Here is a 110579-nt window from a genome sequence, read left to right as displayed (position 1 = left end):
CGCACGAAACCGGGATCGACCTGATCCCCCCAGCGCGCGCGCCGCTCGGCCGAGCTGTGCACGCCACCAAAGGACGTGGCCGGGCGCAACAGCGGGCAGCCATTGATGAACCGTTCGGCCTGGTCTTCCGAGGCCAGCGTGATCGTCAGCAGAAAGCCGAACCGCGCAGTCTGTTTGCGAGCCAGATCGTGCGACGGGTCCGACGGCAGGCCGGGATAGCGGATCTGCGTGACCGCCGGATGATCGGCCAGCCGTTCGGCCAGAACCTGCGCCGAGCTGCTCATGCGGTCGAACCGGACGTCCAGCGTCTCCAGCCCGCGATGCAGTAGCCAGGCCTCATGCGGGCCGGGGATCGCGCCCGAGACGCGACGCCATTCCTCGACCCGTTCCATGATCTGGGCATCGCGGCTGGCCACGTGGCCCATCAGCAGGTCGGAATGCCCGCCCATCGCCTTGGTGTCCGAGGCGACGACGATGTCGATGCCCAGGTCCAGCGGGCGCTGTCCCAGCGGGGTCAGCGTCGTGTTGTCGGCGATGGTGATGCCACCCGCGGCGCGCACGTCGCGGGCCACCTGCGCCAGGTCGATCATGTCGAGCCCGGGGTTGGAGGGGCTTTCGACGAAGACCACGTCGAACCCGTCGAACCCGCCCTGCGCAAATGCGGTCGTTGGGCGCTCTTCGACCGACACGCCCAGCGGGGCGAGGAACCGGTCGGCCAGCAGGCGGGTGACATAATACCCGTCCGACGGGATCAGGATGCGCGACCCCGCGCGCACGGTCGCGAACAACGCCGCCGAAATTGCACCCATGCCGGACGGAAAAATCAGGCAGGGTGCGTCTTCGAGATGCGCCAGCACATGCTCGACCTGTGTCCAGGTCGGGTTGTCCACCCGGCCATAGGTCGGGTGACCGTCCGGCGCGCCGGGCAGGTGGAACATGCTGCTTTGGGTCAGCGGCAAGGCCACCGGTTCGCCTTTGCTCAGGGCATTGCCGCGCAGATGCAGCATCTCACCTGTCTTGGGGGTGCGCGCCATCGCTCAGCGCCCCGGAATGTCGTCGCGCGGCGGGGCGGGTTCCCAGCGCTCGATGATATCGACCGCCTCCTGCGCGGTATCGACAAAGCGGAACAGGTCCAGATCCTCTTCGGAAATGGTCCCGGCATCGGCCAGCGCTTCCCAATTGATCACCCGCTCCCAGAACTCGCGCCCGAACAGCAGGAACGGCACGCGCTCCATCCGGCCGGTCTGGATCAGGGTGAGGGACTCGAACAACTCATCCATCGTGCCGAACCCGCCGGGGAAGATGGTGATCGCACGGGCGCGCATCAGGAAATGCATCTTGCGTATGGCGAAATAGTGGAAATTGAAGCTCAGCTCAGGGGTGACATAGGCATTGGGCGCCTGCTCGTGCGGCAGCACGATGTTCAGCCCGATCGAGCAGCCACCGGCATCCTTGGCGCCGCGATTTCCGGCCTCCATCACGCCGGGGCCACCGCCGGTGACAATGACGTTCTCGCGGCACCCGCTTTGCTTGGATTTCTCGGTCATCAGCCGGGCGAATTCGCGCGCCTCGTCATAGTATTGCGACAGACCGGCCAGCGTGGCCGTCCGGGCGCTGTCCTTTTTGGCCGGTTCCGGGATTCGCGCGCCACCGAACATCACGATGGTCGACGTGATCTGGCGTTCGGCCATGATCATTTCGGGCTTCAGCAGTTCCAGTTGCAGACGCACGGGCCGCAGTTCCTCGCGGCACAGGAAATCGTCATCGGCAAAGGCCAGCCGGTACGAGGGCGAGCGTGTCTGCGGCGTGTCGGGGACTTCGCTTGCGGTCGAGCGGTCGGTATGCGCATCGCGGAAAGGGCTGAGGCGGTCTTCTCTCATTGCTGGGGGTTCCCTGCTTGCGTGTTTTTCAAACAGCTATAGGGTTCGCGGGCAGAGTGCCAGTCACGGAAAGACGAGAATGGATTGGAAGACTGAAATTTCGGCCGCAGCCGAACGCATCAATGGCCACGCGCAGGTGACACCGGTCATGACAAGCGACGCGCTGGGACTGGCGCAGCCGGTCGAGATGAAGCTGGAGCATTTCCAGCACACCGGCAGTTTCAAGGCGCGCGGGGCGTTCAACACGTTGCTCAGCCTCGATGTGCCGGCGGCAGGGGTCGTGGCCGCCTCGGGCGGGAATCACGGTGCGGCTGCGGCCTATGCTGCGCGGGCGCTGGGCCATCCGGCCAAGATCTTCGTGCCCGAGATGGCCGGCCCGTCCAAAATCGCCCTGATCGAACGGATCGGCGCGGATCTGAGCGTGGTGCCGGGTGAATACGCAAACGCCCTGGCGATGGCGCGTGAACACGAAGATCGAACAGGTGCGATGCAGATCCATGCCTATGATGCGCCGGCCACCGTGGCCGGGCAGGGCACCTGTTTTGCCGAATGGGACAGCCAAGGCCTGCAAGCCGATACCGTATTGGTGGCGGTGGGCGGCGGCGGGCTGATCGCGGGGGCGCTGGCCTGGTTTCAGGGCGCGCGCAAGGTCGTTGCGGTCGAGCCGGAAACGTCATGTGCCTTGAACGCGGCGTTGCAGGCCGGAGCGCCCGTGGATGTGTCCGTTTCCGGCATAGCCGCCAACGCGCTGGGTGCGCGGCGGATCGGCGACATCTGTTTCGGGCTGGCGCAGGGGATGACGTCGGTGCTGGTCAGCGATGACGCGATCGCCGAGGCGCAACAGCGCCTGTGGCAGGCGCATCGCATTCTGGTCGAGCCGGCGGGCGCGACGGCCCTGGCGGCCTTGACCTCGGGCGTCTACACGCCGGAACCGGGCGAACGGGTCGCGGTTCTGGTCTGCGGGGGCAATATCGCACCTGACCCTCTGACCGCCTGAATTTGCGCCTTGAGGCCCGAGCCTTGGGATTATAGATAAAATCCCATGACCGCCACGATCGCAGATTCCATCTATGACCGGCTCAGCCAGCGCATCATTACGGGCGAGCTGCCCGCGGGTGAGAAACTGCGGCAGGACCATATCGCGCGGGCGTTCGACACCAGCCATGTCCCGGTGCGCGAGGCGCTGTTGCGGCTTCAGGCGCATGGCCTGGCCCACAGCGAACCACGGCGCGGCATGCGCGTCACCGCGTTGGACCCGGCCGAGGTGCGCGAGGTGATCGAGATGCGCGTGGCCCTGGAATCGCTGGCCCTGCAACATGCGATCCAGAATTTGACACCGGCGGATCTCAAGGCGGCCGACAAGGCCCGCATCGCCTGCGACGAGCCGCAGGACATGCCCACATGGGAAACCCGGAACCGCGCCTTTCATCGGGCGATCCTGACACCCTGCGCGCGGCCGCGCCTGCTGCATACGATCGACGATCTGCATATCGCCAGCGCCCGCCATCTGTTCGCCCATTGGCGTCACCGCTGGGTCCAGCGGAAAGACACCGACCACGCCGCCATCGTGCAGGCGATGAAGCGCCGCGATACCGCCACGGCCACAGCGATTCTGGTGCGCCATATCCGCCGCGCCAGCTGAGACCGACGGGTTTTCGCGCCGGGTGGCCGCAAACGGCTCCGCCAACGTCGCATTGCGCATTGGCCCCGGCTTTCATATAGGCAACACCAACCAAACGAGAGTCAGCACGGAGTTACCCCATGTCCAACGCCCAACTGGAAACCGCCATCGAGGCCGCATGGGAGGCCCGCGACACGATCACGCCCGCCACCACCGGTGAACAGCGCGAAGCGATCGAGGACACGCTGAACGCGCTGGACAGCGGCACGCTGCGGGTCGCCGAGAAGCAGGCCGATGGCAGCTGGCATGTGAACCAGTGGGCCAAGAAGGCGGTTCTGCTGGGCTTTCGCATCAAGGACATGGAAATTCAGTCCGGCGGCCCGCAGGGCGGCGGCTGGTGGGACAAGGTCGACAGCAAATTCGCCGGCTGGGGTGAAAACCAGTGGCGCGCGGCCGGTTTCCGCGCGGTGCCCAACTGCGTGGTTCGCAAGTCGGCCTATATCGCGCCGGGCGTGGTACTGATGCCGTCTTTCGTGAACCTCGGCGCTTATGTGGACGAAGGCACCATGGTCGATACCTGGGCCACCGTCGGGTCCTGCGCGCAGATCGGCAAGAACGTGCACCTGTCGGGCGGCGTCGGCATCGGCGGCGTGCTGGAACCCATGCAGGCCGGCCCGACCATCATCGAGGACAACTGCTTTATCGGGGCGCGGTCCGAGGTGGTCGAGGGCTGCATCATCCGCGAGGGCTCGGTTCTGGGCATGGGCGTCTATATCGGCCAGTCCACCAAGATCGTCGACCGCGAGTCGGGCGAGGTGTTCTATGGCGAGGTGCCGCCCTATTCGGTGGTGGTGTCCGGTTCGATGCCGTCAAAGAACGGGATCAACCTGTACTGTGCGGTGATCGTGAAGCGGGTGGATGAAAAGACCCGCTCGAAGACCGGGATCAACGAGCTGCTGCGCGATTGATCGCAGGCATTGTTCAAAGTTCCAAAGGTCGCGGCTCTGGTCCGCGGCCTTTTTTGTTCGGCAGGGTCGGACCTATCCCGTCGTGTAGTCGGCGAGATCCTCGGGCGCGTGCAGCAGGGTGCCGTCGTATTTCGGCAAGTCATCGTGCAGTTCCAGCCAGGGCAGCTTGCTTTGAAAATTGACGTGAAAGGTTGGCGCAAAGTCCACAGGGTCTTCCAACGAGGCCGCGTACAGGTGCATCCCGCCTTCATAGTGGTCGGCCTCGAACCCCATCGGAGAGCCACAGGTTGCGCAGAAATATCGCTGGACGCCTTTCGAACTGGCGAAACTACGCGGTGTTGCGGCGGTCCATCGGAAATTGCGCAAGGGTACGCCCAACCACGCGACCACGGGCGCGGCGCAGTTGCGGCGGCAATCGTCACAATGGCAATAGCAGCTCCAGGTCTCGGCGCCCTCAAACTCCCAGCGCGTTTCACCGCACAGGCAGCGGCCGCGTTTGGTCATGATGTCCTCCGTCGTTTTTCGCGACCAGTCTGACCGGATGGTGGGCCTGAGCGCGTCAAAAAACGACACGGCATCCGGGAACCGCGTCCAGCTGCCATGCTTGACCATCGACCGGCCCCCGGCTAAGGCCCACGGCATGGAAAAGCAAAAGAAACCCTCGCGCCAGCAGGTCTATACTCTGTTGGTTCAGATTGGCCGCAAGGATGGCGACGGCCTGCCCGAAGGCGCCACCGGCGCGGCGCTTATGTGCTATGCCAGCGGCGTGGACGAGGCCGAGGCCGTGCGCGAAACCGTGGCCATTCTCAAGCAGGCCGATACGGCTCCACTGGACGTAACCGGCTATGGCACCCTGGCCGAGCGCGAGGCGCAGGGGCACGAGATCGACCCCGACGAACGCGCTCTGATGCAGAGGGCGCTTGAGGAAAACGCGGTTATTGTTGCGCAGATGACGCCCTTCTTCGGCGACAAGCCCGAAGGCGCCTAGCGGCGCGTGCCGAACCACTTGCGATAGATCTGGTCATAGGTGCCATCTTCGCGGAGGCCCAGAAGCGCCTGGTTCACATCCTCGACCAGAGGTGACCCGGTCGGGAAGACCATGCCATAGTTTTCGCGCAGGAAGACGCCGCCGGTCATCGCCGCAATCTTGCGGCCTTCATGTGCAGCGAAATACGACAGGATCGGTGCGTCGAACACGACGGCATCCAGGTCCCCATCCCTGAACGCAGTCAACATGCTATCCAGGTCTTCGTACCCGGTGAATTCGACCTCGCGCCGGTTCAGGAAACTGGCTGCGGTCGAACCCGAGATTGTCCCGACCTGTTTGCCGTACAGATCGTTGACCGAGTTGATGTTGCTGGTGATCGCATCCACCGTCATGACAGAGGTGATCCGCGCGGTGAAAACCGACACGATGAACAGCGAGGATACGACCAAGATCACACCCAGAACTCGCCCGAACGGGGTCCGGGGCATCCGCTCTTCAAATCCGCCATTGACCACCAGATTCAATGCCCACCAGAAGGACGGGAACCAGGCCTCGTTCAGGTCGCGGTCGAAATAGGGTTGGGATCGGCGTTCGAACCCCCACATCAGCATCCCGCCACCCAGCAGGATGGCAAAGGCCAGCCCGATGGCGATGAACAGTTCGCGCGACAGCAGCGCCTGCATCAGGGACGGGCTGCGCGCCGCGTCTGATGGTACCATGATCTGAAGGCCGGCTTCGAAAATCGGCTGGCTGAAATCCATCCGGGCTTCACGGCCTGCGGTGATCGAAATATTCGCGATGGCCATGTCGGCTTCGCGGTTCTCGACCGCCGACAGCATGTCCCCGAACGCATCGACACGAACGACCGTGTATTCCCAGCCCAGTTCTTCAGCCAGCGCGGCCAGCAGGTCCATTGAGAAGCCGGTGCCCTCGCCCTCATCCACATACGAGAACGGAGGACGCTCCACCGTCGTGACCGTCAGAGTTTCGGCTTGGCTGTGTTGTGCAAAGACCGCGAAGGTCAGGCAGATCAATGCGAAAAGGGCGCGCGTCATGGCTGGTTCACCTGTTTCGCGGCGCTCTAGCGCAATTTGCCATGGCGCGGCAAGGTCGTCGCGAGGTCATCGACCGGGATTTCTTTTTTGCCGTTTTTTCGGGCTGGGCGACCGGAAAACCGCCGATCGGGGTTGGCATTGCGGCCAATTCGTTGAATCTGTGCGTGAACCCACATCCTGCCGACCCTGCGAGGCCCCTGAATGACCGACTCTGTCCAGTTGACCGCAGACCTGATCCGTTGCCCCTCGGTCACACCCGAGGAAGGCGGGGCGCTGATTCTGCTGGAAGATATCCTGGCGCGGGCCGGTTTCACCTGCACGCGGGTGGATCGCGGCGGCGTCTGCAACCTGTTCGCCCGGTGGGGCGACAAGGGGCATGCGCGCAGTTTCGGGTTCAACGGCCATACCGACGTGGTGCCGGTGGGCGATGAGGCCGCATGGACCCGCCCGCCGTTCGGCGCGGAAATCCATGATGGCATTCTGTACGGTCGGGGCGCGACCGACATGAAATCGGGGGTGGCGGCCTTTGTCGCGGCGGCGGTGGATTTCGTGCGCGACACCCCGCCCGACGGGGCGATCATCCTGACTATCACGGGGGACGAGGAAGGCGATGCGGTGGACGGCACCACCGCGCTGCTGGACTACATGCAGGCGCAAGACGAGCGGATGTCGGTCTGTCTGGTGGGCGAGCCGACCTGCCCCAACGAGATGGGCGAGATGATGAAGATCGGCCGCCGCGGGTCGATGACCGCGTGGTTCGAAGTGACGGGCGTGCAGGGCCATTCGGCCTATCCGCATCGCGCCAGGAACCCGCTGCCCGCGCTGGCGCGGCTGATGGACCGGCTGGCCAGTCACGAGTTGGATCGGGGGACGGACCATTTCGACGCCTCGACCCTGGCCGTGGTCACGATGGACACCGGCAACACGGCCACCAACGTCATTCCGGCCCAGTGCCGTGGCGCGGTGAACATCCGGTTCAACGACCTGCATACAGGCGCCAGCCTCAGTAACTGGCTGAAGGCGCAGGCGACCGACGTGGCGGCCGAGTTCGGCGTGCAGATCGACACGCGGATCAAGGTCTCGGGCGAAAGCTTTCTGACCCCTCCTGGGCCGCTGTCGGATCTGGTCGCCGGCGCGGTCGAAGCCGAGACCGGCCGCCGGCCCGAGCTGTCCACCACCGGGGGCACCTCGGACGCGCGGTTCATCAAGGACCACTGCCCCGTGGTCGAGTTCGGACTGGTCGGACGCACCATGCACCAGGTGGACGAATCCGTTCCGGTCGAGCAGATCCGCCAGCTCAAGGCGATCTATGCCCGGATCCTGGTCGACTATTTCGCCTGAGCGATTGATGCGCCCGGCCACTTTTTGGTCATGACGCGGTCGTATCGGCGTGCTAGGCGGAAATCATGAAACGCATACCAACCAAGCAGGAGATCCTCGACTGGATCTGGGCGAACCCCACGCTCACCTCGAAACGCGACATTGCCAAGGCCTTTGGCATCAAGGGCGCGGACCGGATCGACCTGAAACGGATCCTCAAAGAGCTTGAGGCCGAGGGGCATCTTGAAAAGCGCAAGCGCAGCTATCGCGACCCGGACCGCCTGCCGCCGGTCAGCGTGCTGCAGGTCAAGGCCCCGAACGCCGATGGGGACCTGTTCGCGCGGCCGCTGGAATGGCATGGCGAAGGGGTCGAGCCGATCGTGCTGATCATTTCCCGCGCCAGCGACCCGGCGCTGGGCGAGGGTGACCGCATCCTGGCCCGGCTGACCCAGGTGCATGAAGAAGACCACAATTACGAGGCCCGCCTGATCCGCCGCATCGGCGCCAATCCGCGCCGGGTCGTGGGGATTTTCCGAAAGGGCGCCGAGGGCGGGCGGATCGTGCCGATCGACAAGGCTGGATCGACCGAATGGCTGGTGGCCGAAGACGCGGCGCTGGGCGCCAAGGATGGCGAACTGGTCGAGGCCGAGCAGGCCGGGCCGAAAAATCGTATGGGGCTGCCGCGTGCGCGTATCGTGGAACGGCTGGGCGATCCGTCCGCGCCCAAGGCGATGTCGCTGATCGCGATCCACCAGCACGGCATCCCGGATGATTTTCCCGATGACGTGATCGCCGAGGCCGACCGGGCCAAGCCCGTCGGGCTGAAAGGGCGCGAGGATCTGCGGGACATCCCTCTGCTGACCATCGACCCGTCGGATGCGCGCGACCATGACGACGCCTGCTATGCCCATGCCGATGATGATCCGAAAAACCCGGGCGGCCACGTGATCTGGGTCGCCATTGCCGATGTGGCCGCCTATGTGCACCCCGGCAGTGCGCTGGACCGCGAGGCGCGCAAGCGGGGCAACTCGACCTATTTCCCTGACCGCGTCGTGCCAATGCTGCCCGACCGTCTGTCGGGCGATCTGTGTTCGCTGCACGAAGGCGTGCCGCGCGCCTGTATGGCGGTTCGGATGCGGATCGATGCAAACGGCAACAAGATCGACCACCGCTTTGTGCGGGGGCTGATGCGCTCGGCCGCGTCTCTGCATTATGCCGAGGTACAGGAGGCCATCGACGGCACCCCCAATGACCGGACCGGCCCGCTGCTCGAGAGCGTCCTGAAACCGCTCTATGCCGCCTATGGCGCACTGAAGACGGCCCGCAACGAACGCCAGCCGCTGGACCTGGATCTGCCGGAACGCAAGATCGTGCTGAACGACAAGGGCGAGGTCGAAAGCGTGGCCTTCCGCGAGCGGCTGGACGCGCACCGGCTGATCGAGGAATTCATGATCCTGGCCAACGTGGCCGCGGCCGAGACGCTGATCGCCAAGCGCAGCCCGCTGCTGTTCCGCGTGCACGAGGAACCCGCGCCCGAAAAGCTGGAAAGCCTGCGTGAGACGGCACAGGCCGCCGGGCTGAACCTGGCCAAGGGGCAGGTGTTGCAGACCCGTCACCTGAACGCGTTGCTGAACGCCGCCGCCGGCACCGAGGATGCCGAGCTGATCAATCTCAGCACCTTGCGGTCGATGGCGCAGGCCTATTACAGCCCCGAAAACTTTGGCCATTTCGGGCTGGCGCTGCGCAACTATGCGCATTTCACCTCGCCCATCCGCCGCTATGCCGACCTGATCGTTCACCGGGCGCTGATCTCGGCCCATGGCTGGGGCAAGGACGGTCTGACCGCCGACGAGATCGAGCGGCTGGAGGAGATCGCCACCCACATCTCGGACACCGAGCGCCGCTCGATGATGGCCGAGCGCGACACGACCGACCGCTATCTGGCGGCCTATCTGAGCGAGCGCGTCGGCAACGAGTTCACCGGCCGCATCAGCGGCATCGCCCGGTTCGGGGCCTTCGTGAAGCTGGACGAAACCGGGGCCGACGGGCTGGTGCCGGTGCGGTCGCTGGGGCGCGAGTTCTTCCACTTCGACGCCGAGGCCGGCACCCTTATGGGGGCCGATACCGGCCTGACCATCGCCATTGGCCAGCGCGTCACCGTGCGCCTGACCGAGGCCACGCCGGTAACCGGCGGGCTGGAGTTGGAGCTGCTGTCGATCGAAGATCAGGCCATGCCGCGCGGCGGCGGACGTGGGCGGCCCGGCCGTCCGACACGGCGCAAGGCGGTCAGCACCAAGCGCAAGAAGGACAAGATCAAACGCACGGTCGAGCGCAAACGCCGTCAGCGGTGATAGGTCAACGCCCGGGCGATCAGCCATCCATGCCGGAAGGGGTCGATCTGTTCGATCCCGTCGAACAGGATGGCGCGATTGCCGTCAATCCTGTCAGCGTCGGGAAAGGCCGAGGTAAACTCACCGATAAGCCGGGTCTGGCAGTGGACAAACAGGGCAAACCGGGCGGAGGCGTGTCCACCCAGCCTGATGGTTGTTCCCTTGGGACTCAGATAGGCCGGTTGGCCCCATCGCAGAGCCTCGGTCACCAAAACCGCCGGTTGAAGTTCCTGCGCGGTGGCGAAGACCAGATCGCGCAGAGCCAGAGCGGCGCTTTTGGTGTCCGCGGCGAATGCCTCGTAGGCAGACGCCACGTTGGGGTCATCGAAAGGCCTCATGGCAGGGGGATCGCCTGTTCCATCCGGTCAACATAACTGTTCAGCAGCGTATCCTGTTTGATGCGCCGGGTCAGCCGGGTATCGGCCGGAGTGGCCCGCATCGCAGCCAGCATCGGGCCGACGCTGAGGTCGGCCGAAGTGGGGTGATCGCCCAAAAGATACGGGGCCTGCCACAGATAAGCTGAGATCGCCTCGAGGTCGCGTTCGACCCGTGCCATCCGTTCGGCCTCGGAGAAGCGCCCGATCCCTTGGGACCGAAGGCCTTTCAAGACCGATTTCCGGACCGAGTTCGAGATCGGGCGTCGGACGATTCGGGGGATCTCATAGAAGAAGGTGTCGCGCAGAACTGGCCAAACCTCGTCGTTGGCCCAGCGGTCCATGACAATCTGGAAGTACAGATGTTCCTCGGCCATGCGGATCAACGCGCGGGACTGGCCCTTTTGCACATCGCTCAGGCCACGGTCGAATTCGGCGCCCTGCGCTTCCAACCAGTCGCGAATCTGGTCGCTGTCCGGCACCAGACGTTCGGGTGTGCGCAAAACCGGCAACTTGCTGTGCGGCATCTGTCGCGGATCGACCATGTCCGAACGGCGCCAGTGCAGCCCGGCCAGTTGCAGCATATAGGCGGTTTTGACGCAAAAGGGGCTGGCGCTGAAAAGTCCGAAAGCGGAAGGGTAGGTAAGAAGGGTCAACATAATAGGCTCCGAAATTGGGGTGCCGCCGGTCTATCGCGGGCTAATGACAGTTTCTGTCATTAGGTTTAGATTGAATGACATCATGTCCCGCACCGCCCGACTGTTCCAATTGATGCAGGCCTTGCGGTCTGGCCCGTCGCCCAAGACCTCGGCGCAGTTGGCGCAGGATCTGGGGGTTTCGGCACGCACCGTGCATCGCGACATCGACGCTCTGCGTGGTCTCGGTGCAGTCATTGATGGCGAGGCCGGGTTCGGGTTCACCCTGATCGAAGACGCGACACTGCCGCCGCTGGGATTCACCGATGACGAGTTGGAGGCGCTGGTTCTTGGCCTACGCGAGGTGCAACTGATCGGAGACCCGGCTCTGTCGGACGCCGCCGGTGCGGCGCTGCGCAAACTGCAGGGCCGGCTGCCACACCGCCAATCCCACCGCCTGAGCCACGCAGTGCTGACCGCCACCCGGTTCGACCGTCCTGCCGCACCCAGCATCGAAGTTGCCGACTTGCGACAGGCGACGTGGGACGAGCGTGTGGTCGAGTTCGACTATACCGATGCGAAGGGTGACGACACCCAGCGCCGCGTGAGCCCACTGAGCATCGTGTACATGGATCATGCCAGCGTACTGCTCAGCTGGTGCCATCTGAGGCGGGATTTTCGCGTGTTTCGGTTGGACCGGATGCGCGCGATGTCCGTCACCCAGGACAGTTTCCGCCCCAATCGGGTTCCATTGCTGCGCGAGGCCCTGGCCAAGATCCGGGCCGAGCGTGAAGCAAAAGATCAAGAGAGCCAGTCTTGAGCGCTTTGTGATTTGCGCAATCTGGGGTACCCTGTCCGCGAGCAGTAATCAGGAAAACCTGAATCATGAAATATGTGTGTGGCTTTGTGGCCGCCGCGTTTTGGGCATCCATCTTGCAGGCGGAGACTTCGAATACAACCAAACGACCACAGATCAGACCGGCGCTGGATTCGATCCAGTTGGCGTCGGCCGATCTGACGGTTTCGATCCGGCCGGTGCCAAGGCCGACCACGGGCATGCACCGGGTGGTCGTCGAAGGCAACACCAGCTTCGAGACCTGGTTGAACGCCTTCCGGCACCGGGCAGTTGCGGCAGGTATCCGGCCACAGGTCCTGGACCGGTCATTGTCCGGCCTGACCTATGACACCGACGCCATCAAGCGCGATCGCAGTCAGGCCGAGTTTTCGAAACCGATCTGGGAGTATCTGGATTCGGCGGTGTCAGACCTGCGCATCGCGAATGGGCGCAAGGCGCTGGTGCGGTACAACGATACGCTGGACCGGATCGAAGCCCGGTACGGGGTCGAAAAAGAGGTGGTGGTCGCGGTCTGGGGGCTGGAAACGTCCTACGGCACGTATCGGGGCAGCAGTCAGACAATCCGATCGCTTGCAACGCTTGCCCATGACGGGCGGCGTGCGCAGTTTTTTGAAACGCAGTTGCTGGCGGCATTGCAAATCGTGCAGGCCGGCGACATCACCTCGGACCGAATGACGGGCAGTTGGGCGGGTGCCATGGGGCACACGCAATTCATGCCGACCTCATACATGGAGCATGCGGTTGACTTCGACGGCGACGGACGCCGCGACATCTGGTCGGACGATCCTACGGATGCGCTTGCGTCCGCTGCCGCCTACCTTGCCAAGTTCGGGTGGACCAAAGGTCAGCCCTGGGCGGTCGAGGTGCGTTTGCCGAAAGGGTTCGACTATGCCAGCGCCAGTCGGGACGTTAGTTTGCTGCCCTCGGAGTGGGCCGCACGCGGCGTCCGCGCCGCGAACGGCGGTGGCATCGCAGATTTTGGACCCGCCTCGATCCTGCTGCCGGCCGGCAGCGGTGGCGTGGCCTTGATGATCTTTGACAATTTCAGCGTGATTGAGCGCTACAACGGCGCCGATGCCTATGTGATCGGCATCGGCCACCTGTCAGACCGGCTGGCCGGGCAAGGCCCGTTCCGCGCAAGCTGGCCGCGCGGCGAACGGGTGCTGAGCTTTGCCGAACGCAAGGAACTGCAACTGCGCCTGACCCTGGCCGGGTTCGACACGCAGGCCATCGACGGGCGGATCGGTCCGAACACCATCAATGCGCTGCGGGCCTATCAGATGGCGCGTGGTCTTTTGCCGGATGGGTACGCAACCGTGCAATTGCTGGAACGGATGCGTTGAACGAAAAAGGGCGGCCCTGCCGGACCGCCCATTTCCGATGTTTTCCTGAGTTCACGAGGCCGCTTTCATCAAGCCTTGGGCGATGATCTCGGCCTGCGCCTCGTCCAGAGACTTGTAGATGCGCACGAACATCTCGTCGATATCGGCCGGGGTCAGGATCAGCGGCGGCGAGATGATCATCCGGTCGCCCACATGGCGCATGATCAGGTTGTTGGCAAAGCAGCGATCGCGGCAGATGTACCCGACCGTGCCCGGATCGGACGCGAACTTGGCCCGGCTGGCCTTGTCCGGCGTCAGCGCGATCGAGGCCATCATGCCCACGATCTTGGCTTCGCCGACCAGCGGGTGATCGACCAGCGCCTCCCATTTCTGTTTCAGATAGGGGGCCGCGACATCGCGCACATGCTCGACGATCTTCTCTTCTTCCAGAATGCGCAGGTTTTCCAGCGCAACGGCCGCCGCGACCGGGTGACCCGAATAGGTATAGCCGTGGTTGAACTCGGTTCCGCCGATCACCTCGGCGATCTCGTCATTGACGATCGAGCCGCCGATGGGCGCATAGCCCGAGCTGAGCCCTTTGGCGATGGTCATGATATGCGGGCGGATGTTCATGGTCTGCGAGCCGAACCAGTTGCCGGTTCGACCAAAGCCGCAGATCACCTCGTCGGCGATCAGCAGGATGTCGTACTTGTCGCAGATGCGCTGGATTTCCGGCCAGTAGGTGTCGGGCGCGACGATCACGCCGCCCGCACCCTGGACCGGCTCGGCGATGAAGGCGGCAACGCGGTCTTCGCCCAGTTCCAAGATCGCCTCTTCCAGCTCGCGTGCGCGGGCCAGACCGAACTCTTCGGGCGTCATGTCGCCGCCCTCGGCCCACCAGTTGGGCTGGTTGATGTGGTGGATGTTCGGGATCGGGATGCCGCCCTGCGCGTGCATGCCGGCCATGCCGCCCAGCGAAGCCGACCCGACGGTCGACCCGTGATAGGCGTTGTGGCGGCTGATGATGATGCTCTTGTTGGGGTGACCCTTTTCCGCCCAATAAGTGCGGACCAGACGGATGTTGGTGTCATTGGCCTCGGACCCGCCGGCGGCGAAGAAGACATGATTCAGGTCACCCGGTGCCAGTTCGGCCAGCTTGGCCGCCAGCGCGATCGCCGGGACATGGGTCGTTTTGAAGAAGGTGTTGTAGTAGGGCAGTTCGCGCATCTGGCGCGCCGCCACTTCGGCCAGTTCGTCGCGGCCATAGCCGACGTTCACGCACCACAGGCCGGCCATGGCATCCAGGATCTCTTCGCCCTCGCTGTCGGTCAGATAGACGCCCTTGGCTCGGGTGATGACGCGCGCGCCTTCCTTGCCCAGTGCGCCGTTGGCCGAAAACGGGTGAAGGTGATGCGCCGCATCCAGGGCCTGCAATTCGGCGGTCGGCATGTGGTTGGTGATGGTCGACATCGGTCTCTACTCCTGCAACAGCGGTTGCCGTCACAATATGATCAAATTTTTTTCTGTCAATCGAATCGCGCTGACCTATTCGGTCGCCAGCGCCTCGGCCATCAGTTCCATGCCCTGTTCGATATCCTGGGTCGTTGCTTTTGCGACTTTTTCAGCGTCGCTGGCGCGCAAGGCATCGATGATGTCCTTGTGCCGGTCTGGAAGGCTCTGGGTGCCGAAGCGCCCGCAGACGACGCGCAAGGACGGCCCGAATCGCAGCCACAGGCGCTCGGCCAAATCCTTTAGAATCGGCGCGCCGGCATGGTCATAGAGTTTTTCGTGGAATGCATGGTTCAGGCGAAGATAGCCGCCAACGTCCCCGTCGGCGATCGTGCGATCCAGCTGTTCGTCGATCTTTTCAAGCTGGTCGATATCCGCCGTGGTCATGTTGACTGCTGCGCGCCGGGAAAGCTCTGATTCTACGGCATTTCTGGCGAAAATCATCTGTTCGACATCTGTTGCGGTCAGAAGGGGAACGCTGACCCGCCGGTTGCCCTGAAAGATCAGCGCACCGTCCGAGATCAGGCGCCGGATAGCCTCGCGCACCGGGGTCATGCCCACGCCCAGCGAATCGGTCAAGCCTTGGATCGTGACCGGTTGCCCCGGCACCAGATCGCCGAACATGATCTGCGACTTCAGTGTCTGGTACACCTGTTCATGTGCTGGTCGTTTTTCGGTCTGGGTCACTGCAGCAGATGCCTTATTTTTGATCAAATCCAATTGGTTCACCCCGATCCCAATGCTCCCGGCTTGTCAGGTTTCTTGCCCCGTGAAACCATACGACGTATCGAGGGAAAACGCAAAACTTGATCAAATCCAAAAAAACGGGAAAATGCCCGTACACTTGCAGGGAGAAGAAAATGAAAATCAAAACGCTGACGATGACGGCAATTGTCGCATTGGGGACGTCGGCCGCTGTTGCGGAAGAGGTGCGCGTATACAACTGGTCGGACTACATCGACGAGGAGTTGCTGAGCAAATTCCAGGAAGAGACGGGTCTGACCCTGATCTACGACGTGTTCGACAGCAACGAGGTTCTGGAAACCAAGATGCTGGCCGGAGGATCCGGTTACGATGTGGTGGTGCCGTCGGGCACCTTCCTTCAGCGCCAGATCCAGGCTGGAGCCTTCCAGAAACTGGACATGTCCAAGCTGCCCAATGCAGTTAACCTCTGGGACGTGATCCAGGAACGCACGGCCGGCTATGACCCGGACAACGCCTATTCGATCAACTACATGTGGGGCACCACGGGGCTGGGCGTGAATGTCGACAAGGTCAAGGAAGTGCTGGGCGACGATGCGCCCTTGAACAGCATGGACCTCGTGTTGAAGCCCGAGAACATGGAAAAGCTGGCCTCATGCGGCGTCCATTTCCTGGACGCGCCGTCCGAGATCATTCCCATGGTGCTTCAGTACATTGGCGAAGACCCGGACAGCCATGACACCGACGTGATCGCCAAGACCGAAGAAGTGCTGATGGGCGTGCGTCCCTACATCCAGAAGTTCCACAGCTCGGAATACATCAATGCGCTGGCCAATGGCGACATCTGCGTGGCGGTGGGCTGGTCGGGCGACATTCTGCAGGCCCGCGATCGGGCGGATGAGGCCGACAACGGTGTGACCATCGAATACCATCCGTTTGCCGAAGGCTCGCTGATGTGGTTCGACCAGATGGCCATTCCGGTGGATGCACCCAACCCGGACGGCGCGCATAAATTCCTGAACTACATCCTGGATGCCAACAACATGGCGGCGGCGTCGAACTACGTCTACTACGCCAACGGCAACAAGGCGTCGCAGGAGTTTCTGGAAGAAGACGTGATCGGCGATCCGGCGATTTACCCGGATGATGCCACGATGCAGAACCTCTACATCACCACGCCTTACCCGGCCAAAACCCAGCGGGTCGTGACCCGTCTGTGGACCAAGATCAAATCGGGCACCTGATCCGAAATGATTGCGCAAGGCAGAATGGTTCTGCCTTGCGCACTACCTGTACAGGCTGACTTACGGGGGCCGATTTGAACTCTACCGTCTTTGCGCCGTGGGAAGATCCGCAGGCGAAACCCTTGATCCAGTTCAAAAATGTGACCAAGCGATTCGGGGACTTTACTGCCATCGACAATCTGTCGCTGGACATCTTCGAGCGGGAATTCTTTGCTTTGCTGGGGCCGTCGGGTTGCGGCAAGACGACGATGATGCGGATGCTGGCGGGGTTCGAGAAACCCACCGAAGGCCACATCATTCTGAGTGGTCAGGACATCGACCCGGTTCCGCCGAACAAGCGGGCGGTCAACATGATGTTCCAGTCCTACGCGCTGTTTCCCCATCTGAACGTCTGGGACAACATCGCCTTTGGCCTGCGCCGGGACAACATGCCCAAGCATGATCTGGAAGACCGGGTCGAGGAGATGCTGCGCCTGACCCGTCTTGAGAAATTCGCCCGCCGCAAACCGCACCAGATTTCCGGTGGTCAACGTCAGCGCGTGGCGCTGGCCCGGTCGCTGGCCAAGGCGCCGAAACTGCTGCTGTTGGACGAACCGCTGGGAGCGCTGGACAAGAAGTTGCGCCAAGACACCCAGTTCGAGCTGATGGACATTCAGGAAAAGACCGGCACCACCTTCGTGATCGTGACCCACGACCAGGAAGAGGCGATGACGGTGGCCAGCCGCGTTGCCGTGATGGATCAGGGCAAGCTGATGCAGGTCGCCACGCCCGACCGCATTTATGAAAACCCCAATTCCGTCTATGTCGCCGATTTCATCGGGGACGTGAACATCATCGAAGGTCGTGCAACCGCAGCCGGTGAGGGCACGTACAGTATCGAATGGGCCGAGGGCCAGCCGCCTCTGACCGCCACGTCCGCGGCAAGCTTCGGAAACGGGCAGGCCTGTCACCTGGCCATCCGGCCGGAAAAGGTAACGATCTCGGCCGAGCGTCCTGCCGATGCCGTCAACGCCGTGCAGGGCAAGGTGCATGACATCGCCTATCTGGGCAACCTATCGACCTACCATGTCGAATTGCCAAACGGGACGATCATCAAGGCGCAAACGGCCAATACACGGCGGATTTCCCGCCGGTCCTTTACTTGGGAAGACCCTGTCTGGCTGTCCTGGACAGCCACGGCGGCGGTTCTGCTGGCAGACTGATGCGCCGCGCGGTCCTGATCGCCATTCCCTATGTCTGGCTGCTGGCCCTGTTCCTGGTGCCGTTCTTCATCGTGTTGAAGATCTCGCTGTCGGACATCGCGCTTGCGATCCCGCCCTACACCCCGACCCTTGATCTGTCGCAGGGCTGGGCCGGGATCAAGGAATTCTTCAGCCAACTGGATTTCGAGAATTTCGTCTGGCTGACCGAGGATGACCTGTACTGGAAAGCCTACCTGTCCAGCGTCAAGATCGCGCTGATCGCGACCGCGCTGACCCTGGTGGTGGGCTATCCCATCGCCTATGGCATGGCCCGCGCGCCCGAGGAATGGCGTCCGACGCTGATGATGCTGGTGATCCTGCCGTTCTGGACCTCGTTCCTGATCCGCGTCTATGCGTGGATGGGGATCCTGTCGAACGAAGGCTACCTGAACCAGTTCCTGCTGTGGACGGGCATCATCTCGACCCCGCTGACCATTCTGAACACGCAAACGGCCGTCTATGTCGGCATCGTCTACACCTACCTGCCCTTCATGATCCTGCCGATCTATGCGGCGCTGGACCGGCTGGACGGCTCGCTGATCGAGGCGGCCGAGGATCTGGGCTGTTCGCGCACGCAGGCCTTCTGGCTGGTGACCATCCCACTGTCGCGCCCGGGCATCATTGCGGGATGTTTCCTGGTGATGATCCCCGTGATCGGTGAATTCGTGATCCCCTCGCTGCTGGGCGGGTCGGGCACGCTGATGATCGGCAAAGTCTTGTGGGAGGAGTTCTTCTCGAACCGCGACTGGCCGGTGGCCAGCGCCGTGGCGGTGATCCTGCTGCTGATCCTGGTGATCCCGATCGTGCTGTTCCAGCGCAACCAGCAGAAACAGGCGGAGGCAGAGCAATGAACAGGCTGAGCTGGTTCAACACGGTCTCGCTGACGCTGGGCTTTGCGTTTTTGTACATCCCGATGGTGATCCTGATCATCTTCAGCTTCAACGAAAGCAAGCTGGTCACGGTCTGGGCTGGGTTCTCGACCAAATGGTATGGCGAACTGATGCAGAACCAGGCGTTTCTGGATGCGGCTTGGGTCACCGTTCGCGTTGCCGTGTTCTCGTCGACGCTGGCGACCATTCTGGGCACCATGGCAGCCTATGTCATGGTGCGGGGCGGGCGGTTCTTTGGCCGTACGCTGTTCTCCGGGATGATCTATGCGCCGCTGGTGATGCCCGAGGTGATCACCGGCCTGTCGCTGCTGCTGCTGTTCATCGGGATCGGGCTGGACCGAGGCATCCTGACCATCGTGCTGGCGCATACGACCTTTTCGATGTGCTACGTCTCGGTCGTGGTGTCCTCGCGGCTGGTGACGTTCGACCGGTCGCTGGAAGAGGCGGCGCTGGATCTGGGCTGCTCGCCGGCGCAGGCCTTCAGGTTGGTGACGCTCCCCATCATCGCGCCTGCGGTGATCTCGGGGTGGCTTCTGGCCTTCACCCTGTCGCTGGATGACCTGGTGATCGCGTCCTTCACGTCCGGCCCCTCGGCCACGACCCTGCCGATCAAGATTTTCTCGGCCGTACGTCTGGGGGTCAGCCCGGAAATCAACGCGCTGTCGACCATCATGATCGCCGTGGTCACCGTGGGCGTGATCACCGCTTCGCTGGTGTCGAAACGCGCGATGGTCCGGCAGCGGCAAGAGGAACAAGCTGCCGCGCGCACCGAATGAGGCGGATCTTTCCGGCCTATACCTATGGCCCCGGCCCCCGTGAGGGGTGTTGGTGGGATGAAACCACTACGGCGCCTGACTGGCCCGTTCATTCGGGTGATTTGTCGACCGACGTTGCGATTGTCGGCGGCGGGTTCACCGGATTGTCTGCGGCCCTGCACATCGCCGAACGCGGTGTTTCTGTCGCCGTGTTCGAAGCCGAAACTCCGGGCTGGGGTGCTTCTGGGCGCAATGGTGGGTTTTGCTGCCAAGGAGGGTCCAAGCTTGGTTCGGCGACACTTGCGCGGCGCTATGGGATTTCGGCGGCACAGGATTACGCGCAGGCCGAAACCGACGCGGTCGCCTTGGTTGCGGATCTTTTGCAGCGGTTTCGGATCGACGCAGACGTTCACTCCGAAGGGGAGACGCAGTTGGCGCACAGCCCGCGCGCGATGGAGCGGCTGCGGCGTCGCGCCGAAAGCGGTGGGGTTCTGCATGAGCCGTCGGATTTGGAACGCCTCGGTATGGGGGGCAGTTTCTTTGGCGGATATACCGACCCGGTCGGTTTTGGGCTGAACCCGCAGAAATACCTGTTCGGGTTGGCCCGGGCCGCGCAGGCGCAAGGTGCCGCAGTATTCTCGAAAAGCCCGGTTCAGGACATCAGAAATGCCGGGTCCGGGTACAGGATGACCACCCCCACGGGCCGTGTTCAGACCAAGACGGTGTTGATCTGCACCAACGGTTATTCCAGCGACGATCTGCCCGACTGGTTGGCCGCCCGTTACATGCCCGCACAGTCTACGGTCATAGTGACACGTCCGCTGACCGAAGCTGAATTGCAGGAACAGGGTTGGACTTCGCGCCAGATGGCGTACGACACGCGCAACCTGCTGCACTATTTCCGTCTGATGCCGGACAACCGGTTCCTTTTCGGAATGCGAGGAGGCCTCATGTCCTCGCCGCGCGCCGAAGCTGTGATCCGTCGCAAAGTACGCCGTGACTTTGATCGCATGTTCCCGGGTTGGGCCGAGGTTGAGGCAACTCATATGTGGTCAGGTATGGTTTGCCTGACCCGCGACCTGCTGCCCTTTGTCGGGGAGGTTCCGGGCCACCCGGGCTTGTTTGCCGGTCTGGCCTATCACGGGAACGGCGTGGCGATGGGCAGCTATTGCGGGCGGGCATTGGCCCGCTTGGTTTTGGGTGAGCCCGCGAATATTCCGGACGTCATCGCCAAACCGCCGTCAAAGTTCCCATTCGGGCGCTGGCGGCGACTGCTGATGCCACCGGCTTATGCGGCCATGGCTCTTGCCGATTTGTGATACGGCCCACGGTCAGAGGGCCGCAACCTCAAGGTCAAACCCGGCCCTATAGGCTGGCGCACCATTCTCGGCCCGCCACAGGCAGTAGGCAGCCATACGCCAATTGTACCAGGGCTTTAGCTCGAGGTATCGGCGCACCGTCGGCGGGCTGTCATAGGCCGACAGAAACGTAGCCTCTTCCTCGGGGGTCAGCGCCTTGCCGCGATAGAGATGCTGCATGGCGGGTGACAGGAACAGGGCAAGATCCTCGCATGGGTCACCCATCGCCGGGCATTGCCAGTCGATCAGTGTCAGCCCCGCAGAGGAGACGAGGATGTTGCCGGCCACCGGGTCGCCATGGATCAGGCATACTCGGGGGGTCGGCGGCACCCGGACCCTGGGTTTGCGTTCGGCCAGAACGGCGCTGATTCCCGAGCGGCAACCGTTCAAAATACGGGTGCCGTGATGATCGAGATCAACGCTTCCATTGCATCCCTTAGGGACCTCTAGCACGATTTCTCGGGCGTGCAGATTATGCAGCAGTTTCGCCACCTGCGCGGTCCCTTCTCGCCACGGAGTGCCAGCCGCATGGTCATAGAAAACCCAGCGATCCGGGCCAAAGCTGCCCGAGGCGCGAAGCCGCGGAACAAACCCCGTCGCAGCAAGTGCGTGCAGACAGGCTGCTTCGAGTTGGGCGTCGTTGCGAAACAGCGGGTTTTGAAGGGAAGACCGATAGAACTTCAAAACCCGGTCCGGCTCGGCGTCCAATACCTTCCACACCTGGTTCGTGCGTCCGCCATACAGCGTTTCGAACTGGGCGTCTTTTGCGATCAACCCGCTTTCGACAAGTTGGTCTGCAAGGCCGGGTGGAGGAGCGGTTGGAACGGACAGTTGAGACACCGGAGCGTTGCGAATCTGGACGGCCAATCCTTGGCCCGCAGCGCCCCCGAGTTCAAGCGCCGGTACGAACGGCAACGACGTCGGTTGCCGGAATCACGACGCCGCTGTCCAAGGTCAACATGACGACACCGGCCCCGACTTGTGCTTCGACGACGCGGCTGTAGGTGGCCGCAGGCCGCGCCGAGAGCAGTTCATCCCCCAAATAGCTTTCCAGCGTCGCGGAATAGGTGCCGTTGGGCAGCGGATTGCCCGACGCATCCACTCCAGCCCAAAGAAACTCAGTCTCGGATACCGGAACAGAGACCCGGTCGATTTCGGTTCCGTCAGAATCCCTGATGACCAGCACAGACGCATCCGCGCCCAGGTCGGGCTGAGTGAATATGGTCTGTGGCTGGCCATCAAACCGGAAGGAGGCTGCCCCCTGAACATCGACCCCAATCCAGTTGGACAGCTCATCCAGATTGACGCTGCTCAGGGCGGCGGTGAGGGTTGCCAGAAGGTCGTTGGTCTGCACCTGCTGCTCGACCATCGAAAACTGAGCGAGTTGCGACGCATATTCCGACGAATCCAGTGGCTCCAGAGGGTCCTGGTTGCGCGCCTGCGCCGTCAACATCATCAGAAACGTCTCGAAGTCCGAAGTCAGCCCTGTCGCTGCTGAGGTTCCCGTTGGATGCGCTGTTGAGGGCGTTTGTGCCGTGGATGCCGCTGTGGTGATCATGGGTCAAAGCCTCAGGTCCAACGCCCGGTCCACCTGAGTTGGGCGGGCCCGAGCGGGTGTTTCGGTTGCGGGGTCAAGGTCCCCCGCGGTGATGAATGTGCTGCGTTCACGTGGCTCAGCGTCCTGTTCTGGGTTCTCCGAGGTGCCCAGATCAAAGGAAAGATCGCCCAGCCCCATCTCCTTGAATTCGGCTGACAGGATCGAAATATGCCGGCGCATGAGATCCATGGTTTCGGGCCGGTCAGCGACGATCATCATGTGCAACCCGTCTTCGCGCCCGGTCACCTTGATCGAAACTTTGCCCAGCTCTTCCGGAGTCAGTGCGATTTCCACGCTTCCGCTTCCCGGCTTTGCGACGATGCTGGCCGCCATTTGCCCGGCGACTGCCCGAGCAATTTCCGCCCGGCCCGAGAGCGGGACGCCGTTGGTCGGGCCTGCATCCCTTTGCGCTGGGGTCGTACCCAAGTCCTGCGTTGGCATCCGGTCGTGCAGACTGTCCTCTGGCATCGGGTCCTTCAGTGCTGCGCGTTCCGATGTACCGACGATCTGTGCCCGGATGATGGATTCCGTTCCCTGGCCAGCAGGTTTGGCCGGCCGTTGATCCACCCCCCACGATCCGGTGGCCTGCTCGTCGCGCTTGGCTTCTTTACCGGTTGCAGTGCGCAATTCGTCCTTTCGGTTCTGCAGCCCTCCACTCATTCCAGGTTCGGTGGTGTTCAACTGCTCTTTTGCCGCTGACCCATGTTGAGACGCTGTGCTCGCGACACGCTCGGGCGCTTCGGTTCCCTTGCCCGTGTCGCCCGCGAGCGATCGGCGATCGGGATCAGAGGTTACTGCGCGCATGGCCGCGGCGGCAGTTGACTGGCGCCCCTCCGCGGGGGGACTTGCCTCGAGAGTGGCGTGCGTCGTCGCCTCGCGCTTTGGAAATTCAACGGGCGTTGCCGCGGACAGAGGCGTGTCTTTCTGTCGAGCGTCCTGTTGTGATCCCTGCAATTCCAGCGGTTCAGCCAAATCAGGTTCGGCCTGCAGGACGTCCGGGTCGGTGTTTTCATCGCCATCCACGATTTCTGGATCCGCGCTGCTGTCCGGATGAGGTTTCGCCTCGGCCTCAAGGTTCGGCATCTCATCTTCGGCCATGAGTTCCGCGAAATCCGAGTCGCCTTTTGTTGGGGGCTCGGATTTTGCGGCCCAATCCGGCTTTCCGCCGGAAATCACATTGGTCATCATGGTCAGGGCGTTGGGCATTTTGCTCCGGCTCCGGTTGTTTGGCCCAAACCTGCCCTCAAGGTAGTTACATTTATTTTAACCGCTCTTCGCTTTGATCGACAAAGATCGAAACAATTTTCGGAGAGGGCGATGGAAATCCCAAACCTCGCGCCGATACCGCGCAGCAATATGACCGCACAAAGACTCAAGGCCGCAGCGGTCGAGCTTGAGGCAACTTTTCTAGCCGAAATGCTGAAAGCCGCAGGCTTGGACAAGGCGCGGCAGGCTTTCGGAGGCGGCGCGGGCGAAGACCAGTTCGCGTCTTTCCTGTTGCAGGAGCAGGCCAGGCAATTGGCCCGATCCGGCGGGATCGGACTGTCGGAAACCCTATTCAATGCAATTATGGAGAAGACCCATGCCGACTGAGCACAAGCAGGAACTGATTAAGGCTCTCGAGGAGGTTCTCGATCTCGAGCGCAGGGCTTTGGTCGAAGGAGACCTGGATCGGCTGGGCCAGATGATGCCGCAGAAGGAAAAACTGATCGGCGCACTCAACGAGATGCAGGTGCACGACAGTGACGACTTGATTCGGCTGCACAAGAAGGTCGAGCGCAATCAGGGCATGCTGAACAGCGCGGCCGAAGGGATCCGGGCGGTCATGAACCGGATGGCTGAACTCAGAAAAATCCGGCAGGAATTCACGACATACGACGCGGCCGGGCAACGCAATGGCTTCGCCGTCCGTCAGGATCCCAAGTTGGAAAAACGTGCCTAGCGGCGGGTTTGATTCAAATCCGTCTTTTTCGGTCGGACCGCCTTAGCACTCCGTTAGGAGATCAGGCCCAAAAGTGGTCCCGCACCTCGAAAGAAGGTGGCGCGAACACCGATCGGTAGCTCGCACAGGTCAGAACGACAACCCGCCCGCCAATGATGGTCGGGCGTCACTGGGCGAAGAAGGCCCGAATGGAAAAGGATGAAAAACATGTCCAGCATTCTGACAAACAACGGCGCGATGGTTGCGCTGCAGACTCTGAAATCGGTCAACAAGAACCTTGCAGCAACCCAGAACGCGATTTCGACAGGTAAGGATGTCGCTACGGCCAAGGACAACTCGGCTGTATGGGCGATTTCCAAGGTGATGGAATCCGACGTCAACGGTTTCAATGCGATCAAGGATAGCCTGGCACTGGGTGAATCGACTGTCGCCGTGGCCCGGAACGCTTCGGAAACCGTGACCGACCTGCTGACCCAGATGAAGAACAAGATCGTCGCCGCGCAGGAGGACAACGTCGACCGCGGCAAGATCAATGATGACGTAACCGCCCTGCGGGACCAGATCGCATCGGTTGTCGGTGCCGCACAGTTCAACGGCCTCAATCTTGTGGACGGGTCAGCGGGCACCGCATCGATCCTGTCGTCGCTGGATCGCGACAGCGCTGGCAACGTGACCGCGTCGTCGATTTCGGTGGCCAGCCAGGACCTGTCGACCGGTGGGTATGCCAGCAAGGGCGTTCTGGCCGGCTCGGACAACGCGACCACTGACAATGACGCCGCCGGGTTCACAATGGACAAGTCCGGCGGTTCCGGTGACATCGTGATCGACAGTTCGACCGACAACTTCGCCGTCGGAGACAAAGTGTCGATCACCATCGGGGACAAAGTTGCATCATACACCGTGCAGGCCAGCGATCTGGACCCTTCGGGAACCTATGACTCTGCCTACACAGATGCCATCGTGGCAGTGGGGCTGAAGAACCAGATCGACGCGCTTGGGATCACCGGTGTAGCGATCGACTATGACTCCAGCGCGCCGGGCACCCTGTCCTTCGTGACCGGGACCGCAACCGCTGGTGCTGACGCAGATCGCGACGTAACCGTTTCGGCCCAGTTCACCAATGCCGGTTCTGGCGGTCTTGGCGCGCTGTCGTCGATTGACGTTTCGACCAGTGCCGGCGCTGCCGCAGCACTGGGCACGATCGAAACCTTGATCGACACTGCGATTGACGCGTCGGCCGCGTTCGGTTCGGCGCAAGGGCGGATCGAGACCCAGAAGGAGTTCATCTCGAACCTGACTGACTCTTTCAAATCCGGCATCGGCTCGCTGGTGGACGCCGATATGGAAGAGACCTCGGCCCGTCTGCAGGCCCTGCAGGTCCAGCAGCAATTGGCGACACAATCGCTGTCGATCGCCAACCAGGCCCCGCAGTCGATCCTGTCGCTGTTCCGCTAAGGCGGAAACTTGGTCGGGGCGTTACCAACGCGCCCCGGCTGCGACTGCAAATACGACGGCCTTTTGAAAGGATTTCAAGTGACCCCGCAAACGCTTGCACAACGGGCATATGCTCAGTCCGCCGCTCGGACGCGAACCCCGCGTGATACCGAGTATGAGGCGATTTCAAAGATCACGCATCGGCTCAAGGAAGCAGCCGCGCGCAAAGCTTCGGATTTCGCGGGCTTTGTTCAGGCCCTGCATGAAAACCGCCGCTTGTGGTCCGTCCTGGCCAATGGCGTCGTTGACTCGGACAATGCACTGCCGAATGAGCTGCGCGCGCGGATCTTCTATCTGGCCGAGTTCACCGAGCAGCACACGGGCCAGGTTCTGGCCAGCAAGGCCGGGGTCGAGCCGCTGCTTGAAATCAATCTGGCGGTTTTGCGCGGGCTGCGTCAGCGGGGGACCGCGTAATGGGAGGGCTGGTTCTGAAGCTGGCTCCGAAAGAGCGGGTTCTGATCAATGGCGTAGTGATCGAGAACGGCGATCGGCGGACCCGCTTTTCAATCATGACGCCCGAGGCAAATGTCCTTCGGTTGCGCGACGCGATACATCCCGACGAAGTGACAACCCCGGTCCGGCGCGTGTGTTACGCGGCCCAGCTGGTCCTGTCCGGAGATCTGGAAGCGGGAGACGCAAAACAACAGCTGCTGCGACGGATCGAGGAACTGAGCCAGGTCTTCACGGATGTCGACAGTCGCCGGGTCCTGGCGCAGGCGACCGAAGCCCTGGTGACCGAGCAGTACTACAAATGCCTGAAGGCGCTTCGATCGTTGCTGCCGCGCGAAGAGCGTCTGATGGCCTATCGGCAATGACATTCCTGCCGGTCGTTCCAACTGGGGGTATCGTGGGGTGGCGTTTTTTGCAGCGCACCTATGACGCCCAGTTGCAGGCCTTTTCCACCTCGGCGGTCAATGACCGGGACACGCAGTATTTTGTGGAAAACATCCGAAACGTCCGATCGGCAGAAGATCTAGTCTCTGACCGACGCCTGCTGCAGGTCGCGTTGGGCGCGTTCGGATTGGAAGGTGACCTGGACAATCGGTACTTCGTTCAAAAGGTCTTGTCAGACGGTACGAGTTCGGATGACGCCCTTGCGAACCGGCTGGCTGACAGTAGATACAGCGAGTTTTCCGAAGCATTCGGCTTGGGTCCGGGCGAGGTTCGGAAAACCGCACTGATCACTGACATGGACAAGATCGCTCAGAAGAGTGTCGTCGCCCGGTTCGAAAGCTCGGTCGGAGAAGCCGACGACTCGATGCGGATCGCACTTTTTGCCCAGCACGCTTTGAAAGACCTTGCCGGGCAGTCCGGAAGCGAGACCAAGAAGTGGTACGATCTGATGAGCCTGCCGCCGTTGCGCAGCATGATGGAAACAGCGTTGGGCCTGCCGTCAAGCTTTGGCCAGCTGGATATCGACAAGCAGCTGGACGTATTTCGGGACAAGCTGAGCAGAGTGACCGGTTCGCCGAACCTTTCGCAGTTCGTCGATGCCGATGCAATTGCCGAACTGACGGATACTTATCTCGCCCGAACTCAGATCGCACAGATGCAGAGTTCGATTTCTCCCGCGCAAACTGCGTTGATTTTGCTGGGCGCCGCAAGTTGAACCGTTCGGGCTAAGGTCAGTACCTCGCGCCAGGATCGGAATGCGCACCAGTGCCGTGCGCAGCTATGAATGGCTATTTGGGATCGGGGGGCAAGGGTGCCGGATGCTCAGGCATCCAGAACCGTGTCAGCGGATGTCTGCAAGGCAAAAGACATCACCGGATGCGAAACGTTGTGCAAGTCGACCGGCCCCAATGGAACGGCCCGGGAACAGGCCGGCTCGATATCTTCGGAAACGACGATCCGATGGCCATTGAGCTTGCCGAACTCGCCCAACCGCGCCGCGACATTGGCTGCATGTCCGATCACCGTGAAATCAAGCCGCTCGCGCGAACCGACATTTCCGTACGTAACACGCCCGAACGATACGCCGATCGAACAATCGCATTGCCGGTTCTTGTCGGAGCGACGCAGCTCGGCCAATTTCTCGACGATTTCAACCGCACTGCGCTGAGCGTCTGACCGAGCCTTGCCGGGGTCCTCACCTGCCGGGAAAACCGCAAGAACGGCGTCGCCGATGAATTTAAGAACCTCACCGTCGTTGTCGTGGACGATGCCGGACACCGTTTCGAAGAATTCGTTCAACAGGTTGATGTATTCCGTGCGGCCCAGATCCTCTTCCAGGCTGGTCGAGTTGCGCAGGTCACAGAACATGATGGCCGCGTCGATGTCGTCTCCGTCGCCGCGACGAATGTCGCCGCCCAAAACGCGGGCCCCGGTTCGTTTGCCCACATAGGTCTCGAGAAGAGCCTGGGCATTCTCGCGCTGCATGAACACCTCGTAGTAGCGGGCGATGACGGCCGAGCACTCAAAGACAAGCCCCAGGTTTTCCGTGGTAAAGCCGTTGGGGTGGTCGCAGGTCAACGTCAGGACATTGATACGCCCGTCGGAAAACGGCAGAGGCATTGCCACGTAATCGGTGCCCCCCTTGGCGCGCAGGTCCTCCATGATGGGGAAGCTGTTGTGGGGGTTGTCGACGTTCAGCCGTTGCCGAACGCCGCCCAACCCGTTCGAGACATGCCGCAAGGGGCTGTTGATGAACGCGGGGTGGTCGTGAATCTCGTAGGTTGGAATATTGGTCGAAATCTCCTCGGCACCCTTTTCCCAAATGTAGTGCTTGCCTGCGATCAGGGGATGCAGCGACCAGACAAGGATGCTGAGGCGTTGAATGGCGATGCCGTGTTCCAGCATTTTTTCGGCCAGGGTCTTGGTGAAATCTTCCGGTGTTGAGATCGACCCCGCGCCACGCATCAACCAATCGATCAACGGGCCGCTGATGTTGCCGTCTCGCGGTTGGCGCAATTGATTGTCGCCCAGATCGATATGAGTGTAGGCCGCCGGCATGAAGCCGATGTGACTCTGGATGGCTTTGCTTTCAGGCAGGGAATCCTCGTAGGCCCAAACCGAGTTTGCCAACCGTTCGTCGCCGATCAGGACATCGTGATAGGTTGCTGTGCCCTTGAACGGGCAGAAGGTCTGCAACTCGGTCTCGCCGCTCAGATCAACGCGCACGTCTTCGCGCGGAACATAAATCGCAGGCGGCAGGCGGGTTTCATACATGACCTTGGCATTCGTGCTTTCAGCCAGAAGGATGTCATCGCGGTAGATGGCAACCCTGTCGTCAAGCGTTTCGATCGAAATTCCGTAGCCGTTCGTATTCCGTGTGGCGTGGACATTCATCGGCCGTCTCCCTTGCCCGGGTCCCTAGAGGATGGGCTTTTGCAGCCCGATTTCCAAGGGGCGCGACACAGAATTTACCGATCGCGATCCACGGCCGAGGTGGTCAGACCATCTGGATCACGTCTTTTTCGATCGCCAGCATATAGCCCTTTTTGGCGATGTTTTTGACCAACAACTCGCTGACCATCTGATTGCCCAGCGCGTCGCGCAACCGTTTGATGCGCGTGGCCCCGGCAGCTTCGTCACAGTCCGATATGTCTCGGCCAGAGATCATGGCTTCGATCTGAACCCCCGACAGCACTTCGTCGTCAAGGCGGGACTCGGCCAGGACGGCCAGTGTTTCCATTGCTGCGGGCGTCAGCTTGAAATCCATGTTGTTCAGGTAGACGGTGTTCTCTTCGCGGCTGATCAACAGCGACGTGACCTGGATTCCCGTGCGCTCGATCTGGGCCATTCGACGGTTCAACGTCACCAGCATCACCAGAAACACCAAGGCGGCCAACAGCATGGCCGTGGCAAAGATCAGCAGCACGAAGATCACCATCCGGTAGCTGGCCAGCGTGTCGGCAAATGCGGTTCCGGATTGCGCGAGGATCTCCAGCAATCGGATTTCAGCCTGGGTGGTCAGATCACTTTCGACGAACAGCCGCTCGACCCGAGCGTTGAACGCATTGGCATCGGGCAGGGTCCAGAACAAGAAGGCTGCGGCCGTGATCAGGATCACGACGATTGCGGCGATGCCTGCTCCGACCAGCCGGGTGCCAGACCGCCGCGCCTCAGAAACGGAGATAGAATTTTCCGGCATTGGCCTTCCTTTGATCCAACCCTTCCGGTCCGAAAACGCTGATCACGTTGAGCAACGTCCACCCCGAGGATTTCAGCCTTTTGGCCACCTCTTGCTTGGCCTGCCCCTTTTTGCAGGCGGACACCTGCATCACGCCATAGTGCAGGCGCAACGGGTTGTCCTGTTTGGCCTTGTAATCGGCATAGCATTCGGCCGCCGAAACGGTGGTGCTCAGCGATATCAACGTCGCAACGACCAGGAAAGAGAGGATCTGTTTCATAGGCTGCATCCTGCGCATGGCTTGGCGCGATATTCAATATCTCAAAGGGTTTGCGGCGATGATATCGGATAACACCGGGCCGTTATTGCTTGTCTGTCGGCGGGTGGCCGAAAGCTGTTGCATCAGTTTCGCGGTCAGCCAGTGGCGCCGCGTCCAGCTTTGAAAGGACACTTGTCATGCACCGGAAGTTCATCGCCCTCGTCGTCGCCACCGCAGTTGCCATCACCGGCGTTTCCGCATCCCAGGCCAAGGCGGCCGACGCCCATGATATTCTGGGCGGGTTGGCGGCCATTGCCATCATCGGTGCGGCCGTCAATCACTATAACAAGGAGAAGCGCAAAGAGCGTGTCACCCGGCAGAACAACTATGTCTACCAGCCTCAAAACGTTCGGCCCGATCATATCCGCCCGCTGCCCCGGCGTGTCGCCCGCTATGACCTGCCGCAGCGTTGCCTGAAGACATACAACGGCTATTCGAAGAAACGTCCTTTGCTGGGGCCGAATTGCCTCGAGAAACACTACAAACATGCCAATAGCCTGCCACAACAGTGCAAAGTGGGGTTCTGGGACGGCAAGAAGGTGAAGCGGGCCTACGAACCCGCCTGTCTGCGCCAGAAAGGATACCGCGTGGTTTACCAGTAATCGGTTTCGAGCAGGAGCAGCGCCGCCTAAGCGCTGTGCGGGAAGGGGGCGGCTTGGGTCGCCTCCTTCTTTTTTGTTGCGGTTCGGACCAAAAAGCGGTTTGCCGAGGGGATGACGACTCCGACGTTTGAATTGGAACAGGCGCTGATTGCGCAGGGCTACCCCCGAATAGCCGGTGTAGACGAGGTGGGCCGCGGCCCGTTGGCCGGTCCGGTCGTGGCGGCCGCGGTCATTCTGAATCCGCAAGACATCCCCGACGGTTTGAATGACTCCAAGAAGCTGACGGCGCGAAGGCGGCGCACCCTTGACGAAGATCTGCGCGCCCGGGCCGAGTTTGCCATTGCCGAGGCGTCGGTTGAGGAAATTGATGACCTCAATATCTTGTATGCCTCTCATCTGGCGATGGAGCGCGCCGTCGCCGCCCTGCATCCTGCGCCGGACTACCTGTTGATCGACGGCAATCTGATCCCCAAAGGGCTGACCTTGCCGGCGCAGGCCGTGGTCAAAGGGGACGCGAAGTCAGTCTCGATTGCGGCGGCGTCGATCCTTGCAAAGAATTGGCGCGATCAACTGATGGTGGATTTGGCGCAACAGCATCCGGGCTACGGCTGGGAAACCAATGCGGGCTATCCGTCCAAACAACACCGCGAGGCGCTGCAAAATCTTGGGGTAACCCCACACCATAGACGTTCATTCAAGCCCGTCCACAATATCTTGTATCAAGAGTAAATCGTAACCCTCTGATTCAAAAAAGAATTTGACGCCGAATCCGGTTTGACTCATCCTAGTCTCAACCAAATGAGCGCAAAAGCGCCGTGGAACTTGAGGCAGAGACATGACAACTACCAAGACAAAGGGCGCATCCGCGCTCCCTTTAAACACGATTCTATCTGGCGACTGCATCGAGGTGATGAACAGTCTGCCCGAGGCGTCGGTCGACCTGATTTTTGCGGATCCGCCGTATAATTTGCAGTTGAAAGGACAGTTGCATCGCCCGGACAACAGCCAGGTGGATGCCGTCGATGATCATTGGGACCAGTTCTCGAGCTTTGCCGCCTATGACCAGTTTACCCGCGAGTGGCTGAAGGCCGCGCATCGCCTGCTCAAGCCCAACGGGGCGATCTGGGTGATCGGCTCGTATCACAACATCTTCCGTGTGGGCTCGGCCCTGCAGGATGCGGGCTATTGGATCCTGAACGACGTGATCTGGCGCAAGTCGAACCCGATGCCGAATTTCCGCGGCAAGCGGTTCACCAACGCGCATGAAACGATGATCTGGGCCAGCAAGCGGGAAGGGGCGAAATACACCTTCAACTATGAGGCGCTGAAGGCCTTGAACGAAGGCGTACAGATGCGCAGCGACTGGGTGCTGCCGATCTGCACGGGCCACGAGCGCCTGAAAGATAAAAATGGTGACAAGGCGCACCCGACGCAAAAGCCCGAGTCGCTGTTGCACAGGGTTCTGGTTGGTTCAACCAATCCGGGCGACGTGGTGCTTGACCCGTTCTTCGGCACCGGCACCACCGGCGCGGTGGCCAAGATGCTGGGCCGCGAGTTCATCGGGATCGAGCGTGAGGACAGCTATCGCAAGGTGGCCGAAAAGCGCATCGCCAAGGTGCGCAAGTTCGACCGTGACGCGCTGGAGGTCAGCGCCAGCAAACGCGCCGAGCCGCGCGTGCCCTTCGGCCAGCTGGTCGAACGCGGCATGCTGCGCCCGGGCGAAGAGCTGTATTCGATGAACCGGCGGCACAAGGCCAAGGTGCGGGCCGACGGCACGCTGGTGGGCGACAACATCAAGGGCTCGATCCATCAGGTGGGCGCGCATCTGGAAAACGCGCCGTCCTGCAATGGCTGGACATACTGGTGCTTCAAGCGCGACGGAAAAACCGTTCCGATCGACGTGCTGCGCCAGCAGATCCGGGCCGAATTGCACAACTGATCACACCAATACCGCCGGTGCCTGTGGCCTGACACATGGTACCAAGCCTTGCCCCGCCGAACCCGGCGGGGTCTTTTGTTTTTGGCCCCGTGATGTTTGGATGGTTCGACCCCATAACCCGCTACATAGCGAGGGAGCATCAGAAATGTCTGATACCACGGCCAGCCAATCCCGGTTTCAGCGGTTTTTCGTGACCACGCCGGACAAATTCAATTTGGACAACAAATACACCGAAGCCGCGCTGGAACGGCACAAGCGCGAGGGGCTGGAACTGGCCGTCCGCGCCCGCTGGATCGCCATGGCGTTGACCGGTGTCCTGCTGGTGTTTCTGAATCCGAACTGGGATGTGATGTGGTATCATTTCATCCTGCTGCTGCTCTGCGGCAACGGCTGGTTGATCCGGCGCGCTGGCCGTGTGGGCCAATCCCGGATCGAGCTTCTGCTGATTTTCGCCGATCTGCTGATCATGACGCTGGGCATGGTCGTTCCCAACCCGTTCAGCGACGATGTGCGCCCGCTGGCGATGCAGTACCGGTTCGACAATTTCCAGTATTTCTTCATCATCCTGGCCGCAGGTACGCTGGCCTATTCCTGGCGCACGGTGATCGCCATGGGCAGCTGGACGGCCCTGATGTGGACGGCGGGCTGGGTCGTCGCCTGGTGGGTGGCCACGCCCATCCCCGGGCTCAGCGAAAAGGTTGCGGCCGCCTTGCGGGGCTATCCGGCCGTGGCTGAATTGTTGGACCCCAACAGCTTCATGGTTCCGATGCGCGTGCAAGAGGTGATCGTGTTCATGATGGTCGCGGTTACGCTGGGCGTGTCGATGCGGCGGCTCAATCGCCTGTTGATCTCAAATGCCGGACTGGAGCGGGAACGCGCCAACCTGTCGCGATACTTCTCGCCCAACGTGGTCGAGGAGCTGAGCCAGAACGACGAACCGCTCAAGCAGGTGCGCAAGGAAAACATCGCGGTTCTGTTCATCGACATCGTGGGCTTCACGAAATTCGCTGCCGGCCGCGACCCGTATGAGGTGATCGAGGTGCTGCGGGGCTTCCATGCGCGAATGGAGGCCGAGGTGTTCCATCACCACGGAACCTTGGACAAGTATCTGGGCGACGGGCTGATGGCCACGTTCGGCACGCCGGTTCCAACCCCGCTGGACGCGGTCAACGCCCTGTCCTGCGCGCGGTCAATGGCTGACATCATCGACCGTTGGAATCTGGAACGCCGACGGGCAGGCGAGCAGGAGATTCAGGTTGGCATCGGTGTTCACTACGGTCCGGTCGTTCTGGGCGACATCGGGGCCAACCGGCTGGAATTCGCGGTGATCGGAGACGCGGTCAATCTGGCTGCCAAGCTTGAAGCAATGACGCGAAAGATGGGTGCGCGGATCGTTATCAGCGACGCGCTGCGCGAAAAGGCCCTAAGCGAAGCGTCAACGGCTGCCGATCTGATGAACGGGTTCCAGCGCCACGATGCACAGGCGGTTGGCGGCGTCGAGCGGCCGGTCGATATCTGGGCGCTTCGTTGACCGCTCTCAGGACCGTGGCATCGGAAGCATTGCCTTGTTGTACGGCTTCCAGTCCGTGATCTCGGGGTAGTACTGTCGCCGCCAAGCCCGCACCCGCGGGTTCATCACACGCCGCCACAGCGGCGGGACCATCGCCGCGATCGTCATCACCGGATAGCCATAGGGCAGTTGCGGGGCCGCTTCGGCAGGGTGGTTCTGCAGCAGCGGAAACCGCCGGTTGGGCTTGTAATGGTGGTCCGAGTGGCGTTGCAGATTGATCAGCAGCCAGTTCGAGGCCTTGTGCGCGGCGTTCCACGAATGGCGCGGCCGGACATGTTCGTACTTGCCGTCGCCCAGGTATTTGCGCGTCAGCCCGTAATGCTCGACATAGTTGACCAGCTCCAGCTGCCAGATCGCGGTGCCCGCCTGAACCAGGAACAGCCCCAGCCCTGGCCACCCGCCGAGCAGCAGCGCCAGCGCCAGCATCAGCCCCTGCAGCGCCCAATACCGCCAGAACGGGTTTGCCCGGTCCGTCCAGTTCAGCCCCTTGCGCGCCAGCTTGGCCTTTTCGGCCTGAAACGCGGACACCAGGCACTGGCGCAGGACGCGCGGATAAAAGCGGTGGAACCCTTCGTTGTAGCGCGCGGTCACCGGGTCGCGCGGCGTGCCCACATAACGGTGATGCACCAGCAGGTGTTCGGACCGAAAATGCGAATACAGAACCATCGCCAGCAGGATGTCGCCCAGCCACCGCTCCAGCCGGCCCTTCTGGTGCATCAGTTCGTGGCTGTAGTTGATGCCGATCGTGCCCGAGATCACGCCCATTCCGAAGAACAGCCCGACCTTTTCAAGCGATGACAGGTGTTCGGCGCGGGTGGCGTACCAGATCAGGCCATAGAGCGTGAAAAACTGCAACGGCACCCAGGCCTTGGTCAGCAGAACGTACCAGCGCAGCGCGTCCTCAGGCGTTTCGGGGTCGGCGTTTTCAAGGTTCAGCCCGGTCAGCCCGTCCAGCGCTGCAAACAACCACCAGGTGGACAGCGGCACCAGCAATACCCACCAGCCGCCGGCGAAAGCGGTGAACCACAGGATCGGGATCAATAGGAACGAAACCCAGAAAGGAAGGGCTGTTTGCCAGCGCGACAGGGTGTCAGTCGAGATCATGGTCAGGCTCCGAAACTCTGCCGTCAGGATAATCCTGCCCGATCCATTTTCCCAGATGCAGAACTGCCGCGCCACAGATCATGCGCCTTGCGCATCACGGTCGGAAGGTCGCCGGGGCGAAAGGCATGTTTAGGCATCACGACCAACCCCACGGGGTCCACCTCTGCGGGTACGGCGGCGGTCCAGACGCGCAGGATCAGGTGGAAATGGGTAAAGGTATGGCGCACCTCGGCGGGCAACAGGGTCCAATCAGCCGGAAAGGGCGGCGTCTCGGCCGCGTCCTCGGCCCAGTCCGAGCCCGGAAAGCCCAGCATCCCGCCCAACAGCCCCGTTTCGGGTCGGCGCTCCAACAGGATTGCGCCATCGGCGCGCTGCGCGATGTAGACGTGGCCAAGACGGGTGGGCTTCGGCGCTTTGGGTGTTTTGCGCGGCAGGTCGGCCTGTGTTCCGGCAGCGCGGGCCTCGCACGGGTCTCGCAGGGGGCAGATGCCACAGGCCGGAGATTTCGGCGTACAGATCGTGGCCCCCAGATCCATCACCGCCTGGGCATAGTCGCCGGGGCGTTCGTCAGGGGTCAGCGCGGCGGCCTTCGCCTTCAGCAGAGGTTTCGACTTCGGCAACGGGTCGTGGATGTCATGCAGCCGGGCCATGACCCGCTCGACATTTCCGTCCAGCACGGTTTCCGGCCGGTCAAAGGCGATGGCCGCGATGGCGGCGGCGGTATAGGGGCCGATGCCGGGCAGCTTCAGTAGCGCATCATGGCTGTCGGGAAAGCGCCCGTCGTGCTGGTCCACCACCGCGCGGGCGCATTTCAGCAGGTTGCGGGCGCGGGCGTAATAGCCCAGCCCGGCCCATTCCGCCATCACCTGGTCATCGGGTGCGGCGGCCAGCGCCCGGACATCCGGCCAACGCGAGGTGAACCGCAGGAAATAATCCTGCACGGCGGCCACTGTGGTCTGCTGCAACATCACCTCGGACAGCCACACGCGATAGGGGTCGGGCTGCACGCCCGCGGCCCTGTCGGCGGGGCTGACCCGCCACGGCAGATCGCGGGCATGACGGTCGTACCAGGCAAGCAGGCTGCGGCTGAGGTCGAAAGTGGCGGTGTCACGCAAGTTTTATCCATTTCTCTGTCGGGTTTCGCTGGCGCCCGGATGCACGCCCATTACAATAGCGGCGCAGGAGTTGGAAACCAGATGCAACCAAGACGGTCCACCACTCGCGGGTTCAAACGCACCGCGTCCTTGCTGAGCGATCGGATCCGCAAAGCCGGTGAAAGCCGCGGCTTTGCCGTCTCGCGTCTGTTGACCCATTGGGCCGATATCGTGGGTCCCGACATCGCCGCCATCGCCCGACCGGTAAAGGTGGGCTATGGCAAGGGTGGGTTCGGCGCCACATTGACCGTGCTGACCACCGGACCGCAGGCCCCGATGCTTGAGATGCAGAAGGACCGTCTGCGCGACAAGGTAAATGCCGTCTATGGCTACAGTGCCATCAGCCGCATCCGCATCACCCAGACCGCTCCGACCGGATTTGCCGAGGGGCAGGCCAGTTTTGAACACCGTCCGAAACAGGCGAAACCCACCATCGCACCGGAAGTCGTTGCCGAGGCAGACAAAGTGACGCGCGAGGTTCACGACCAAGACTTGCGTGCTGCCCTTGAACGACTGGGCCGGAACGTTCTATCCAAACAAAAACGCTGAGAAAGGGCTGAGTATGAGCCGTATTGCAACCGTAATCTGCGCGGCCGTGGCGCTGGCCGCAGGCGGCTATTGGCTGACCCAATCGCCAAGCACCGTGCCTTTGCCACAACTGGTCGGCAGCGCCGAAGCGCAAAACGCCGATCTGGACACCTCGAGCATCGTCGAGATGGTTCAGGGGGCCGAGGATGCACCGGTCGAGATCATCGAATATGCGTCCTATACCTGCCCGCATTGCGCGAATTTCCATCAGGGGCCGTACAAGCAGCTCAAGAGGGATTACATCGACACCGGAAGGGTCAAGTTCATCTACCGCGAGGTCTATTTCGACCGCTACGGCATCTGGGCGTCGATGGTGGCGCGCTGCGGTGGCCCCGAGAAGTTCTTCGGCATCACCGATCTGATCTATCAGGGCCAGTCCGAATGGACTCGCGCCGGCGGCCCGGCCGAGATCGTGGAAGAACTGCGCAAAATCGGCCGTCTGGCCGGGCTGAGCAACGATCAGCTGGAAGCCTGCCTGCAGGACGGCACCAAGGCGCAGACCCTCGTCGCCTGGTACCAGAAAAACGCCGAGCAAGACGGTATCCAAGCCACCCCGTCCTTTGTCGTCAACGGCAAAAAGGTCGACAACCAGTCCTATGACGAGTTCAAAGCGCTGATCGAAAAGGAACTGGGCAACTGATGACCGGGCCTCTGGCCGGTCTCAAGGTTGTCGAACTGGCGCGCATTCTGGCTGGCCCCTGGGCCGGCCAGACCTTTGCCGATCTGGGCGCCGAGGTCATCAAGGTGGAATCCCCGGCCGGTGATGACACCCGCGCCTGGGGTCCGCCCTTCGTGACCCGCGATCAGGATGTCTCGGCGGCCTATTACCATTCGACCAATCGCGGCAAGGCGTCGGTGATCGCCGATTTCTCGACCCCCGAAGGGCAGGAGAAGGTGCGCGCGCTGGTAGCTGACGCCGATGTGGTGATCGAGAATTTCAAGGTCGGCGGGCTGAAGAAATACGGGCTGGACTATGACAGCCTCAGCCAGTTGAACCCGCGCCTCGTCTATTGCTCGATCACCGGGTTCGGGCAGACCGGGCCTTATGCGCATCGGGCTGGCTATGATTTCATCATCCAGGGCATGTCGGGTCTGATGTCCGTGACCGGAGAGCCCGACGGCCAGCCCCAGAAGGCAGGCGTGGCGATCACCGACGTATTCACCGGCATCTATGCGGTCGCCGGAGTTCTGGCCGCCTTGCACCAACGCCAGCGCACCGGGCGCGGGCAGCATGTGGACATGGCCCTGCTGGACGTGGCCGTGGCGGTCACGGCAAACCAGGCGCTGAACTATCTGACCACGGGCCAGGTGCCGCAGCGCATGGGCAACGCGCATGTGAACCTGGCGCCCTATCAGGTGTTCGACTGTGCCGACGGTCACATCATCATCGCCACCGGCAATGACCGGCAGTACCAGCGCCTGTGCCAGGTGTTGAACCTGCCCGACATGACCGAGGCGCCCGAGTATCTGCACAACAAGGACCGGCTGGCCAATCGCCGCACCCTGATTGCACGGCTGAACGGCGCTACGGCGACATGGGCCAAAGCCGACCTGCTGGCCGCCTGCGAGGCACAAGGCATCCCCGCCGGGCCGATCAATACGCTGGACGAGGTCATGGCCGATCCGCAGGTGATCGCGCGCGGCATGCAGATCGCACTGGACGGGGTGCCGGGGATTCGCGCGCCGTTTGTCTTTTCGGATGCCGATCTGAACCTGTCGCGCCCCGCCCCGAAACTGGGCGAAGACGACTAGGGCGGCGGCGCGGCCGCCAGCAGCCGCTGACGCACGTCGTCGGCCTGATCCACCTGCAGGCGCACCGGTAGGGTGATGACCTTGCTGCGGAAGGCGGGCGGCAGGCGAACGGCGTCTTTCTCGGTGGTGACCATTTGCGCGCCCAGCAGCCGCGCCTCGTTTTCCAGCCGGGTCATCAGGCCCGGCGTCAGCGGCTGGTGATCGTCCAGCGCCTCGGCCCGCAGCAGGCGCGCGCCCTGCTGGCGCAATGTCTGAAAGAACTTCTCGGGGTGGCCGATACCGGCAAAGGCCAGAACCGGAGTCTCGCTCCAGTCCATCCCGGTTTGCAGTGCCGTGACCTGACCGGTGGCGTGCGGAACGCCCAGCTTGTCGCCCCATTGCTGCGCGAACTGTTCCTGCGCGGCCAAGTCACCCAGCGACAGTACCAGATCGGCTCGTTGCAGCCCCACGTCGACCGGTTCGCGCAGCGGTCCGGCCGGCAGGCACAAGCCGTTGCCAAAGCCACGGGCCGCGTCCACCACGACGATCGAGAATGTCTTGGCCACCGAGGGGTTCTGGAACCCGTCGTCCAGCACGATCACGGTGGCGCCGTTCTCGGCGGCGGCGCGGGCGCCGGCGGCACGGTCCTTGGCGACCCAGACCTCGGCGAATGCCGCTAGCAACAATGGCTCGTCACCAACCTGCGCCGCCGTGTGTCGGACCGGGTCCACCCGAACCGGCCCTTCAAGCGATCCGCCATGGCCGCGGGTAACCAGATGCGGCGTGTGATACGCGTCACGCAACTGTTCCAGAACCCAGATCGCCGTGGGTGTTTTGCCAGTGCCTCCGGCATTCAGGTTGCCGACGCAGATCACGGGTACACCCGGATCAACCCCGGGTCCCGACGCCACCCGCCGCGCCGTTGCCCGCGCATAGACGCGGCCAAGCGGCGCCAGCAGCCTTGCGCGCAGGCCGGGGTGATCCGGCGCGTTGTTCCAGAATTCAGGTGCCCTCATGTTCCGCTCCGTGCTGGTCCAGATGTTCCTGTACCATGTCGATCAGAGTATCCACCTGGGGCGCGCTCTCGGTCACCAGTTGCCAACCTGCAAGGGCCATGTTCGCGGCCAGATCCGGGGCCAGCAGTTCAACGACAGTGTCGCCCAGTTCGGTGGCGGTGCGAATCTCTCGAGCGGCTCCTACACCATCAAGCGCGTCATACAGGGCCTTGTGGCCGCTCACGTCCGGTCCATGGATCAGGGCCGAGCCCAGGGCTGCGGCCGCGATCGGGTCATGCCCGCCTATTCCCGACTCGAGCGTGCTGCCCATGAACGTCACCGGAGAGACGCGATACCAAAGGCCAAGGGCCTCGGGGTCCGACGCAAGGATGACCTGGGTCATGTCTTCGATCATGTCCCCATCTTCCCAGTTGGCACAGCGCAGGTCCATCGTTTCCAGCCTTTTGCGCAGGGGCGCCGCCTCGGACATGTCCGCAACATGCAGGATCAGGGCCAGCCTCGGCAGCATCCGCATGGCCTGCCGATGTGCGCTGAGAACCGAGATGAATTCCTTGGCGTCGACCCACGCCGCCAGCCAGACCGGCCGCCCTGCCAACGCATGGTTCGTCTCGATCAGTTCGTCCTCGGGCCAGGGGCGAAGGGTGGGGCTGATACTGAGCGGCGGAAACAGTGCCACCTTCGAAGCCGGGACGCCCAGACGTCGGATTTGCCGGGCTGCGTCCTCGGACGTGACGTGGATCGCACGGAAGCAGTCAAAGGTATAGCGGTTGATGTCCGGCAGCCATTTCCCGACAAAGGCAACACGAACGTCGTTCTCGCCCTCAAGCAGGACCATGGGTATACCGCGTTCGGCCGCGCGGGTGATCACGTTGGGCATCAGGCCGCCGCCGACCCACAGCCCCATGTCGGGTTGCCAGTGCTCCAGGAATCCACGCGCCGCGCCGGTTTTTTCGTCAGGCAGCGGAACCAGTTCCATGTCGCAGCCTGCCCAGCGTGTCAGGTCAGCGTCAGGCGGGACGGTCAACAGAATCGACAGCCCCGGCCGGGACTGCTGCAGCCGCTTGCAAAAGTCGTTCACCGCGCGCAGGCGCTGTTCGTTGGCAACATGAATCCAAAGCAACTCACCCGCGGGGCGAGGCGGTGTGTTGTGTCCGGGGGGCTTGGGAACACCCCAGGACAACGCGCGATAGGCCGCCAGGCTGAGGGATCGCGGTTTGCTCATGCCCGCTGCCCCTGAATTGGCTGATCCAGTCGACCCATCAGCACCTTATGCAATTCAGACCCGGCGCCAACAACACCGTTCAGCCGTGGGTTGGGGTTGTTGAACCGCAGCGGGTGCCCGGTACGGTCAGTACAGGTGCCGCCTGCTTCGCGCAGGATCAGGTCTCCGGCCGCGATGTCCCATTCCCAGCTTGGGCGCAAGGTCAGCATCCCGTCGAACCTGCCCTGTGCGACCAGCGCCATTCGGTAGGCCAGCGACGGGCGGTAGGCCCGACGAAAGATCGGCGCGACGCCCTCCTGCCAATGATCCGGTTTCAGGTTCGGTTTTGCGGCCAGAACCTCGGCTTCGGCCTCTGTGGCCGCCGCGGTCACCCGGATCGGCTGACCGTTCAGGGTTGCCCCCTGTCCCCGCGCGGCAGCAAACAGCATGTCGCGCATCGGCAGGTAGATTACGCCGGCAATGACCTGTCCGCGATCGGCGACCGCCAATGAATGCGCCCAGGTCCGCGACCCTTCGGCAAAGCTGCGGGTGCCGTCGATCGGGTCGATGATGAAAACTCGGTCACGGGTCAATCGGTCCTGATTGTCCTCGGTCTCCTCGCTCAGCCAGCCATATCCGGGCCGCGCGCTGGGCAGGCGTTGTTCCAGCATCGCGTTGACGGCCAGATCAGCCTCGGTCACCGGCCCGGCGCCCTTGGGTTTGTCCCAGCTCTGCATCTCGCGGCCCGCATAGGCGACGGCAATCCGGCCGGCCTCACGTGCGGCGTCGATCAGCAGGGACAGGTCAGTTTCCGGCAAGTGTCATCCCTTCGATCAGAAGCGAGGGCACAACCCGGGACAGATAGGTGCGCGCGTCGTTGGCCGGGATGATCCGCATCAGCATGTCCCGCAGGTTTCCGGCAATGGTGCATTCGTTGACCGGGTGCGAGATCTCTCCGTTTTCGACCCAGAAACCCGACGCACCGCGTGAGTAATCGCCAGTATTGGGGTTGATGGTGGAACCGATCATCGAAGTCACCAGCAATCCCGTTCCCATGTCGCGAAGCAGGTCGTCGCGGCTGACCTCGCCCTGGGTCAGGCTCAGGTTCCAGTTGCTGGGAGATGGAGGACCGGACACGCCACGGGCGGCGTTCCCGGTGGAATTCATGTCCAGTTTGCGCGCGCTTGAAAGATCCAGTGTCCATCCGGTCAGCACGCCGTTTTCGACGATCATCCGGCGCGCGGTCGGTAATCCTTCGGCATCAAACGGGCGCGATCCTGCAATTCTGGGGCGATGGGGGTCTTCGATCAGCGACAGATGTGCAGGCAGCACCTGCTGGCCCAGGCTGTCCTTGAGCCAGGAGGCGCCGCGGGCCACCGCCGCGCCGTTGCTGGCCGCCAGAAGATGCCCGATCAATGAGGACGAAATCCGCTCGTCGAACAATACCGGGAAACGCCCTGTTTCCGGCTTTCGGGCACCCACTCGCTGCACGGCACGCTCGCCCGCGATCCGGCCGATCTCGTCGGGGCTGCGCAGGTCGGACTGAAAGCTGCGGCTGTCTCCGTCATAGTCGCGTTCCATCCCGGTGCCTTCGCCCGAGATCGCCACGCATGAAACCGAGCGGCTGCTGCGCGCATAGCCACCGGAAAATCCATTTGTCGCGGACAGATGAACCCGGTGAGTACCGTAGGATGCCGCCGCATCAGACACCTGCGTAACGCCTTCCACCGCCAGGGCCGCAGCCTCGGCGGTCAGCGCGTCCTGCATCAGAGCGTCTGCTGAAGGTTCGGGTGTGGGGTCAAAAAGCTCCAAGGAGTCGACGGAAAAACCGCTGGCCAGTTGTTCCGGATCTGCCAGGCCAGCGAACGGATCCTCGGGCGCTTCGCGTGCCATGGCCACGGCCCGTTCGGCCATGGCGGCAAGCGTTTCGGGACGACTGTCCGAGCCGGACACGATGGCCTGCTGCTTGCCGATGAAAACACGCAACCCCACGTCGGTGCTTTCGGCGCGTTCGGCGTGCTCCAAAGCGCCACCACGCACCTCGACCGAGACCGAGGATCCGTCGATCACGATCGTGTCGGCCGCTTCGGCTCCGGCCTTGCGGGCCAGGTCCAGCATTTCGTGGCTGATTGCTTCGGGTGATCGGGTCATGGTGCCTCCAATTGATTGTATTGGACCTAGCCTTGGTCAACCCGCCTCGCAAGCCCTTGGGTGTATCCAATGCGTCACGGATGGTGTCGGCACGTTGGGAAATCGGGGTCTACGGAAATAGATCCCGCTGGGAAGGGCCGCAGCTGCAGGGTAAGCTGACTTCAGAGAATGACCGGTCGCCCGGCGGCACTGAAATTTGAGGTATGAGGTTTGGCGCGCTTCTTTGTGGTTGAGTTTGACGAGCCCGGCGTCCTGGCCAAGGGCAAAGGGTCCCGCAACATCATCGTGCGCCTGACCCGGGTGATGGGTAAGTTGGGCGTTCCCTCCGAGGTTTTGCCCTTCGCCGAATTGATGGCACGCGGTGCGATCGACGACCCGCAGAGTTACGTTCTGCTTCACTACAACGAGCTGTTTGTCGTTCAGAACGAAAAAGTTGACTGGCTGCGTGCGCGGGAATCTGAAATCGAGGCACTGGGCCACAGGATTTTGCACTCGGTCGAACACGGCCGCGTCGTCGGGCACAAGATCCGTCAGAACAAGGTTCTGACAGCGGCAGGGGTTCCAATGCCCCGGCTTATCGAGACTGGGTCTTCGTTTGAAACTGCGTTCTCGAACGAAGTTTCGAACGCTCATGTTCCGGTTCAGCTTGTCGGGAATGCCGCAGAGTTGGACCCGGATCGTTACAACACCGAGTATGTCGATTGTCGTCACGAGTATGAAGGTGAGATGTGGCACGTCTGCATTCGTGCGCAAGCGGTGGGCGAACAGGTTCTGTTTTCTTGGGTTAGAGCGGGACGCGAAGCCAGCGTCCATACCCGTGACACACCCGTAAACCCCCAGATGATAAGGTATTTTCACAGGTTGCTGATCACGCCCAACATTGGCCGTATCAACGCGATTGCAAGGGGTGTAAAGGCGGCTTTGAGTGTCGGGCTTTATGCCCACGATATCCTTCCCTGTGCCAAGACCGGTCAACTGTTCTTGTGCGAAACAAACTTCAAGTTCTACGATGGAAACCACCGATTTCATATGGCGAGCATCGCGGCTGAGCATCCCGTACCAGCACTGTTCGACGGGCGCAAAGTCACACGGCGGATGGCGCGGGCTTTGGTGCAAGAACTTGATTTGAAGGCTTGAAAAGCCCGAGATTGCATCGGACCAAAGAAAAAGGGCGCGGAACACCGCGCCCTTGGTCGAAGGCCGGGCCAAGCGAGCTTACTTGATCCGTTGACCATTGGCCAAAATCTGGCCGTCCTTGGTGAACTCGATCTTGGAGTTCAGCGTGTCGGGCTGGTCGCCGGGAACAGCCATCATCCCCATCATCATGCGCGCGCCCATGGCGTCGTTCTCGGACATGAACCCCATTCCGATCAGCTTGTCGATCAGGGCGTTGGCACCCACCAACTGAAGGTTTGCCTCACCCGCCGGCGCCGGAACGCCTCCGAACTCTTCGGTGTTCGAGTTGTCGAAGGTGAAATCACCGGTGCCCGTCAGCTTGGCACCGACCATCGAGACCAGCAGTTCATTGATTTTGAGCGAATGCAGTTCGGCCGGAACTTCGTCCGAGCCTTCCAATGCTTCGGCAACTTCCGGGTCCAGGAAGTTCAGGAGAACCTTTGCGGTGCCCGTTGCATCCAGCGCGATCGTGGCTGGATCGCGTGGCAACGCGCCTGCGGGGTCGAACATGCTCCACAGAATGTCGGACATGGTGAAGTCTGTCAGGTTCATCGCAAAGCCGAACGGCTCAACCTCTTCGGATGCCTGGATGGGTGCCTCGAGTTTCAGACCGGCCTTCGCCATTGCAATCTCGATGGGAAACGGCAGGTCTGCCGTGGTTACTTCGAGCTTTGCATTGTTCTGTTCGACGTCATACGCCAGACGCTCGGCGTCGATACTGGCACCGAAGCGGCCACCGTCCGAACTGCTGGCCATCGAGAAAGCCTCGCCCTCGCTGGTGCCTGCGATGCTGGTTTGGCCGGCGCCGTAGGTGAAGATCCCGTCAAAGGCAAAACCAGCCTCATATGCGCCTTCCACGTCCGCCAGGCTGAAGCCTTCGGGGATTACGTTCTTTCCTTCAAACTCCAGCTGGTCGAGCTTGCCGTTGATGCGGGCATCTTCGCCCGTTTCCGGGTCTTGGAAACTCAGGTCATAGGTCAGGTTTGCCGCGGTGAAATTCTGGTCGACCTTGCGGCCCTCTCCGATCTGCATCCGGGATGCACCGGCCAGGTTGATCATCTCAAAACCCAGATCCAGCGCGTCGTCGGGCATCGCTTCGCCATCGACCATGATGTTGTCGAGCGCCAGCGCCAGCTTGCTGGCAGAGTAGTCATAGGTCATGTCGTCGGGCGACCCCGAAACCAGCATTTTCAACCCGGTCTGCGAGTACAGGATATCCACCGAGAATTCTTCCTCCTCGGCCTGGCCGGATACCGTCATGGGGAAGCTTTCGGGGAATTCGATGCTGACCGTTCCGTCGCCGTTTTCCGTCAGGGTCATTTCCGGAACGACCATGTCGAACGAGCCTTCTCCCTCGGGAAGGTCCATCTTCATGGTCATGTTCGTGATGGTGGTGACGTCGCCAGAGGTGTTCTGCTCGCCCGTGATGGTGTACCCCATGCTGCCCATGTAGGCCTGCCAATCCGACCAGACATCGTTGGCGGACAGATCGGCAAAAGCGCCTTGGGTTGCAACGGCATAGGCCAGCGCGGCACCGCAGCTGCGGCGGAAGAAAACGGACATTAGGGAACCCTTCTCGGTAAAAATTGCGCGCATGGTCGTGGTTGTCGCCGCTGCCGTCAAGGGGCAAGGGCTGGACGATTTCCCCGTTTGCGCGGTACCACTTTACCCGATTTCAATCCAAAAGGATTACAGGATGCATATGAAGGGCAAAACAGTACTGATCACCGGAGCCAGCCGCGGCATCGGCGCCGAAGCAGGGCGCGTATTTGCCGCAGCCGGCGCCAATGTCGCGCTGGTAGCGCGCAGCCATGATCAGATCGATGCATTGGCCGCGGCATTGGGTGAGAACGCCATCGCGCTGTCCTGCGACGTCAGCGATTTTGCGCAGGTGGAACAAGCGGTTGCGGATTGCGCCGACCGCTTTGGCCGCGTGGACGTGCTGATCGGCAATGCAGGTGTGATCGATCCGATTTTTCACCTGTCAAATGCCGATCCAGCAGCCTGGAGCAAGGCCATCGACATCAACCTCAAAGGTGTGTTCCACGGGATGCGCGCGGTTCTGCCGCTGATGCGGGCGGCGGGCGGCGGGACGGTCCTGACCGTTTCCTCCGGAGCCGCCTCTAACCCGGTCGAGGCCTGGAGCCACTACTGCGCGTCCAAGGCCGGGGCGAAGATGCTGACCGAATGTCTGCATTTGGAAGAGGCGCATCACGGCATACGTGCCATGGGTCTGTCCCCGGGCACGGTGGCGACCGACATGCAGCGGGTCATCAAGGCCAGCGGCATCAACCCGGTCAGCCAGTTGGACTGGGACGATCACATCCCGGCCGACTGGCCGGCGCGGGCGCTGCTGTGGATGTGCTCGGAAGATGCGGACGAGTTTCTGGGAACCGAGATTTCGCTGCGCCGTGATGACATTCGCCAGAGGATCGGCCTGACGTGATCGACCTGACCCAGCAGGACGGTCTGTGGACGGTCACGATCAACAACCCCGGCAAGGCCAATGCCCTGACCGGGGCCATGTTGTCGGACCTGCTGCAGATCGCGGAAGCGGCCCAAGAGGCGCGCGCCCTGATCCTGACCGGAGCGGGCAAGGTGTTCAGTGCCGGCGCCGATCTGGACGAGGCGCGGGCAGGCCTTGCGACCTCGGACCTGTGGGAGCGTCTGTCCGGAGCCATCGCGGCGCTGCCCTGCCTGACCGTCGCTGCGTTGAACGGCACCATGGCGGGCGGGGCCAACGGTATGGCTTTGGCCTGTGACCTGCGCATCGCGGTGCCCACGGCCAAGGTCTTCTACCCGGTCATGCGGTTGGGGTTCCTGCCGCAGCCATCGGACGTGAAACGCATGCGGGCGCTGATCGGCCCCGCCCGGACCAAGTTGATCCTGATGGCAGGCCAGAAGGTCACGGCGAACGAAGCGCTTGCCATTGGCCTGGTGGACCGGGTGGTCGCTCCGGAAGATCTGATGCAGACCGCGCAGGACCTGGTTGCCGACAGCCTGGCCGCTGATCCGCAGACGGCGGCCGGTATCGCCGGGATGTGCGGATGAGAATCGCTGCCCTTCGCCTGCGTGTGGCTGATCCCGCACGGCTGGCCGATTTTTACAGGGAAAACCTCGGCATGATCGTGCGTGCCGAGGGAGATGCGCGGCGAGTGGGCTATCCGGGGCCCAGCGCCGACCTTCTGCTGTTGCCCGGAGGCGGCGGATATGCCCACGACCGGGGTCAGAGGTACTGGAAGATCGGCATCACTCTGCCGGATCTCGACCATGCTGCGGAATGGCTCCGACGCGCTGGCATCAACGTCAGCCGTCCGGCCCAGTTTCGAGATATCGGTTACATGTGCCACCTGTCGGACCCCGAAGGCTTCTCGATCGAGCTTCTTCAGCATGATTTCGAGGGGAACCGACCCGAAAAGCAGCCGGATGAGAACCCGTTCGGACAGGCCGCCGTGGGCCAGATCACTCTGCGGACCGGCGACATTTCGGCAGAGGATGCGTTCTGCACGGATTTGGGCCTGCGCCTGCTTTCCATGCAGGACGTGGCCTCGCACGGGTTTGATCTGCATTTCTATGCCTTCACGACCGAGGTGCCACCGGACCCTGATCCCTGGGCGGTGGCCAATCGCGAATGGCTGTGGAAACGTCCCTATACCACTCTGGAATACCAGCATATTCCCGATGCGCGAATTGTTCCCGCACCAGACTTTCTGGGCATCGAGGTCGAGGGCCTAACTGCAACGGAAACAGACCCGATGGGTGATCCGTTCCTGCCAGCCTGATCAACGGCCGCGGCGTCGGCCCGGGACTTTGGATTGAAACCCAGGCGGACGTTTGCGTACCCAGTCCAGAAACCGGTTAAGCCGGGGATGCGTGCGCAGGCTTTCGACGGTGTTGAAGTCTCGCGCAAGCTCGGCTTCGGTCAGGGTGGCGTGCACCTCCTTGTGGCAGATCTTGTGCAGCAGAACCGTGGGACCGCCCTTGCCACCTTTGAGTTTTGGGATCAGATGGTGCAGGCTGCCGGTCCCGTTCGGGATCGGGCGGTTGCAGAGCGGGCAGATCGGATCGCTGTTCGTCATCACCGGAACACAGTCGCGGCTGAACGCAAGTGAGGCAAGAGGGCAGATATGGCACAGGCAATGGTGATCGGGGCAGGCCCCACCGGGTTGATGGCCGCCGAAGAACTTGCCAGGGCCGGGCACAATGTGCTGGTTGCCGAGGCCAAACCCTCGGTGGCCCGCAAGTTCCTGATGGCGGGGAAGTCCGGTCTGAACCTGACGAAGGACGAGCCGTTTGACCGCCTGATTTCAGCGTATGGCGATGCGGCGGACTGGTTGCACCCAATCATTGCCGCATTCGATGCGCAGAGCGTGCAAAGCTGGGCGCGGGACTTGGGTCAAGATCTGTTCACGGGGTCCACAGGGCGGGTATTTCCCAAATCAAAAAAAGCTTCGCCATTACTGCGCGCCTGGCTGGCGCGGCTGGAAGAGATGCGGGTCGAGATCCGTACCCGTTGGCGCTGGCTGGGTTGGGACGGCCCCGCGCTGGTCTTTGATACGCCGGCAGGTCGGCGGAAAGTGGTTGCTGATGTCACGGTTCTGGCGCTTGGCGGTTCCAGCTGGGCGCGTCTGGGATCGGATGGCGCCTGGGCGCCGGCTCTGGGCGATGCCGGTGTTCCACTGGCACCTTTTGCACCATCGAACGCGGCGCTGTCCGTCGAATGGAGCCCCCATATGGCCGCGCATTTCGGTCAGGCGCTGAAATCTGTTCGGTGGCACGCGGACGACCTTGCCAGCCGTGGCGAGGCGGTCATTTCAGCCAAAGGCCTGGAAGGCGGCGGTCTTTATCCGCTGACACCCGCGCTGCGGCAGGCTGCTGATCTGTATGTGGACCTCGTGCCGGACCGCACGATTCAGGATCTGTCCAGGCGTTTGTCAAAAGCTGGCCCGAAAACCACTTTGACCCGTTGGTTGAAGAACGGCCTGCGCCTGCCGCCGCCAAAGATCGCCCTGTTCCACGAAATGACACACGGGCAGAATCTGCGCCGGGATGATTGGGTCAAGACTTTGAAGGCATTGCCTGTTCGCAACGCAGGCTTGCGCCCGCTAGACGAAGCCATTTCGACCGCAGGCGGGGTTGCGAGAAGCGGGCTGGACTCGGGGCTGATGCTGAAAGCCAAGCCCGGCGTGTTCTGCGCAGGCGAGATGCTGGACTGGGAAGCCCCGACCGGCGGCTATCTGCTGACCGCATGCCTGGCGACAGGTCGTTGGGCGGGGCGCTCGGCTGCAGAATGGGCCGGGCTGTCCCAAGCGGATTAGGCGGATTTGGCCATTTCACCCAGTTTCTTGTAGGCCGGACGCTCGCGAACGCGTTTGCCGTAGGCTTTCAGGCTATCTGAATTCATCGGGAAGCCAGCCGATTTTGCCCAACTCATGCAGTGAATGCACAGGATGTCCGCGATCGTCATCTGCTCGCCCTGAAGGAATGGCCCTTTGAATCGTTGCCCCATGCGTTGAAAGCTGCGGTCAAACTCCCACTGGGCGGTTTCGACGACCTGTGGAACGCGTTTGTCCTTGGGCAGGATGAACATATGGCGGGCGGCCAGCCACAGCGGAGCATCGAATTCTTCCAACAGCGCGTGCAACAACGAATCCTGTTCGGCCCGTTCCGGGGTGCCGGCGGGGTAGGTGAAGGCCCCGTGCTTGTCCGCCAGATAGGTCATGATCGCCGCGCTGTCCGAAATGACTGCATCGCCATCTTGCAGAACAGGGATCTTGCCCGTGCCGTTCAGGTCCAGAACGCGCGGGTCGTGCGGGCCCGCATCGATCCACTCATAGTCCTGCCCCAGTTCCTCCAATAGCCAGATCACCCGAGAGGCACGACTCTGGATGCGCCCGTAGATCTTGTACATGTCATGCTCCTGCGTGGTTGCACTGGCGACAGGGTGGGGGACTGCGCCGCCGCGTCAAGTCGGACGCGCCGTCAGTTCAATTCAGCGTGACCGCGCCAGCATGGCCAGCCGGATCAGAGCGCGCTCGACCAGGGCCATGGCCGGGGCAGTCTGCCCTGCCGACCGGAGAGACAGATCCGTATCCGTCAGCACGGTCAAAGCCGTCTGCAGCTTGTGCGCGCCCCAATTCTGCGCCTGCCGGAGGATCCGGTCACGCCGTTTGCCATAGACCGGCGGCCGGAGTTTGCCGATCCCTTGCGCTGCGCCACCGGGGTCCGAGGCGCAGGCATAGAGCGTGCGAAAATGGCGGGTCGCGCCGATGCACAGAGACACCGCATTGGTTCCCTGCGCCTGCAACCGCCGGATCAGGGGCCCGATTTCACCGGATCGGCCTTCGGCAACGACGTTGAGAACGTCATCCAGGGCCGCCTCATTGGATTGCGGCGCGCAGGCCTCGATGTCTTCGACGGCAACGTCTGAGGCATCACCGCGTTTGTAAAGAGACAGCTTTTCAACGGTTTGCGCAAAGTCGCCCGGGCTGAGTTCGGTCGCCAGATCGCTGAGCACGGACATCGCGTCACGGGGAACACTTGTAAGTCCGGCTTGGGCCAGCACACGCTCGATCTCCGCGCGCGACGGTGGGTCGTCATAGATCCCGACCGCATACGCAGCCCGATGGCCTTCGAACGCTTTGCGCAGCTTCGAGCTGGCCTTGAGCTGCCCGGCGGTCACAATGATCTGAGCGTCGCCCGGCGCCCAATCCTCGAGCGCGGCGGTGATCGCCGGGGTTGCGGCGTCGGTTGCATCCTCGACGAATACGGCGCGCGCGCCGGGAAAGAACCCCACAGCCTTCACGGCATCCAGCAGAAGGGCAGGATCCGCCCGCAGATCCGAGGCCGGAAGACGGGTCAGGCGCATTTCTTCTTCGGCGCCCGGGCCCAACAGCGCGGCCAATACCTGCTGGCGCTTGAGCGCGACGCGCATCGCGTCGGCGCCGTAGATCAACAATCCCGTCTTGTCGGGGTCAGGTTTGGCGAAATACCCCTCGGCGTCGCGCGGGGACAGCTTCATGAAGCCAGGCCCGGTGCGGAATACAGGCGCGTGACGATCTGATCGGACAGGATGACCATCAGCCTCTCTTTGGCATCCCGTTCATCAGCGAGCGTGGAAACGGTGGACCCCGCGGCGGAGTAGCCTACGAAATCGGCCACAGTGCCGGAGACAAGAATCTGGCCCGTTTCATTGGATTTCAGCGTATAGCTGGCGCGCCCGTCGATCGAATACCGGTTGGTCTCGTTCGAGGTCGTGATGGCGGCCCCGCGGGTCACCGTAGAGACCTGCACATTCAGGCTGTAATCCTTGGCTGAACTGACGCTGCGCCCGAGGGACTGCTCCAGATTCTGCACCAGAAGGTAGCTTTCGACCGAATCTGGCGCTGACACGGCGACCTTGCCGTATAATTCGCTGCCGGCGCCGCCCGGGGCATAAACCGGCTGGAACCCGCAAGCGGGCGCCACGGTCAACGCCGCCAGCGAAAGCAGCAGGTTTCTGCGGTCAAACAACGACATTCACGATCCGGCCCGGAACAACGATCACCTTTTTCGGAGCAGCGCCATCCAGCGCCTTCTGCACAGCTTCGGTGCTGAGCGCGATTCTTTCAACCTGCGTCTTGTCCAGATCCTTGGCCACGCTGATTTCGGCACGGCGCTTGCCGTTGATCTGGATGGGCAGGGTGACGGTGTCGTCGACCAGCATCGACTCGTCTGCCACCGGCCAGGGCGCCAGCGCCACCAGCCCTTCGCCGCCCAGCATCTGCCACAGTTCTTCGGACAGGTGCGGCGTCATCGGCGACATCAGCTGCGCCAGCGTCTTGGCCGCCTGCCGCTTGGCCTGTGCGCCCGCCTTGGATTTGGCCAGCGTGTTGGTAAAGGCATAGAGCTTGGCGATCGAGGCATTGAAGCCGAAGGATTCGACTCCGCCGGTCACGTCATGGATGGTCTTGTGCATCTCGCGCAGCAGCGCTTCGTCCTCGGCATTGGCCGGGGCGTCGGATGCGGCGATCTCGGACACGATGCGATGCACGCGGCTGAGGTGCTTGTGTGCGGCCTCGGCGCCGGCGGCCGTCCATTCCACGTCACGCTCGGGCGGCGAATCGGACAGAACGAACCAGCGCGCGGTGTCCGCCCCGAAGGCCGAGATGATGCTGACCGGGTCGACCACGTTCTTCTTCGATTTCGACATCTTGGCCGAGGGGATGATCTCGACAGGCTCGCCCGTCGCCTTCAGCTTGCCGTCCTCGACCTCTTCGGGAAGGTGATAGACCGGGCGGCCCTTGTCGTCGCGGGTCTGATAGATTTCATGGGTGACCATGCCCTGTGTGAACAGGGCGTCGAACGGTTCGATCGCCTTTTTCGGCAGATGCCCCGTCAGATGCATGGCCCGGGCGAAGAACCGCGAATACAGCAGGTGCAGGATCGCGTGTTCGATGCCGCCGATATACTGGTCCACGTTCATCCAGTACTCGGCTTCGGCCAGATCGGTCGGCGTTTCCTCCCGCGGGGCGGTGAAACGGGCGAAATACCACGACGAATCGACGAAAGTGTCCATCGTGTCGGTTTCGCGCTTGGCCGGTTTGCCGCAGGACGGGCAGGCACAGTCGCGCCAGGTCGGGTGACGATCCAGCGGGTTGCCCGGTTTGTCGAAGGTGACATCGTCGGGCAGGCGAATCGGCAGGTTTTCCTTTTTCTCCGGCACCACGCCGCAATCGTCGCAATGTACCACCGGGATCGGACAGCCCCAGTAGCGCTGGCGCGACAGGCCCCAATCGCGCAGGCGGTACTTGGTCACGCCTTTGCCCCAGCCGGCCTTCTCGGCAAAGTCGATAGTCGCGTCGATGGCTTCCTGTCCGGTGGCCTCGGTCAGACCGGCGAAATGGTTGACCCAGCGCACCTTCTGCTCTTTCGGCGGGACGAAGGCGATCTTGTCCACCGGCGTGTCGTCATCCAGGGCAAAGAAGGTGTCGATTACCGGCAGGTCGTATTTGCGGCAGAAATCCAGGTCGCGCTGGTCATGCGCGGGGCAGGCGAAGATCGCGCCGGTGCCGTAATCCATAAGGATGAAATTCGCGATCCAGACCGGCAGTTCCCAGTTCGGGTCCAGCGGGTGTTTGACGCGGATGCCGGTGTCGAAACCCAGCTTCTCGCCGGTCTCGATGGCCTCTTCGGTGGTGCCACCCTTGCGGCATTCCGCAACGAATTCAGCGACTTCGGGGCTCTCGGCCTCAAGCCGCTTGGCGATCGGGTGATCGGGCGAGATGCCCACGAACGAGGCGCCCAGCAGCGTGTCGGGCCGCGTGGTATAGACGGTGATCGGCGCGCCGCCGTCGGTGCGCTCGAAGGAAAACTCCAGCCCGCGTGACTTGCCGATCCAGTTCTCCTGCATCAGCCGCACCTTGGCGGGCCAGTTGTCGAGCGTATCCAGCGCATCAAGCAACTCTTCCGAGAACTCGGAGATCTTGAAGAACCACTGGGTCAGCTCGCGCCGCTCGACCAATGCGCCCGAGCGCCAGCCGCGGCCGTTTTCGACTTGTTCGTTGGCCAGCACGGTCATGTCCACCGGGTCCCAGTTGACCACGGCGTTCTTGCGATAGACCAGCCCCGCATCCAGCATGTCGAGGAACAGCGCCTGCTGCTGGCCGTAATATTCCGGGTCGCAGGTCGCGAATTCGCGCGACCAGTCGATCGACAGGCCCAGCGGCTTCATTTGCGCGCGCATGTCGGCGATGTTGCCATAGGTCCAGTCCTTGGGGTGGCCGCCGATGGCCATGGCCGCGTTTTCCGCCGGCATCCCGAAAGCGTCCCAGCCCATCGGGTGCAGAACGTTGTGCCCGGTGCTCAGCTTGTGGCGCGCGATCACGTCACCCATGGTGTAGTTGCGCACATGCCCCATGTGGATGCGCCCAGAAGGATAGGGGAACATTTCCAGCACATAGTATTTCAGCTTGTCCGCCGTCCGTTTGGCGGTGAAGATCCCGGCCTTGTCCCAGGCCTCTTGCCATTTTGCTTCGATTTCGTTGGCCGAGTAACGCGACATCATGCGGTCCTTCGTGAATGAAAACGCCGGGCAGGGGCCCGGCGTGGTAATATTGTGATTTTCTGCGGGTTGCTAGAGCTTGTTGTCCGCGATCCGCAGCTGACGCGCCCGCGAAAGAATCGCATCTTCGACCGCACGCGTGGTCGCCGCGCTGACCGGAGCGCCTCCGCTGGTCTGCAGAGCCACCGAAAGGGACCGCGCCGCCAGGGCCGGATCACTGATGTGCACCGTTGCCCGATAGGACCGTCCACCGCCCGGCGGTTTGCCGTAACCCGTTATGATCACGCCGGTAAACGGATCCACCTCCTGCACCGGCAGGAAGCTGAGCACATCCAGCGACGCCGCCCACAGGTACCGGTTGACCTGGGTGACCTGTTCCGAGTTGTTGGGGCCGAACACATCCCAGATGGTCGAACGATTCGGATCGTTGAGCTCGCGGGCCTCGGACGAGCTGCCGTCGGCGGATAGAACATTGGGGTTGGGCGACGTGCTCCGATTCTGTCCGCACGCAGAAACGGAGGCAGTCAAAACGGTCAAACCCAAAATCGTCAGCAGGCGCATCGTCGGCAGGTCCTGTTTTCACATGTTTTGCTTTGCTAGGAGATACTCCTAGACAACGTACTGTGCTGCAACAACCCCATTCTTGGCTTACGTACCGGTGCCGCTGAATTATCGGGGTGAATTCGACTGTGGCATCCTTGCACCAATTTGGGGCCAAAGAACCGAAGCTGTCCAAGGCATGCTTGCGCAACAGGGGCAAAAAGAGCGAAACGGTCTGCGTGCTGAGACATATGCAGCAGGTATGTGTCGAGTAGAAATTATTGAAACCGAGGGAAACAAGATGAAAAAAGTTCTCTTCGCATCGACCGCACTGATCGCAACCGCATCGGTTGCCGCGGCCGAAGTTAAGTTCAGCGGTTATGGCCGCTTTGGTATCGGTTACCTGGAAGACCGTACCGGCGTTGTGACCAACTTCAACACCGGCGTGACCGTCACCAACACCGGCGTGACCACCACGACCACCAGCGGTGCGACCAACACTGGTCAGACCACCACGCTGACCGACCAGACCACCACCAACACCACGACCGTTTCGACCGACGAAACCATCCTGGTCTCGCGCTTCCGCCTGAACATCGACGGCATCGCGGAAACCGACGGTGGCGTCCGCTTTGAAGCACGTGTTCGTCTGCAGGCTGACGAAAACGCCGGCACCGGCGAAGCAAACGCAGCCGGCCTGAACGGCGCTCGCTTCTCGGTCATCTACGGTGGTCTGCGTGTTGACGCCGGCAACGTTGCTGGTTCGTTCGACAACTTGGCAAACTACTACGGTAACGAGCCGGGCTTGGAAAACTTCATCGGCCAGTACTCGGGCGTTGACTACAGCTTCCTGGGCTACTCGTCGACCGGTGCAGGTTCGAACGCTGTGTTCTTCCAGTACGCAGTTGGTGACTTCGCCTTCGGCGCATCGTACGACCAGGCAACCTTCGGCCTGAACGGTGTTGCAGACAGCGCAGACCGCTGGGACATCAGCTTCACCTACAGCTTCAACAACTTCACCGCAGCTGTTGCTTATGGTGAAACCAGCGCCATCGGCGACGTTGTTGAGAAGCAGAGCTTGGCAGTTCTGACCCTGGGTGCTGAATTCGGCGACTTCTCGGGCACCATCTTCGTCGCAGACGATGACGTTGCAGACGACTCGCTGAACGGCACTGCATACGGTCTGTCGGCAGCCTACAACGTTGGCGCTGCAACCACCCTGACCTTCGCTTACGGCGACGGTTCGGCTGACAACGACACCCAGCAGTACGGCATTGGCGCCATCTACGACCTGGGCGGCGGTGCATCGCTGCGCGGTGGTATCGGCCAGTCGAAAGTTGGCGACGGCGACGGCCGCCTGCGCGCTGACTTCGGTGCTCAGTTCAACTTCTAAGTTGATCTGAACCGCAAGGTTTGAGGGCGGGTCTTCGGACCCGCCCTTTTCTTTTGCGCCGACATGGTGTTTTTCTGCGGACAAATGGAAACAGAGGGAATCCATGTCGCTGCAAGAAATCACCGCCCGCATCGCCAAGGCCGAAGCCGCAGCCGGCCGCCCCAAGGGCTCGGTCCGGCTGATTGCGGTATCCAAGGTGCAGCCCAACGACCGGGTCGAGGCCGTGTTGAAGCAGGGTCACCGGTGTTTTGGTGAAAACCGGGTGCAGGAGGCCGCCGGCAAGTGGCCCGCCTTCCGTGAAAGCTATCCCGATATTGATCTGCATCTGATTGGTCCGCTGCAAACCAACAAGGCGCGGCAGGCGATGGAGCTGTGCAACGCAATCCACTCGGTCGACCGTCCCAAACTGGCCAAAACCCTTGCGCGGCTGGCGCAAGAGCTGGGGCAGTGTCCTGATCTGTTCATTCAGGTGAATACCGGCGAAGAGGCCCAGAAAGCTGGGGTTATGCCCGCCGAGGCCGATGATTTTGTCGCCGAATGTCGATCACTTGACCTGCCGGTGCGTGGGTTGATGTGCATTCCGCCCGTCGACGAGGAGCCCGCGCTGCATTTTGCTCTGCTGGCCAAGATCGCGCGCCGAAACGGGCTGGATGGCCTGTCCATGGGGATGAGCAGCGATTTTGAAACCGCGATCGCGCTGGGTGCAACTCATGTCCGGGTGGGGTCGGCCATCTTTGGTGACCGGGTCAAACCCGCGGAATGATGATCCGGGTTCCGGGTGCGACGCGCCGCGCGATCCAGTGCAGGTGGTCGCGCTGGAACGCCACGCAGCCTTCGGTCGGATAACCCGGTCTGCGCCACTGATGCAGAAAGATCGCGGATCCGCCGCCCGGTGTGGCGACGGGCCAATTCCAATCGGTAACCAGCACCAGATCGTACAGCGGGTCAGCCCGACGCAGGCGTTCGTGACTGCATGGATAGGGCGCCCGAACGTGCTGGTTGTAGTCCTGATCCCTATCGTCATCCGACCACAGATCGCCCGGCCCGATGGGCAGAGCCCACGGGGCGGGCGGCGCAATCCGATCCGGGCGGTACAGCATCCCGACAATGTGGTGGTGCCCTGTGGGGGTGGCCCCGTCGCCCTCGCGCTTGTGGTTGCTCAGGCCACCTTTGCCGATGGTGCAGGGAAACCTGCGGCCGAAGAATCGCACTCCGGTCGGCGTCACCACCAGATCAAGAGGGCTCACAGCAGGTGGCCCGATTTCGAGGCCTTGGTCGCCAGATAGGCCCGGTTGTGGGCGGTTTCCCCGACCTTCAGCGGCACACGCTCGGTAACGGCAATCCCGGTCCGTTCCATCATTGCGATCTTGGCGGGGTTGTTGGTCAGCAACCGGACCGAACTGAACCCGAGCGATTTCAGGATGTCCGATCCAAGGCGGAAATCGCGCTCGTCATCTTCAAACCCAAGCCGGTGGTTGGCTTCGACGGTGTCGAAGCCCTGATCCTGCAGGAAATAGGCGCGCATTTTGTTGGCCAGGCCGATCCCGCGACCTTCCTGGTTGAGATACAGCAGGACGCCATGCCCCTCGGCCCCCATCTGGGCCAGGGCACCGCGCAGTTGCGGGCCGCAGTCGCATTTCAGGCTGCCCATCAGGTCACCGGTAAAACAGGCCGAATGCAACCGTGCCAGAACAGGTTTCGAGCGATCCGGGCGGCCGATTTCGATGGCATAGTGCTCCTCGCCACCGTCCTCTGGGCGGAAGACGTGCAGACGACCGGCCTCGGACACCTCCATCGGCAGGCGCGCGGCGACCACCTCGTGCAAGGGGCTGCGATCGGCCAGATGCGGCGCAGCGCGTGTGTGGTCGATGCAGGTCAGACCGTGTGTCGCCGAAAAGGCCTGGCCGTTTTCGACTGCAACCACCACCGCGGCGGGCAGCAGGCGGGCGGATTTGGTCAGTGCGATTGCGATGCGATGCAGGTGTGCATTGCCCTGGCGCTGAGTCATCAAGGGCCCCTTCATCGGGGCATTCAGGTCATCGGACGGGTCTGCAACCGCCTGCACCCACCCCAGATCAGCCTCGGCCGGAATCACGACCCGAGCAAGATCACCGTCATAGGCGCGGGCTTTGAGCGTTTCGGCCCGTCGTCCGGTGATGGCAACCACAGGCGTGTCGCCCAGACCCCTCAGGTCCGCCAGACGCTGCTGGTTGAGTGTCTCTGCGGCGACGGCGACAACGCTGAAATCCCCGTCATCCGTCAGCACGACCGGAACGCCCATCCGAAGGTCGGCACGCGCCCGGGCCAGCAACTCGGTGATGTCTGGAATGAGACTCATTGATGTTATCCTGTAACGTTCGACCCTCGTCCTAGCCCGTTCGAAAGGAAATGTGAAACATTTCCGGCCCAACAGACACGAGGGCGTGAGAGCATTGCAGCAAAACTTGTTGATTGCATCTTCCACGCTCAAGTGTTGCAAAAGGTTTAGGAGGACCGGGACATGGCGCAACTCAAGAAAATCCTGCTGGTCGATGACGATGAAGACCTGCGCGAGGCGCTCAGCGAGCAGTTGGTGATGACCGAGGACTTTGATGTATTCGAAGCCTCCGACGGCCAATCCGCGATGGAGCGGGCGCGCGAAGCCATCTATGACCTTGTGATCCTGGATGTGGGTTTGCCCGACACGGATGGGCGCGAGCTGTGCCGCCTGATGCGCAAGCAGGGGGTCAAAAGCCCGATCCTGATGCTGACCGGCCATGACAGCGATGCCGATACGATTTTGGGGTTGGATGCGGGCGCCAACGACTATGTTTCAAAGCCGTTCAAGTTCCCAGTGCTTCTGGCCCGGATCCGTGCGCAGCTGCGCCAGCACGAACAGTCTGAAGATGCCGTTTTTGTCCTGGGGCCCTATACTTTCAAACCCGCGATGAAGATGTTGATCACCGAGGACGACCGCAAGATTCGTCTTACCGAGAAGGAAACCAACATTCTCAAATTCCTGTATCGCTCGACCGACGGCGTGGTGGCGCGCGATGTGCTGCTGCACGAGGTCTGGGGCTACAACGCCGGTGTAACCACACATACGCTGGAAACGCACATCTACCGCCTGCGTCAGAAAATCGAGCCCGATCCCTCCAATGCGCGCCTTTTGGTCACAGAATCTGGTGGATATCGACTGGTGTCTTAACCATAGGTGGATTGATGTGGATCAAAGTGATACTCTGCAAGCATCTTTAGGATAATCCCATCCCGTGCATGTCCGGGTCATGACATGTACCTCCCTGTTGGACTGCCGGGCCTTTGGCCCGGCTTTTTTTCGGATGGCACCCCGGCACCTGCCGCGCTAGTTTGCCCGAGTCGCGACAAGGGAACCCCGATCATGCCTTTCACTCTGGCCACCTGGAACATCAATTCCGTTCGCCTGCGCGAGCCCATCGTGCTGAAGCTGCTGCAGGAAGAAGCGCCGGACGTGCTCTGCCTGCAAGAGTGCAAATCGCCGGTCGACAAGATCCCGACCGAGGGATTCGCGGAACTGGGCTACACCCACATGATCGCCCGCGGTCAGAAGGGCTATAACGGCGTGGCCATCCTGTCGCGCCTGCCGATCACGGATCTGGGCGATCAGGACTTTGCCGGGCTGGGCCATGCCCGGCATGTGGCGGGGCGATTGGAAAACGGGGTGATCATCCACAATTTCTACGTCCCGGCAGGCGGCGACGTTCCCGATCGCGAGGTGAACGAGAAATTTGGCCAGAAGCTGGATTACCTGACCGACATGCGGGACTGGTTCCACGCTGAAAAGCCGCAGAAATCCATTCTGGTCGGTGACCTGAACATCGCCCCGCGCGAGGATGACGTGTGGTCGCACAAGCAACTGCTCAAGGTCGTGTCGCACACGCCGATCGAGGTCGCGCAACTGGCCGAGACGCAGGATGCGGGCGGCTGGGTCGATATCACCCGGCAGGACATCCCCGAGGGACAGCTCTACAGCTGGTGGTCCTATCGCGCCCGCGACTGGGATGCGGCTGACAAGGGGCGGCGCCTGGATCACGTCTGGGCGACGCCTGATATCTCGAACGCCTGCCATTCCAGCCGCGTCCTGCGCGACGCGCGCGGCTGGGAGAAGCCCAGCGACCACGCGCCCGTCTTTGCCAGTTTCGATCTTTGATCGGTGCGGGATTCCGCAACTCGGCCCTTGGTTTCCCGGTCGGCTGGTTGCATATAAGGCGCAAGACTGAATCCGGAGAGTGAATGCCATGGAACTTCTGAACGGCGCAGGCAGCCCCGCAGCCACCGATCTGATCAAAGACGGAACCGAGGCCACTTTCATGGCCGATGTCGTCGAGGCATCGCAGGAATTGCCCATCATTGTCGACTTCTGGGCGCCCTGGTGCGGTCCGTGCAAGACCTTGGGTCCGGCCTTGGAAGAGGCCGTGACCGCGGCCAAGGGCGCGGTCAAGATGGTGAAAGTCAACGTGGACGAGGCGCAGATGATCGCCTCGCAATTGCGTATCCAGTCGATTCCGACCGTCTATGCCTTTTTCAAGGGTCAACCGATCGACGGGTTCCAGGGCGCGTTGCCCGGCTCCGAGATCAAGGCCTTCATCGACCGCGTGATCGAGGCCGCCGGGGGCCAGAGCCCGGGCGGCCAGCTGGACGAGGCCGTGGAGGCCGCCGAAGAGATGCTGAAGGATGGCGCGGCAGTGGATGCGGCCCAGACCTTTGCCGCCATTCTTGGCGAAGACCCCAAACATGCCGCGGCCTATGGCGGCCTGGTGCGAGCGCATATCGCGATGGGTGACCTTGATCAGGCCGAGGCGATCCTGAACGGCGCTCCGGCCGAGATTTCAACGACGGCCGAGTTGGAAGCTGCCCATGCGCAGCTGGAACTGGCCAAACAGGCCGCAAATGCCGGGCCGGTGGCCGAGTTGACGGCAGCGGTCGAAGCAGATCCCGACAACCATCAGGCCCGGTTTGACCTGGCGCAAGCGCTCTATGCCAACGGCAAGGCCGCCGAGGCGGTTGACCAGCTTCTGGAGCTGTTCCGCCGCGATCGGGAATGGAATGATGGCGCAGCCAAGGCGCAGTTGTTCACCATCTTCGATGCGCTCAAGGCCAATGACCCGATCGTTTTGAACGGTCGCCGCAAACTCAGCTCGATGATATTTGCCTAACCGCGCATCAGAGCTAGAATCGGAAACATGATGCATCCCGCCGATCTGCCGGACACGGTGTCCGTGTTTCCTCTGCCCGGGGCGCTGTTGCTGCCCCGGTCACGCCTGCCGCTGCATATTTTCGAGCCCCGCTACCTGCAAATGCTGGATGACGCCTTGAAAACCAAAGAGCGGTTGATCGGCATGGTCCAGCCGAACCCTTGTCAGAACGACGACACCAAATTGCATCGGATCGGATGCGCCGGACGTGTCACGCAGTTTTCCGAGACCGAAGACGGGCGCTATCTGATCACTCTGTCCGGTGTGTCCCGGTTTCGCATCCAATCCGAATTGGATGGTTTCACGCCGTATCGTCGCTGCGCCGTTACCTGGGACGGGTTCGACCGCGATCTGGGCAAAGGGGAAATAGACGATACGTTCGACCGGTCCGGTTTCCTGCGTCTGCTGGGGCGTTACTTTTCCGCCCGCCAACTGTCGACCGATTGGGAGTCACTGAACGAGGCGGATGACGAATTGCTGGTCAATTCCCTGTCTATGCTTCTGGATTTCGACCCTGAGGACAAGCAGGCCCTGCTTGAGGCGCCCTGTCTGCGCACCCGGCGCGAAACGCTTGTCACACTGATCGAATTCTCGCTGCGCGGGGGTTCAAACGAGGAACAATTGCAATGACAGAGACGGAACCGGGATTCGACCGCCACATGCTCGAGGCGCTGATCTGCCCACAGACTCATACCACGCTGGAATATGACGCCGAGCGGCAGGAGTTGGTCTCGAAAGCCGCTGGTCTGGCTTTTCCCATCCGCAACGGGATTCCGGTGATGCTGGTGGATGAGGCGCGCAAGCTCGACTAGATCGGGCGGCCCTGCAGCAGCTTGGGCAGGTCGCCTGTCAAACCGGCGGCCTCGCGCACGAAGCCGCGGCGCAGGCCGGGCAAAGAGCCCACGATGCCCATTCCGATGTCGCGCCCCAGCCGCAGTATCGGATTGTCGTTCGAAAACAGCTTGTTGAACACATCCGTCGCCATTGCCAGGGCCGCCGTGTCAAAGCGGCGCCATTCCTGATAGCGCTCCAGAACCAGCACCGAGCCGATGTCCTCGCCGCGTCGCCCGGCCAGCGTCAGCACCTCGGCCAGAGCGCCGACGTCGCGCAGCCCGGCGTTCAGCCCCTGACCGGCGATCGGGTGCATGCCATGGGCCGCATCACCCACCAGTGCCAGCCGCTCGGCGATGAAGGAATTGGCGATGGTCAGGTTCAGCGGATAGGTGAACCGGTCGCCCTGCAGGCGGATGTTACCCAGAAAATCGCCGAACCTGGGCCGCAGAACTTGAAGGTACTCGGCCTCGTCCAGCGCGTTGATGCGCTGCGCGGTGTCAGAGCGTTCGCTCCAGACGATCGAGCTGCGATTGCCGGTCAGCGGCAGGATCGCCAGCGGGCCGGGGGGCATGAAGAACTGATGTGCGATGCCGTGATGGGGCAGGTCGTGTTCGATGGCGCAGACCAGCGCGGTCTGGCCGTAGTCCCATCCGGTCCGCTTGATCCCGGCCCGGGCGGCGGTGCCGCTGCGACGGCCGTCGCACCCCACCAGAAGCCGACCGGACAGCGCCGATCCGTCATCCAGCGTCACGGTCACGCCACCAGGCCCGGTTTCCTGCGCAACCACGGTTTTGCCATCGACCCGGGTGATCGCCGGGTCCGCCGCCATCGCCGCAAGAAATGCGCGCCGCAGGTGACGGTCCTCGACCATATAGCCCATCGGGCCTTCCTCGATCTCGGCATGGTCGAAATGCATGAAAAACGGCGACGGGCCTGCGCCCGCATGGCCATCGGTGACCTTGATCTCCAACATCGGCTGGGCGTGGTCCGCGACCCGCTCCCAAATGCCGATCGCGGCCAGCAACCGTTGCGAGGCCAGCGCCAGCGCATAGGCACGCCCGTCGAACGCCGCGTTCTTGCGCACCTTCTCGGCCAGCGCGTCGATCACGGTGACGCTGTGCCCGGTCTGCGCCAGCGCCAGCGCCAGGGCAGGGCCGTTCAGCCCGCCGCCCACGATCAAGATATCGGAAACCTGTGTCATGCGGTGCAATATGCGCGCCCTTTCGGGATTGTCCATGTGCAGTCCTGTCGCTACCGTCGCCGAAACACGAATTTTTCCGACAAGGGGGCAAAGATGCAGGACTGGCTGACCATGACGGCATGTGACCTGGGCCGGGGGATCGGCATGGGGCAGATCGATCCCGAGGAACTGACCGAGGTCTATCTGGCGGCCATCGACGCCCATCCGCACCGCGATCGCATCTATGCCCGCGTCACGCATGACCGCGCCCACGCCGAAGCCCGCGCAGCCAAGGAACGGGTGGCCCAAGGGCTGCGCCGGTCCCTGCTGGATGGGGTGCCGATCAGCTGGAAGGATCTGTTCGACACCGCCGGGATCGGAACCGAGGCCGGATCGGCCCTGCTGCGCGGCCGGGTGCCCGAGAACGACGCAACCGTCCTGCGCAACGCGACGGCCATGGGCGCGGTCTGTCTGGGCAAGACGCATATGAGCGAGCTGGCCTTCTCGGGCCTTGGTCTGAACCCCGTCACCGCGACGCCGCCCTGCGTGAATGACGAAAAGGCGGTTCCGGGCGGGTCGTCCTCGGGCGCGGCGGCGTCGGTGGCCTTTGGTCTGGCGGCCTGCGGAATCGGCTCGGACACGGGCGGATCGGTGCGCATTCCGGCCGCGTGGAACGACTTGGTGGGGCTGAAAACCACGTCGGGGCGGTTGAGCCTCGAGGGCGTGGTGCCCCTGTGCCTGCGGTTCGACACGGTCGGTCCGCTGGCACGGTCGGTCGAGGATGCGGCGCAGATGCTGGCGCTGCTGGAGGGCGGAACGCCGGCCGATCTGCGGGGTGCCAGCCTGAAGGGGCGGCGGTTTGCCGATCTGCAGACCATCGCGCAGGACGATCTGCGCGACGCACCACGCCAGGCCTATGCCGAGGCGCTGGATCGCCTGCGCGATGCCGGGGCCGAGATCGTGCCGCTGGAGGTGCCGGAGCTGGCCGAGGCGATGGGCCTGTCCGGTGTTCTTTACACCACCGAAGCCTATGGCCTGTGGCGCGACGTGATCGAGGCCAACCCCGAGGCGATGTATCCCGAGATCCTTGAACGGTTCCGCGCGGGCAAGGGGCATTCCGGCCCGGATTACGTGGCCGCGTGGTCGCGGCTGAAGGCCTGCCGGTCGGCCTGGGACGCGGCCACCGCCGGCTTCGACGCGGTTCTGGCCCCCACCGCGCCGATCCTGCCGCCGGATCTGGACCGGCTGATGAACGACCATGACTACTACGTCACCGAGAACCTTCTGGCTCTGCGCAACACCCGGATCGGCAACCTGATGGGGCTGGCGGCGCTGTCGCTGCCCACCACGACACCGTCATGCGGGCTGATGATGCTGGGCTATCCGGGCTCGGAAGAGGCGCTTTTGCGGCTAGGTGCGGCGGCCGAGGCTGTTCTGACCTGAATGCCACAATCCCCTGATTCGGAACCTCTTTGTCTGGACGCGCGGGGGTTCGGCCTGTAATCTGCTGGAAAACCGGGGCGCCAATGATCCCGGTATCGAGGCAGCAGTCATGAATTTCCCCGAGCGGTTTTCGAACCTACCGGCCTATGCTTTTCCGCGTCTACGCGCCCTGCTCGACCATCACGCGCCGGGCGGCGATGTCGTGCATATGACGATTGGCGAGCCCAAGCATGATTTTCCGCCCTGGGTGACCGATGTCATCGTGGAAAATGCCGCCGGATTTCAGAAATACCCGCCGAACGAGGGGTCGGACGCGCTGCGCGGGGCCATCGCCGACTGGATCGACCGCCGCTATGGCGTGCGGATGGACCCCGAGGCCAACATCATGGCGCTGAACGGCACGCGCGAGGGGTTGTACAACGCCGCCATGGCGCTCTGCCCCGAGCAAAAGAACGGCCAGCAGCCGATCGTTTTGTGCCCCAACCCGTTCTATCAGGTCTACATGGTGGCCTCGATCTCGGTCGGGGCGCAGCCGTATTTCGTGCCGGCCACCGCGGCCACCGGGCATCTACCGGACTATGCCGGCCTGCCAGAGGATGTGCTGAACCGCACCGCCGTGGCCTATATCTGTTCGCCCGTCAACCCGCAGGGTGCCGTCGCCTCGCGCGACTACTGGGCCGAGCTGATCCGGCTGGCCGAGCGGTATGATTTCCGCATCTTCGCCGACGAGTGCTATTCCGAGATCTACCGCGACGCGCCGCCCACCGGCATCCTGACCGTCGCGCAGGAGCTGGGCGCCGACCCCGAGCGGATCACGCTGTTCAACTCGCTGTCGAAACGGTCGAACCTGGCGGGGCTGCGGTCGGGGCTGATCGCGGGCGGGCCGGAAAGCATCGAGCGGGTCAAGCAGTTGCGCGCCTATGCCGGGGCGCCGTTGCCGCTGCCGTTGCAGGCCGCCGCGGCCAGGGTCTGGGCCGACGAGGCGCACGTTCAGGAAAACCGCGCGCTGTACCAGGAAAAATACGCCATCGCCGATCAGGTGTTTGCGGGCGTTCAGGGCTATTTGCCGCCCGAGGCGGGGTTCTTTCTTTGGCTGCCCGTCGAGGATGGCGAGCAGGCCGGATTGAAGCTGTGGCGGGAAACCGGGGTTCGGGTCCTGCCGGGCGCATATCTTTCACAAGGGGATCCGGGGCAGAACCCGGGCAAAGGCTTTATCAGGGTCGCGATGGTGGCCCCAAAAACAGAGATGCAGCGCGGGCTGATCACGCTCCGCGACTGCATCTATTCGTGAGGTACGAGGGCACATGGCATCTTACAACGCGCGCAACCGCGACCCATTGTTGGACAGCACTACCCAGGCCGCGATCGAGCGGCGCAGCAAGGAACTGATTGGGATCGCCCTGATTCTGGCCGGCCTGGCCGCTGCGGCGATGATCTGGTCCTACACGCCGGATGATCCGAACTGGATGGTCTCGACCGACGCGCCGGTGCAGAACTGGCTGGGCCGGTTCGGCGCTTCGATCGCCGCGCCGTTGTTCATGATCGTGGGCTGGGGCAGCTTTGGCATCGCGCTGGTTCTGGTCGGCTGGGGCGCGCGCTTTGCCGGCCATTTCGGCGAGGATCGCGCCGTGGCCCGCCTGATTTTCGCGCCGATCTGGATCGCCGTCCTCTCGGTCTATGCCGCAACCCTGGTGCCCGGCGCCGAATGGCGCGCGACGCACAGCTTTGGTCTGGGCGGTCTGTTCGGCGACACGGTGATGGGTGCGCTGCTGACGCTGTTGCCGATCTCGTCGCATTTCATGGTCAAGCTGATGTCGCTGGCCATGGCGGCCGGCATGCTGGCATTGGGCGTCTTTGTGCTGGGTTTCACCAAATCGGACGTCCGGCGCGGGTTCCGGGCTTTCCTGCTGGGTCTGGTGATGGCCTATGACATGCTGATGACCGCGCTGGGGCAGGGGGCTTCGGCCACGGCCCGTGCGGCGCAGGCGCGCCGGGAAAAGTGGCAGGAACGCAAGGCAACCCAGGCCGCCGGTGCCGAATTCGAGGATGAACTGGCCTATGCCGATCCGGTCTTTGAAGAGCCCGAGATCGCAGCCCCCGAGCCCGTAAAAACGGGCCTGCTTGCGCGCATGCCTGGCCTGATCCGCCGCCCCGAGCCGATGCCCGAACCCGAACTGGTCGATCCGGAACCCGTTACCGGATATGACGAGATGCCGGGCGAGGACCGGATCCGTTCGAAGATCTCCGCGGTGATACAGAACCGCAAGGTCGCCACTGGTGAAATCGCGCCCGAGCCCGATCCGAACCGCCCGCTGACCAAGGGGCGCGGCCGTGGTCCCGACCCGCTGATCCTGAATGCGCCGCGTGCGGGCAACCTTCCGCCCGAACCTCCGCTGACTGCTGCCGGGCTTCCGCCCGAGCCGCCGTTGACAGGGCACCCGGCGCAGCCTTCTGCGGATATGGAGACGTTCGCGGAAGACCCGCTTTCGGCCTATGCGCCTGAGGATATCGACGACGATCAGGTGTTCGAGGATTCAGAGGACCCAATCGCCGAGGCGCGCCCGGCCATGAAGATCCCGGTTGCCGAACCGCGCAAGCCGGTTGTCGCGCAGCCAGTCCGGCGCAACGTCCTGCCGTCGCGACGGGCTCAGGCCGAAGCGCAGCCCAGCCTGTCTTTCGAAGAGCGGCACACGGATTTCGAACTGCCGCCGCTCAGCCTGTTGACGAACCCGTCGGGCATTCAGCGTCATCACCTCAGTGACGAAGCGCTGGAGGAAAACGCGCGGATGCTGGAGAACGTGCTGGATGATTATGGGGTCAAAGGCGAGATCGTCAGTGTCCGCCCCGGCCCTGTCGTCACGATGTACGAGTTGGAACCCGCACCGGGCCTGAAAGCCAGCCGCGTGATCGGGCTGGCCGATGATATCGCCCGGTCTATGTCGGCGCTGTCGGCGCGTGTCTCGACCCTGCCCGGACGCTCGGTCATCGGCATCGAATTGCCCAACGAGAACCGCGAGATGGTGGTCCTGCGCGAAATCCTGGCAAGCCGCGATTTCGGCGACGGCACCCATGCGCTGCCGCTGGCGCTGGGCAAGGATATCGGCGGAGACTCGGTCGTGGCCAACCTGGCCAAGATGCCTCACCTGCTGATCGCCGGGACGACCGGTTCGGGCAAGTCGGTGGCGATCAACACGATGATCCTGTCGCTGCTCTACAAGCTGACACCGGACGAATGCCGCCTGATCATGATCGACCCCAAGATGCTGGAACTTTCCGTCTATGACGGCATCCCGCATCTGCTGTCGCCGGTCGTGACCGACCCAAAAAAGGCGGTGGTCGCCCTGAAATGGGTCGTCGGCGAGATGGAGGACCGCTATCGCAAGATGTCCAAGATGGGCGTGCGCAACATCGCCGGCTACAACGGCCGGGTGAAGGACGCGCTGTCCAAGGGCGAATTGTTCAGCCGCACGGTCCAGACCGGGTTCGACGACGAAACCGGAGAACCCGTTTTCGAGACGGAAGAGTTCGAACCCAAGGCCATGCCCTATATCGTCGTCATCGTCGACGAGATGGCCGACCTGATGATGGTGGCCGGCAAGGAGATCGAAGCCTGTATCCAGCGTCTGGCGCAGATGGCGCGGGCCTCGGGCATCCACCTGATCATGGCCACGCAGCGGCCCTCGGTGGACGTCATCACCGGCACGATCAAGGCCAACTTCCCGACCCGGATCTCGTTCCAGGTGACATCGAAAGTCGACAGCCGGACCATCCTGGGCGAGATGGGGGCCGAACAGCTGCTGGGGCAGGGCGACATGCTGTACATGGCTGGCGGCGCCAAGATCACCCGCTGCCACGGGCCGTTCGTGTCCGATGAAGAGGTCGAGGAGGTCGTGAACCACCTCAAGCAGTATGGCCCGCCCGACTATGTCGGCAGCGTGCTGGACGGCCCGTCCGAGGACAAGGCCGACAATATCGACGCGGTTTTGGGGCTGAACACCGGCGGTAACACCAACGGCGAGGATGCGCTGTACGATCAGGCGGTTGCCATCGTGATCAAGGATCGCAAGTGTTCAACCTCGTACATCCAGCGGAAACTTGCCATCGGCTACAACAAGGCCGCACGGCTGGTCGAGCAGATGGAGGACGAAGGCGTTGTTTCGGCAGCAAATCACGTGGGCAAACGCGAAATCCTCGTCCCGGAACAGTAGGATATTTAATAACAAGGGCAGAGCGCATATCTGTGTGTCATGAAACAGATTGCCTTTGCCCTCGCCCTTGCTTTGACTGCCCCTGCAGCCTGGGCCGCCGAAAAGCTGCCCTTGTCGCAGATCTCGAACTATCTGAACGGATTGAAGGCTGTTCAGACGACGTTTACCCAAGTCAACGATGACGGATCGCTGAGTACCGGCAAGCTGTGGCTGCAGCGCCCCGGCAAGATGCGGTTCGAATACGATCCGCCCAACAGCGCGGTGGTGCTGGCCAATGCCGGCACGGTGATGGTGTTCGACCCCAAATCGAACCAGCCGCCCGAGCAGTACCCGTTGAAGCGAACACCGCTGTCGCTGGTTTTGGCGCGCAACGTGAACCTGTCGCAGGCCAACATGGTAGTCGGCCACACATTTGATGGCACAGCCACGGTCGTCACCGCGCAGGACCCGAAAAACCCCGAGTCCGGGCGGATCGAGCTGATGTTCACGGCAAATCCGATCGAGTTGCGGAAATGGGTCATCTACGACAACGCCGGGGGTCAAACCACGGTGCTGCTGGGTCCCCTCAACGAAGATGTCAGAATCGACAGCGGCCTGTTTTCGAACAAGGCGCGGCGCGGGTCAGAGAATCGCTGACCCGCGGCTCTTTCAGTAGCGGCAGCTGGACAGCTGCGCCTGGTACATCTGCGCACGTGCGTCCACGTCATTGGCCACGTTCAATAGCCAGGTCTTGCCGTAATGGCTGCCGCGTGCGTAACCCGCGCGACCTTCGTGATACGCCAGATACTGGTTCCGCGTGTCGCTGGTCGAGATGCCGATCTTCTGACTGCTTTTGTTCATGTACCATCCGACGAAATCTGATGCGTCACGAATGCGGTCACGCTTGGCGCGCCGCTTCCCCGTTTCGCGCTGATATTCTTCCCAGGTTCCGTCCAGGGCCTGGCTGAAGCCATAGGCGCTGCTCTGACGGCCCATCGGAATAACCCCAAGAACATATTTGTGAGGCGTCCGCGCGTCGTGACGATAGCGGCTTTCTTGGTAGATGGTCGCCATCTGGACATGAACCGGAACACCCCATTTGCGTTCGGTGCTTTTGAATGCCTTGATCATGTCCGGCCGCTCGCGCGCGATGGCGCAAGCGTCATTGAGGTTGCTGGGCGGACGCTGTGCGCCGCCCCCACAGGATGCCAAAAACAGCACCCCGAAGAGTACGAGAAGTTTTCTGCTCATGTGCCTCGTGCCTTTTTTCTTTATTCTAGCGCAGATTGCAGGACGAGGAAATCACAATCGTATAAGAAACCGTGCAGCAGGCTGTCGACTGTCAGGCATAGGTTCACAGACTGTTTCCGCGAATTTCAGATCAATGATTGGCAATTGCCGGCGGAAAGGTTTAGTAAGTGCCTTGGGGGCTGAAACAATGCTGAAGACACATGCAAAGTACCGCTTGGGCCAGGTGGTTCGTCACAAGAAACATCCCTTCCGAGGGGTGATTTTTGACGTGGATCCGGAATTTGCAAATACCGAAGAATGGTACGAGGCAATTCCCGAAGATAGCCGCCCGATCAAGGATCAGCCGTTCTACCATTTGCTGGCCGAGAACGATCAATCCTTCTATGTGGCTTATGTCTCAGAGCAAAATCTGATTGCCGACCAGTCAGGAGAACCTGTTGATCATCCTGATATTCCCAACATGTTCGGGCCGTTTCAGGATGGCAGCTATCCGCTGCACTTCCAGCTGAACTGATACGGTGCTGACGCCGTTGCGGCGTCAGTAACCCAAAGCGCAACCGTCCTTTCGGGGATCGCTGGCGCCCTCCAATACTCCGCTTTGATGGATTCGGATCGCCTGCGCACCGCCCAGTGGCGTTTCCGTTTCGACGACGTTGTGCCCCATTTCTGACAATTGTTGCGCGATCTTGCGATCGTAGCCGGGTTCGATCTTCAAGATCGAACCGTCGGCAAAGGCGCGGGGTGCGTCGACGGCGTGCTGAAGCCCCAAATCGAAATCCAGAAGGTTGGAAACCAGGCGAGCGTGGCCTGTCGGCTGATAGGCCCCGCCCATCACGCCGAACGGCATGGCGATCTGGCCGTTTTGCTTCAGTATCGCGGGAATGATCGTGTGCATCGGGCGCTTGCCTCCGCCCAACTCGTTCGGATGTCCCGGTTCAAGGTTGAAACCACATCCGCGGTTCTGCAGGAGAATGCCAAACTTTTCCGAGGCGATGCCCGATCCGAAGCTGTGGAAGATCGAATAGATCAGAGAAACAGCCATACGATCCCGGTCGACGACCGTGACATAAACCGTGTCCTTGTGCACGGCTTCGGTCAGCGGCGCTGCGGCAGTCATGGCGCGCCGGGGATCAATCAGCTCGGCCAGCTTTGCCGCCGTTTCCGGCGCCAGAAAATGTTCCATGCGCGACGACTGATCCGGGTCGGCGATGAACCGGTTGCGTGCATCGTAGGCCAGCTTGGTCGCCTCGGCTTCGATATGCGCCCGTTCGGCGCCCCACGGGTCCATGCCTGCAATGTCGAAATGCTTGAGTATGTTGAGAAGCAGGATCGCAGTCGCGCCTTGTCCGTTCGGCGGATGTTCAAGCAGTTCAGCGTTGCGGTAGTCACCTCCTACCGGTGGGGCTTCGATGAACTTTGTGTCGTGAAAATCTGTGGCCGAATGAACACCGCCTCGGGAATTCAACGCGGCCAGCATGTCATCGGCGATTTCGCCCGCGTAAAAGGCATCGCGCCCATTTCGGGCTACGCGACGCAGGACTTCTGCCTGACCCGGAGCGCGGAACATCTGACCTGTCGTTGGGGCGCGGCCGTCGATCAGATAGTGATCCCGCGCTGCGCCCTGCAGCGTTTCGGCCCCGATCGACCAGTCATGCGCGACGCGGGGTGCAACCGGAACGCCCGTATCGGCATAGTGAATTGCAGGTTGAAGAAGGGCCTCGATCCCCAATCGACCCTCGGCCTCTGACAGGTGGCAGAATGCATCGACAGCCCCGGGGATCGTCACCGCTTCGGGTCCGTCAAGCGGCACCGCAGCCAACCCACGGGCCCGCAGATCTTCGGCCGAGGCTCCAGCGGGCGCCCGCCCGGATCCGTTCAGCGCGCGAACCTTCGTTTCGCCGGCGCGATTGTAAAGCACGAAACAGTCGCCACCCAGACCTGTCATCTGCGGTTCGCAGATGCCCAGAAGTACGCCTGCGGCAATGGCGGCGTCCATCGCGTTTCCGCCGCGGCCCAGAATGTCCAGCGCCACCTTTGCAGCCAGCGGATGCGAGGTTGCGCACATCCCTTCGGTCGACAAAACCTCGGAACGGCCGGGGGCGTGGAAATCGCGCATGGAATGGGTCTCCTCCTGAACGGCTCGACACTAGGGTGCCGTTGGCTGATGTCCAGTCATTTCAAGGAGAAGGTCCTCGGCGCCGTTCACTGGGTGGGGGCTGTGACACATGGCGCCGAGGGAAGCTATCTGAGCTACCCCTTGTTTCTGCCCGTCGTTTGCGGCGCGACAATGGTCCGATCTGGGCGTTATTGTGGCCGATCCGCTTTTTTTGTGCGCTCAAACCGCAAGAACAGCAGGTTCTGGCCGTTTCTGCGGTCATACAGCACGTCGTCCGCCAATGTTCGGATCAGGAACCAACCGAATCCACCTTCGGGCAGATTTGAAGTATCGGTTTCGACACTGGCAGGAATGCCATCAGGTATCTTCAGGCCGGGCAAGGGGTGGCCAGTGTCAGTGATCTGGACCTCCAGGTGATCTTTGGAGTCCAGCACGGAAACCCGGACAATTCCGGGCGCGCGCTCAGCATATGCGTGTTCGACAACATTGTTGATCGCCTCAGCCAACACGATCTTGATGTCCGCAGTCTTTTGCCCCGGCAAACCGAAATTCGACAGCCCCGCGTGCAGCGAAGCGATGGCTCGGCTGGCCTCGGCTTCGACGGCAGGGAACACCACTTCGAGTCGGCCGTCTTCGCAGTTGACTGTCACGCCATTTGCCCCCTGGCGCTTCACTCCAACACGGAGGCCAGCGCGTCATCCAAGTTGGGATGCAGTTTGAAAACCGTATCCATCCGCGTCAGCCGAAAAACCTTTGCCACGACAGGCTGCAATCCCGCCAGTTCAAGCGTGCGCCCATTTCCAAGCTGCTTCACGGACGCCACGATCGCGCCCAATCCACTGGAGTCTATGAACTCGACCGCAGACAGATCCAGGATGATCCGACCGGCGCCATCTGCGGTTTGGGTCCGCATGTCTTCCTTGAACTGTATCGCCATGGCGGCGTCGATGCGGGCGGCGTCGACTGTGATGATCTGCGTTTCGCCTGTCGTTTTGCTGCTCAGTGTCACGTGACCCCCCTCGGATTCCGTCGATCGATCGTAGAAATACGCTAGACGGCATTTCTTACCATTCGGTATCCAAGCACTCGACAAAAGGAGGAGTCGTCACATGAAAGAGGTTGTGATCGCTGGTGCGGCCCGGACGCCGATGGGCGGGTTTCAAGGAATGTTCGACGGCGTGCCTGCGGCGGAACTGGGTGGCGTCGCGATTCGCGCGGCGCTTGAAAACGCCAAGACGCAGACGGTCGACGAGGTTTTGATGGGCTGCGTTCTGCCCGCTGGTCAGGGGCAGGCTCCGGCGCGGCAGGCAGGGTTTGCGGCAGGTCTGGGTGAAGAGGTGCCTGCGACCACACTGAACAAGATGTGCGGGTCGGGCATGAAGGCGGCGATGATGGCGTTCGATCAAATCGCGCTTGGCCATGCAGACTCGATGGTTGCGGGCGGAATGGAAAGCATGACGAATGCGCCCTACTTGCTGCCCAAGATGCGCGGCGGGGCGCGTATCGGTCACGGCCAGGTGGTGGATCACATGTTCCTGGACGGATTGGAAGATGCCTATGACAAGGGCCGCCTGATGGGCACTTTTGCCGAAGACTGCGCCGAGGCTTATCAATTTACCCGAGAGGCGCAGGACGAATACGCGTTGAAGTCGCTGTCGAATGCGCTCGAAGCGCAGGCCAGCGGAGCCTTCTCGGACGAGATCGCAGCCGTCACGGTCCGAAGCCGCAAAGGTGAAATCATTCAGGATTCGGACGAGCAGCCCAAATCGGCGCGGCCGGAAAAGATACCGACGCTGAAGCCGGCATTCCGCAAGGATGGCACGGTGACGGCGGCCAATTCCTCGTCAATCTCGGATGGCGCAGCGGCGCTGGTTCTTGCTGCGGCTGACACGGCCGAGGCGCGCGGCCTGAATGTACGTGCCCGCATCCTGGGCCACGCGAGCTACGCCCAGGCGCCCGGCCTTTTCACGACGGCTCCGGTCCCGGCCGCGCAGAAGCTGCTGGAACGGATCGGTTGGAGCAAGGACGACGTGGACCTGTGGGAAGTGAACGAGGCGTTTGCCGTTGTTCCGATGGCCTTCATGCACGAAATGGGCCTGCCGCGCGACAAGGTCAACGTCAACGGTGGCGCCTGTGCCCTTGGTCATCCGATCGGTGCCTCAGGTGCACGCATCATGGTGACGCTTCTAAATGCACTCGAGAAGCGTGGCCTGAAGCGCGGAGTGGCCGCGATCTGCATCGGAGGCGGCGAAGGCACCGCAATCGCGATCGAGCGGGTTTGACGCTTTGGCATTTTGCCATTAGCTGAACCGGGCCGCAGAGGTTGCGGCCCGGTTGCACATTGGAAATGACCCCATGAAAGCTGACTACGCGCTCTTGTCCAAAACCATCGAAGCCCTGACGGAAGGTGAAACTGACCAGGTCGCTCTGATGGCCACCGTCGCCTGCGAGGTGCATCACAGCGACGACCGCTTTGACTGGACAGGGTTTTACCGTGTGACCGAGCCGGAGTTGTTGAAGATCGGACCCTATCAAGGCGGGCACGGCTGTTTGGTCATTCCGTTCTCGCGCGGGGTCTGCGGGGCAGCAGCGCGCACCGGAGAGGTTCAGCTGGTCCCGGATGTGAATGCGTTTGAGGGGCACATTGCCTGCGCCTCGTCGACCCGGTCCGAATTGGTTCTGCCGGTGCGGGATTCTGCGGGGCAGGTCATCGGGGTCTTTGATATCGACAGCGATCAGCCCGATGCGTTCGAGCAGGCCGATACCGATGGGTTGTCGCGTATCCTTGCGCAGGTTTTCGGGCGTCTGTAGAAGCTTTATCCCGGTTCGATCCCCGAGGCTTTGAGCTGAGAGTCCGGCTCCACGTGAATGATGGTCCGGGCCTCGGGCAGCTTTTCGGCGATTGCATCTTCGATCGCGTCACAGATGTCGTGGGCGTCACCAACCGTCATGTTGCGATCGACGACCAGATGAAATTCGATGAACACGGCTTTGCCGGCCCGTCGGGTGCGCAGATCGTGGATCTGCAAGGCTCCCTGAGACGAGTTCCGAACGGCGGCCTCGATGATGTCCGTGTCCTCGGTGTGGGCAGCTGAATCCATCAGATCTCCGGCCGAATGGAAAATGACCTTCCAACCTTCGCGCAGAATATTCGCGGCCACCAGAATGGCCAGCAACGGGTCAAGAACGGCCCAGCCTGTGAGCAATACCAGGATCAGTCCCAACAAGACCCCGGCCGAGGTCCAGACGTCGGTCATCAGGTGGCGCCCATTGGCGGTCATGGCCGGTGAGCGCCGTTTCTGACCCGCCGAGATCAAGACGCGGGCCCAGACCAGGTTCAGGACCATGGCCGCTGTGTTCACGGCCAGTCCGATCGGTCCGAGCTGGTCGAGGTGAGGCGCGAACAAGGCGCCCCAGGCTTCCTGAATGATCAGGATTGCGGCGAGAACGATCAGGGTCCCCTCGGCGATGGCCGAGAAGTTCTCGGCCTTGTGATGTCCGAAAGGGTGATTGCTGTCGGCAGGACGCTCTGCCATCCGAATGGCAAACCACGCCAGCAGCGCGCCAACCACGTTGACCAAAGATTCCATTGCGTCGGAATACAGAGCGACCGACCCGGTCAAATGCCATGCCAGGACCTTGAGCAGCAGCACCAGCAGGGACACCGCCACTGACCCGATGGCCAGCGCCTGGGACGAAGTTCTGTCAATCATTTGCAACCATTGCCCGATCGCACTGCCAAATGCCAGTTTCAAACAGAACTGTAGGTGAGGAACAGGTAGATCGCGCCCGCCTGCAGAGCCGTAATGGCATACAGCACAGTCGTCAGCCGCTTTTTCCGGGTCTTGTGCCCGAATATCCAGCGACCCAACAAAGCTGCGGGGCTGCCGCCCAACAGCGCCAGTCGCAAAAGCCACTTCTCCGGGACACGCCGCCTGCGTCGGATCGCCCGCAGCTTGTCCCAGCCGAACACCAGCAAAGTCAACGCGTTGATGGCCCAGAAATACAGAATGACGATCCACATTCCGCAGCCATAGCGTGGAAGGATCAGGATCGGTAGTGAAAAATATCTTGGAATTTTCACCGATTCGGGACATCGTGAAAAATGTGACGTAAATTTCATGAATCGGGGGTGGTAGCGTGAACGACCAGGCCCATATCGCTGCGACGCTGGGGGCGGACATTCGCGCGCTGCGCAAGGCGCGCGGGTTGACGCTGACCGATATCGCTTCGCGGTTGGACCGGTCGGTGGGCTGGCTCAGCCAGGTCGAGCGCGATTTGTCTGCTCCGTCGATTTCGGATCTGCGCCTGATCGCGGAATGCCTGGGCGTGCCGATGTCGATGCTGTTCGCCCATACCGGCGTTCTGGCCGGGGAACAGGGCTATGTGGTGCGCGCCGGTTCGCGCCGGCCGATGGGGTCGGGCGAGGAAGGGCTGATCGAGGAATTGCTGTCGCCTGACCTGACCGATGATTTCGAGATGGTGCATTCCACCTTTGAGCCCCACTCCCGGATGCAGACCCCGGCCAACCGTCCGACGCAGGAGGTTGGATACATGATCGCGGGCCGTCTTGACCTGACGATCGGAGGCCGAAATTTTACCGTCGGCGTCGGGGACAGCTTTCGGATCAAGCACGAACCCTATCAATGGGCGAACCCTTACGACGAACCCGCCGTGGCCGTCTGGGTGATCGCTCCGCCGGTGTACTGATGAGCTTTGAGGCCTGGACCATATTCGCGGTGTTCTGGGTGGTGTTCGTGACCACGCCGGGTCCGAATGCCGTGAATTGCATTTCGAACGGGATGAGCCTGCCATTTCCCAAGGCGATGCTTGGGGTTCTGGCGATCCTGACCCAGGCCAGCGCCTTTCTGATCCTGTCGGCTCTGGGGGTGACAGCCCTGATCGCGGCCTCGCCAACCGGGTTTTTCGTGGCCAAGCTGATCGGGGCGGGGTTCCTGATCTGGATGGGACTCCGGGGGTGGATGAACGCCGCGCGTCCCGCGCCGGCCAGCCAGCGCCCGGCCCGCCATGTCTATCTCCATGCCTTGGCCGTCGCCACGATCAATCCAAAGAGTGTCGCAGGTTACCTGGCCGCGTTTTCCCAGTTCGTGCAGCTTGATGTGCCGATCTGGCAGCAAATGGCGATCATCATGCCGACGGCGCTGATCATCACGTCGCTGAGCTACACCGGGTTCACACTGTTGGGTGCGGTGATGGGGCGGGCGGCACTGGGCGCCGTGTTCAACGTCTGGGTGCGCCGCGTCATGGCCACCTGTTTCATCATTTATGGCGTCCTGCTGGGAACCAGCGCGGCACCTGCAGGAAAGGGATAGAACCATGCAAAAAGGATCGTGCCTTTGCGGTTCGGTGGCCTTCACGATCAACGGAGAGCTGTCGCCGCCCTCGGCCTGCCACTGCGGGCAATGCCGTCGGCAGTCTGGGCATTATTGGGCCTCGACCGCGACCCACCAGGACAACCTGACCCTGAACAGCAGCGATACACTGGGATGGTTTCAGGCTTCGGACACGGCCCGGCGTGGTTTCTGCAAGGCATGCGGAAGCTTTCTGTTCTGGCAGCACAAGGACGAAGACACGATTTCGGTTTCGATGGGGGCTCTGGACCAGCCCACTCAGTTGAAACTGGCCCGCCACATCTTCGTGGCGGACAAGGGCGACTACTACGACATCACGGATGAACTGCCCCAAAGGGCACAATGACAGGGATCTAGAAAAATGAGCGATTTTCCGACCAAGGCCCGCGTGGTCATCATCGGTGGCGGCGTCGTAGGGGCGTCCTCGCTGTACCATTTGGCCAAAAAGGGCTGGACCGACTGCGTTCTGCTGGAAAAGAACGAGCTGACCGCAGGGTCGACCTGGCACGCGGCGGGCAACGTGCCGACCTTCTCGACCTCGTGGGCGATCATGAACATGCAGCGCTATTCGACCGAGCTGTATTCACGTCTTGGCGAAGAGGTCGACTACCCGATGAACTACCACGTGTCCGGCTCGATCCGTCTGGCGCACAGCAAAGAGCGGATGCAGGAGTTCCAGCGGGCCATGTCGATGGGCCGCTACCAGGGAATCCCGATGGAAATGTGGACGCCGGAGCAGGCCAAGGAACGCTACCCGTTCCTGGAAACTCATGATCTTGAGGGCGTTCTGTATGACCCGACCGATGGGGACATCGACCCTGCGCAGCTGACCCAGGCGCTGGCCAAGGGCGCACGCGACATGGGGCAGAAGATCATCCGGTTCTGCCCGGCCACCGGCGTGACCCAGCATGACGACGGCACCTGGACCGTCCACACCGAAAAAGGCGACATCGACTGCGACTATGTCGTCAACGCGGCCGGCTACTACGCGCAGCGCGTGGGCGAATGGTTCAAACCCTTTGGCGGCCGCACCGTGCCCGCGATGGTCATGAGCCACCAGTACCTGCTGACCGACGAGATCCCCGAGGTCGAAGCCTGGTCCAAGGAAAACGGTGGCAAGCTGCCGCTGCTGCGCGACGTGGATATCTCCTACTACCTGCGACAGGAAAAGCACGGCTTCAACCTTGGCCCATACGAGCCCAATTGCAAGGGCCACTGGATGACCGAGGACGACCCGATGCCTGAGGATTTCAGCTTCCAGTTGTGGAACGACGATCTGGACCGGATCGAGGACATCGTCACTGACGCGATGGAGCGGGTGCCGCTGATGGCGACCTCGGGCGTGGGCCGCGTGATCAACGGGCCGATCCCCTATGCGCCCGACGGCCTGCCGCTGATCGGGCCGATGCCCGGCGTCAAGAACGCCTTCGAGGCGCATACCTTCACCTTCGGCATCGCCCAAGGCGGCGGTGCAGGCAAAGTGCTGGCCGAATGGATCGTGGATGGTGCCACCGAATGGGACATGTGGGCCGTCGATCCGCGACGCTACACCGATTACACCGATCAGGACTACTGCAACCAGAAGGGCATGGAGGTCTACGGCAACGAATACGCCATGCACTTCCCCCATCACGAATGGCCCGCCGCGCGCGACAAGAAGCTGTCGCCCGTGCATGCCAAGGTCAACGAACTGGGCGGCGTCATGGGGGCCTACAACGGCTGGGAGCGCGCCAACTGGTTCGCGCAGCCGGGCGACGACACCTCCGAGGAAAGCACCCACACCTGGGGCCGCTCGGGTCCGTGGGAGCAGCGGATCAAGGAAGAATGCGAGGCCGTGCGCGACCATTGCGGCGTGCTCGACCTGCCGGGTTTCTCGCGCTTTGTCGTCAAGGGCGAAGGCGCGGCCGAGGCGCTGCGCGGGCTGGTCACCGGCGGCCTGCCCAAGGTGGGGCGGATCAACCTCGTCTACATCGCCGACAATCGCGGCCGCATCCTGACCGAGATGTCCTGCATGCGCCTGGGCGAGGATGAGTTCGTGATGATCACCGCCGCCACCGCGCAATGGCACGACCGCGACATCCTGATGAACGCAATGCCCGCGGGCGTCACGGTCGAGGACGTGACCACCACCCGCGACACGCTGATCGTGACCGGTCCGAAATCGCGTGAGATCCTGTCGGGTCTGACCGATGCCGACCTCTCGCTGGGTTGGCTGACCCATCAGGCGGCCACCGTGGCCGGACAGCCCGCCCACCTGATCCGTGTGTCCTTTGCCGGTGAACTGGGCTGGGAGGTGCATGCGCTCAACGAGCACATGCCCGCGATCTATGACGCGATCCTTGCCGCCGGGGCCAAGCCGTTCGGCATGTATGCGCTGAACAGCCTGCGCATCGAAAAGGGATACCGCGCGTGGAAGGGAGATCTCAGCACCGACTACTCGCTGCTCGAAGGCGGGCTGGAGCGCTTCGTCAAGTTCGACAAGCCTCAGGATTTCCCCGGCAAGGCCGCGTTGCTGGCGGAAAAGCAGCGTGGAGTGAAGAAGTCTTTCGTCACGCTGGTCGTCGAGGCCGGTGACTGCGATGCGCCTTACATGTCCTGTATCTGGCAGGGTGATCAGATCGTGGGCGAAACCACATCGGGCGCCTGGGGCTATCGTGTCGGCAAGTCCCTCGCGCTGGGTATGATCAAGGCCGATCTGGCCAACCCGGGCACCGAGCTTGAGGTGGAAATCTACGGCGAAAAGTGTCGCGCCGTGGTACAGGAGGATCAGCCGCTGTGGGATCCCGCAAACGAGCGGCTGCGCGCCTGACACAAGGAGGCCCATATGCGCCCTCGATATTCCAAGCAGGGACCCGGTGAGGGTCCTAACTATGACTGGGAGAACGACCATACCTGCGTGAAGGTTTCCGGTCAGGACACGGGCGGGGCGTACACCCTGATGGAAGACAACTTGAAGGCCAGCTTCGCGCTTGGCCTTCATCGCCACGACAGCCACGCCGAGACTTTCTATTTTTTCGAGGGCGCCGTGGATTTCTACGTCGACGGAGATTGGCACCTGTGCACGCCGGGCACCACCATGCATGTTCCGCCGGGTGTGCCGCATGCCTGCCGCGTCGCCGACAACAAACCGGCACGAATGCTCATGATCTTTCAACCCTCCGGGTTTGACGGCTTCCTTGCGGAACTGGCAACCATGACCCAGGCAGATTTTGAGGACGAGGCCAAGATGGCCGATCTGAATGCCCGCTACGACATCGTGCCGATGGGGCCGGTGCCGCCCCATCCCGACGACCAGACCTGAGAAGCCAGCGAAATGAATGCTCCAAAGACGATGTGCGGTGTCTATCTGACAGGTCACGGTGGTCCAGAAGTTCTGGAATGGCGCGAGGATATTCCGGTTCCAGTACCCGGGCCCGGGCAGGTTCTGGTCCGCGTGGTCGCGGCAGGCGTCAACAACACCGACATCAACACGCGGATCGGATGGTATTCCTCGGACGTCACCGGCGCGACGGACGCGGTTGACCAAGAGGTCGAAGCCGGCGGGTGGGGCGGCGCGCTGTCCTTTCCCCGCATTCAAGGCGGAGATCTTTGCGGCATAGTCGAGCAGATCGGGCCGGGTGCCGGCTTCAAACCGGGGCAACGCGTGACCTGCCCGATCAACCTGCCGCGCCCGCGCCCGGGTAACCCGACAGGCTTCATCGCGCTTGGGTCCGAGATCGACGGGGCTTTTGCGCAATACTGCCTGCTCGAGGCGGATGACCTCTACGACGTGACCGCCTCACCGTTGTCGGACGTGGAAATCGCCGCCATCCCCTGTGCGTTTGGCACGGCCGAGAACCTGTTGACCCGCGCGGGCGTGACTGCCGGGCACAAGGTGCTGATCACCGGCGCCTCGGGCGGCGTCGGGCTGGCGGCCGTGCAATTGGCAGCCTTGCGGGGAGCAACCGTGTGGGGGGTGACCAGTGCCGCCAAGGCCGAAGTGGTACGGGCGCAGGGTGCGGCTGGTACGTTCGAGCGCGACGCGCCGCTGCCTCAGGACAGCTTTGACGTGGTGATCGACGTGGTCGGCGGCCCGGCCTTTTCCGGCCTGATCCTGGCACTGAAGCCGGGCGGCCAATATGCCGTGTCCGGGGCCATCGCCGGCCCGATCGTGCAGGCTGATCTGCGCGAAATCTACCTGCGCGACATCACGATCCACGGCTGCACTCACCAAGCCTTCGAAGTTTTTGGCCGACTGGTCGAGTTGATGAACGCGGGTCGGATCAAGCCTTTGATTTCCAAGACTTACCCGCTGCGCGAGATCGCCCAGGCGCAGACGGACTTTCAATCAAAGACCCTGCCCGGAAAGCTGGTTCTCATACCGTAAGGAGGCACCGAGATGGCAGACATCACGCTGTTGGATGGTTCGATCGGTCAAGAGCTGGTCAAACGTCGTGGCGAACAGCCAACCGCCTTGTGGTCAACCCGCGTAATGATCGACGAGCCGGGGTTGGTCGGAGAGATCCATCGGGATTATTTTGACCGCGGGGCAACCGTCGCGACGACAAACACCTATGCGGTCCACCGCTCTCGCCTCGTACGAGCGGGGATCGAGGACCAGCTGGAGCAACTTATTGATGCGGCTCTGACACAGGCCGAACTGGCGCGCGATGGGCGGGCGGGGCGTATCGCCGGTGCGCTGGGCCCCTTGCTGGCCACCTATCGCCCCGATCTGAACCCCGATCCCGACGAGGCCGCGCAGAAATTCGCGGAGCTGGTGCGATTGATGCAGAACCGGGTGGACCTGTTTCTGATCGAAACCGTCTCGTCCGTGACCGAGGCCGAAGGCGCGCTGCGTGGAACCGAAGGCTGTGGCAAGCCGGTCTGGCTGGCCCTGTCGGTCATGGACGAGGACGGTACCCGGCTGAGGTCGGGCGAACCGCTGGGCGCGATCGCGCCACTGGTCGAACGCTTCGATCCCCAGGCGGTTCTGATCAATTGCACCCGGCCCGAGGCGGTGCCCGCGGCGCTGGAGATCCTTGCGACACTTCAAAGACCTTACGGTGCCTACGCGAATGGTTTCACCCGGATTTCTGACGGCTTCCTGAAAGACGCTCCGACAGTCGACGCGCTGGAAGCGCGCCACGATCTCGACCCGTCGGCCTATGCCGCACATGCGATGAGTTGGGTTGACCAAGGGGCCACGATCATCGGTGGATGCTGCGAAGTGGGCCCAGAGCACATCGAAGCTTTGGCCAAAGCCCTGCGCTCGGCTGGGCACAGGATTGTGTGAGTGGCGAGGATGGCGGAGAAACCGGACCTTGGAAAACCCGACGGCGTCAAGGCGCAATGGCATTTTGACATCATCACCGCACCAGGCTTCGTTTTGCTGGAACTGGCGTCGGTGGTGGATGTGCTGCGTCTCGCCAATCGGGTTTGTCCGCACCCGCCGTTCACTTATACTTACCGATCGCTGAAGGGGGGGACCATCGTCAGCAGCAGCGGCGCCAGCATTCCGACCCAGCCCGTTACACGCCAACCGGACGCCGACTATTTGTTTGTGATCGGCAACACCGACCCGGACCAGCCCGAGCTGTCGCTGGGCCGGGTTGTCTCCGATTATACCTATCGCGGTGCGCAGGTCTTTTTGCTGGCTGAGGCCGCCAGCCGGTACATCGACGAACACGGCACGCCCGACATGGCAACGCATTGGGAAAACGCGTCGATCTTCCGCGAACGCGGCGCACGGTTCGAGGCCAAGCTTTCGATCGCGACCGAGCAGGGCCCGGTCGTGACCTGCGCGGGAATGGGGGCCACGGCCGATATCGCACTGGCGGTGATCGGGCGTCACATCTCGGGGCCGGCCAAGATGACGGTGGCCGACATCATGCTGCACGAACACATCCGCGATTTTTCGTCGTTACAGCCGTTTTCTGGCGCCAAGACGACAACGACCGGGGATGCCCGGCTGGATCAGTGCATCAAGTTGATGCAGGCCAATATCGAAGATCCGTTGCCCATCAATCAACTGGTCGAAGAGCTTGGAATGTCGAACCGCTCGCTGGAGCGCAAATTCAAGACATTCTTCGGCACCACGCCGAACGGGTTCTATCGGGAGATGCGGTTGGCCAAGGCCAACAACCTGCTTTTGAATACCACTATGAGCGTGCGTGAAATAGGCCTCGCCTGCGGCTTTCCCAACGGGTTCTCATCCGTCTACAAAAGCTTTTTCGGGATCACGCCATTCGCTCTGCGCCGCCAGAAACGCCAATCGGCGCTGCGGTGATTTTTGTGCCGCAGTTGACGTTTTTGCTGCATTTTTTGTCGCCTGTTCGTGGCATTCTGAAGCCGACTCGAGATTGGAGACTTCGGAATGGTTGATCTTCCCAGCAAGGCCCGCGTGGTGATCATCGGTGGCGGTGTGATCGGATGCTCGGTGGCCTATCACCTGACCAAGAAAGGCTGGAGCGACGTTGTTCTGCTGGAGCGCAAGCAGCTGACCAGCGGCACGACCTGGCACGCGGCGGGCCTAATCGCACAGCTGCGGGCCACCGCAAACATGACCAAACTGGCAAAGTACAGCCAGGAACTCTATGGCGCGCTCGAAGAGGAAACCGGTGTCGCTACCGGGTTCAAACGCTGCGGCTCGATCACCGTGGCGCTGACGGATGAGCGCAAGGAAGAGATCTATCGCCAGGCCGCCATGGCCCGCGCCTTCGGGGTCGAGGTCGAAGAGATCTCGAACGAACGCGTGGCCGAACTTTATCCACATCTGAATCTGGATGGGGTCAAGGGCGCGGTCTATCTGCCGCTGGACGGGCAGGGCGACCCGGCCAATATCGCGCTGGCGCTGGCCAAGGGTGCCCGTCAGCGCGGCGCCGTCGTCAAGGAACGGGTAAAAGTCACCGAGATCGCAAAGCAGGGCCGCAAAGTTACCGGCGTCGACTGGATGGCGGATGACGGCAGCGCCTCGGGCCATATCGAATGCGATATGGTGGTGAACTGCGCCGGGATGTGGGGCCATCAGGTGGGGCGCATGGCAGGTGTCAATGTACCACTGCATGCCTGCGAGCACTTCTACATCGTGACAGAGGGCATCGACGGGCTGACCCAGCTGCCGGTTCTGCGGGTGCCGGACGAATGCGCATATTACAAGGAAGATGCCGGAAAGATCCTTCTGGGTGCGTTCGAGCCGAATGCCAAGCCCTGGGCCATGAACGGAATTCCCGATAGTTTCGAGTTCGACCAACTGCCCGAGGATTTCGACCATTTCGAACCGATCCTCGAGGCCGCCTGCAACCGGATGCCGATGCTGGCCGAGGCCGGGATTCATACCTTCTTCAACGGCCCTGAGTCCTTCACGCCCGACGACGCCTATCACCTTGGGCTTGCGCCCGAGATGGACAATGTCTGGGTCGCGGCCGGGTTCAACTCGATCGGGATCCAGTCTGCGGGCGGCGCGGGCATGGCGCTGGCCGAATGGATGGAAAGCGGCGAGAAACCCTTTGACCTGGGCGACGTGGACATCAGCCGGATGCAGCCCTTCCAGGGCAACAAGCAGTATCTGTTCGAGCGGTCCAAGGAAACGCTGGGCCTGCTCTATGCCGACCACTACCCCTATCGCCAGAAAGCCACCGCGCGCGGCGTGCGCCGGACGCCGTTCCATCACCACCTCAAGGAAAACGGCGCCGTCTTTGGCGAGTTGGCCGGCTGGGAACGTGCCAACTGGTTCGCCATTGAGGGGCAGGAACGCGAATACCGCTACAGCTGGAAGCGCCAGAACTGGTTCGAGAACTCGGCCGCCGAACACCGCGCGGTGCGCGAGAACGTGGGCATGTATGACATGTCTTCCTTCGGAAAGATCCGGGTCGAAGGCCCCGATGCCCAGGCTTTCATGAACTATATCGGTGGCGGCGACTACGCGGTTCCAAACGGCAAGATCGTCTACACCCAATTCTTGAACCGGCATGGCGGGATCGAGGCAGACGTGACCGTGACCCGCCTTTCCGAGACCGCCTATCTGGTCGTGACCCCGGCAGCGACGCGACTGGCCGACCAGACGTGGATGATGCGTCATTCGGGCAATTTCAATGTGGTCATCACCGATGTCACGGCAGGCGAAGGCGTTCTGGCGGTGATGGGGCCCAACGCGCGGACCTTGCTTGAAAAAGTTTCGCCCAACGACTTCTCGAACGCGGCAAACCCATTTGGCACCGCGCAGGAAATCGAGATCGGAATGGGCCTGGCACGCGTTCACCGCGTGACCTATGTGGGCGAACTTGGGTGGGAGGTCTACGTGTCGTCGGATATGGCCGGGCACGTTTTCGAAACGCTGCACGAGGCCGGGCAAGACATGGGCCTGAAGCTGTGCGGTATGCACATGATGGACAGCTGCCGGATCGAAAAGGGCTTCCGTCACTTCGGTCATGACATTACCTGCGAAGATCACGTTGTGGACGCCGGTCTCGGCTTTGCCGTCAAGGTGGACAAGGGATGTGATTTCATTGGCCGAGATGCGGTGATTGCCCGCAAGGACAGCGGCCCCCACAGCCGGCTGGTGCAATTCAAGCTGACCGACCCTGAACCGCTGCTGTTCCACAACGAACCGATTATCCGCGATGGCGAATATGTGGGTTACATCAGCTCAGGAAACTATGGCCACACTTTGGGTGGCGCGATCGGCATGGGTTATGTCCCCTGCAAGGGCGAAAGCGCGGCCGACGTGCTGTCCTCGACCTACGAGATTGACGTCTGCGGAGTAAAGGTCCGCGCCGAGGCGTCGCTCAAACCCATGTACGATCCGAAATCCGAACGTGTGAAGGTCTGATGGCGGGTTGGGGGCGTTGCTCCTATGCAATTGCATAGCGCCGGATGGAGGTTCTTGACGAGGCCTCCATCTGGCCAAGACTTTACCGGAAAACCAAGCATAGCCGAACATGGTTCTGCCGGTCGCACACCGGACGATAGGGCCGCCGACCCATCACAATTCGTTATGAGCGTCTTCAAGCTTTTCTGAGTTTCAATGGCAAGGGACTTTGCCTAAAGACGGGGGGTATCAGCTGGAGACCATTCATGGCCGAGCGCCCGACCCAAGCCCAGAACACGGATTCGCCAAAAGGCCTTGCGCTGGCTGTTACGGCGTATGTCCTTTGGGGTTTTCTGCCGCTCTACATGAAGGCAATGGCGCATATCGGTCCCGTCGAAATCGTGGCGCATCGCATCATCTGGTCGGTGCCGGTGGCCGGGCTGTTGCTGGTCGCGCTGGGGCGAACCGGTGATCTGAAGGCGGCGCTGCGCGATCCGCGCATGTTGGGAATGGCATGCCTGACGGCGGCCCTGATTTCGGTGAACTGGGCTATCTACGTCTGGGCGATCGCCAGTGGCAACGCTCTGGACGCGGCGCTGGGGTATTATATTAACCCGCTGTTCAGCATAGCGCTGGGAGCGATCCTGCTACGCGAGTCCCTGACCCGAACACAGTTGATTGCCGTGGGGCTTGCCGCCTTGGGCGTTCTGGTTCTGGTGGTCGAGGCCGGCCGTCTGCCATGGGCGGCGCTGGGGTTGATGGTCAGCTGGGGATTTTACGCGTTCTTCAAGCGCTCGTTGCCCATCGGACCAAACCAGGGATTCCTGCTTGAGGTTCTGATTTTGCTGGTTCCCGCGCTGGCTTATGTGACCTGGTTGGGCGCGGAGGGTACCGGACATTTTGGAGGCGCCGCAACAGATACCATGCTGTTGGCCGGGGCAGGTATCGTGACCGCCGTTCCGCTTCTGGTCTATGCCAACGGGGCCAAGCTGGTGCGGCTTTCGACCATGGGTATCCTGCAGTACATCGCGCCGACCATGATATTCATCACGGCGATCACGCTGTTTGGTGAGCAGATCGACCGCGGGCGCATGATTGCCTTTCCGTTGATCTGGGCCGCACTGGTAGTGTATTCAGTGCCCATGATCCGTCAGGTGCGCGGTCAGACCTGATCGAGGATCATTCGCGCGGCCTGCTCGGCCCAAAGGCGATAGGCTTTGGGGCTTGGGTGATAGCCGTCCACAGCCGCCAGGGCCGGATCGTCGGGCAGGTGCAGCGCCAAATGCCGGGCCTTGGGGAAGCTCGCGATCACCTCTCTCAGCCCTTCGTCAAGGCGCGCGGATTGGCGTCCCAAAATCCATGCCAAGGGCTGTGGTAGCGCCGGGAACCGATCCATCTGCGGGACGCCCGTCACGATCACAGTCCGCACGCCCAGATCGACGGAAAGCAAGCGCATCAACTCGGCCTGTTGACGTTTGAACCGGTTGCAGGTCACGGCTCGGGTGACGTCGTTGACGCCCAAGGCCGTAACAGCCGCGTCAAACTGGCCTTCGATCCTGCGCAGGTCTTCGATCGCGTTACCGGTCGTGTGGCCGGTCGTTGCGACAAGGCGCCACTCAACGCTGAACTGGCGGCTGAGCCGTTTCACCAGCTGGCCCGACAGCGCCTGTTCCTGAGTGCCTGCCCCAACGCCTGCGGCTGAACTGTCGCCGGCGATCAGCAGGCGCAGTCTCGGCCCGCGGCCTTGCCGGCCCTCACGCGCACCGGAAGGTTCGGGCAGCTGCACGGCCCTTCGCCGCACCAGCAGAGCCTGTGCCGCCAGCACCGGCAGCAGCGGAACTCTCAGAAGCTGATCGGCGGCAATGGGCACGGGTGGCTCAGCTCAAAGCGTTCCGAAATTCCAGGAACCGGGGATCTTTCATGACGCGCGCCATCATGGCCTCGCGCAGGGCGCCAACGGTCTTGTAGGGACGCATGGCGACTTCGAATGTCTGAATCAACCCGTCATCGTTGAGCTTGATCAGGTCAACGCCAACAGCGTCCAGTTCACCCACCTTGCATTGAAACTCCAATGCCCAGTCTTTGCCATCGCCCATGATCCGGCGGTAGCGAAACTCGGAAAAAACCTGTCCGACATGACCCAATACCGCCGCCACCGGGGCGCGGCCTGTCCAGGTGCTGTAGTAGGTCGGCGGAAGGAACTGCACGTCTTCGGCCAGCAATTCATGGATCAGGCTCTCGTCGCCCTTGGCGACCACTTCCTGCATTCGTTCGATCGTCGGGTGCATGTCATCTCCTCTGCCTGGCGCGAGAGTTGCCGAGAAGCCTTCTCATCGCAAGGACGACGTTGCGAGAGGCGGCGCCCTGCGATAGGCAGCCCGCATGAGCGATACCTATGATCCCCCCAAAACGCCGCTGGACGTGCTGCACGAGGATGCGCAGGTGATCGTGGTGAACAAGCCGGCGGGCCTGCTGTCGGTGCCCGGCCGTGGAGAGCACCTGGCCGATTGTCTGCTGGTCCGTGTGCAGGCCGCATTTCCGCAGGCCTTGCTGGTCCACCGGTTGGACCGCGATACCTCAGGCGTCATGATCTTTGCCCAGACACCGCACGCTCAACGGTATCTGGGGCAGCAATTCGAAAACCGGCAGACACGAAAAACCTACGTCGCCCGTGTGTGGGGCCGGGTGGAACCAAAGACCGGCACGGTAGACTTGCCGTTGATCGTGGATTGGCCCAACAGGCCGCGCCAGATGGTGTGCCACGAAACCGGAAAGCCGGCAGTCACGGATTGGCGGGTCGTCCGGTACGACGGGGACACCACCCGCGTTCGCCTATTTCCAAAAACCGGTCGCTCGCACCAGTTGCGGGTCCATATGCAGGCACTGGGCCATCCGATCCTGGGCGACCCGTTCTATGCCGAAGGACCAGCGCGCGATTTCGCCAGGCTGATGCTTCATTCCGAGGAATTGCGCGTCAAACACCCCGAGGATGGCATATCGATGAAATTTCGCGCTCTGCCGGATTTCTAAGCGCCTTGAGGGCGGCGGGTATTCGCCGATCTCACGTTTTTGTCGCTTGAGCCTGTTTGTGTCAGGCGTGCTATAATCACGTCAAACACGTAACCCGGAAAAACGGGTGCAGGAGCAGAAGGTGAACCCATGAAAATTTCCAGATTCTTGCTGCCGGTCGGGCTGAGCGCCGCATTTGTGCTGGGGGCCTGTACCGACCCCGGTACGTTGCGGGTTCAGGACGACCCGAACCAGAACGCCAAGCAGGGAGCGTTGCTGGGCGGTCTGATTGGCGCCGGTGTTGGCGCCATCGCCAATGACTCGAACCCTGGGCTGGGTGCCGTTGCCGGTGCGGCCATTGGTGCTGCCGGTGGCGGATTGATCGGCAACCAGTTGGACCGGCAGGCAGCCGAACTGCGTCAGCAACTGGCCAATGACGGTATCACGATCGTCAACGCCGGAGACCGGCTGATCGTCACGGTTCCGAATGACATCACCTTTGACACCGACAGCGCCACGGTCCGGCCTGCGCTGAGAGCGGATCTGGTCCGCGTGGGGCAGAACCTCGTGAACTATCCCAACTCGAACGTACAGATCATCGGGCATACCGACAGCGATGGTGAAGCCGGCTACAATCAGATCCTGTCCGAACGCCGCGCCAATGCGGTGGCGGATGTTCTGCAGGCCAATGGCGTCAGCTATGCGCGCATCGCCACGATCGGTCGTGGTGAAAACCAACCGATCGCCTCAAACCTGACGCCCGAGGGCAAGGCGCAGAACCGCCGGGTCGAGATCGTGATCGTGCCAAGCGGCAACGCCTGAGCCGATCAACAGCCAACCGCCGGGGGCCGCTGCGAGCGGCCCCTTTCTTTTTGCACATTGACTGCGCGTCAGGCGGGCTATGGTTTGCGGTCGGGATGACTAAACTGCAGCCGAAACACATGACGGAGATATCCTGATGTCCGAACCGATCCTTCTGGGCCTGTCCGGCTCGTTGCGGCAGAACGCCACCAATCGACGCCTAATCCGCGAAGCGGCGCGCCTGTTCGGCGCGGGAACGTTCATCGAAGCTGATCTGAACCTGCCGCTCTATGATGGAGATGCTGAGGAGGCCGAGGGGGTCCCGGCCGAAGTTCAGATCCTGGCGGATCAGATCGCCGGTTCCCATGCGGTGGTCATTTCCACTCCGGAATACAACAAGGGGCCGTCAGGCGTTCTGAAGAACGCGCTGGACTGGGTCAGCCGGACCAAGGGCAATCCCTGGGCCGACAAACCGGTTGCGGTGATGTCAGCAGCGGCGGGCCGGGCCGGAGGCGAACGGGCGCAGATGATCCTGCGGTCGTTCATGGTGCCATTTCAGCCGCGCATCCTGCAGGGCCCCGAAATTCATCTGGCCGACAGCTCGAACGAGTTCGACGATTCAGGTCGGTTGCGCAGCGACCGCTACGAACGGACGCTGGGCCAGTTGATGGAGAAGCTGCGGGCCGAAGCAGGTTTCTGAGCCTTGTCGTGCTGGCCGAGCCTGCTTAGGGTGCGGCCATGACGGATCAAGTTTCCTTGGAAATTCAATACGACGTGATGGACCCTGCCCGGGCGGCGGCGTTTCAGGTCGCGTTGGGGCAGGCACCTTCGATCGGGATGGGCACGTCGCTGCCGCCGTTCTTTCACCAGCTGTTTTTCTGGTCGCCGCGCCCGCCCGAGGGCTTGGGGCGCGACGGCCATCCCGCGGTGGGCGGAGGGCTGGTCCCCGACCTCGGTCTTCCGCGTCGGATGTGGGCCGGTGGGCGACTGCGGTTCGCCGCTCCGCTGATTGCTGGCACACCAGCCGAACGCCGCTCGACCTTGAGCAATGTGAGCACCAAGACCGGACGGACTGGGCCCTTGGGGTTTGTGACCCTCAAGCACGAAATCTGGCAGGACGACACGCTGTGCCTGACCGAATGGCAGGACCTTGTCTATCGCGAGGACCACTCGGCCGATGCACCAAAACCAGCGGCCCCGGTTGCCCGGACGGACGAAACAGAGCTGCGCCAGGTCGCGTTCGATACCACGCTGCTGTTTCGGTATTCGGCGCTGACTTTCAATGGCCACCGCATCCACTATGACCTTGACTATGCCCGCGATGTCGAAGGCTATGCCGGGCTGGTGGTTCATGGACCGCTTCTGGCGCAGCACCTGATGCTGCTTGCCACTGATCTCATGGGGCCGCTGGCCGAGTTTTCCTTTCGCGCGTCCTCTCCGCTGATGCATTTCGAGCCTGCCACGCTGTGCCGAAACGGGAACGATTTTTGGGTCCGCGGCCCGGACGGGCGGCAGTGCATGCAGGCCGTGGCCCTTCCACGGTCACAGTGACGCCTCGGGGCGGAAGCCTTCGGGGATCGAATCCTGTCCGTCCAGCACCAGATCTGCCATGACCTCGGCTACCTTTGGGGCCATGCCGAACCCGATCTTGAAGCCGCCATTGGCAATGAACTGGCCCTTGTGCAGCGGGTGTGCGCCCAGCATCGGCGCTCGGCTCTTGCTGCGGGGGCGGACTCCGGCCCAACGCTCGATCACTTCCGCGCCGTGTAGAACTGGAACTGCCTGCAACGCGCGCTGGATCACATCGTCAAGCGCAGCATCGGTGCCGGTCGGGTCGTCATAGTCCCGCTCGGACGTCGAGCCGATGGCCAGTGTCCCGTCGGCGTGGGGCACGAAATGGATCGACTCCGCAAACAGCTGCGGCACCTGGCCCGCGTCGAACCGCAGCAGTGCCGCCTGTCCCTTGACCCCGTTTCCGACCGTCTTTCCGAAAGCATCGGACAGCTCCAACAGGCCGGACACCCCGGTCGCATGAATGACTGCCCCGGTGTCCGGGGCCTCTGGCACGACCTCAACCCCCATCACGGCCAGCGCGGCCACCAGCGCTGCGCAGGCCCGGCGTGGATGCATGCGTGCACTCAACGTATCGTGGATGACGAAACCCGTTGCGCTGGGCGGGCACCATGATCCGACCGAGCGCGCCTCGACCACGGTCCATTCGGCCCGGCCCTGCCACAGGTCGCGGGCCGAGGCCGCACGCTGATGCGCCAGGTCGAGGCTCTTTGGGTCGTTGATGGGCTGGATCCGCCCCAGACGCGCATAGCCGGGCGAAACGCCGCCGGTGGCTTCAACCTGTCGCCAGAACGGTTCGGCCATCAGCAGGCTTTCGAATTGAAATGCCTTCTTGTCGTTCCAGTTTTCCGGAACGTGCGGGGCAAGGGCACCCACCAGCCCGCCGCTGGACCCTGAACCCGCGCCGTAAGGATCGACGACCCGGACCCTGGCGCCACGTCGCGCACAAGTCCAGGCGATGGACAGGCCAAATATACCAGCCCCGCGGATCGTCACATCGACCATTGCCAATCCCCTTTTCCTTGTTCAGTGTCGCGCCGCTTAGCTACAGGAATTCCCGATGGCAGACCAGCGCGCCAAATTGTCGTGGAGGGATGAGACAGTCCCTGTTTCTGATCGTTTCGACGACCCCTATTTCAGCCTTCAGAACGGACTGGAGGAGACCCGTCATGTCTTTTTGCAAGGCAACGATCTGCCCGCTCGCTTTGCCCCCGGTTTTCACATCGCCGAGCTGGGGTTCGGAACCGGACTGAACATGCTGACCGCTTGGTCGGAATGGGAGAAGTCCGGACAATCGGGTCCGCTGACGTTCACCAGTTTCGAAGCCTTTCCGATGGCCCCTGCCGATATGAAGCGCGCGCTTGCGGCCTTTCCCGAGCTGGCGCCCTGGGCCGACCGGTTCCTTGACCGATGGCAGGGTGGCGGCTGTGATTTGGACACGCTGCGTCTGACCGTGATCGAAGGTGATGCCCGCCAGACCCTGCCTGTTTGGGACGGGCTCGCCGATGTCTGGTTCCTGGATGGGTTCTCGCCCGCCAAGAACCCTGAGCTGTGGCAGCCGGAACTGATACGGCAAGTGGCGGCCCATACAGCGCCCGAAGGGACGGCCGCCACCTATACCGCAGCCGGGTTCGTGCGGCGTGGGTTGCAGGAAGCCGGGTTTTCGGTATCCCGCGCGCCGGGATACGGCCGCAAACGGCACATGACGCGGGCGACCAAGGCATGACCCAGACAAACAATGTGCGGGCGGGTATTGCGCTGATGATCGCGGCCACGATCGTGTTTGCGTTGCAGGACGGCATCTCGCGCCATCTGGCCGGCACGTACAACACCTACATGGTGGTCATGCTGCGATACTGGTTCTTTGCGGCTTTCGTGATTGCCTTGGCGGCGCGTGCACCCGGTGGTCTGGCGGCCGTCGCCCGGACGCGGCAACCGGGCCTGCAGATCCTGCGCGGCCTGCTGCTTGCCGGCGAGATCTGCGTCGCCGTCTACGGCTTTACCATTCTCGGCCTGATCGAGAGCCAGGCGGTGTTCATCTGTTATCCGCTTCTGGTCGCCGCGCTCAGCGGGCCGGTGCTGGGCGAGAAGGTCGGCTGGCGGCGCTGGTCGGCCATCGGGGTCGGATGCGTTGGCGTGCTGATCATTCTGCAGCCCGGCATGGGCGTTTTCAATCCGTGGGCAGTGATCCCCTTGATCTCGGCGCTGATGTTTGCGTTCTACGGTCTGCTGACCCGCTATGCTGCACGTCAGGACAGCACCGCAACCAGTTTCTTCTGGACCGGGATCGTCGGTGCATTGATCATGACCTGCATCGGCCTGTGGTTCTGGGAGCCGATGGTGCCGCGGGATTGGTTCTGGATGGGGCTGCTGTGCATTACCGGCGTTTTGGGGCATTGGCTGCTGATCAAGTGCTACGAGATGGCAGAGGCCAGCGCCGTACAGCCCTTTGCCTATTTCCACCTGATGTGGAGCGCAATCCTGGGCATCACGATCTTTGACGAGACCCTGCGCCCCGCGGTGGTCGCGGGGGCGGGGCTGGTGGTGGCGGCGGGTCTGTTCACCCTATGGCGCGAACGCCGACAGGGTTGATCCGACCAACTCCTGCGAGAACGGGATCGGCAGCGCGGGTTTGCCCAGCCTTGCGCGGTAGACAGGCAGGCTCTCGGTCACCCGCATCACATAGTTGCGGGTCTCGTTGAAGGGGATCGTCTCGATCCAGTCGACGATATCCACCGCGCCGGTTCGCGGGTCGCCGTAGCGGTCCATCCATGATTTCGGGCGATTGGGGCCGGCATTGTAACCTGCGGCCATCATCACGACGTTGCCGTTGAATTCGGCAGCCAGCCCGGCCAGATAGTTTGCCCCCAGTTTGGCGTTGTATCGCCAATCCGAGGTCAAACGTCCCGTCTGATGACCGCTGAGAATGCCCAGTTCCTGCGCGACCAGCTTGGCGGTCGCAGGCATCACCTGCATCAGGCCTCGCGCGCCGGCACCGCTGATCACGACCGGGTCGAATTCGCTTTCGCGGCGGGCGATGGCCAGGGTCATTTCCTTGGCCATTGGCAATCCGATATCCGCAACGGGATGGACCGGGTAATACGCTGCGGGCAATACGACTCCATTCGTCGCGGCCCGTTTGGCGATCATTACCGCCAGATGCGGCTCCTTCAACTCGACTGCCAGATCACCCAGCTGGCCAGCCTGCACCGGATCCAGGCTCTCGACCAGGTGCGTCAGGAACCGTTCGCCCAATTCAGGCTCGCCAGCTCGTATCAGCAGCAGCCCCGCCTCAAGCACACTGGACTTGGCGAACTCGGCTTGTTTCCAATGGGGCGCCCGGCGCGGGTTGGCCAGGTCGCTGTCAAATGGCCGTCCGATCTGTTCTGCAGCCAACAGGCCATAGAACGAGGTCTGGTAGTCGGCGCCGATTGCATAAGCCTCGTAGGCTTTCTCGGCGTTTCCGGTTGCGGCGTAGGCCCGGCCCAACCAATACCCGCCCCGACCCATCGAGATCGGAGACTTCACAGCCCCCAGGAAGTTCTGGAAATGCCGAACGGCTGTGGCCGGGTCGTTCAGCTTGCGCAAAGCCAGGAAACCCGACAGCCACTCGAGGTCGGCATAACCATATCCCATCTCGGGTGTCATGTGGTGATTGGCAGCGATGGCATAGGCCCGGTTCGCATCACCCTGACGCATTTCCAGCCGAGCCAGCCTGCGTCGCCCTTCGGCCCACTTGTCGGGTTCCCCCAGTGCCTGCGGGCTGGTCGAGCGCGCCAGCATCAGATCAATGGCGCTGTCGTCCAGCTCTTTGCGGTCCCGCCATACGAACCGGTCAAAGGCCAGCCCCGGATCATCGGCAAGCGCCTTCGGAACGGCGGCAACCTTGCCATCCACGCCGGGTTGGCGCTTTTGCAGGGCGATCCGCGCTTCGGCCAGTTTGCGGTAGTCTTCGCTGACCAGCGGCAGCATCTGGGCCGAGCTGATCAGATGACCATCCCACAGCATCCGGTCCAGACGAGCCTCGTGATGCGGTTTCAGCAGTGACCCGAAGTTCTGAACGTAGTCCTGCTGCAGGCCCGAACCCATCGGCATCGTCCGCCAGGCAGTGACGATATCCGCCTCGGCCTCACCGGTTCGGCCTTTGGCCTTCAGTGCCACAGCATAGTTCAGAGCTCCTTCGGCAGTCTGTGGCGGGTTGTCCTTGTAGAACTTCAGCACCCGGTCCGGGTCCGCGCCGGTAAAGGACGGCTCGCTTTTGCGGCGCAGCCAGGCAAGGCCCGGCCAATCGGGCCGCCGGTCCAGAAAGACCAGAACATCGCCAGAGCTGCCGAACCCTTGGCGCAGCCAGTGCCACACGATGATGTCGCGCGCGACCGAGCCGCGGGTGCCGGCCACGCGCAAGGCGGCGTTCCAGTCGCCTTTGCGCATTTCGGACATTGCGGCCCGAAGATCGGACACCACATCGGCCCGCACGGCCTGAGTTTGAAGCGTCAAAGCTAGAATCATCGTCGCGATCAGCGACAGAATCCGTGTCATCCCTTGCATTTCCCGACCAACCGAGGATACAGCCATTCAGGATAAACCTTGCGCCGCCGGGATCAACTCAAGAAACCTAAATTCGTGTCGGCCCGCGACGCACATCACACGATTGAACCTCAAGGAGCGTTCCATGTTCAAAGGCTCGATGCCAGCTCTCGTCACCCCGTTCCGCAACGGCGAGTTGGACCTGGATACGCTCAAACAATTGGTGGAATGGCAGATTGCCGAAGGGTCGACCGGTCTGGTGCCCGTCGGCACGACCGGCGAAAGCCCGACGCTGAGCCACGAGGAACACGAAACCGTAGTGGCCGAGGTGGTCAAGGCCGCCGCGGGGCGCGTGCCGGTCATCGCCGGGGCCGGGTCGAACAATACGGTCGAAGCCATCCGGTTCGTGCGATTCGCACAGAAAGTGGGTGCGGATGCGGCATTGGTCGTCACGCCCTACTACAACAAGCCGACTCAGAAAGGCCTGTTGTCCCATTTTCGGGCGCTGCATGACTGTGCGGATATTCCGATCATCATCTACAACATCCCGGGCCGCTCGGTCATCGACATGAACCCGGACACCATGGGTGCGCTGGCGCAACTGCCTCGGATCATCGGTGTCAAGGACGCCACGGGCGATCTTGCCCGCGTCAGCCAGCAGCGCGCTGCCTGCGGCAAAGACTTCTGCCAGCTTTCGGGTGAGGACGCGACGGCCCTGGGTTTCAACGCTCATGGTGGTGTTGGCTGTATCTCGGTCACCGCGAACGTGGCCCCAAAGCTGTGCGCCGAGTTCCAGCAGGCGACCCTGTCGGGCGACTATGCGACGGCGCTGGAATATCAGGATCGGTTGATGCCGTTGCACGAGGCTATATTCATCGAACCGGGCCTGGTGGGTGCGAAATACGCGCTCAGCAAACTGGGACGCTGCACCGAAGAAGTGCGGTCGCCGCTGACGACGCTGGAAGACAGCACAAAGGCCGCGATTGATGCCGCGATGGAGCATGCGGGCCTGATCTGATCAGGCGCGTTCCGAAAGAAAATGGGCGGTGTCCGGGAGAACCGGCACCGCCCCTTGCTTGTCTGCAGAGCGACTTAGCGCTTGCCGTAGTACAGCCCGACCACATGTTCGGCCTGGGCAAAGAACAGCCAGCGCGAAGTCGCGATACCCGCCATATGAGACAGCACCGCCAGCGTTCCGACCAAGTGGTTGAACGGTAGGATCAACAGGCCGACGGGAACCACGAAGGCCAAGGCAAAGGAAATGGCCCGCAGCTTGTCTGCGTGTTTGCGTCCGACAACGTGAACGAATTCGCGCAGCAGATAGTTGGTTCCTGTATGCGGCGGTTCAAACGCGCGGACAGAACCCCTGTCGCCAAGGCCAGTTGCCGTACCAAGATTGGTTCCCGAGTTGGCCAAGGCCTGATCGCCCGAACGCCAGTACAGAATCTGAACCAGCGCGGCGATCAACAGCAGCGGGATCGCAAATGCGGTCTGCCCCGCCAGAAGCGCGCCACCGGCCACGCTGAAGCTCAGAAACATCACGGGCGTCAGCGTCAGGTTCCACCGCGGGATCGTCTTGAGTTGGGTGTAGATCATCGAGGTCGTGAATACGGTCGCCAATGAGAGCAGCGAACCGATCAGACCCAGACCGGACCAGCGCTGGTCCAGAAAGATCACGCCGATCGCATAGAGCCCCATGACCAACAGGGCCAGAACTGCGCACCAGCCCTCGCGGCTGAGCCAGCTTGTCTTCCATTGGGTAAACGCCTTGAGCGCGCGCTCGGGGTGGCCGAGGTGAAAGGTCGAGGCCATGAGCCCACCCACGGACAGCGCATAGGCGATGGCGAAGAACACGAAGGCCACCCAGCCCGAGACATTCGGAAAGCCGAGGCCCAGGAAGAACAGCAGGCCGAAGCCCAGCCCCGACAGAGTGGTGAACAGGATGACGGAAGGTGCGGGATGCATGTCAGAGCTTCTCCAATGCCTTGTCCAGCCAGCCAAGGAAGCCCTTCGGTTCGTCGGCGACCGGCGCCAGCAGGGGCGCCAGGATGTCGATCTGCTCTTCGACCGTATCCTTGGGGCGGGGTGGCAGGTATTTGTTGACCGGTTTGGTGCCCATTTCGGGCATCAGATCCATTCCGCCGCGCTCGGCCACCAGTTGGCTGACCTCGCTGTTGGGGTCGCCCAAGTCACCGAAATGGCGGGCGCCTGCGGGGCAGGTCCGCACGCAGGCGGGAACGCGGTCTTCCTCGGGCAGGTTGTCGTTGTAGATGCGATCGACGCACAGGGTGCATTTCTTCATGACGCCCTCTGCGGCGTCCAGTTCGCGCGCGCCATAGGGGCAGGCCCAGGCACACAGGCCGCAGCCGATGCAGTCGCTTTCGTTGACCAGTACGATCCCGTCCTCGACCCGCTTGTAACTGGCGCCGGTGGGGCAGACGGTGACGCAGGGCGCATCCTCGCAATGCAGGCAGGACTTGGGAAAATGGATCAGCTGGGCGGCACCTTCGGCCGGCTGCACCTCGTAGGAGTGCACTCGGTTCAGGAATGTGCCCGAGGGGTCCGCGCCATAGGCGTCCTGATCGGACAGGGGGGCGCCGTAGTTCTCGGTGTTCCAGCCCTTGCAGGAGATCACGCAGGCATGACAGCCGACGCAGGTATCCAGGTCAATGACCAGGCCCATTTTTCGCTCGGTGGATTGGGGAAGTTGGGTCATGGCGTCTGCTCTTTGTCGAGGGCCGGGGCCGAAAGGGGGGCAGCCCCCTCCTGAGCCGCTCGGCTCAATTCATCCCCGGAGTATTGCGGGCCAAATGGAGTGTGGGGCAGCGTCATTTGCCAACCTTCCATGCGAGATCCTTGGGGCCGGTGCCGACCGGAGATTTGGTTGGCGGGAATTCCGGTTGGCTTTGGGCGTCTGCCGGTGCTTCGGCTTTTTCGATCTTGACCTTGAGGTCAAACCACGCGGCCTGTCCGGTGATCGGGTCGGAATTGGCCCAGCGAAGACCGTCGCCCTTGGGTGGCAGCAGTTCGTGGATCAGGTGGTTGAGCAGAAAACCCTTGGTCGCCTCGGGTGCGTCGGGCTGCAACGCCCATGCCCCTTTGCGTTTACCGATGGCGTTCCATGTCCAGACGGTGTTGTCGTTCAACGCCGCCATTTCCATCACCGGCACAGTGATTTCTCCGTGCGGAGAACTGACTTTGGCCCAGTCCCCGTCCTTCAGTCCCTGTTCGCGCATCAGCTTGGTGGGAACATAAAGCGGGTTGCGCCCGTGCAGTTGCCGCAACCAGGCATTCTGCGTGCCCCAGCTGTGATACATCGCCATGGGGCGCTGGGTCAGGGCGTTTACGGTGAAGCCTTCGTTTCCGGTCTGGTCGGTCTCGTACCAGATCGGAAGCGGGTCCATGGTTTCCGTGATGCGGCCGCGCAGGTGGTCGGGGGGCTGGCGGTCACCATGGCCTTCGGCCGCCAGCTGGAACTTGCGCATCGGTTCGGAATAGAGCTGGAACAGGTAGGGTTGCGGGCTGTCATACAGGCCCATTCCCACTGCCCAGTCCTGATAGGCGGCGTTCCAGGGTTTGTAGAACAGGGCCTCGTCCGGGATGTGTTCCAGGTAGAAGCCGCCATTCTCGATATAGCGGTCCAGTTGGTTCGGGTTCACGTCGCCTCGACCCACCTGCGAGCCATCTGCGCCGCGGAATCCAGCCAGTGGGCCGATGCCTGGCTTGCGCTGATGGTTGACCATGTAGTCAGCGTAGTCCGTATACTTGGCCGAGCCGTCCTCATCGGTGAAACCCGGCAGACCCAGCTTGTTGGCCAGCTGGATCAGCACCGTCTGAAATCCGCGCACGTCGCGATCGGGTTCGATCACCGGCCAGCGGATCGCATCTGCGGCGCCGTCGGCCTCGCAGATCGGGCGGTCGAGGAGCGAGATGCAGTCATGCCGCTCCAGATAGGTGGTGTCGGGCAGGATCAGGTCGGCATAGGCCACCATTTCCGAGGAATAGGCATCGGAGTAGATGATCCGCGGAATCACGTAGTCTCCGTTGTCATCCTTGTCCGTCAGCATCTCGATCACGCCCTTAGTGTTCATGGTCGAGTTCCAGGACATGTTGGCCATGTACATGAACAGCGTGTCGATCTTGTAGGGATCGCCCGCGTGAGCGTTCGAGATCACCATGTGCATCAGCCCGTGGCTGGACATCGGGTTTTCCCAGGTAAAGGCCTTGTCGATGCGCGCCGGGCTGCCATCGGCCTTCAGGGCCAGATCTTCGGGGCCGCGCACGAAACCCAGATGCGGGCCGTCCAGGGGCGAGTTTGGCGTGACCTTGCAATGGGGGGTCGGGTGCGCTTCGACCGGCTTCGGATAGGGCGGCTTGAAGCGGAACCCACCCGGGACTTCGATCGTGCCAAGCAGGATCTGCAGCACGTGCAGCGCGCGGCAGGTCTGGAATCCGTTGGCATGGGCCGAAACGCCGCGCATCGCGTGCATGGCCACCGGCCGGCCGATCATCTTGCTGTGCTTTTCGCCCCGGAAGTCAGTCCATTCCTGGTCCAGCTCAAAGGCCTCGTCAAAGGCGACGCGCGCCAGTTCACCGGCAATGGCGCGGATCCGGCTGGCGGGCACGCCGCAATCCTCGGCCACCGCTTCGGGGGCGTATTCGTCGCTGAGGTATTTTTCCGCCATCAGGTGAAAGACCGGCCGGTGGGTGATGCCGTCCATTTCATAGGTGGCGGTCAGGTCCGGCCGGACGCCCGGTTTGTCGAAGGCCGTCGGTTGCCCCGTGACCCGGTCAATCACCAACGGCTTGCCGTCCGCGTCCCGCAGAAACAGGCCCTTTTCAGGGCCTTCGGCGGCGTTTACCAGCACAGGGGCGTTGGTATAGCGGCTCAGGTAATCCAGGTCGATCTTGCCGGCCTTCATCAACACATGGATCAGCGACAGGATGAACAGCCCGTCGGTCCCGGGCGTGATGCCGACCCAGTCATCGGCAACTGCGTTGTAGCCGGTGCGGATCGGGTTCACCCCAATCACGCGGGCACCACGCGCCTTGATCTTGCCGATACCCATCTTGATCGGGTTGCTGTCATGGTCTTCTGCCACGCCGAACAGCATGAACAGCTTGGTGCGGTCCCAATCGGGCTGGCCGAATTCCCAGAACGCGCCGCCCATCGTATAGATTCCGCCGGCCGCCATGTTGACCGAGCAGAAACCGCCATGGGCCGCATAGTTGCAGGTGCCGAAATTCTGGGCCCAGAAGCTGGTGAAGGATTGCGACTGGTCGCGGCCGGTGAAAAAGGCGAGCTTCTCGGGGTTGTCCTCGCGCAACGGTTTGAGCCAGCCGACGGCGATGTCCAACGCTTCGTCCCAGCTTATTTCCTCGAACTCACCTGACCCGCGCGGACCCACCCGCTTGAGCGGAGCGCGCAGGCGTGACGGGGCGTTGACCTGCATGATGCCCGCGCTGCCTTTGGCGCACAGAACCCCCTTGTTCACCGGGTGGTCACGGTTGCCCTCGATGTAAGCGACCTTGCCATCCTTCATGTGGACGTTGATCCCGCATCGGCAGGCACACATGTAGCAGGTTGTCTTGCGAACCTCGTCCGAGACCTTGGGAGACGTGTCGAGGATTGGCTGCTGATGGGTCATTTGCGGATCCAGTCGTTTGCGTCGGGACGAACTTGTCACTTTCAGCCCGGATTTAGAATACTGTTCTGACGATGGCGCCAGATTTGATGGTCATGTTCCCAATGCCTGCAGCACGGTCACGGCGATCATCTGTTCGACATCCTCGGCGCTGCAGCCGCGGGACAGATCATTCGCCGGTCGGGCCAGACCCTGCAGCACCGGACCGATCGCCATGTATCCACCGATCCTCTGGGTGATCTTGTAGCTGATGTTTCCCGCGTCCAAATTGGGAAAGATCATGATGTTGGCCTTTCCGGCCACTGTCGATCCCGGAGCCTTTTTCTGGCCGACGGGGGGGTGAAAAGCCGCGTCGAATTGCAGCTCGCCGTCGACATGCAGCTCGGGATGCTGTTCGCGCAAAAGACGTGTTGCCTCGGTGACCTTGTCGACACCGGGATGTCTTGCGCTGCCTTTGGTCGAAAAGCTCAGCATCGCCAGCGACGGCTGTTCCCGCAGGATGGCCCGGGCCGACTGGGCCGAGGCGGCTGCGATATGGGCCAGCTCCGATGCGGTCGGATCAATCACGAGCCCGCAATCGGAAAACAGCATCGCGCGCGCATCAGGTCCGCCCTGGTCCGGCGGGTACATCAGGAAAAACGAGGACACCAATCCGGCATCCGGGGCCAGGCCGATCACCTGAATCGCCGTGCGAACTACATCACCGGTCGTGTGGACAGCGCCACCGACCGTTCCCGTGGCGCGCCCTGTCCGGACCAGCATGGCCGCGTAGACCAAGGGCGTTTCGGCGGCGGACCGGGCAGACACCGCATCCACGCCCTTGTGCCGGCGCAGATCGTGGTAGATGGCCGCGAACTCCTCGGTCAGCGGCGACTCGGTCGGGTCATGGATGGAAAGGCCATCGCCCGGTGCGGCGCCCTGCGCCAGCAACTCGGCTTCGATTTCTGCCCGCGGACCGACAAGGATGATGTCGGACAGCCCTGCGGACCGGACGGCTAGCGCCCCCGCAACGATGCGGGGATCACTGCCTTCGCTCAGAGCAACGACTGGCCGGATTGCCGGAGCTTGCTGACGCAACAACTCGATGGGTGTCAGGGTCATCCGCTCCAGCTCCGTGCCCGCTCAGACCTGCTGCGGCACCATGTCGTCGGCCGAAATGCCGGCCACTGCCACAGGCTTTTTCATCGCGTCGCGGCGGAACGGCTCACCCAGTTCCTGGTTGATCAGGGCTTCGATCAGGGTGGTGATGCCGTTCTTCTGGTCTTCGATGGCCTGGTTCAGGGCGGCGGTCAGCTCGTCCATGGTGCGGGCGACGACACCCTTCAGGCCGCAGGCTTGGGCGATGCCGGCATAGGACACTTTGGTGTCCAGTTCGGTGCCCACGAAATTGTCGTCGAACCACAGGGTCGAGTTGCGCTTTTCCGCGCCCCACTGGTAGTTGCGGAACACGATCTGCGTCACGGCCGGCCATTCCTCGCGGCCGATGGCGGTCAGCTCGTTCACCGCGATGCCGAAGGCGCCGTCGCCGGCAAAACCCACTACGGGCACGTCCGGGCAGCCGATCTTGGCGCCGACGATGGCGGGCAGGCCATATCCGCACGGTCCGAACAGGCCGGGGGCTAGATACTTGCGACCTTCCTCAAAGGACGGGTAGGCGTTGCCGATGGCGCAGTTGTTGCCGATGTCCGAGCTGATGATGGCTTCTTTCGGCAGCGCGGCCTGAATGGCGCGCCATGCCATGCGGGGGCTCATCCAGTCGGGCTTGGCCGCGCGTGCGCGCTCGTTCCAGCTGGTGCCCGGATCGTCATCCTCGTGGTCCATGCTGCTGAGCTGCTGGGCCCAACGCGACTTCTTCTCGGCAATCTTGGCCTTGCGCTCGGCGCGGCCTTCGTCTCCGGCCGTGTCGCTCAGCTGCGCCAAGATGCCATTTGCCACCTTGGCCGCGTCGCCGACGATACCGACCGAGACCTTCTTGGTCAGGCCGATCCGGTCGGGGTTGATGTCGACCTGGATGATCTTGGCGTCGGCCGGCCAGTATTCCATGCCATAGCCCGGCAGGGTCGAGAACGGGTTTAGGCGCGTGCCGAGGCACAGGACCACGTCGGCTTCCTTGATCAACTCCATCGCTGCCTTGGACCCGTTGTAGCCCAGCGGACCGGCAAACAGCGGATGGCTACCGGGGAAGGCGTCGTTGTGCTGGTAGCCGACGCAAACCGGCGCATCCAGACGCTCGGCCAGGGCCTTGGAGGCCTCGATGCCGCCTTTGGCCAGCACCACGCCCGCTCCGTTCAGGATCACGGGGTTCTTGGCGTTCGACAGCAGTTCGGCGGCCTTTGCGACTGCGGTTTCACCGCCTGCGGGACGCTCGAAATCGACGACCGCGGGCAGTTCGACGTCAATGACCTGAGTCCACATGTCACGCGGGATGTTGATCTGGGCCGGGGCGCTGGCGCGCTTGGCCTTCATGATCACGCGGTTCAGAACCTCGGTGACGCGGGATGGATCGCGGACCTCTTCCTGATACGCGACCATGTCCTCGAACAGCTTCATCTGCTCGACTTCCTGAAAGCCGCCCTGTCCGATGGTCTTGTTCGCGGCCTGCGGGGTGACCAGCAGCAGCGGCGTGTGGTTCCAATAGGCGGTTTTGACGGCAGTGACGAAGTTGGTGATGCCGGGACCGTTCTGCGCAATCATCATCGACATCTTGCCGGTGGCGCGGGTGTAGCCGTCGGCCATCATGCCGGCGCTGCCTTCATGAGCGCAGTCCCAGAACATGATCCCGGCCTTGGGGAACAGGTCCGAGATCGGCATCATGGCCGAGCCGATGATCCCGAACGCGTGTTCGATGCCGTGCATCTGCAGAACCTTAACAAAGGCCTCTTCTGTCGTCATTTTCATTTGGACGCTCTCCGAGCAATGGTGGAAACGGTCAGGCGATACGCCTTGGCTTGCCATTGGTTTTGGCGCAACGGGGGCATCTGGGTTAGGGCCAGACACGGCGCCGGAGTAGGTCCAGTGTGGCCTCAGCAGGCCCGGATCGCGGCCGCAACCCGCTCGATTCCGGCGGGTATCCGGTCAGCCGAGATTGAGGAATACCCTAGGCGGTAATAGTTCCTTGGCCGATCCGGCCCCGAGAAGAACGCAGCGCCCGGCTCGATATGAACACTCTGATTTTGAAGCGTTTTCGCCAGTTCTGCGGTGTCAACATGGTCTGGTGCCTTCATCCACATCGACGATCCACCAAAGACGCCGCGCCCTGCCACGGTCAACCCGTTCGCCTCGATCGCGTCCTCGATCGTCTTGCGCCGCTGCATCAAAGCCTTGGACATACGCCGTATCTGGGCGTCATAGTGCCCGAGCGACAGGAAATAGGCCGCCGTTCGCTGGATATGGCCGGGTGGGTGTCGGAAAACGAGCGACCGCAGCGCGCGGGCCTCGCGTATGAACGGTTCGGATCCGACCATGTACCCCAGCCGCAGTCCCGGGAACAAAGACTTGGAAAAGCTGCCCACGTAGACCACACGCCCGTCCTTGTCCAAGGACTTGAGCGCCGGGGAGGGGGCACCCAGGAAGGCCATCTCAAACTCATAGTCATCTTCGACGATCATCGCGTCCAGTTCGCGGGCACGTTTCAACAGGTCGTGACGCCGGGCGACGGGCATTGTCGCGGTTGTCGGGCATTGGTGGCTGGGCGTGGTGTAGATTACGTCGGTGCCGTCCGGGATGGACTCGGGCGGCAGCCCATCCTTGTCCACCCGCAATGGTGTCATCGAGGCATCCGAGCAGCGCATAAGCTCGTGCAGAGCGTAGTAGCTGGGATCCTCGATCGCAGCCTTGCGCCCATGGCCCAGAAGAATGCGCGAGGTCAGCCAAAGGGCGTTCTGAGCGCCCAGCGTGATCAGGATTTCTTCGGGCCGAGCGGCGATACCGCGGCGGGGCAAGGTGTGGCGGGCAATGAACTCGATCAGCAACGGATCGTCCTGATCCACGTAGTCGCCGGTCAGCGAGTCGAAATCCTTGTGGCCAAGGGCCCGAACGGCGCAGAGGCGCCAGTTCGCATGATCAAACAGGGTGCGGTCGGCCTGGCCGTAGATGAACGGATAGCTATATTCCCGCCAATCCGGTGGCTTGGCCAGAAAATCACCCTCGGAAAAGCGGCGGGCCAGTGCGGCGTCCCAGTTGACGGTTTCTTCGCTGCGCTGAACCGGTGTGTATTTCGGTGGCACCGGCGCGTTCTGTGACACGTAGTACCCGGACCGGCCTTTGGCCGTCAGATAGTCATTTGCCAGCAACTCGGTATAGGCCAGCGTCACCGTGATGCGGCTGACACCCAGATGCGCGGCCAGTTTGCGCGACGACGGCAGTTTCTCACCGACATGAAAGCGGCCTGACAGGATGCCCTCGGCAATCATCTGCTGGATCTGCGCCTGCAGAGTGCCCTGACCGCCCGGTTTCAGAAAGAAGGTATCGACCGAAATTCCCATGCCTCGTTATATGTTGGACTTAAGTGCAGGGCAATCTGGACTTATTCAGGATCAATGGAAATTTACCCATACGGTTGACACGAGCTTTGCTCATCACTAAAAAACTAAAAAACTAGAAATCTAGTTTAATGGGAGATAACCAAATGTGGGAAAAAGCTGCTGCAGGGTTTTCGGCGATGGGGTCCGAGGCGCGATTGCAGGTGCTCAAGACCCTTGTGCGGGCCGGACAGGCTGGTCTGACGGTCGGAGAGATCCAAAGTCGGACTGGGATGGCACCGTCCACCCTGGCTCATCACCTGCGATTCCTGGCGGCAGGCGGCGTGGTCGAGCAGGAGAAATCCGGGCGGACCACAATCAACCGAGCATGTTTCGATGAATTGAGATCACTGGCGCAGTTCATCCTCAGCGAATGCTGCGCGGATGAATCCAGAAAGGTCGCAAACGATGGCTGAATTGACCCAATCCCCGAAGGCCGTTGGTCAAACCCTGTCCGGTCTGCTGAAGACACCCTGGGCCCTGATCGTGGCGATCCTTGTGCTTGTGGCCATTCTGGACCCAGGCAATTGGGTGAACGTCACGACTTTTGCAGCCAAGGCTCTGGTGCACACCGGTCAGTACATCCTGTTTGCAGTGCTGTTGCTGTCCTACCTCAAGGCCAGCGGGGCCGAGACTATGGTTGCCCGGGCCTTCGAGGGCCGCGAAACCCGGATGATCCTGCTGGCCGCTTTGTTTGGCGGGTTGGCTCCGTTCTGCTCCTGCGAGGTGATCCCGTTCATCGCAGGCCTGCTTGCATTGGGTGCGCCCTTGTCGGCGGTCATGGCCTTCTGGCTGAGCTCGCCGTTGATTGACCCGCCCACGCTTTTGATCACGGCGGGCGCTTTGGGCTGGCCGTTTGCGATCGGCAAAGCCGTTGCCGCCGTTGCACTGGGATTGTTCGGCGGGTTCGCGGTGCGTTTTCTCATGCGTCAGGGTGCCTTTGCCCAACCTCTGCGCCACTATGAACCGGCCGGATGCTGTGGCTGCGGTCCGAAGAAAGACACGCTGCTTTGGCGCTTTTGGCAAGAGCCCGAACGCCGCGTCCGGTTCCGTCGGGAATTCGTGCAGAACGGCCTGTTCCTGCTGAAGTGGCTCGCTCTGGCCTATGTGCTCGAGGCGCTGCTTGTCAGCTATGTTCCGGCTGATCTGATCGCGCGGCTGGTTGGTGGCGACGGTGCGGTGCCGATCGTGATCGCCGCCTTTGTCGGGATGCCGGCCTACCTGAACTCGTACGTCGCGCCGCCGCTTCTGGCCGGCCTGATGGAGCAGGGGATGAGCGCGGGCGCGGCGATGTCCTTCATGATCGCCGGGGCCGTCAGTTCCATTCCGGCCATGGCGGCTGTCTGGTCTCTGGTCAAACCCCGTGTGTTCGCAGCCTATATCGGGCTTGGGATCAGCGGAGCCATTGCAGCCGGGATCCTGTTCCAGCTTTTGTAAGAAGAAAACCGCCCGGAGTATTCTCCGGGCGGTTCTGCATATCAGCTTGCGCCGCAGTTGCTTGGCAATTTGAACCGATAGCGCGGTTCGCCGCTGTCCACGAAAACCCGTTTTTCCACACAGGCCGTGGTTCCGACACTGCGCGCGATCGGCGCCTCGGTCGCGGTGATTGAAGTTGCCGATCCGTCCGGCAATCGAACCGACGCGATGACCCCGTTCTTGAGATCACCATTGATTGGCGTAGCCGACAGTACAGGAACGGTCATATACGCTTCGTGTTCGTGTTTCCCATCGCCGCTGAACAGCAGCAGACCGGCAGCTACGGCGATAACGGCCACGCCGCCCAGAATGGCCAGTCCCTTGGTTTTTGCGAAAGCGTAAATCGAAACCGCCCGGTGCGGCCCGAAGATAGACGATAGAATGTTCAGCATGGTCCAGTTCCAAAAAGGCCCCGGTCCATCGGACCGGGGCCAGCACAGTGTCAGTTGCGCAGATCGTCCTCGTCGTCTTCTTCGGCGCCGCCCTTGGGCAGGTTGAAGAAGCTGTCGGCATCCACCACTGCTTCGTCTTCTTTTTCCTCGTCGCCGTCATCGGACAGCGAGAAGGTTTCCAGCCCCTCGATCGCCGTGGGGATCTTGGGAGCGGCATCCATTTCCAGCGACTGTTCGGTCGAGACCAGCTTGCGGCGCTCGTCATCGCTCATGACGCCACCTTCCGCGGCCTTCTTGGCGGCGGCTTTCTGGACGGCGGCATCCAGTTCGGACTGTTTGCACAGGCCCAGCGCGACCGGGTCGATCGGCTGCATGTTGGCGATGTTCCAGTGGGTGCGCTCGCGGATCGACTGGATCGTGGGCTTGGTGGTGCCAACCAGTTTGGCGATCTGGCCATCGCTCAGCTCCGGGTGGAACTTGACCAGCCACAGGATCGAGTTCGGGCGGTCCTGGCGCTTGGACAGCGGCGTGTAGCGCGGACCGCGGCGCTTTTCCTCGCCGGCGGCGGCCGGGTTGAACTTGAGCTTCAGCTTGTGCAGCGGATCTTTCTCGGCCTTGTCGATCTCTTCCTGTGTCAGCTGGTTGTTGGCGATCGGGTCGAACCCTTTGACGCCTGCCGCCACATCGCCATCAGCGATGCCTTGCACTTCCAACTCGTGCATGCCCACGAAATCCGCGATCTGCTTGAAGCTGATCGTGGTATTGTCCACCAGCCAAACGGCGGTTGCCTTGGCCATCAGGGGTTTTGCCATCAGCCCGTCTCCTTTGAATACATCTGTCCCGTCGCCGGAATTCGGCGGCCCCGTGGTCTTGGGGCAGGTTTCCGTTGTCGGGGAACTTGGCCCGTATATAGTCGTGCAGATGCAAGAAGGGAAGAGGCGAATGCGCTGGGCGTTATTGGGGCTGCTGGTGTGGATTTTCGGCGCGATGGCCGCGCTGGCCGATGGCGAGAAGTCAGGCGAGTTCGACTATTACGTCCTGTCGCTGAGCTGGTCGCCCAACTGGTGCGCCCGCGAAGGCGACGCGCGCGGATCCGACCAATGCGATGCGCGCCACGATCACGGCTGGATCCTGCACGGGTTGTGGCCGCAATACCACCAGAGCTGGCCGTCCTATTGCCCGACAGCCAAGGCTCCGCCGTCCCGTGCAATGACCCGACAGATGGAAGATATTCAAGGCAGTTCGGGTCTGGCCTGGCACCAGTGGAAGAAACACGGCACCTGTTCGGGCCTGTCCGCAGCGGACTACTACGCGTTGTCCCGGCAAGCCTATGACCGCATCACCCGACCGCCGGTGTTTCGCAAGTTGGACAAAGCCGTGAAACTGCCGGCGCGCGTGGTCGAGGATGCCTTCCTCGACGCCAATCCGGGGCTCGAGCCGGACATGATCACCGTCACTTGCAAGCATGGTTACATCGAAGAAGTGCGCGTCTGTCTGTCACGTGATCTGGACCCGGT

General features: G+C 62.2%; 113 protein-coding genes (2 of these 113 only partly in view). 65 read left to right on the top strand and 48 right to left on the bottom strand.

The window, feature by feature from the left end; genetic code table 11:
- Together ACR0NB_RS11370 and ACR0NB_RS11365 are read right to left on the bottom strand one after the other, a co-directional pair.
- Positions 1-1034: the 5' portion of a cystathionine gamma-lyase gene (locus ACR0NB_RS11370; protein ID WP_480775721.1), read on the bottom strand. The gene continues 73 nt to the left of window position 1, outside the view; only the first 1034 of its 1107 coding nucleotides appear in the window; it begins with the start codon at positions 1032-1034; its stop codon lies off the left edge, out of view.
- A gap of 3 nt (positions 1035-1037) precedes the next feature.
- Positions 1038-1880: an LOG family protein gene (locus ACR0NB_RS11365; RefSeq protein WP_093964208.1), complete on the bottom strand. Its 843-nt coding sequence runs from the start codon at positions 1878-1880 to the stop codon at positions 1038-1040.
- Between the two features lie 79 nt (positions 1881-1959).
- On the opposite strand from ACR0NB_RS11365, the gene ACR0NB_RS11360 reads away from it, so the two are divergent.
- From ACR0NB_RS11360 to dapD, 3 genes are all read left to right on the top strand, one after another.
- Positions 1960-2877 carry a threonine/serine dehydratase gene (locus tag ACR0NB_RS11360; protein WP_170369158.1) on the top strand — a complete coding sequence of 306 codons (918 nt, stop codon included), beginning with the start codon at positions 1960-1962 and terminating at the stop codon, positions 2875-2877.
- A gap of 45 nt (positions 2878-2922) precedes the next feature.
- On the top strand, positions 2923-3522 hold the full coding sequence (locus ACR0NB_RS11355; RefSeq protein WP_480775720.1) for a GntR family transcriptional regulator: 600 nt from the start codon (positions 2923-2925) through the stop codon (positions 3520-3522).
- A gap of 119 nt (positions 3523-3641) precedes the next feature.
- The gene (gene dapD, locus ACR0NB_RS11350; protein ID WP_149775516.1) at positions 3642-4469 is read left to right on the top strand and encodes a 2,3,4,5-tetrahydropyridine-2,6-dicarboxylate N-succinyltransferase; all 828 of its coding nucleotides are present in this window, start codon (positions 3642-3644) and stop codon (positions 4467-4469) included.
- A 72-nt stretch (positions 4470-4541) separates the two neighbouring features.
- On the opposite strand, the gene ACR0NB_RS11345 is transcribed toward dapD, so the two are convergent.
- Positions 4542-4973, bottom strand: a complete 432-nt coding sequence (locus tag ACR0NB_RS11345; RefSeq protein ID WP_480775719.1) for a GFA family protein — start codon at positions 4971-4973, stop codon at positions 4542-4544.
- Positions 4974-5109: 136 nt separating this feature from the next.
- On the opposite strand from ACR0NB_RS11345, the gene ACR0NB_RS11340 reads away from it, so the two are divergent.
- Positions 5110-5457 (top strand): hypothetical protein, encoded by a 348-nt coding sequence (locus ACR0NB_RS11340; protein ID WP_093964213.1) that lies wholly within the window; start codon positions 5110-5112, stop codon positions 5455-5457.
- On the opposite strand, the gene ACR0NB_RS11335 is transcribed toward ACR0NB_RS11340, so the two are convergent.
- A complete protein-coding gene (locus ACR0NB_RS11335) occupies positions 5454-6512 on the bottom strand; it encodes a transporter substrate-binding domain-containing protein (protein WP_480775718.1) in 1059 nt (352 codons plus the stop codon). The genes ACR0NB_RS11340 and ACR0NB_RS11335 overlap by 4 nt on opposite strands.
- 201 nt (positions 6513-6713) lie before the next feature.
- Between ACR0NB_RS11335 and dapE the strand changes: the two genes are divergently transcribed.
- Together dapE and rnr are read left to right on the top strand one after the other, a co-directional pair.
- Entirely contained in the window at positions 6714-7853 is a 1140-nt protein-coding gene (gene dapE / locus ACR0NB_RS11330; RefSeq protein WP_480775717.1) for a succinyl-diaminopimelate desuccinylase, read from the top strand.
- Between the two features lie 65 nt (positions 7854-7918).
- On the top strand, positions 7919-10183 hold the full coding sequence (rnr, locus tag ACR0NB_RS11325; RefSeq protein WP_480775716.1) for a ribonuclease R: 2265 nt from the start codon (positions 7919-7921) through the stop codon (positions 10181-10183).
- Here rnr and ACR0NB_RS11320 read toward each other — a convergent pair.
- Together ACR0NB_RS11320 and ACR0NB_RS11315 are read right to left on the bottom strand one after the other, a co-directional pair.
- Positions 10174-10560, bottom strand: a complete 387-nt coding sequence (locus ACR0NB_RS11320) for a DUF1801 domain-containing protein (protein WP_480775715.1) — start codon at positions 10558-10560, stop codon at positions 10174-10176. The genes rnr and ACR0NB_RS11320 overlap by 10 nt on opposite strands.
- Positions 10557-11255 (bottom strand): glutathione S-transferase family protein, encoded by a 699-nt coding sequence (locus tag ACR0NB_RS11315; RefSeq protein WP_093964218.1) that lies wholly within the window; start codon positions 11253-11255, stop codon positions 10557-10559. The genes ACR0NB_RS11320 and ACR0NB_RS11315 overlap by 4 nt, the downstream gene beginning before the upstream one ends.
- Positions 11256-11337: 82 nt before the next feature.
- On the opposite strand from ACR0NB_RS11315, the gene ACR0NB_RS11310 reads away from it, so the two are divergent.
- Both ACR0NB_RS11310 and ACR0NB_RS11305 read left to right on the top strand, forming a co-directional pair.
- On the top strand, positions 11338-12051 hold the full coding sequence (locus ACR0NB_RS11310) for a helix-turn-helix transcriptional regulator (protein WP_170360739.1): 714 nt from the start codon (positions 11338-11340) through the stop codon (positions 12049-12051).
- A 65-nt stretch (positions 12052-12116) separates the two neighbouring features.
- Complete coding sequence (locus ACR0NB_RS11305) at positions 12117-13430, top strand: lytic murein transglycosylase (RefSeq protein WP_480775714.1); 1314 nt, start codon at positions 12117-12119, stop codon at positions 13428-13430.
- A 51-nt stretch (positions 13431-13481) separates the two neighbouring features.
- On the opposite strand, the gene ACR0NB_RS11300 is transcribed toward ACR0NB_RS11305, so the two are convergent.
- Positions 13482-14879 carry an aspartate aminotransferase family protein gene (locus tag ACR0NB_RS11300; RefSeq protein ID WP_480775713.1) on the bottom strand — a complete coding sequence of 466 codons (1398 nt, stop codon included), beginning with the start codon at positions 14877-14879 and terminating at the stop codon, positions 13482-13484.
- A gap of 75 nt (positions 14880-14954) precedes the next feature.
- Complete coding sequence (locus ACR0NB_RS11295; RefSeq protein ID WP_093964408.1) at positions 14955-15638, bottom strand: GntR family transcriptional regulator; 684 nt, start codon at positions 15636-15638, stop codon at positions 14955-14957.
- A gap of 140 nt (positions 15639-15778) precedes the next feature.
- Here ACR0NB_RS11295 and ACR0NB_RS11290 point away from each other — a divergent pair, with 140 nt between their 5' ends.
- The 5 genes from ACR0NB_RS11290 to ACR0NB_RS11270 all read left to right on the top strand — a co-directional run bounded on the left by ACR0NB_RS11290 (position 15779) and on the right by ACR0NB_RS11270 (position 21069).
- Positions 15779-16864, top strand: coding sequence for a polyamine ABC transporter substrate-binding protein (locus ACR0NB_RS11290; RefSeq protein ID WP_480775712.1), 1086 nt, complete (start codon positions 15779-15781; stop codon positions 16862-16864).
- 74 nt (positions 16865-16938) lie between these two features.
- On the top strand, positions 16939-18066 hold the full coding sequence (locus ACR0NB_RS11285; protein ID WP_480775711.1) for an ABC transporter ATP-binding protein: 1128 nt from the start codon (positions 16939-16941) through the stop codon (positions 18064-18066).
- A complete protein-coding gene (locus ACR0NB_RS11280) occupies positions 18066-18956 on the top strand; it encodes an ABC transporter permease subunit (protein WP_480696352.1) in 891 nt (296 codons plus the stop codon). Before ACR0NB_RS11285 ends, ACR0NB_RS11280 begins: the two co-directional genes overlap by 1 nt.
- On the top strand, positions 18953-19771 hold the full coding sequence (locus tag ACR0NB_RS11275) for an ABC transporter permease (RefSeq protein ID WP_005980381.1): 819 nt from the start codon (positions 18953-18955) through the stop codon (positions 19769-19771). The genes ACR0NB_RS11280 and ACR0NB_RS11275 overlap by 4 nt, the downstream gene beginning before the upstream one ends.
- Positions 19768-21069 (top strand): NAD(P)/FAD-dependent oxidoreductase, encoded by a 1302-nt coding sequence (locus ACR0NB_RS11270; protein ID WP_480775710.1) that lies wholly within the window; start codon positions 19768-19770, stop codon positions 21067-21069. The genes ACR0NB_RS11275 and ACR0NB_RS11270 overlap by 4 nt, the downstream gene beginning before the upstream one ends.
- 12 nt (positions 21070-21081) lie before the next feature.
- Here the strand turns inward: ACR0NB_RS11270 and ACR0NB_RS11265 are convergent, their stop codons facing one another.
- Genes ACR0NB_RS11265 through ACR0NB_RS11255 form a run of 3 tightly spaced genes read right to left on the bottom strand, consistent with a single transcriptional unit; the run spans position 21082 to position 23911 of the window.
- Positions 21082-21975, bottom strand: coding sequence for a phosphotransferase (locus ACR0NB_RS11265; protein ID WP_480775709.1), 894 nt, complete (start codon positions 21973-21975; stop codon positions 21082-21084).
- Positions 21976-22000: 25 nt separating this feature from the next.
- On the bottom strand, positions 22001-22666 hold the full coding sequence (locus ACR0NB_RS11260) for a flagellar hook capping FlgD N-terminal domain-containing protein (RefSeq protein WP_480775708.1): 666 nt from the start codon (positions 22664-22666) through the stop codon (positions 22001-22003).
- A 3-nt stretch (positions 22667-22669) separates the two neighbouring features.
- A complete protein-coding gene (locus tag ACR0NB_RS11255) occupies positions 22670-23911 on the bottom strand; it encodes a flagellar hook-length control protein FliK (RefSeq protein ID WP_480775707.1) in 1242 nt (413 codons plus the stop codon).
- 111 nt (positions 23912-24022) lie between these two features.
- Here ACR0NB_RS11255 and ACR0NB_RS11250 point away from each other — a divergent pair, with 111 nt between their 5' ends.
- The 6 genes from ACR0NB_RS11250 to ACR0NB_RS11225 all read left to right on the top strand — a co-directional run bounded on the left by ACR0NB_RS11250 (position 24023) and on the right by ACR0NB_RS11225 (position 27750).
- Positions 24023-24298, top strand: a complete 276-nt coding sequence (locus ACR0NB_RS11250; protein WP_480775706.1) for a rod-binding protein — start codon at positions 24023-24025, stop codon at positions 24296-24298.
- The gene (locus tag ACR0NB_RS11245) at positions 24288-24647 is read left to right on the top strand and encodes a flagellar biosynthesis protein FlgN (protein WP_480775705.1); all 360 of its coding nucleotides are present in this window, start codon (positions 24288-24290) and stop codon (positions 24645-24647) included. The genes ACR0NB_RS11250 and ACR0NB_RS11245 overlap by 11 nt, the downstream gene beginning before the upstream one ends.
- Before the next feature lie 207 nt (positions 24648-24854).
- Positions 24855-26102, top strand: a complete 1248-nt coding sequence (locus ACR0NB_RS11240; protein WP_170364222.1) for a flagellin — start codon at positions 24855-24857, stop codon at positions 26100-26102.
- A 78-nt stretch (positions 26103-26180) separates the two neighbouring features.
- Positions 26181-26555: a flagellar biosynthesis regulator FlaF gene (gene flaF / locus ACR0NB_RS11235; protein WP_480775704.1), complete on the top strand. Its 375-nt coding sequence runs from the start codon at positions 26181-26183 to the stop codon at positions 26553-26555.
- Positions 26555-26956, top strand: coding sequence for a flagellar biosynthesis repressor FlbT (flbT, locus tag ACR0NB_RS11230; RefSeq protein WP_170341263.1), 402 nt, complete (start codon positions 26555-26557; stop codon positions 26954-26956). Before flaF ends, flbT begins: the two co-directional genes overlap by 1 nt.
- A gap of 32 nt (positions 26957-26988) precedes the next feature.
- The gene (locus tag ACR0NB_RS11225) at positions 26989-27750 is read left to right on the top strand and encodes a DUF1217 domain-containing protein (RefSeq protein WP_480775703.1); all 762 of its coding nucleotides are present in this window, start codon (positions 26989-26991) and stop codon (positions 27748-27750) included.
- A 107-nt stretch (positions 27751-27857) separates the two neighbouring features.
- Here the strand turns inward: ACR0NB_RS11225 and ACR0NB_RS11220 are convergent, their stop codons facing one another.
- The 3 genes from ACR0NB_RS11220 to ACR0NB_RS11210 all read right to left on the bottom strand — a co-directional run bounded on the left by ACR0NB_RS11220 (position 27858) and on the right by ACR0NB_RS11210 (position 30493).
- Complete coding sequence (locus ACR0NB_RS11220) at positions 27858-29429, bottom strand: DUF427 domain-containing protein (RefSeq protein ID WP_480775702.1); 1572 nt, start codon at positions 29427-29429, stop codon at positions 27858-27860.
- A gap of 103 nt (positions 29430-29532) precedes the next feature.
- Positions 29533-30234, bottom strand: coding sequence for a winged helix-turn-helix domain-containing protein (locus ACR0NB_RS11215; RefSeq protein WP_093964234.1), 702 nt, complete (start codon positions 30232-30234; stop codon positions 29533-29535).
- Positions 30206-30493 carry a hypothetical protein gene (locus ACR0NB_RS11210; RefSeq protein ID WP_093964235.1) on the bottom strand — a complete coding sequence of 96 codons (288 nt, stop codon included), beginning with the start codon at positions 30491-30493 and terminating at the stop codon, positions 30206-30208. The genes ACR0NB_RS11215 and ACR0NB_RS11210 overlap by 29 nt, the downstream gene beginning before the upstream one ends.
- Positions 30494-30669: 176 nt before the next feature.
- On the opposite strand from ACR0NB_RS11210, the gene ACR0NB_RS11205 reads away from it, so the two are divergent.
- From ACR0NB_RS11205 to ACR0NB_RS11190, 4 genes are all read left to right on the top strand, one after another.
- Positions 30670-31134 carry a hypothetical protein gene (locus tag ACR0NB_RS11205; protein ID WP_170364227.1) on the top strand — a complete coding sequence of 155 codons (465 nt, stop codon included), beginning with the start codon at positions 30670-30672 and terminating at the stop codon, positions 31132-31134.
- A gap of 111 nt (positions 31135-31245) precedes the next feature.
- Positions 31246-31863, top strand: coding sequence for a ribonuclease HII (locus tag ACR0NB_RS11200; RefSeq protein WP_170360772.1), 618 nt, complete (start codon positions 31246-31248; stop codon positions 31861-31863).
- A gap of 106 nt (positions 31864-31969) precedes the next feature.
- Entirely contained in the window at positions 31970-33073 is a 1104-nt protein-coding gene (locus ACR0NB_RS11195; RefSeq protein ID WP_480775701.1) for a DNA methyltransferase, read from the top strand.
- A 145-nt stretch (positions 33074-33218) separates the two neighbouring features.
- Positions 33219-34604, top strand: coding sequence for an adenylate/guanylate cyclase domain-containing protein (locus ACR0NB_RS11190; protein WP_170369176.1), 1386 nt, complete (start codon positions 33219-33221; stop codon positions 34602-34604).
- Between the two features lie 6 nt (positions 34605-34610).
- On the opposite strand, the gene ACR0NB_RS11185 is transcribed toward ACR0NB_RS11190, so the two are convergent.
- The gene (locus ACR0NB_RS11185; RefSeq protein WP_480775700.1) at positions 34611-35747 is read right to left on the bottom strand and encodes an alkane 1-monooxygenase; all 1137 of its coding nucleotides are present in this window, start codon (positions 35745-35747) and stop codon (positions 34611-34613) included.
- A 23-nt stretch (positions 35748-35770) separates the two neighbouring features.
- Entirely contained in the window at positions 35771-36862 is a 1092-nt protein-coding gene (mutY, locus tag ACR0NB_RS11180; RefSeq protein WP_480775699.1) for an A/G-specific adenine glycosylase, read from the bottom strand.
- 81 nt (positions 36863-36943) lie between these two features.
- Here mutY and ACR0NB_RS11175 point away from each other — a divergent pair, with 81 nt between their 5' ends.
- From ACR0NB_RS11175 to ACR0NB_RS11165, 3 genes are read left to right on the top strand one after another with little or no spacing between them, the layout of a single operon-like run.
- On the top strand, positions 36944-37450 hold the full coding sequence (locus ACR0NB_RS11175) for a DUF721 domain-containing protein (protein WP_170341278.1): 507 nt from the start codon (positions 36944-36946) through the stop codon (positions 37448-37450).
- A 13-nt stretch (positions 37451-37463) separates the two neighbouring features.
- On the top strand, positions 37464-38129 hold the full coding sequence (locus tag ACR0NB_RS11170) for a DsbA family protein (RefSeq protein WP_480775698.1): 666 nt from the start codon (positions 37464-37466) through the stop codon (positions 38127-38129).
- Entirely contained in the window at positions 38129-39241 is a 1113-nt protein-coding gene (locus ACR0NB_RS11165) for a CaiB/BaiF CoA transferase family protein (protein WP_480775697.1), read from the top strand. The genes ACR0NB_RS11170 and ACR0NB_RS11165 overlap by 1 nt, the downstream gene beginning before the upstream one ends.
- On the opposite strand, the gene lpxK is transcribed toward ACR0NB_RS11165, so the two are convergent.
- The 4 genes from lpxK to ACR0NB_RS11145 are packed head-to-tail and all read right to left on the bottom strand — an operon-like array spanning position 39238 to position 43588.
- The gene (lpxK, locus tag ACR0NB_RS11160) at positions 39238-40236 is read right to left on the bottom strand and encodes a tetraacyldisaccharide 4'-kinase (RefSeq protein WP_480775696.1); all 999 of its coding nucleotides are present in this window, start codon (positions 40234-40236) and stop codon (positions 39238-39240) included. The genes ACR0NB_RS11165 and lpxK overlap by 4 nt on opposite strands.
- A complete protein-coding gene (locus ACR0NB_RS11155) occupies positions 40223-41458 on the bottom strand; it encodes a 3-deoxy-D-manno-octulosonic acid transferase (protein ID WP_480775695.1) in 1236 nt (411 codons plus the stop codon). Before ACR0NB_RS11155 ends, lpxK begins: the two co-directional genes overlap by 14 nt.
- A complete protein-coding gene (locus tag ACR0NB_RS11150; RefSeq protein ID WP_170596534.1) occupies positions 41455-42255 on the bottom strand; it encodes a 3'(2'),5'-bisphosphate nucleotidase CysQ in 801 nt (266 codons plus the stop codon). The genes ACR0NB_RS11155 and ACR0NB_RS11150 overlap by 4 nt, the downstream gene beginning before the upstream one ends.
- Positions 42242-43588, bottom strand: a complete 1347-nt coding sequence (locus ACR0NB_RS11145) for a TldD/PmbA family protein (protein WP_480775694.1) — start codon at positions 43586-43588, stop codon at positions 42242-42244. Before ACR0NB_RS11145 ends, ACR0NB_RS11150 begins: the two co-directional genes overlap by 14 nt.
- A 210-nt stretch (positions 43589-43798) precedes the next feature.
- Here ACR0NB_RS11145 and ACR0NB_RS11140 point away from each other — a divergent pair, with 210 nt between their 5' ends.
- On the top strand, positions 43799-44725 hold the full coding sequence (locus ACR0NB_RS11140; protein WP_480775693.1) for a hypothetical protein: 927 nt from the start codon (positions 43799-43801) through the stop codon (positions 44723-44725).
- A 78-nt stretch (positions 44726-44803) separates the two neighbouring features.
- Here the strand turns inward: ACR0NB_RS11140 and ACR0NB_RS11135 are convergent, their stop codons facing one another.
- The gene (locus tag ACR0NB_RS11135; RefSeq protein WP_480775692.1) at positions 44804-46327 is read right to left on the bottom strand and encodes a DUF2125 domain-containing protein; all 1524 of its coding nucleotides are present in this window, start codon (positions 46325-46327) and stop codon (positions 44804-44806) included.
- A 133-nt stretch (positions 46328-46460) separates the two neighbouring features.
- On the opposite strand from ACR0NB_RS11135, the gene ACR0NB_RS11130 reads away from it, so the two are divergent.
- Genes ACR0NB_RS11130 through ACR0NB_RS11120 form a run of 3 tightly spaced genes read left to right on the top strand, consistent with a single transcriptional unit; the run spans position 46461 to position 48546 of the window.
- Positions 46461-47210, top strand: coding sequence for an SDR family oxidoreductase (locus tag ACR0NB_RS11130; protein ID WP_093964250.1), 750 nt, complete (start codon positions 46461-46463; stop codon positions 47208-47210).
- The gene (locus ACR0NB_RS11125; RefSeq protein ID WP_480775691.1) at positions 47207-47815 is read left to right on the top strand and encodes an enoyl-CoA hydratase/isomerase family protein; all 609 of its coding nucleotides are present in this window, start codon (positions 47207-47209) and stop codon (positions 47813-47815) included. The genes ACR0NB_RS11130 and ACR0NB_RS11125 overlap by 4 nt, the downstream gene beginning before the upstream one ends.
- A complete protein-coding gene (locus tag ACR0NB_RS11120) occupies positions 47812-48546 on the top strand; it encodes a VOC family protein (protein ID WP_480775690.1) in 735 nt (244 codons plus the stop codon). Before ACR0NB_RS11125 ends, ACR0NB_RS11120 begins: the two co-directional genes overlap by 4 nt.
- Here ACR0NB_RS11120 and ACR0NB_RS11115 read toward each other — a convergent pair whose 3' ends face one another.
- Positions 48547-48843, bottom strand: a complete 297-nt coding sequence (locus tag ACR0NB_RS11115) for an HNH endonuclease (protein ID WP_170342229.1) — start codon at positions 48841-48843, stop codon at positions 48547-48549. It abuts the gene before it with no gap.
- Positions 48844-48891: 48 nt separating this feature from the next.
- Here ACR0NB_RS11115 and ACR0NB_RS11110 point away from each other — a divergent pair, with 48 nt between their 5' ends.
- Positions 48892-50082: a TIGR03862 family flavoprotein gene (locus ACR0NB_RS11110; RefSeq protein WP_480775689.1), complete on the top strand. Its 1191-nt coding sequence runs from the start codon at positions 48892-48894 to the stop codon at positions 50080-50082.
- On the opposite strand, the gene ACR0NB_RS11105 is transcribed toward ACR0NB_RS11110, so the two are convergent.
- The 5 genes from ACR0NB_RS11105 to ACR0NB_RS11085 form a co-directional block, all read right to left on the bottom strand.
- Positions 50079-50675: a glutathione S-transferase family protein gene (locus tag ACR0NB_RS11105; RefSeq protein WP_170459915.1), complete on the bottom strand. Its 597-nt coding sequence runs from the start codon at positions 50673-50675 to the stop codon at positions 50079-50081. The genes ACR0NB_RS11110 and ACR0NB_RS11105 overlap by 4 nt on opposite strands.
- An 81-nt stretch (positions 50676-50756) precedes the next feature.
- Positions 50757-51785: a DNA polymerase III subunit delta gene (holA, locus tag ACR0NB_RS11100; protein WP_480775688.1), complete on the bottom strand. Its 1029-nt coding sequence runs from the start codon at positions 51783-51785 to the stop codon at positions 50757-50759.
- Positions 51782-52282: an LPS assembly lipoprotein LptE gene (gene lptE, locus ACR0NB_RS11095; RefSeq protein WP_170341298.1), complete on the bottom strand. Its 501-nt coding sequence runs from the start codon at positions 52280-52282 to the stop codon at positions 51782-51784. The genes holA and lptE overlap by 4 nt, the downstream gene beginning before the upstream one ends.
- Positions 52269-54806, bottom strand: coding sequence for a leucine--tRNA ligase (gene leuS / locus ACR0NB_RS11090; protein ID WP_480775687.1), 2538 nt, complete (start codon positions 54804-54806; stop codon positions 52269-52271). Before leuS ends, lptE begins: the two co-directional genes overlap by 14 nt.
- A gap of 72 nt (positions 54807-54878) precedes the next feature.
- A complete protein-coding gene (locus ACR0NB_RS11085) occupies positions 54879-55367 on the bottom strand; it encodes a DUF3576 domain-containing protein (protein ID WP_170341302.1) in 489 nt (162 codons plus the stop codon).
- A 280-nt stretch (positions 55368-55647) separates the two neighbouring features.
- On the opposite strand from ACR0NB_RS11085, the gene ACR0NB_RS11080 reads away from it, so the two are divergent.
- Entirely contained in the window at positions 55648-56739 is a 1092-nt protein-coding gene (locus ACR0NB_RS11080; RefSeq protein ID WP_170525745.1) for a porin, read from the top strand.
- 103 nt (positions 56740-56842) lie between these two features.
- Entirely contained in the window at positions 56843-57502 is a 660-nt protein-coding gene (locus tag ACR0NB_RS11075; protein ID WP_480775686.1) for a YggS family pyridoxal phosphate-dependent enzyme, read from the top strand.
- Here the strand turns inward: ACR0NB_RS11075 and ACR0NB_RS11070 are convergent.
- Together ACR0NB_RS11070 and ribA are read right to left on the bottom strand one after the other, a co-directional pair.
- Positions 57486-57986 (bottom strand): L,D-transpeptidase family protein, encoded by a 501-nt coding sequence (locus ACR0NB_RS11070; protein WP_170439313.1) that lies wholly within the window; start codon positions 57984-57986, stop codon positions 57486-57488. The two genes, ACR0NB_RS11075 and ACR0NB_RS11070, sit on opposite strands and share 17 nt — an antisense overlap.
- Positions 57983-59077 carry a GTP cyclohydrolase II gene (gene ribA, locus ACR0NB_RS11065; RefSeq protein WP_170593312.1) on the bottom strand — a complete coding sequence of 365 codons (1095 nt, stop codon included), beginning with the start codon at positions 59075-59077 and terminating at the stop codon, positions 57983-57985. Before ribA ends, ACR0NB_RS11070 begins: the two co-directional genes overlap by 4 nt.
- Positions 59078-59239: 162 nt before the next feature.
- Here ribA and ACR0NB_RS11060 point away from each other — a divergent pair, with 162 nt between their 5' ends.
- From ACR0NB_RS11060 to ACR0NB_RS11040, 5 genes are all read left to right on the top strand, one after another.
- Positions 59240-59926 carry a response regulator transcription factor gene (locus tag ACR0NB_RS11060; protein ID WP_093964262.1) on the top strand — a complete coding sequence of 229 codons (687 nt, stop codon included), beginning with the start codon at positions 59240-59242 and terminating at the stop codon, positions 59924-59926.
- A 192-nt stretch (positions 59927-60118) separates the two neighbouring features.
- Positions 60119-60907, top strand: a complete 789-nt coding sequence (locus ACR0NB_RS11055) for an exodeoxyribonuclease III (RefSeq protein WP_480775685.1) — start codon at positions 60119-60121, stop codon at positions 60905-60907.
- A gap of 88 nt (positions 60908-60995) precedes the next feature.
- Positions 60996-61913: a tetratricopeptide repeat protein gene (locus ACR0NB_RS11050; RefSeq protein WP_480775684.1), complete on the top strand. Its 918-nt coding sequence runs from the start codon at positions 60996-60998 to the stop codon at positions 61911-61913.
- A 27-nt stretch (positions 61914-61940) separates the two neighbouring features.
- Entirely contained in the window at positions 61941-62582 is a 642-nt protein-coding gene (locus ACR0NB_RS11045; protein ID WP_093964265.1) for an LON peptidase substrate-binding domain-containing protein, read from the top strand.
- Positions 62579-62764, top strand: a complete 186-nt coding sequence (locus ACR0NB_RS11040) for a Trm112 family protein (RefSeq protein WP_093964266.1) — start codon at positions 62579-62581, stop codon at positions 62762-62764. Before ACR0NB_RS11045 ends, ACR0NB_RS11040 begins: the two co-directional genes overlap by 4 nt.
- Here the strand turns inward: ACR0NB_RS11040 and ACR0NB_RS11035 are convergent.
- Positions 62761-64023: an FAD-dependent monooxygenase gene (locus ACR0NB_RS11035; RefSeq protein WP_480775683.1), complete on the bottom strand. Its 1263-nt coding sequence runs from the start codon at positions 64021-64023 to the stop codon at positions 62761-62763. The genes ACR0NB_RS11040 and ACR0NB_RS11035 overlap by 4 nt on opposite strands.
- 57 nt (positions 64024-64080) lie before the next feature.
- On the opposite strand from ACR0NB_RS11035, the gene ACR0NB_RS11030 reads away from it, so the two are divergent.
- From ACR0NB_RS11030 to ACR0NB_RS11015, 4 genes are all read left to right on the top strand, one after another.
- Positions 64081-65409: an amidase gene (locus ACR0NB_RS11030; protein WP_480775682.1), complete on the top strand. Its 1329-nt coding sequence runs from the start codon at positions 64081-64083 to the stop codon at positions 65407-65409.
- Between the two features lie 109 nt (positions 65410-65518).
- The gene (locus ACR0NB_RS11025) at positions 65519-66700 is read left to right on the top strand and encodes an aminotransferase class I/II-fold pyridoxal phosphate-dependent enzyme (RefSeq protein WP_480775681.1); all 1182 of its coding nucleotides are present in this window, start codon (positions 65519-65521) and stop codon (positions 66698-66700) included.
- 13 nt (positions 66701-66713) lie between these two features.
- Positions 66714-69617, top strand: a complete 2904-nt coding sequence (locus tag ACR0NB_RS11020) for a DNA translocase FtsK (RefSeq protein ID WP_480775680.1) — start codon at positions 66714-66716, stop codon at positions 69615-69617.
- Between the two features lie 39 nt (positions 69618-69656).
- The gene (locus ACR0NB_RS11015; protein ID WP_480775679.1) at positions 69657-70253 is read left to right on the top strand and encodes a LolA family protein; all 597 of its coding nucleotides are present in this window, start codon (positions 69657-69659) and stop codon (positions 70251-70253) included.
- Positions 70254-70265: 12 nt separating this feature from the next.
- Here ACR0NB_RS11015 and ACR0NB_RS11010 read toward each other — a convergent pair whose 3' ends face one another.
- Positions 70266-70847, bottom strand: a complete 582-nt coding sequence (locus tag ACR0NB_RS11010; protein WP_093964271.1) for a transglycosylase SLT domain-containing protein — start codon at positions 70845-70847, stop codon at positions 70266-70268.
- 187 nt (positions 70848-71034) lie between these two features.
- Here ACR0NB_RS11010 and hspQ point away from each other — a divergent pair, with 187 nt between their 5' ends.
- Positions 71035-71361 (top strand): heat shock protein HspQ, encoded by a 327-nt coding sequence (hspQ, locus tag ACR0NB_RS11005; RefSeq protein ID WP_170341320.1) that lies wholly within the window; start codon positions 71035-71037, stop codon positions 71359-71361.
- A 24-nt stretch (positions 71362-71385) separates the two neighbouring features.
- Here hspQ and ACR0NB_RS11000 read toward each other — a convergent pair whose 3' ends face one another.
- The 3 genes from ACR0NB_RS11000 to ACR0NB_RS10990 all read right to left on the bottom strand — a co-directional run bounded on the left by ACR0NB_RS11000 (position 71386) and on the right by ACR0NB_RS10990 (position 73972).
- Complete coding sequence (locus tag ACR0NB_RS11000; RefSeq protein WP_480775678.1) at positions 71386-72963, bottom strand: gamma-glutamyltransferase family protein; 1578 nt, start codon at positions 72961-72963, stop codon at positions 71386-71388.
- Between the two features lie 188 nt (positions 72964-73151).
- On the bottom strand, positions 73152-73613 hold the full coding sequence (locus ACR0NB_RS10995) for an ATP-binding protein (protein ID WP_480775677.1): 462 nt from the start codon (positions 73611-73613) through the stop codon (positions 73152-73154).
- Positions 73614-73633: 20 nt separating this feature from the next.
- Positions 73634-73972 (bottom strand): STAS domain-containing protein, encoded by a 339-nt coding sequence (locus tag ACR0NB_RS10990; protein ID WP_480775676.1) that lies wholly within the window; start codon positions 73970-73972, stop codon positions 73634-73636.
- Between the two features lie 100 nt (positions 73973-74072).
- Between ACR0NB_RS10990 and ACR0NB_RS10985 the strand changes: the two genes are divergently transcribed.
- Together ACR0NB_RS10985 and ACR0NB_RS10980 are read left to right on the top strand one after the other, a co-directional pair.
- The gene (locus ACR0NB_RS10985; RefSeq protein ID WP_480775675.1) at positions 74073-75245 is read left to right on the top strand and encodes an acetyl-CoA C-acyltransferase; all 1173 of its coding nucleotides are present in this window, start codon (positions 74073-74075) and stop codon (positions 75243-75245) included.
- A 73-nt stretch (positions 75246-75318) separates the two neighbouring features.
- The gene (locus tag ACR0NB_RS10980) at positions 75319-75774 is read left to right on the top strand and encodes a GAF domain-containing protein (protein ID WP_480775674.1); all 456 of its coding nucleotides are present in this window, start codon (positions 75319-75321) and stop codon (positions 75772-75774) included.
- A gap of 5 nt (positions 75775-75779) precedes the next feature.
- On the opposite strand, the gene ACR0NB_RS10975 is transcribed toward ACR0NB_RS10980, so the two are convergent.
- Complete coding sequence (locus tag ACR0NB_RS10975; RefSeq protein WP_480775673.1) at positions 75780-76676, bottom strand: cation diffusion facilitator family transporter; 897 nt, start codon at positions 76674-76676, stop codon at positions 75780-75782.
- A gap of 38 nt (positions 76677-76714) precedes the next feature.
- Entirely contained in the window at positions 76715-77047 is a 333-nt protein-coding gene (locus tag ACR0NB_RS10970; RefSeq protein WP_480775672.1) for a DUF1294 domain-containing protein, read from the bottom strand.
- A 56-nt stretch (positions 77048-77103) separates the two neighbouring features.
- Here ACR0NB_RS10970 and ACR0NB_RS10965 point away from each other — a divergent pair, with 56 nt between their 5' ends.
- The 10 genes from ACR0NB_RS10965 (at position 77104) to rarD (ending at position 88292) form a co-directional block, all read left to right on the top strand.
- Positions 77104-77673, top strand: a complete 570-nt coding sequence (locus ACR0NB_RS10965; protein WP_260063599.1) for a helix-turn-helix domain-containing protein — start codon at positions 77104-77106, stop codon at positions 77671-77673.
- Positions 77673-78296: a LysE family translocator gene (locus tag ACR0NB_RS10960; protein ID WP_480775671.1), complete on the top strand. Its 624-nt coding sequence runs from the start codon at positions 77673-77675 to the stop codon at positions 78294-78296. The genes ACR0NB_RS10965 and ACR0NB_RS10960 overlap by 1 nt, the downstream gene beginning before the upstream one ends.
- Positions 78297-78300: 4 nt before the next feature.
- Positions 78301-78681 (top strand): GFA family protein, encoded by a 381-nt coding sequence (locus ACR0NB_RS10955; RefSeq protein WP_170342302.1) that lies wholly within the window; start codon positions 78301-78303, stop codon positions 78679-78681.
- Positions 78682-78696: 15 nt separating this feature from the next.
- Positions 78697-81144 (top strand): GcvT family protein, encoded by a 2448-nt coding sequence (locus tag ACR0NB_RS10950; RefSeq protein ID WP_480775670.1) that lies wholly within the window; start codon positions 78697-78699, stop codon positions 81142-81144.
- A gap of 15 nt (positions 81145-81159) precedes the next feature.
- Complete coding sequence (locus ACR0NB_RS10945; RefSeq protein ID WP_480775669.1) at positions 81160-81636, top strand: cupin domain-containing protein; 477 nt, start codon at positions 81160-81162, stop codon at positions 81634-81636.
- Positions 81637-81648: 12 nt separating this feature from the next.
- Positions 81649-82701, top strand: coding sequence for an alcohol dehydrogenase family protein (locus ACR0NB_RS10940; RefSeq protein ID WP_480775668.1), 1053 nt, complete (start codon positions 81649-81651; stop codon positions 82699-82701).
- A 12-nt stretch (positions 82702-82713) separates the two neighbouring features.
- Complete coding sequence (locus tag ACR0NB_RS10935; RefSeq protein WP_480775667.1) at positions 82714-83607, top strand: homocysteine S-methyltransferase family protein; 894 nt, start codon at positions 82714-82716, stop codon at positions 83605-83607.
- 9 nt (positions 83608-83616) lie between these two features.
- Positions 83617-84600 (top strand): GlxA family transcriptional regulator, encoded by a 984-nt coding sequence (locus ACR0NB_RS10930; RefSeq protein ID WP_480775666.1) that lies wholly within the window; start codon positions 83617-83619, stop codon positions 84598-84600.
- Positions 84601-84687: 87 nt separating this feature from the next.
- The gene (locus ACR0NB_RS10925; protein ID WP_480775665.1) at positions 84688-87141 is read left to right on the top strand and encodes a GcvT family protein; all 2454 of its coding nucleotides are present in this window, start codon (positions 84688-84690) and stop codon (positions 87139-87141) included.
- A 245-nt stretch (positions 87142-87386) separates the two neighbouring features.
- Positions 87387-88292: an EamA family transporter RarD gene (gene rarD, locus ACR0NB_RS10920; RefSeq protein ID WP_170360854.1), complete on the top strand. Its 906-nt coding sequence runs from the start codon at positions 87387-87389 to the stop codon at positions 88290-88292.
- Here the strand turns inward: rarD and ACR0NB_RS10915 are convergent.
- Together ACR0NB_RS10915 and ACR0NB_RS10910 are read right to left on the bottom strand one after the other, a co-directional pair.
- Positions 88283-88990 carry an SGNH/GDSL hydrolase family protein gene (locus ACR0NB_RS10915; protein ID WP_480775664.1) on the bottom strand — a complete coding sequence of 236 codons (708 nt, stop codon included), beginning with the start codon at positions 88988-88990 and terminating at the stop codon, positions 88283-88285. The genes rarD and ACR0NB_RS10915 overlap by 10 nt on opposite strands.
- A gap of 7 nt (positions 88991-88997) precedes the next feature.
- Entirely contained in the window at positions 88998-89408 is a 411-nt protein-coding gene (locus tag ACR0NB_RS10910) for a nuclear transport factor 2 family protein (RefSeq protein ID WP_170360856.1), read from the bottom strand.
- Positions 89409-89502: 94 nt separating this feature from the next.
- Between ACR0NB_RS10910 and ACR0NB_RS10905 the strand changes: the two genes are divergently transcribed.
- The 4 genes from ACR0NB_RS10905 (at position 89503) to ACR0NB_RS10890 (ending at position 92481) form a co-directional block, all read left to right on the top strand.
- Complete coding sequence (locus tag ACR0NB_RS10905) at positions 89503-90150, top strand: RluA family pseudouridine synthase (protein WP_480727951.1); 648 nt, start codon at positions 89503-89505, stop codon at positions 90148-90150.
- Between the two features lie 129 nt (positions 90151-90279).
- Positions 90280-90951 carry a YiaD family glycine zipper/OmpA-like lipoprotein gene (locus ACR0NB_RS10900; RefSeq protein ID WP_170341353.1) on the top strand — a complete coding sequence of 224 codons (672 nt, stop codon included), beginning with the start codon at positions 90280-90282 and terminating at the stop codon, positions 90949-90951.
- 136 nt (positions 90952-91087) lie between these two features.
- Positions 91088-91630: an NADPH-dependent FMN reductase gene (locus tag ACR0NB_RS10895; protein WP_170439715.1), complete on the top strand. Its 543-nt coding sequence runs from the start codon at positions 91088-91090 to the stop codon at positions 91628-91630.
- 38 nt (positions 91631-91668) lie between these two features.
- Positions 91669-92481: an HTD2 family dehydratase gene (locus tag ACR0NB_RS10890; protein ID WP_480775663.1), complete on the top strand. Its 813-nt coding sequence runs from the start codon at positions 91669-91671 to the stop codon at positions 92479-92481.
- Here ACR0NB_RS10890 and ACR0NB_RS10885 read toward each other — a convergent pair.
- Positions 92473-93507: an NAD(P)/FAD-dependent oxidoreductase gene (locus ACR0NB_RS10885; protein ID WP_170370028.1), complete on the bottom strand. Its 1035-nt coding sequence runs from the start codon at positions 93505-93507 to the stop codon at positions 92473-92475. The two genes, ACR0NB_RS10890 and ACR0NB_RS10885, sit on opposite strands and share 9 nt — an antisense overlap.
- 55 nt (positions 93508-93562) lie before the next feature.
- Here ACR0NB_RS10885 and mnmC2 point away from each other — a divergent pair, with 55 nt between their 5' ends.
- Both mnmC2 and ACR0NB_RS10875 read left to right on the top strand, forming a co-directional pair.
- A complete protein-coding gene (mnmC2, locus tag ACR0NB_RS10880; RefSeq protein ID WP_480775662.1) occupies positions 93563-94228 on the top strand; it encodes a tRNA (5-methylaminomethyl-2-thiouridine)(34)-methyltransferase MnmC2 in 666 nt (221 codons plus the stop codon).
- Positions 94225-95094, top strand: coding sequence for a DMT family transporter (locus ACR0NB_RS10875; RefSeq protein ID WP_170596568.1), 870 nt, complete (start codon positions 94225-94227; stop codon positions 95092-95094). The genes mnmC2 and ACR0NB_RS10875 overlap by 4 nt, the downstream gene beginning before the upstream one ends.
- On the opposite strand, the gene ACR0NB_RS10870 is transcribed toward ACR0NB_RS10875, so the two are convergent.
- Positions 95068-97041, bottom strand: a complete 1974-nt coding sequence (locus ACR0NB_RS10870) for a lytic transglycosylase domain-containing protein (protein ID WP_480775661.1) — start codon at positions 97039-97041, stop codon at positions 95068-95070. The two genes, ACR0NB_RS10875 and ACR0NB_RS10870, sit on opposite strands and share 27 nt — an antisense overlap.
- Before the next feature lie 133 nt (positions 97042-97174).
- Between ACR0NB_RS10870 and dapA the strand changes: the two genes are divergently transcribed.
- Positions 97175-98047, top strand: coding sequence for a 4-hydroxy-tetrahydrodipicolinate synthase (dapA, locus tag ACR0NB_RS10865; protein WP_170360872.1), 873 nt, complete (start codon positions 97175-97177; stop codon positions 98045-98047).
- Between the two features lie 74 nt (positions 98048-98121).
- On the opposite strand, the gene ACR0NB_RS10860 is transcribed toward dapA, so the two are convergent.
- The 6 genes from ACR0NB_RS10860 to pdxR all read right to left on the bottom strand — a co-directional run bounded on the left by ACR0NB_RS10860 (position 98122) and on the right by pdxR (position 107158).
- Complete coding sequence (locus ACR0NB_RS10860) at positions 98122-98994, bottom strand: dimethyl sulfoxide reductase anchor subunit family protein (protein ID WP_480775660.1); 873 nt, start codon at positions 98992-98994, stop codon at positions 98122-98124.
- 1 nt (position 98995) lies between these two features.
- The gene (locus ACR0NB_RS10855) at positions 98996-99745 is read right to left on the bottom strand and encodes a 4Fe-4S dicluster domain-containing protein (protein WP_480775659.1); all 750 of its coding nucleotides are present in this window, start codon (positions 99743-99745) and stop codon (positions 98996-98998) included.
- Between the two features lie 112 nt (positions 99746-99857).
- A complete protein-coding gene (locus tag ACR0NB_RS10850; protein ID WP_170525769.1) occupies positions 99858-102677 on the bottom strand; it encodes a molybdopterin oxidoreductase family protein in 2820 nt (939 codons plus the stop codon).
- 90 nt (positions 102678-102767) lie between these two features.
- Positions 102768-103775 (bottom strand): phosphate acetyltransferase, encoded by a 1008-nt coding sequence (gene pta, locus ACR0NB_RS10845; protein ID WP_480775658.1) that lies wholly within the window; start codon positions 103773-103775, stop codon positions 102768-102770.
- Positions 103776-103796: 21 nt separating this feature from the next.
- The gene (gene xsc / locus ACR0NB_RS10840) at positions 103797-105572 is read right to left on the bottom strand and encodes a sulfoacetaldehyde acetyltransferase (protein WP_093964302.1); all 1776 of its coding nucleotides are present in this window, start codon (positions 105570-105572) and stop codon (positions 103797-103799) included.
- A 125-nt stretch (positions 105573-105697) separates the two neighbouring features.
- Positions 105698-107158, bottom strand: a complete 1461-nt coding sequence (gene pdxR, locus ACR0NB_RS10835; protein ID WP_170439354.1) for a MocR-like pyridoxine biosynthesis transcription factor PdxR — start codon at positions 107156-107158, stop codon at positions 105698-105700.
- A 143-nt stretch (positions 107159-107301) separates the two neighbouring features.
- Here pdxR and ACR0NB_RS10830 point away from each other — a divergent pair, with 143 nt between their 5' ends.
- Both ACR0NB_RS10830 and ACR0NB_RS10825 read left to right on the top strand, forming a co-directional pair.
- The gene (locus ACR0NB_RS10830) at positions 107302-107610 is read left to right on the top strand and encodes an ArsR/SmtB family transcription factor (RefSeq protein ID WP_093964304.1); all 309 of its coding nucleotides are present in this window, start codon (positions 107302-107304) and stop codon (positions 107608-107610) included.
- A complete protein-coding gene (locus tag ACR0NB_RS10825) occupies positions 107603-108631 on the top strand; it encodes a permease (protein ID WP_480643007.1) in 1029 nt (342 codons plus the stop codon). Before ACR0NB_RS10830 ends, ACR0NB_RS10825 begins: the two co-directional genes overlap by 8 nt.
- Before the next feature lie 41 nt (positions 108632-108672).
- On the opposite strand, the gene ACR0NB_RS10820 is transcribed toward ACR0NB_RS10825, so the two are convergent.
- Both ACR0NB_RS10820 and ACR0NB_RS10815 read right to left on the bottom strand, forming a co-directional pair.
- Positions 108673-109062 (bottom strand): hypothetical protein, encoded by a 390-nt coding sequence (locus ACR0NB_RS10820; protein ID WP_170341377.1) that lies wholly within the window; start codon positions 109060-109062, stop codon positions 108673-108675.
- Between the two features lie 50 nt (positions 109063-109112).
- Entirely contained in the window at positions 109113-109874 is a 762-nt protein-coding gene (locus ACR0NB_RS10815) for a DUF1013 domain-containing protein (protein WP_170342353.1), read from the bottom strand.
- A gap of 130 nt (positions 109875-110004) precedes the next feature.
- Here ACR0NB_RS10815 and ACR0NB_RS10810 point away from each other — a divergent pair, with 130 nt between their 5' ends.
- A protein-coding gene (locus ACR0NB_RS10810) for a ribonuclease T2 family protein (RefSeq protein ID WP_480775657.1) crosses the window boundary here: on the top strand, positions 110005-110579 show its 5' portion. The gene runs 67 nt beyond the window's last position; 575 of the gene's 642 nt are visible here — the first part of the coding sequence; it begins with the start codon at positions 110005-110007; its stop codon lies off the right edge, out of view.

The organism is Ruegeria sp. CG3, assembly GCF_056537205.1.
Note: the sequence above shows the minus strand (reverse complement) of the source record. Positions and strands in the feature narration are given on the sequence as shown.

Excerpts from the sequence above, each read along its gene's own strand:
- ACR0NB_RS11365 (WP_093964208.1), bottom strand. The coding sequence starts at position 1,880 with ATGAGAGAAGACCGCCTCAGCCCTTTCCGCGATGCGCATACCGACCGC.
- ACR0NB_RS11360 (WP_170369158.1), top strand. The coding sequence starts at position 1,960 with ATGGATTGGAAGACTGAAATTTCGGCCGCAGCCGAACGCATCAATGGC.
- ACR0NB_RS11355 (WP_480775720.1), top strand. The coding sequence starts at position 2,923 with ATGACCGCCACGATCGCAGATTCCATCTATGACCGGCTCAGCCAGCGC.
- dapD (WP_149775516.1), top strand. The coding sequence starts at position 3,642 with ATGTCCAACGCCCAACTGGAAACCGCCATCGAGGCCGCATGGGAGGCC.
- ACR0NB_RS11345 (WP_480775719.1), bottom strand. The coding sequence starts at position 4,973 with ATGACCAAACGCGGCCGCTGCCTGTGCGGTGAAACGCGCTGGGAGTTT.
- ACR0NB_RS11340 (WP_093964213.1), top strand. The coding sequence starts at position 5,110 with ATGGAAAAGCAAAAGAAACCCTCGCGCCAGCAGGTCTATACTCTGTTG.
- ACR0NB_RS11335 (WP_480775718.1), bottom strand. The coding sequence starts at position 6,512 with ATGACGCGCGCCCTTTTCGCATTGATCTGCCTGACCTTCGCGGTCTTT.
- dapE (WP_480775717.1), top strand. The coding sequence starts at position 6,714 with ATGACCGACTCTGTCCAGTTGACCGCAGACCTGATCCGTTGCCCCTCG.
- rnr (WP_480775716.1), top strand. The coding sequence starts at position 7,919 with ATGAAACGCATACCAACCAAGCAGGAGATCCTCGACTGGATCTGGGCG.
- ACR0NB_RS11320 (WP_480775715.1), bottom strand. The coding sequence starts at position 10,560 with ATGAGGCCTTTCGATGACCCCAACGTGGCGTCTGCCTACGAGGCATTC.
- ACR0NB_RS11315 (WP_093964218.1), bottom strand. The coding sequence starts at position 11,255 with ATGTTGACCCTTCTTACCTACCCTTCCGCTTTCGGACTTTTCAGCGCC.
- ACR0NB_RS11310 (WP_170360739.1), top strand. The coding sequence starts at position 11,338 with ATGTCCCGCACCGCCCGACTGTTCCAATTGATGCAGGCCTTGCGGTCT.
- ACR0NB_RS11305 (WP_480775714.1), top strand. The coding sequence starts at position 12,117 with ATGAAATATGTGTGTGGCTTTGTGGCCGCCGCGTTTTGGGCATCCATC.
- ACR0NB_RS11300 (WP_480775713.1), bottom strand. The coding sequence starts at position 14,879 with ATGTCGACCATCACCAACCACATGCCGACCGCCGAATTGCAGGCCCTG.
- ACR0NB_RS11290 (WP_480775712.1), top strand. The coding sequence starts at position 15,779 with ATGAAAATCAAAACGCTGACGATGACGGCAATTGTCGCATTGGGGACG.
- ACR0NB_RS11280 (WP_480696352.1), top strand. The coding sequence starts at position 18,066 with ATGCGCCGCGCGGTCCTGATCGCCATTCCCTATGTCTGGCTGCTGGCC.
- ACR0NB_RS11275 (WP_005980381.1), top strand. The coding sequence starts at position 18,953 with ATGAACAGGCTGAGCTGGTTCAACACGGTCTCGCTGACGCTGGGCTTT.
- ACR0NB_RS11270 (WP_480775710.1), top strand. The coding sequence starts at position 19,768 with ATGAGGCGGATCTTTCCGGCCTATACCTATGGCCCCGGCCCCCGTGAG.
- ACR0NB_RS11260 (WP_480775708.1), bottom strand. The coding sequence starts at position 22,666 with ATGATCACCACAGCGGCATCCACGGCACAAACGCCCTCAACAGCGCAT.
- ACR0NB_RS11255 (WP_480775707.1), bottom strand. The coding sequence starts at position 23,911 with ATGCCCAACGCCCTGACCATGATGACCAATGTGATTTCCGGCGGAAAG.
- ACR0NB_RS11250 (WP_480775706.1), top strand. The coding sequence starts at position 24,023 with ATGGAAATCCCAAACCTCGCGCCGATACCGCGCAGCAATATGACCGCA.
- ACR0NB_RS11245 (WP_480775705.1), top strand. The coding sequence starts at position 24,288 with ATGCCGACTGAGCACAAGCAGGAACTGATTAAGGCTCTCGAGGAGGTT.
- ACR0NB_RS11240 (WP_170364222.1), top strand. The coding sequence starts at position 24,855 with ATGTCCAGCATTCTGACAAACAACGGCGCGATGGTTGCGCTGCAGACT.
- flbT (WP_170341263.1), top strand. The coding sequence starts at position 26,555 with ATGGGAGGGCTGGTTCTGAAGCTGGCTCCGAAAGAGCGGGTTCTGATC.
- ACR0NB_RS11220 (WP_480775702.1), bottom strand. The coding sequence starts at position 29,429 with ATGAATGTCCACGCCACACGGAATACGAACGGCTACGGAATTTCGATC.
- ACR0NB_RS11215 (WP_093964234.1), bottom strand. The coding sequence starts at position 30,234 with ATGCCGGAAAATTCTATCTCCGTTTCTGAGGCGCGGCGGTCTGGCACC.
- ACR0NB_RS11210 (WP_093964235.1), bottom strand. The coding sequence starts at position 30,493 with ATGAAACAGATCCTCTCTTTCCTGGTCGTTGCGACGTTGATATCGCTG.
- ACR0NB_RS11205 (WP_170364227.1), top strand. The coding sequence starts at position 30,670 with ATGCACCGGAAGTTCATCGCCCTCGTCGTCGCCACCGCAGTTGCCATC.
- ACR0NB_RS11200 (WP_170360772.1), top strand. The coding sequence starts at position 31,246 with ATGACGACTCCGACGTTTGAATTGGAACAGGCGCTGATTGCGCAGGGC.
- ACR0NB_RS11195 (WP_480775701.1), top strand. The coding sequence starts at position 31,970 with ATGACAACTACCAAGACAAAGGGCGCATCCGCGCTCCCTTTAAACACG.
- ACR0NB_RS11190 (WP_170369176.1), top strand. The coding sequence starts at position 33,219 with ATGTCTGATACCACGGCCAGCCAATCCCGGTTTCAGCGGTTTTTCGTG.
- ACR0NB_RS11185 (WP_480775700.1), bottom strand. The coding sequence starts at position 35,747 with ATGATCTCGACTGACACCCTGTCGCGCTGGCAAACAGCCCTTCCTTTC.
- ACR0NB_RS11175 (WP_170341278.1), top strand. The coding sequence starts at position 36,944 with ATGCAACCAAGACGGTCCACCACTCGCGGGTTCAAACGCACCGCGTCC.
- ACR0NB_RS11170 (WP_480775698.1), top strand. The coding sequence starts at position 37,464 with ATGAGCCGTATTGCAACCGTAATCTGCGCGGCCGTGGCGCTGGCCGCA.
- ACR0NB_RS11165 (WP_480775697.1), top strand. The coding sequence starts at position 38,129 with ATGACCGGGCCTCTGGCCGGTCTCAAGGTTGTCGAACTGGCGCGCATT.
- lpxK (WP_480775696.1), bottom strand. The coding sequence starts at position 40,236 with ATGAGGGCACCTGAATTCTGGAACAACGCGCCGGATCACCCCGGCCTG.
- ACR0NB_RS11155 (WP_480775695.1), bottom strand. The coding sequence starts at position 41,458 with ATGAGCAAACCGCGATCCCTCAGCCTGGCGGCCTATCGCGCGTTGTCC.
- ACR0NB_RS11145 (WP_480775694.1), bottom strand. The coding sequence starts at position 43,588 with ATGACCCGATCACCCGAAGCAATCAGCCACGAAATGCTGGACCTGGCC.
- ACR0NB_RS11135 (WP_480775692.1), bottom strand. The coding sequence starts at position 46,327 with ATGTCCGTTTTCTTCCGCCGCAGCTGCGGTGCCGCGCTGGCCTATGCC.
- ACR0NB_RS11130 (WP_093964250.1), top strand. The coding sequence starts at position 46,461 with ATGCATATGAAGGGCAAAACAGTACTGATCACCGGAGCCAGCCGCGGC.
- ACR0NB_RS11120 (WP_480775690.1), top strand. The coding sequence starts at position 47,812 with ATGAGAATCGCTGCCCTTCGCCTGCGTGTGGCTGATCCCGCACGGCTG.
- ACR0NB_RS11115 (WP_170342229.1), bottom strand. The coding sequence starts at position 48,843 with ATGACGAACAGCGATCCGATCTGCCCGCTCTGCAACCGCCCGATCCCG.
- ACR0NB_RS11110 (WP_480775689.1), top strand. The coding sequence starts at position 48,892 with ATGGCACAGGCAATGGTGATCGGGGCAGGCCCCACCGGGTTGATGGCC.
- ACR0NB_RS11105 (WP_170459915.1), bottom strand. The coding sequence starts at position 50,675 with ATGTACAAGATCTACGGGCGCATCCAGAGTCGTGCCTCTCGGGTGATC.
- holA (WP_480775688.1), bottom strand. The coding sequence starts at position 51,785 with ATGAAGCTGTCCCCGCGCGACGCCGAGGGGTATTTCGCCAAACCTGAC.
- lptE (WP_170341298.1), bottom strand. The coding sequence starts at position 52,282 with ATGTCGTTGTTTGACCGCAGAAACCTGCTGCTTTCGCTGGCGGCGTTG.
- leuS (WP_480775687.1), bottom strand. The coding sequence starts at position 54,806 with ATGTCGCGTTACTCGGCCAACGAAATCGAAGCAAAATGGCAAGAGGCC.
- ACR0NB_RS11085 (WP_170341302.1), bottom strand. The coding sequence starts at position 55,367 with ATGCGCCTGCTGACGATTTTGGGTTTGACCGTTTTGACTGCCTCCGTT.
- ACR0NB_RS11080 (WP_170525745.1), top strand. The coding sequence starts at position 55,648 with ATGAAAAAAGTTCTCTTCGCATCGACCGCACTGATCGCAACCGCATCG.
- ACR0NB_RS11075 (WP_480775686.1), top strand. The coding sequence starts at position 56,843 with ATGTCGCTGCAAGAAATCACCGCCCGCATCGCCAAGGCCGAAGCCGCA.
- ribA (WP_170593312.1), bottom strand. The coding sequence starts at position 59,077 with ATGAGTCTCATTCCAGACATCACCGAGTTGCTGGCCCGGGCGCGTGCC.
- ACR0NB_RS11060 (WP_093964262.1), top strand. The coding sequence starts at position 59,240 with ATGGCGCAACTCAAGAAAATCCTGCTGGTCGATGACGATGAAGACCTG.
- ACR0NB_RS11055 (WP_480775685.1), top strand. The coding sequence starts at position 60,119 with ATGCCTTTCACTCTGGCCACCTGGAACATCAATTCCGTTCGCCTGCGC.
- ACR0NB_RS11050 (WP_480775684.1), top strand. The coding sequence starts at position 60,996 with ATGGAACTTCTGAACGGCGCAGGCAGCCCCGCAGCCACCGATCTGATC.
- ACR0NB_RS11045 (WP_093964265.1), top strand. The coding sequence starts at position 61,941 with ATGATGCATCCCGCCGATCTGCCGGACACGGTGTCCGTGTTTCCTCTG.
- ACR0NB_RS11040 (WP_093964266.1), top strand. The coding sequence starts at position 62,579 with ATGACAGAGACGGAACCGGGATTCGACCGCCACATGCTCGAGGCGCTG.
- ACR0NB_RS11035 (WP_480775683.1), bottom strand. The coding sequence starts at position 64,023 with ATGGACAATCCCGAAAGGGCGCGCATATTGCACCGCATGACACAGGTT.
- ACR0NB_RS11030 (WP_480775682.1), top strand. The coding sequence starts at position 64,081 with ATGCAGGACTGGCTGACCATGACGGCATGTGACCTGGGCCGGGGGATC.
- ACR0NB_RS11025 (WP_480775681.1), top strand. The coding sequence starts at position 65,519 with ATGAATTTCCCCGAGCGGTTTTCGAACCTACCGGCCTATGCTTTTCCG.
- ACR0NB_RS11020 (WP_480775680.1), top strand. The coding sequence starts at position 66,714 with ATGGCATCTTACAACGCGCGCAACCGCGACCCATTGTTGGACAGCACT.
- ACR0NB_RS11015 (WP_480775679.1), top strand. The coding sequence starts at position 69,657 with ATGAAACAGATTGCCTTTGCCCTCGCCCTTGCTTTGACTGCCCCTGCA.
- ACR0NB_RS11010 (WP_093964271.1), bottom strand. The coding sequence starts at position 70,847 with ATGAGCAGAAAACTTCTCGTACTCTTCGGGGTGCTGTTTTTGGCATCC.
- hspQ (WP_170341320.1), top strand. The coding sequence starts at position 71,035 with ATGCTGAAGACACATGCAAAGTACCGCTTGGGCCAGGTGGTTCGTCAC.
- ACR0NB_RS11000 (WP_480775678.1), bottom strand. The coding sequence starts at position 72,963 with ATGCGCGATTTCCACGCCCCCGGCCGTTCCGAGGTTTTGTCGACCGAA.
- ACR0NB_RS10985 (WP_480775675.1), top strand. The coding sequence starts at position 74,073 with ATGAAAGAGGTTGTGATCGCTGGTGCGGCCCGGACGCCGATGGGCGGG.
- ACR0NB_RS10980 (WP_480775674.1), top strand. The coding sequence starts at position 75,319 with ATGAAAGCTGACTACGCGCTCTTGTCCAAAACCATCGAAGCCCTGACG.
- ACR0NB_RS10975 (WP_480775673.1), bottom strand. The coding sequence starts at position 76,676 with ATGATTGACAGAACTTCGTCCCAGGCGCTGGCCATCGGGTCAGTGGCG.
- ACR0NB_RS10960 (WP_480775671.1), top strand. The coding sequence starts at position 77,673 with ATGAGCTTTGAGGCCTGGACCATATTCGCGGTGTTCTGGGTGGTGTTC.
- ACR0NB_RS10955 (WP_170342302.1), top strand. The coding sequence starts at position 78,301 with ATGCAAAAAGGATCGTGCCTTTGCGGTTCGGTGGCCTTCACGATCAAC.
- ACR0NB_RS10950 (WP_480775670.1), top strand. The coding sequence starts at position 78,697 with ATGAGCGATTTTCCGACCAAGGCCCGCGTGGTCATCATCGGTGGCGGC.
- ACR0NB_RS10945 (WP_480775669.1), top strand. The coding sequence starts at position 81,160 with ATGCGCCCTCGATATTCCAAGCAGGGACCCGGTGAGGGTCCTAACTAT.
- ACR0NB_RS10940 (WP_480775668.1), top strand. The coding sequence starts at position 81,649 with ATGAATGCTCCAAAGACGATGTGCGGTGTCTATCTGACAGGTCACGGT.
- ACR0NB_RS10935 (WP_480775667.1), top strand. The coding sequence starts at position 82,714 with ATGGCAGACATCACGCTGTTGGATGGTTCGATCGGTCAAGAGCTGGTC.
- ACR0NB_RS10930 (WP_480775666.1), top strand. The coding sequence starts at position 83,617 with ATGGCGGAGAAACCGGACCTTGGAAAACCCGACGGCGTCAAGGCGCAA.
- ACR0NB_RS10925 (WP_480775665.1), top strand. The coding sequence starts at position 84,688 with ATGGTTGATCTTCCCAGCAAGGCCCGCGTGGTGATCATCGGTGGCGGT.
- rarD (WP_170360854.1), top strand. The coding sequence starts at position 87,387 with ATGGCCGAGCGCCCGACCCAAGCCCAGAACACGGATTCGCCAAAAGGC.
- ACR0NB_RS10910 (WP_170360856.1), bottom strand. The coding sequence starts at position 89,408 with ATGCACCCGACGATCGAACGAATGCAGGAAGTGGTCGCCAAGGGCGAC.
- ACR0NB_RS10905 (WP_480727951.1), top strand. The coding sequence starts at position 89,503 with ATGAGCGATACCTATGATCCCCCCAAAACGCCGCTGGACGTGCTGCAC.
- ACR0NB_RS10900 (WP_170341353.1), top strand. The coding sequence starts at position 90,280 with ATGAAAATTTCCAGATTCTTGCTGCCGGTCGGGCTGAGCGCCGCATTT.
- ACR0NB_RS10895 (WP_170439715.1), top strand. The coding sequence starts at position 91,088 with ATGTCCGAACCGATCCTTCTGGGCCTGTCCGGCTCGTTGCGGCAGAAC.
- ACR0NB_RS10890 (WP_480775663.1), top strand. The coding sequence starts at position 91,669 with ATGACGGATCAAGTTTCCTTGGAAATTCAATACGACGTGATGGACCCT.
- ACR0NB_RS10885 (WP_170370028.1), bottom strand. The coding sequence starts at position 93,507 with ATGGTCGATGTGACGATCCGCGGGGCTGGTATATTTGGCCTGTCCATC.
- mnmC2 (WP_480775662.1), top strand. The coding sequence starts at position 93,563 with ATGGCAGACCAGCGCGCCAAATTGTCGTGGAGGGATGAGACAGTCCCT.
- ACR0NB_RS10875 (WP_170596568.1), top strand. The coding sequence starts at position 94,225 with ATGACCCAGACAAACAATGTGCGGGCGGGTATTGCGCTGATGATCGCG.
- ACR0NB_RS10870 (WP_480775661.1), bottom strand. The coding sequence starts at position 97,041 with ATGACACGGATTCTGTCGCTGATCGCGACGATGATTCTAGCTTTGACG.
- dapA (WP_170360872.1), top strand. The coding sequence starts at position 97,175 with ATGTTCAAAGGCTCGATGCCAGCTCTCGTCACCCCGTTCCGCAACGGC.
- ACR0NB_RS10860 (WP_480775660.1), bottom strand. The coding sequence starts at position 98,994 with ATGCATCCCGCACCTTCCGTCATCCTGTTCACCACTCTGTCGGGGCTG.
- ACR0NB_RS10855 (WP_480775659.1), bottom strand. The coding sequence starts at position 99,745 with ATGACCCAACTTCCCCAATCCACCGAGCGAAAAATGGGCCTGGTCATT.
- ACR0NB_RS10850 (WP_170525769.1), bottom strand. The coding sequence starts at position 102,677 with ATGACCCATCAGCAGCCAATCCTCGACACGTCTCCCAAGGTCTCGGAC.
- pta (WP_480775658.1), bottom strand. The coding sequence starts at position 103,775 with ATGACCCTGACACCCATCGAGTTGTTGCGTCAGCAAGCTCCGGCAATC.
- xsc (WP_093964302.1), bottom strand. The coding sequence starts at position 105,572 with ATGAAAATGACGACAGAAGAGGCCTTTGTTAAGGTTCTGCAGATGCAC.
- pdxR (WP_170439354.1), bottom strand. The coding sequence starts at position 107,158 with ATGGGAATTTCGGTCGATACCTTCTTTCTGAAACCGGGCGGTCAGGGC.
- ACR0NB_RS10830 (WP_093964304.1), top strand. The coding sequence starts at position 107,302 with ATGTGGGAAAAAGCTGCTGCAGGGTTTTCGGCGATGGGGTCCGAGGCG.
- ACR0NB_RS10825 (WP_480643007.1), top strand. The coding sequence starts at position 107,603 with ATGGCTGAATTGACCCAATCCCCGAAGGCCGTTGGTCAAACCCTGTCC.
- ACR0NB_RS10820 (WP_170341377.1), bottom strand. The coding sequence starts at position 109,062 with ATGCTGAACATTCTATCGTCTATCTTCGGGCCGCACCGGGCGGTTTCG.
- ACR0NB_RS10815 (WP_170342353.1), bottom strand. The coding sequence starts at position 109,874 with ATGGCAAAACCCCTGATGGCCAAGGCAACCGCCGTTTGGCTGGTGGAC.